Source organism: Cellulomonas gelida, assembly GCF_006538725.1.
Lineage (GTDB): Bacteria > Actinomycetota > Actinomycetes > Actinomycetales > Cellulomonadaceae > Cellulomonas > Cellulomonas gelida.
Genome location: NZ_BJLQ01000002.1, coordinates 1 through 115,343, shown reverse-complemented (window position 1 = coordinate 115,343; position 115,343 = coordinate 1). Strand labels below are relative to the sequence as shown.

106 protein-coding genes and 1 riboswitch (1 of these 107 running past the window's edge) are annotated in these 115,343 nt (G+C 73.0%); of the genes, 81 read left to right on the top strand and 25 right to left on the bottom strand.

Translation table 11 applies throughout. From position 1 onward, the window contains the following. The 12 genes from CGE01nite_RS00845 to pyk form a co-directional block, all read left to right on the top strand. Positions 1–673, top strand: partial view of a Trp biosynthesis-associated membrane protein gene (locus CGE01nite_RS00845; RefSeq protein WP_141368406.1) — the 3' portion only. 17 nt of this gene lie to the left of the window's left edge; only the last 673 of its 690 coding nucleotides appear in the window; its start codon lies beyond the left edge, outside the window; the stop codon is at positions 671–673. 111 nt (positions 674–784) lie between these two features. Next, entirely contained in the window at positions 785–1,090 is a 306-nt protein-coding gene (locus CGE01nite_RS00840) for an HGxxPAAW family protein (RefSeq protein WP_048341442.1), read from the top strand. An 88-nt stretch (positions 1,091–1,178) separates the two neighbouring features. After that, positions 1,179–2,177, top strand: coding sequence for a hypothetical protein (locus CGE01nite_RS17145; protein WP_141368404.1), 999 nt, complete (start codon positions 1,179–1,181; stop codon positions 2,175–2,177). Positions 2,178–2,210: 33 nt separating this feature from the next. Then, on the top strand, positions 2,211–2,630 hold the full coding sequence (locus CGE01nite_RS00830) for a DUF2752 domain-containing protein (protein WP_229747527.1): 420 nt from the start codon (positions 2,211–2,213) through the stop codon (positions 2,628–2,630). An 86-nt stretch (positions 2,631–2,716) separates the two neighbouring features. Next, on the top strand, positions 2,717–3,268 hold the full coding sequence (locus CGE01nite_RS00825) for a DUF4190 domain-containing protein (protein WP_141368402.1): 552 nt from the start codon (positions 2,717–2,719) through the stop codon (positions 3,266–3,268). 150 nt (positions 3,269–3,418) lie between these two features. Then, complete coding sequence (gene trpC / locus CGE01nite_RS00820) at positions 3,419–4,231, top strand: indole-3-glycerol phosphate synthase TrpC (RefSeq protein ID WP_048341440.1); 813 nt, start codon at positions 3,419–3,421, stop codon at positions 4,229–4,231. A gap of 26 nt (positions 4,232–4,257) precedes the next feature. Beyond that, positions 4,258–5,511, top strand: coding sequence for a tryptophan synthase subunit beta (gene trpB / locus CGE01nite_RS00815; protein ID WP_141368529.1), 1,254 nt, complete (start codon positions 4,258–4,260; stop codon positions 5,509–5,511). A 5-nt stretch (positions 5,512–5,516) separates the two neighbouring features. Then, complete coding sequence (gene trpA, locus CGE01nite_RS00810; protein ID WP_141368527.1) at positions 5,517–6,368, top strand: tryptophan synthase subunit alpha; 852 nt, start codon at positions 5,517–5,519, stop codon at positions 6,366–6,368. Then, complete coding sequence (gene lgt / locus CGE01nite_RS00805; RefSeq protein ID WP_048341438.1) at positions 6,365–7,330, top strand: prolipoprotein diacylglyceryl transferase; 966 nt, start codon at positions 6,365–6,367, stop codon at positions 7,328–7,330. Before trpA ends, lgt begins: the two co-directional genes overlap by 4 nt. A 181-nt stretch (positions 7,331–7,511) precedes the next feature. Continuing rightward, positions 7,512–12,071: a glutamate synthase large subunit gene (gene gltB / locus CGE01nite_RS00800; RefSeq protein WP_141368400.1), complete on the top strand. Its 4,560-nt coding sequence runs from the start codon at positions 7,512–7,514 to the stop codon at positions 12,069–12,071. After that, positions 12,064–13,533, top strand: a complete 1,470-nt coding sequence (locus CGE01nite_RS00795; RefSeq protein WP_048341436.1) for a glutamate synthase subunit beta — start codon at positions 12,064–12,066, stop codon at positions 13,531–13,533. Before gltB ends, CGE01nite_RS00795 begins: the two co-directional genes overlap by 8 nt. 81 nt (positions 13,534–13,614) lie before the next feature. Next, a complete protein-coding gene (pyk, locus tag CGE01nite_RS00790) occupies positions 13,615–15,042 on the top strand; it encodes a pyruvate kinase (protein WP_048341435.1) in 1,428 nt (475 codons plus the stop codon). A gap of 84 nt (positions 15,043–15,126) precedes the next feature. On the opposite strand, the gene CGE01nite_RS00785 is transcribed toward pyk, so the two are convergent. Continuing rightward, positions 15,127–16,014, bottom strand: coding sequence for an alpha/beta fold hydrolase (locus CGE01nite_RS00785; protein WP_141368399.1), 888 nt, complete (start codon positions 16,012–16,014; stop codon positions 15,127–15,129). 79 nt (positions 16,015–16,093) lie between these two features. Between CGE01nite_RS00785 and CGE01nite_RS00780 the strand changes: the two genes are divergently transcribed. The 9 genes from CGE01nite_RS00780 to CGE01nite_RS00740 all read left to right on the top strand — a co-directional run bounded on the left by CGE01nite_RS00780 (position 16,094) and on the right by CGE01nite_RS00740 (position 28,202). Continuing rightward, positions 16,094–17,767, top strand: a complete 1,674-nt coding sequence (locus CGE01nite_RS00780; protein ID WP_048341434.1) for a GspE/PulE family protein — start codon at positions 16,094–16,096, stop codon at positions 17,765–17,767. 139 nt (positions 17,768–17,906) lie between these two features. Next, on the top strand, positions 17,907–19,694 hold the full coding sequence (locus tag CGE01nite_RS00775) for a type IV pilus twitching motility protein PilT (RefSeq protein ID WP_141368397.1): 1,788 nt from the start codon (positions 17,907–17,909) through the stop codon (positions 19,692–19,694). Beyond that, complete coding sequence (locus CGE01nite_RS00770; RefSeq protein WP_141368395.1) at positions 19,694–20,917, top strand: type II secretion system F family protein; 1,224 nt, start codon at positions 19,694–19,696, stop codon at positions 20,915–20,917. The genes CGE01nite_RS00775 and CGE01nite_RS00770 overlap by 1 nt, the downstream gene beginning before the upstream one ends. A 261-nt stretch (positions 20,918–21,178) precedes the next feature. Then, positions 21,179–21,604 carry a type II secretion system protein gene (locus CGE01nite_RS00765; protein ID WP_141368393.1) on the top strand — a complete coding sequence of 142 codons (426 nt, stop codon included), beginning with the start codon at positions 21,179–21,181 and terminating at the stop codon, positions 21,602–21,604. 204 nt (positions 21,605–21,808) lie between these two features. Then, positions 21,809–22,873 carry a type IV pilus modification PilV family protein gene (locus CGE01nite_RS00760; protein WP_141368391.1) on the top strand — a complete coding sequence of 355 codons (1,065 nt, stop codon included), beginning with the start codon at positions 21,809–21,811 and terminating at the stop codon, positions 22,871–22,873. Further along, entirely contained in the window at positions 22,873–23,631 is a 759-nt protein-coding gene (locus CGE01nite_RS00755; RefSeq protein ID WP_048341430.1) for a PilW family protein, read from the top strand. The genes CGE01nite_RS00760 and CGE01nite_RS00755 overlap by 1 nt, the downstream gene beginning before the upstream one ends. Positions 23,632–23,651: 20 nt before the next feature. After that, the gene (locus CGE01nite_RS00750; RefSeq protein ID WP_229747526.1) at positions 23,652–25,580 is read left to right on the top strand and encodes a pilus assembly PilX family protein; all 1,929 of its coding nucleotides are present in this window, start codon (positions 23,652–23,654) and stop codon (positions 25,578–25,580) included. A 164-nt stretch (positions 25,581–25,744) separates the two neighbouring features. Further along, entirely contained in the window at positions 25,745–27,517 is a 1,773-nt protein-coding gene (locus CGE01nite_RS00745; RefSeq protein WP_048341428.1) for a prepilin-type N-terminal cleavage/methylation domain-containing protein, read from the top strand. Continuing rightward, the gene (locus tag CGE01nite_RS00740) at positions 27,510–28,202 is read left to right on the top strand and encodes a PilW family protein (protein ID WP_170210849.1); all 693 of its coding nucleotides are present in this window, start codon (positions 27,510–27,512) and stop codon (positions 28,200–28,202) included. The genes CGE01nite_RS00745 and CGE01nite_RS00740 overlap by 8 nt, the downstream gene beginning before the upstream one ends. 220 nt (positions 28,203–28,422) lie before the next feature. On the opposite strand, the gene CGE01nite_RS00735 is transcribed toward CGE01nite_RS00740, so the two are convergent. Next, complete coding sequence (locus CGE01nite_RS00735; RefSeq protein WP_141368389.1) at positions 28,423–28,737, bottom strand: hypothetical protein; 315 nt, start codon at positions 28,735–28,737, stop codon at positions 28,423–28,425. Between the two features lie 113 nt (positions 28,738–28,850). Here CGE01nite_RS00735 and CGE01nite_RS00730 point away from each other — a divergent pair, with 113 nt between their 5' ends. The 6 genes from CGE01nite_RS00730 (at position 28,851) to aroC (ending at position 34,608) form a co-directional block, all read left to right on the top strand. Beyond that, positions 28,851–29,792 (top strand): hypothetical protein, encoded by a 942-nt coding sequence (locus tag CGE01nite_RS00730; protein WP_141368387.1) that lies wholly within the window; start codon positions 28,851–28,853, stop codon positions 29,790–29,792. Between the two features lie 4 nt (positions 29,793–29,796). Beyond that, positions 29,797–30,582, top strand: a complete 786-nt coding sequence (locus CGE01nite_RS00725) for a prepilin peptidase (RefSeq protein ID WP_048341425.1) — start codon at positions 29,797–29,799, stop codon at positions 30,580–30,582. Between the two features lie 130 nt (positions 30,583–30,712). Continuing rightward, entirely contained in the window at positions 30,713–31,777 is a 1,065-nt protein-coding gene (gene pilM, locus CGE01nite_RS00720; protein WP_048341424.1) for a type IV pilus assembly protein PilM, read from the top strand. Continuing rightward, positions 31,774–32,529, top strand: coding sequence for a PilN domain-containing protein (locus CGE01nite_RS00715; RefSeq protein ID WP_048341423.1), 756 nt, complete (start codon positions 31,774–31,776; stop codon positions 32,527–32,529). The genes pilM and CGE01nite_RS00715 overlap by 4 nt, the downstream gene beginning before the upstream one ends. 1 nt (position 32,530) lies before the next feature. After that, complete coding sequence (locus CGE01nite_RS16810; protein WP_170210848.1) at positions 32,531–33,328, top strand: hypothetical protein; 798 nt, start codon at positions 32,531–32,533, stop codon at positions 33,326–33,328. A 92-nt stretch (positions 33,329–33,420) separates the two neighbouring features. Next, positions 33,421–34,608: a chorismate synthase gene (gene aroC / locus CGE01nite_RS00705; RefSeq protein WP_048341421.1), complete on the top strand. Its 1,188-nt coding sequence runs from the start codon at positions 33,421–33,423 to the stop codon at positions 34,606–34,608. Positions 34,609–34,723: 115 nt separating this feature from the next. Here the strand turns inward: aroC and CGE01nite_RS00700 are convergent, their stop codons facing one another. Continuing rightward, positions 34,724–38,623 (bottom strand): fibronectin type III domain-containing protein, encoded by a 3,900-nt coding sequence (locus CGE01nite_RS00700; RefSeq protein WP_141368385.1) that lies wholly within the window; start codon positions 38,621–38,623, stop codon positions 34,724–34,726. Positions 38,624–38,830: 207 nt separating this feature from the next. Here CGE01nite_RS00700 and CGE01nite_RS00695 point away from each other — a divergent pair, with 207 nt between their 5' ends. From CGE01nite_RS00695 to CGE01nite_RS00680, 4 genes are all read left to right on the top strand, one after another. Continuing rightward, complete coding sequence (locus CGE01nite_RS00695) at positions 38,831–39,436, top strand: shikimate kinase (protein WP_141368383.1); 606 nt, start codon at positions 38,831–38,833, stop codon at positions 39,434–39,436. Then, positions 39,433–40,554 carry a 3-dehydroquinate synthase gene (gene aroB, locus CGE01nite_RS00690; RefSeq protein WP_141368381.1) on the top strand — a complete coding sequence of 374 codons (1,122 nt, stop codon included), beginning with the start codon at positions 39,433–39,435 and terminating at the stop codon, positions 40,552–40,554. The genes CGE01nite_RS00695 and aroB overlap by 4 nt, the downstream gene beginning before the upstream one ends. A 91-nt stretch (positions 40,555–40,645) precedes the next feature. Further along, on the top strand, positions 40,646–41,077 hold the full coding sequence (locus CGE01nite_RS00685) for a type II 3-dehydroquinate dehydratase (RefSeq protein WP_141368379.1): 432 nt from the start codon (positions 40,646–40,648) through the stop codon (positions 41,075–41,077). 63 nt (positions 41,078–41,140) lie between these two features. Further along, positions 41,141–41,779, top strand: coding sequence for a hypothetical protein (locus tag CGE01nite_RS00680; RefSeq protein ID WP_141368377.1), 639 nt, complete (start codon positions 41,141–41,143; stop codon positions 41,777–41,779). A gap of 91 nt (positions 41,780–41,870) precedes the next feature. On the opposite strand, the gene CGE01nite_RS00675 is transcribed toward CGE01nite_RS00680, so the two are convergent. Continuing rightward, a complete protein-coding gene (locus tag CGE01nite_RS00675) occupies positions 41,871–42,332 on the bottom strand; it encodes a hypothetical protein (RefSeq protein WP_141368375.1) in 462 nt (153 codons plus the stop codon). 335 nt (positions 42,333–42,667) lie between these two features. On the opposite strand from CGE01nite_RS00675, the gene efp reads away from it, so the two are divergent. Together efp and nusB are read left to right on the top strand one after the other, a co-directional pair. Then, positions 42,668–43,231: an elongation factor P gene (gene efp / locus CGE01nite_RS00670; protein WP_048342183.1), complete on the top strand. Its 564-nt coding sequence runs from the start codon at positions 42,668–42,670 to the stop codon at positions 43,229–43,231. A gap of 1 nt (position 43,232) precedes the next feature. Next, a complete protein-coding gene (nusB, locus tag CGE01nite_RS00665; protein ID WP_048342184.1) occupies positions 43,233–43,649 on the top strand; it encodes a transcription antitermination factor NusB in 417 nt (138 codons plus the stop codon). A gap of 74 nt (positions 43,650–43,723) precedes the next feature. Here the strand turns inward: nusB and CGE01nite_RS00660 are convergent, their stop codons facing one another. Next, positions 43,724–45,955, bottom strand: coding sequence for a putative bifunctional diguanylate cyclase/phosphodiesterase (locus CGE01nite_RS00660; RefSeq protein ID WP_229747525.1), 2,232 nt, complete (start codon positions 45,953–45,955; stop codon positions 43,724–43,726). 222 nt (positions 45,956–46,177) lie between these two features. On the opposite strand from CGE01nite_RS00660, the gene CGE01nite_RS00655 reads away from it, so the two are divergent. The 28 genes from CGE01nite_RS00655 to CGE01nite_RS00525 all read left to right on the top strand — a co-directional run bounded on the left by CGE01nite_RS00655 (position 46,178) and on the right by CGE01nite_RS00525 (position 75,925). After that, positions 46,178–47,920 (top strand): S8 family serine peptidase, encoded by a 1,743-nt coding sequence (locus CGE01nite_RS00655; RefSeq protein WP_170210847.1) that lies wholly within the window; start codon positions 46,178–46,180, stop codon positions 47,918–47,920. Positions 47,921–48,051: 131 nt separating this feature from the next. Further along, on the top strand, positions 48,052–49,797 hold the full coding sequence (locus CGE01nite_RS00650; protein WP_053071561.1) for a S8 family serine peptidase: 1,746 nt from the start codon (positions 48,052–48,054) through the stop codon (positions 49,795–49,797). Continuing rightward, positions 49,794–50,591: a putative protein N(5)-glutamine methyltransferase gene (locus CGE01nite_RS00645; protein ID WP_141368371.1), complete on the top strand. Its 798-nt coding sequence runs from the start codon at positions 49,794–49,796 to the stop codon at positions 50,589–50,591. Before CGE01nite_RS00650 ends, CGE01nite_RS00645 begins: the two co-directional genes overlap by 4 nt. A gap of 130 nt (positions 50,592–50,721) precedes the next feature. Further along, entirely contained in the window at positions 50,722–51,324 is a 603-nt protein-coding gene (pyrR, locus tag CGE01nite_RS00640) for a bifunctional pyr operon transcriptional regulator/uracil phosphoribosyltransferase PyrR (protein ID WP_141368369.1), read from the top strand. Next, the gene (locus CGE01nite_RS00635; RefSeq protein WP_141368367.1) at positions 51,321–52,310 is read left to right on the top strand and encodes an aspartate carbamoyltransferase catalytic subunit; all 990 of its coding nucleotides are present in this window, start codon (positions 51,321–51,323) and stop codon (positions 52,308–52,310) included. Before pyrR ends, CGE01nite_RS00635 begins: the two co-directional genes overlap by 4 nt. Next, a complete protein-coding gene (locus tag CGE01nite_RS00630) occupies positions 52,307–53,620 on the top strand; it encodes a dihydroorotase (protein WP_048342189.1) in 1,314 nt (437 codons plus the stop codon). Before CGE01nite_RS00635 ends, CGE01nite_RS00630 begins: the two co-directional genes overlap by 4 nt. After that, complete coding sequence (locus tag CGE01nite_RS16805) at positions 53,617–54,165, top strand: PH-like domain-containing protein (protein WP_170210846.1); 549 nt, start codon at positions 53,617–53,619, stop codon at positions 54,163–54,165. The genes CGE01nite_RS00630 and CGE01nite_RS16805 overlap by 4 nt, the downstream gene beginning before the upstream one ends. Next, entirely contained in the window at positions 54,162–55,334 is a 1,173-nt protein-coding gene (gene carA, locus CGE01nite_RS00625; protein WP_048342190.1) for a glutamine-hydrolyzing carbamoyl-phosphate synthase small subunit, read from the top strand. Before CGE01nite_RS16805 ends, carA begins: the two co-directional genes overlap by 4 nt. Next, positions 55,334–58,663: a carbamoyl-phosphate synthase large subunit gene (carB, locus tag CGE01nite_RS00620; RefSeq protein WP_048342191.1), complete on the top strand. Its 3,330-nt coding sequence runs from the start codon at positions 55,334–55,336 to the stop codon at positions 58,661–58,663. The genes carA and carB overlap by 1 nt, the downstream gene beginning before the upstream one ends. 100 nt (positions 58,664–58,763) lie before the next feature. Further along, a complete protein-coding gene (gene pyrF / locus CGE01nite_RS00615; protein WP_048342192.1) occupies positions 58,764–59,627 on the top strand; it encodes an orotidine-5'-phosphate decarboxylase in 864 nt (287 codons plus the stop codon). A gap of 240 nt (positions 59,628–59,867) precedes the next feature. After that, positions 59,868–60,179: an integration host factor, actinobacterial type gene (gene mihF / locus CGE01nite_RS00610; RefSeq protein WP_141368365.1), complete on the top strand. Its 312-nt coding sequence runs from the start codon at positions 59,868–59,870 to the stop codon at positions 60,177–60,179. Between the two features lie 106 nt (positions 60,180–60,285). Beyond that, on the top strand, positions 60,286–60,855 hold the full coding sequence (gene gmk, locus CGE01nite_RS00605; RefSeq protein WP_048342193.1) for a guanylate kinase: 570 nt from the start codon (positions 60,286–60,288) through the stop codon (positions 60,853–60,855). A gap of 66 nt (positions 60,856–60,921) precedes the next feature. Next, the gene (rpoZ, locus tag CGE01nite_RS00600; protein WP_048342194.1) at positions 60,922–61,185 is read left to right on the top strand and encodes a DNA-directed RNA polymerase subunit omega; all 264 of its coding nucleotides are present in this window, start codon (positions 60,922–60,924) and stop codon (positions 61,183–61,185) included. 32 nt (positions 61,186–61,217) lie between these two features. Next, the gene (gene coaBC / locus CGE01nite_RS00595; protein WP_141368363.1) at positions 61,218–62,468 is read left to right on the top strand and encodes a bifunctional phosphopantothenoylcysteine decarboxylase/phosphopantothenate--cysteine ligase CoaBC; all 1,251 of its coding nucleotides are present in this window, start codon (positions 61,218–61,220) and stop codon (positions 62,466–62,468) included. A gap of 37 nt (positions 62,469–62,505) precedes the next feature. Then, positions 62,506–63,708 (top strand): methionine adenosyltransferase, encoded by a 1,203-nt coding sequence (metK, locus tag CGE01nite_RS00590; protein WP_048342196.1) that lies wholly within the window; start codon positions 62,506–62,508, stop codon positions 63,706–63,708. Between the two features lie 94 nt (positions 63,709–63,802). Beyond that, on the top strand, positions 63,803–65,878 hold the full coding sequence (locus CGE01nite_RS00585) for a primosomal protein N' (RefSeq protein WP_141368361.1): 2,076 nt from the start codon (positions 63,803–63,805) through the stop codon (positions 65,876–65,878). Between the two features lie 40 nt (positions 65,879–65,918). Beyond that, positions 65,919–66,593, top strand: coding sequence for an HAD-IA family hydrolase (locus CGE01nite_RS00580; RefSeq protein ID WP_141368359.1), 675 nt, complete (start codon positions 65,919–65,921; stop codon positions 66,591–66,593). Positions 66,594–66,644: 51 nt separating this feature from the next. After that, a complete protein-coding gene (gene fmt / locus CGE01nite_RS00575) occupies positions 66,645–67,583 on the top strand; it encodes a methionyl-tRNA formyltransferase (protein ID WP_141368357.1) in 939 nt (312 codons plus the stop codon). Next, positions 67,580–69,103, top strand: a complete 1,524-nt coding sequence (locus CGE01nite_RS00570; RefSeq protein WP_141368355.1) for an RsmB/NOP family class I SAM-dependent RNA methyltransferase — start codon at positions 67,580–67,582, stop codon at positions 69,101–69,103. The genes fmt and CGE01nite_RS00570 overlap by 4 nt, the downstream gene beginning before the upstream one ends. Positions 69,104–69,157: 54 nt before the next feature. Next, complete coding sequence (rpe, locus tag CGE01nite_RS00565; protein WP_082156096.1) at positions 69,158–69,820, top strand: ribulose-phosphate 3-epimerase; 663 nt, start codon at positions 69,158–69,160, stop codon at positions 69,818–69,820. A 76-nt stretch (positions 69,821–69,896) separates the two neighbouring features. Further along, positions 69,897–70,040: riboswitch (FMN riboswitch) on the top strand. A gap of 109 nt (positions 70,041–70,149) precedes the next feature. Beyond that, positions 70,150–71,175: a bifunctional diaminohydroxyphosphoribosylaminopyrimidine deaminase/5-amino-6-(5-phosphoribosylamino)uracil reductase RibD gene (gene ribD / locus CGE01nite_RS00560; protein ID WP_141368523.1), complete on the top strand. Its 1,026-nt coding sequence runs from the start codon at positions 70,150–70,152 to the stop codon at positions 71,173–71,175. Then, on the top strand, positions 71,176–71,775 hold the full coding sequence (locus CGE01nite_RS00555) for a riboflavin synthase (protein WP_141368353.1): 600 nt from the start codon (positions 71,176–71,178) through the stop codon (positions 71,773–71,775). It begins immediately after the preceding gene. Next, positions 71,772–73,148 carry a 3,4-dihydroxy-2-butanone-4-phosphate synthase gene (ribB, locus tag CGE01nite_RS00550; RefSeq protein ID WP_218022581.1) on the top strand — a complete coding sequence of 459 codons (1,377 nt, stop codon included), beginning with the start codon at positions 71,772–71,774 and terminating at the stop codon, positions 73,146–73,148. Before CGE01nite_RS00555 ends, ribB begins: the two co-directional genes overlap by 4 nt. Beyond that, entirely contained in the window at positions 73,145–73,618 is a 474-nt protein-coding gene (gene ribH, locus CGE01nite_RS00545) for a 6,7-dimethyl-8-ribityllumazine synthase (protein ID WP_141368351.1), read from the top strand. The genes ribB and ribH overlap by 4 nt, the downstream gene beginning before the upstream one ends. Continuing rightward, positions 73,615–74,370, top strand: a complete 756-nt coding sequence (pnuC, locus tag CGE01nite_RS00540) for a nicotinamide riboside transporter PnuC (RefSeq protein ID WP_048341201.1) — start codon at positions 73,615–73,617, stop codon at positions 74,368–74,370. The genes ribH and pnuC overlap by 4 nt, the downstream gene beginning before the upstream one ends. After that, the gene (locus CGE01nite_RS00535; RefSeq protein ID WP_048341200.1) at positions 74,357–74,620 is read left to right on the top strand and encodes a phosphoribosyl-ATP diphosphatase; all 264 of its coding nucleotides are present in this window, start codon (positions 74,357–74,359) and stop codon (positions 74,618–74,620) included. Before pnuC ends, CGE01nite_RS00535 begins: the two co-directional genes overlap by 14 nt. Positions 74,621–74,639: 19 nt before the next feature. Next, entirely contained in the window at positions 74,640–75,488 is an 849-nt protein-coding gene (gene hisG, locus CGE01nite_RS00530) for an ATP phosphoribosyltransferase (protein WP_048341199.1), read from the top strand. 2 nt (positions 75,489–75,490) lie between these two features. Next, positions 75,491–75,925, top strand: coding sequence for a PH domain-containing protein (locus tag CGE01nite_RS00525; RefSeq protein WP_229747524.1), 435 nt, complete (start codon positions 75,491–75,493; stop codon positions 75,923–75,925). Positions 75,926–75,953: 28 nt separating this feature from the next. Here the strand turns inward: CGE01nite_RS00525 and CGE01nite_RS00520 are convergent, their stop codons facing one another. Then, the gene (locus CGE01nite_RS00520; RefSeq protein ID WP_141368349.1) at positions 75,954–77,090 is read right to left on the bottom strand and encodes a DUF3866 family protein; all 1,137 of its coding nucleotides are present in this window, start codon (positions 77,088–77,090) and stop codon (positions 75,954–75,956) included. 33 nt (positions 77,091–77,123) lie between these two features. Here CGE01nite_RS00520 and CGE01nite_RS00515 point away from each other — a divergent pair, with 33 nt between their 5' ends. From CGE01nite_RS00515 to CGE01nite_RS00470, 10 genes are all read left to right on the top strand, one after another. After that, complete coding sequence (locus tag CGE01nite_RS00515; protein WP_048341206.1) at positions 77,124–78,179, top strand: helix-turn-helix transcriptional regulator; 1,056 nt, start codon at positions 77,124–77,126, stop codon at positions 78,177–78,179. Further along, positions 78,172–79,176: a helix-turn-helix transcriptional regulator gene (locus tag CGE01nite_RS00510; RefSeq protein ID WP_048341196.1), complete on the top strand. Its 1,005-nt coding sequence runs from the start codon at positions 78,172–78,174 to the stop codon at positions 79,174–79,176. Before CGE01nite_RS00515 ends, CGE01nite_RS00510 begins: the two co-directional genes overlap by 8 nt. Before the next feature lies 1 nt (position 79,177). Beyond that, entirely contained in the window at positions 79,178–79,504 is a 327-nt protein-coding gene (locus CGE01nite_RS00505; RefSeq protein ID WP_141368347.1) for a hypothetical protein, read from the top strand. A gap of 91 nt (positions 79,505–79,595) precedes the next feature. Beyond that, entirely contained in the window at positions 79,596–79,910 is a 315-nt protein-coding gene (gene tatA, locus CGE01nite_RS00500) for a Sec-independent protein translocase subunit TatA (RefSeq protein WP_141368345.1), read from the top strand. A gap of 46 nt (positions 79,911–79,956) precedes the next feature. Further along, positions 79,957–80,751, top strand: coding sequence for a twin-arginine translocase subunit TatC (tatC, locus tag CGE01nite_RS00495; RefSeq protein WP_048341879.1), 795 nt, complete (start codon positions 79,957–79,959; stop codon positions 80,749–80,751). After that, entirely contained in the window at positions 80,748–81,665 is a 918-nt protein-coding gene (locus CGE01nite_RS00490; protein ID WP_141368343.1) for a diacylglycerol/lipid kinase family protein, read from the top strand. Before tatC ends, CGE01nite_RS00490 begins: the two co-directional genes overlap by 4 nt. 22 nt (positions 81,666–81,687) lie before the next feature. Continuing rightward, positions 81,688–84,618, top strand: a complete 2,931-nt coding sequence (locus tag CGE01nite_RS00485; protein ID WP_141368341.1) for a DEAD/DEAH box helicase — start codon at positions 81,688–81,690, stop codon at positions 84,616–84,618. Between the two features lie 105 nt (positions 84,619–84,723). Continuing rightward, positions 84,724–86,337, top strand: coding sequence for an amidohydrolase (locus CGE01nite_RS00480; RefSeq protein ID WP_141368339.1), 1,614 nt, complete (start codon positions 84,724–84,726; stop codon positions 86,335–86,337). Between the two features lie 480 nt (positions 86,338–86,817). Further along, complete coding sequence (gene lnt, locus CGE01nite_RS00475) at positions 86,818–88,380, top strand: apolipoprotein N-acyltransferase (protein ID WP_141368337.1); 1,563 nt, start codon at positions 86,818–86,820, stop codon at positions 88,378–88,380. Next, positions 88,377–89,162: a polyprenol monophosphomannose synthase gene (locus CGE01nite_RS00470; protein ID WP_048341875.1), complete on the top strand. Its 786-nt coding sequence runs from the start codon at positions 88,377–88,379 to the stop codon at positions 89,160–89,162. Before lnt ends, CGE01nite_RS00470 begins: the two co-directional genes overlap by 4 nt. 5 nt (positions 89,163–89,167) lie before the next feature. On the opposite strand, the gene CGE01nite_RS00465 is transcribed toward CGE01nite_RS00470, so the two are convergent. Next, a complete protein-coding gene (locus CGE01nite_RS00465) occupies positions 89,168–89,512 on the bottom strand; it encodes an RNA polymerase-binding protein RbpA (RefSeq protein WP_048341874.1) in 345 nt (114 codons plus the stop codon). A gap of 145 nt (positions 89,513–89,657) precedes the next feature. Here CGE01nite_RS00465 and CGE01nite_RS00460 point away from each other — a divergent pair, with 145 nt between their 5' ends. Then, positions 89,658–90,632 carry an aldo/keto reductase gene (locus CGE01nite_RS00460; protein ID WP_141368335.1) on the top strand — a complete coding sequence of 325 codons (975 nt, stop codon included), beginning with the start codon at positions 89,658–89,660 and terminating at the stop codon, positions 90,630–90,632. Positions 90,633–90,705: 73 nt separating this feature from the next. Here the strand turns inward: CGE01nite_RS00460 and CGE01nite_RS00455 are convergent, their stop codons facing one another. Beyond that, on the bottom strand, positions 90,706–91,158 hold the full coding sequence (locus CGE01nite_RS00455) for a hypothetical protein (protein ID WP_141368333.1): 453 nt from the start codon (positions 91,156–91,158) through the stop codon (positions 90,706–90,708). A 190-nt stretch (positions 91,159–91,348) separates the two neighbouring features. On the opposite strand from CGE01nite_RS00455, the gene CGE01nite_RS00450 reads away from it, so the two are divergent. Next, the gene (locus CGE01nite_RS00450; RefSeq protein WP_141368331.1) at positions 91,349–93,637 is read left to right on the top strand and encodes a rhamnogalacturonan lyase family protein; all 2,289 of its coding nucleotides are present in this window, start codon (positions 91,349–91,351) and stop codon (positions 93,635–93,637) included. Positions 93,638–93,717: 80 nt separating this feature from the next. Here CGE01nite_RS00450 and CGE01nite_RS00445 read toward each other — a convergent pair whose 3' ends face one another. Then, positions 93,718–94,167 (bottom strand): hypothetical protein, encoded by a 450-nt coding sequence (locus CGE01nite_RS00445; RefSeq protein WP_048341870.1) that lies wholly within the window; start codon positions 94,165–94,167, stop codon positions 93,718–93,720. 81 nt (positions 94,168–94,248) lie between these two features. Here CGE01nite_RS00445 and CGE01nite_RS00440 point away from each other — a divergent pair, with 81 nt between their 5' ends. After that, positions 94,249–95,100: a phosphotransferase gene (locus CGE01nite_RS00440; protein WP_141368329.1), complete on the top strand. Its 852-nt coding sequence runs from the start codon at positions 94,249–94,251 to the stop codon at positions 95,098–95,100. 35 nt (positions 95,101–95,135) lie between these two features. On the opposite strand, the gene CGE01nite_RS00435 is transcribed toward CGE01nite_RS00440, so the two are convergent. The 3 genes from CGE01nite_RS00435 to CGE01nite_RS00425 all read right to left on the bottom strand — a co-directional run bounded on the left by CGE01nite_RS00435 (position 95,136) and on the right by CGE01nite_RS00425 (position 96,631). After that, positions 95,136–95,543 (bottom strand): VOC family protein, encoded by a 408-nt coding sequence (locus CGE01nite_RS00435; RefSeq protein WP_048341868.1) that lies wholly within the window; start codon positions 95,541–95,543, stop codon positions 95,136–95,138. 49 nt (positions 95,544–95,592) lie between these two features. Further along, entirely contained in the window at positions 95,593–96,027 is a 435-nt protein-coding gene (locus CGE01nite_RS00430) for a helix-turn-helix domain-containing protein (RefSeq protein ID WP_048341867.1), read from the bottom strand. A gap of 82 nt (positions 96,028–96,109) precedes the next feature. Continuing rightward, on the bottom strand, positions 96,110–96,631 hold the full coding sequence (locus tag CGE01nite_RS00425) for an ASCH domain-containing protein (protein WP_048341884.1): 522 nt from the start codon (positions 96,629–96,631) through the stop codon (positions 96,110–96,112). 214 nt (positions 96,632–96,845) lie between these two features. Here CGE01nite_RS00425 and CGE01nite_RS00420 point away from each other — a divergent pair, with 214 nt between their 5' ends. Together CGE01nite_RS00420 and CGE01nite_RS00415 are read left to right on the top strand one after the other, a co-directional pair. Further along, on the top strand, positions 96,846–97,571 hold the full coding sequence (locus CGE01nite_RS00420; protein ID WP_141368327.1) for a DUF2975 domain-containing protein: 726 nt from the start codon (positions 96,846–96,848) through the stop codon (positions 97,569–97,571). Next, positions 97,568–97,822, top strand: a complete 255-nt coding sequence (locus tag CGE01nite_RS00415; RefSeq protein WP_048341865.1) for a helix-turn-helix domain-containing protein — start codon at positions 97,568–97,570, stop codon at positions 97,820–97,822. Before CGE01nite_RS00420 ends, CGE01nite_RS00415 begins: the two co-directional genes overlap by 4 nt. Positions 97,823–97,931: 109 nt before the next feature. On the opposite strand, the gene CGE01nite_RS00410 is transcribed toward CGE01nite_RS00415, so the two are convergent. Genes CGE01nite_RS00410 through CGE01nite_RS00400 form a run of 4 tightly spaced genes read right to left on the bottom strand, consistent with a single transcriptional unit; the run spans position 97,932 to position 99,646 of the window. Beyond that, entirely contained in the window at positions 97,932–98,285 is a 354-nt protein-coding gene (locus CGE01nite_RS00410; RefSeq protein ID WP_141368325.1) for a VOC family protein, read from the bottom strand. Positions 98,286–98,311: 26 nt separating this feature from the next. Beyond that, positions 98,312–98,806 carry a GNAT family N-acetyltransferase gene (locus CGE01nite_RS00405; RefSeq protein WP_048341883.1) on the bottom strand — a complete coding sequence of 165 codons (495 nt, stop codon included), beginning with the start codon at positions 98,804–98,806 and terminating at the stop codon, positions 98,312–98,314. A 28-nt stretch (positions 98,807–98,834) separates the two neighbouring features. Next, positions 98,835–98,990, bottom strand: coding sequence for a hypothetical protein (locus tag CGE01nite_RS16800; protein WP_170210845.1), 156 nt, complete (start codon positions 98,988–98,990; stop codon positions 98,835–98,837). Next, positions 98,987–99,646: an MBL fold metallo-hydrolase gene (locus CGE01nite_RS00400; RefSeq protein WP_141368323.1), complete on the bottom strand. Its 660-nt coding sequence runs from the start codon at positions 99,644–99,646 to the stop codon at positions 98,987–98,989. Before CGE01nite_RS00400 ends, CGE01nite_RS16800 begins: the two co-directional genes overlap by 4 nt. A 125-nt stretch (positions 99,647–99,771) precedes the next feature. Here CGE01nite_RS00400 and CGE01nite_RS00395 point away from each other — a divergent pair, with 125 nt between their 5' ends. Next, positions 99,772–100,536: a ParA family protein gene (locus CGE01nite_RS00395; RefSeq protein ID WP_048341862.1), complete on the top strand. Its 765-nt coding sequence runs from the start codon at positions 99,772–99,774 to the stop codon at positions 100,534–100,536. Between the two features lie 76 nt (positions 100,537–100,612). Here the strand turns inward: CGE01nite_RS00395 and CGE01nite_RS00390 are convergent, their stop codons facing one another. From CGE01nite_RS00390 to clsA, 8 genes are all read right to left on the bottom strand, one after another. After that, on the bottom strand, positions 100,613–101,200 hold the full coding sequence (locus CGE01nite_RS00390) for a MerR family transcriptional regulator (protein WP_048341861.1): 588 nt from the start codon (positions 101,198–101,200) through the stop codon (positions 100,613–100,615). Positions 101,201–101,369: 169 nt separating this feature from the next. Continuing rightward, complete coding sequence (locus CGE01nite_RS00385; RefSeq protein WP_048341860.1) at positions 101,370–101,861, bottom strand: bifunctional nuclease family protein; 492 nt, start codon at positions 101,859–101,861, stop codon at positions 101,370–101,372. 93 nt (positions 101,862–101,954) lie between these two features. Continuing rightward, a complete protein-coding gene (gene ftsR / locus CGE01nite_RS00380; protein ID WP_141368321.1) occupies positions 101,955–102,731 on the bottom strand; it encodes a transcriptional regulator FtsR in 777 nt (258 codons plus the stop codon). A gap of 22 nt (positions 102,732–102,753) precedes the next feature. Beyond that, positions 102,754–103,206 (bottom strand): FHA domain-containing protein, encoded by a 453-nt coding sequence (locus tag CGE01nite_RS00375; protein WP_048341859.1) that lies wholly within the window; start codon positions 103,204–103,206, stop codon positions 102,754–102,756. 132 nt (positions 103,207–103,338) lie between these two features. Then, positions 103,339–104,706 carry a DUF881 domain-containing protein gene (locus tag CGE01nite_RS00370; protein ID WP_053071520.1) on the bottom strand — a complete coding sequence of 456 codons (1,368 nt, stop codon included), beginning with the start codon at positions 104,704–104,706 and terminating at the stop codon, positions 103,339–103,341. A 2-nt stretch (positions 104,707–104,708) separates the two neighbouring features. Beyond that, a complete protein-coding gene (locus CGE01nite_RS00365; protein WP_048341858.1) occupies positions 104,709–105,041 on the bottom strand; it encodes a small basic family protein in 333 nt (110 codons plus the stop codon). Then, positions 105,038–106,129 carry a DUF881 domain-containing protein gene (locus CGE01nite_RS00360; RefSeq protein WP_053071519.1) on the bottom strand — a complete coding sequence of 364 codons (1,092 nt, stop codon included), beginning with the start codon at positions 106,127–106,129 and terminating at the stop codon, positions 105,038–105,040. Before CGE01nite_RS00360 ends, CGE01nite_RS00365 begins: the two co-directional genes overlap by 4 nt. Then, positions 106,126–106,797, bottom strand: a complete 672-nt coding sequence (gene clsA, locus CGE01nite_RS00355; RefSeq protein ID WP_229747523.1) for a cardiolipin synthase ClsA — start codon at positions 106,795–106,797, stop codon at positions 106,126–106,128. The genes CGE01nite_RS00360 and clsA overlap by 4 nt, the downstream gene beginning before the upstream one ends. A gap of 111 nt (positions 106,798–106,908) precedes the next feature. Between clsA and CGE01nite_RS00350 the strand changes: the two genes are divergently transcribed. Together CGE01nite_RS00350 and CGE01nite_RS00345 are read left to right on the top strand one after the other, a co-directional pair. Next, complete coding sequence (locus tag CGE01nite_RS00350) at positions 106,909–107,319, top strand: CoA-binding protein (protein WP_082156183.1); 411 nt, start codon at positions 106,909–106,911, stop codon at positions 107,317–107,319. Positions 107,320–107,606: 287 nt separating this feature from the next. Then, a complete protein-coding gene (locus CGE01nite_RS00345; RefSeq protein ID WP_141368319.1) occupies positions 107,607–109,418 on the top strand; it encodes a DEAD/DEAH box helicase in 1,812 nt (603 codons plus the stop codon). A 26-nt stretch (positions 109,419–109,444) separates the two neighbouring features. Here the strand turns inward: CGE01nite_RS00345 and CGE01nite_RS00340 are convergent, their stop codons facing one another. Beyond that, positions 109,445–112,084, bottom strand: a complete 2,640-nt coding sequence (locus CGE01nite_RS00340; RefSeq protein WP_048341758.1) for a substrate-binding domain-containing protein — start codon at positions 112,082–112,084, stop codon at positions 109,445–109,447. 186 nt (positions 112,085–112,270) lie between these two features. On the opposite strand from CGE01nite_RS00340, the gene CGE01nite_RS00335 reads away from it, so the two are divergent. Further along, on the top strand, positions 112,271–113,260 hold the full coding sequence (locus CGE01nite_RS00335; RefSeq protein WP_229747522.1) for a LacI family DNA-binding transcriptional regulator: 990 nt from the start codon (positions 112,271–112,273) through the stop codon (positions 113,258–113,260). Between the two features lie 216 nt (positions 113,261–113,476). After that, the coding region (locus CGE01nite_RS00330) for a glycoside hydrolase family 6 protein (RefSeq protein WP_141368317.1) at positions 113,477–115,343 on the top strand (1,867 nt) is incomplete at its 3' end.

Here is a 115,343-nt window from a genome sequence, read left to right as displayed (position 1 = left end):
GGGCCCGGCCGGCGAGGCGCCCGCGACACCGCCGGCTGCCGGGGGCGCGCGCGCCGGGCGCGGCCGCGCGGCCGGAGTGCTCCTCCTGACGGCTGCGCTCACGGGTGTGTGCGCGGTGCCGACCTGGTTGAGCGTGCCCACCGACTCCGTGCTCGGGGTCACCGAGACGGTCCGCGTCTCCGGCGGCTCGGCAGCTCCCGCCCTCGTGGCCGCGGCGCTCGTGCTCCTCGCGGCGACCGGGGCGATCGCGCTCGTGGGCCGGATCGGGCGATGGCTGGTGGTCGCGACGGTGCTGCTGGCGGGACTGCTCGTCGTGGGCGGTGCCGTGAGCGTCCTGCGGGACCCGGCCGCGGCCGCCGCACCGACCGTCGCGGACCGCATCGGGATCGAGCGGGTCGTCGGCGAGGTCGCGGTGTCGCCCTGGCCGTGGGTCGCGCTCGGCGTCGGGCTCCTCGTCGTCGCGGTCGCGGTCTGGCTCGCGCGCGTGTCAGGCGGGTGGTCCGTCGCGGGACGGCACGACCGGACCGCTGGGGCAGCCGCCACGGGTGCTCGCGACGGCGCGGCGGCGGGGTCGACGGCGCGTGCCGCCAGGCCGGTCGACGAGCGGGACCAGTGGGACGCGCTGTCGCGCGGCGACGACCCGACCGAGCAGGCGGACGACGAGCCCCACTGACACCGCGTGACCCGGTACGCAGGCGTGTGTCCACCGTCGCAGCGGACGTGCCACGAAGCGCCCTGGCCTGCACGCTAGGGTGAGCGCAGAACCACTGGAGAAGGGTCGACCATGGCCGACAACACCCTCGCGCACCGCGCGCAGAACCCCACCGTCACCGAGGCGGTGCACCTGCCGCCGAGCGCTCCGCCGACGAACCACGGGCACACCGTGGCGGCGTGGACCACCACCTGGGTGGTCGTCGCGGGCGCCGTGATCGCCGCTCTGGCGATGGTCTTCGCCCAGGTCTGGCTCGTGTGGGCCGGGCTCGGGGTGTGCGTGCTCGGGATCGTGATCGGCAAGGTGCTGCAGGTCCTCGGCTACGGCCAGGGCGGCGCCGCGACCCTCGCCAAGCAGTCGGCCCGCGGTGGTCACTGAGCTCTGGGCGGACGGCCGGTAGGGCGCGGACGCGGTCCGGTCGCGCCCGGTCGGTCGGCGTGATCGTGTTCCCCGACGAAGAGGACAGATGAGCACTCCTGCGCAGCCGCCCAGCCCCGACGAGCCACAAGAGCCGTCCGCACCGCTGGACCCGTCCAGGCCTCTCGCCGACCCGTCGGAGCCCGAGCCGCCGTTGCTTGAGCCGTCGGAGCTCGAGCCGTCGGAGCCCGAGGTCGCGAAGGTCGAGCCAGCGAAGGTCGAGACAGCCAAGGCAGAGGCCGCGGGTGCCGAGGCGCCCGGCCCCGGTCCGGAGACCGGCTCGGCGGCCTACACCGCCCCGCCGGCGTACGAGCCGCCGCCGACGTACACCGCGCCCCCGGGCTACCAGGCGCCCGCGACGTTCGGGGCCGCCGTGGCCGGCCCGTCGTCGCCCGCGGGCCAGTCGCCTGCCGGCGAGGCGCCCGGTCACCACGTGCCCGGTGGGCACGTGTCCGGTGAGCAGGCGTCCGGTGAGCGGGTGTCCGAGGAACCGCCGACTGCCCTGCCCGGATCGAGCATCCCGGAGTACGGGACACCGCCGCCGAGCCCGGCGCACGACGCTCCCGCGTACGGCCCGCCCGCCGGCTACGGCACGTCGCCGACGTACGGGACGCCCCCGCCCTACGGGACGCCGCCCGCGTACGGCGCGGGCTCCGGCCAGCCCGGGCAGTCGCCCTACGGCCCACCACCTGCCTATGGCCCACCGCCTGCCTACGGGCCACCGCCCGCGTACGGCGCTCCGCCCGCGTACGGCGCTCCGCAGCATCCCGCCGGGCCGGGCAGCTCGAGCGGCTCGCTCTCGACCTGGGCGCTCGTGCTGGGCATCCTGAGTGTCGTGCTCGCCTGCGCGTGCACGTTCCCGGCGCTCGGTGCCGCGATCGGGGCGATCGTGGTGGGTGGCCGGGCGAAGGCGTCGGCCGCGCGCGGCCTGCCCGTCAACCTCGGCGCGGCGAAGGCGGGCGTCGTGCTGGGGTGGGTCGGCGTCGGACTGACCGTCCTGACGTTCGTCGCCCGCGGAGCCAACTCGCTGAGCTCGAGCGGGTTCTAGGTCGGTCTCCGGATGCATCGGGAGGGGGCGCACGTGAGCACGGTCGAGCACCGCGTCCGACGCGACGTGCGCGCGTGGCGCGGCCCTGCGCTGACGGCGGGCGTCGTCGGTGTCGCGACCCTCGTCCTGGCGGTCCGTGACCCGCACCAGTCGGGCAGCTACGGGTTCTGCCCGTTGGCCGCCGTGACGGGGTTGGCGTGCCCCGCCTGCGGCGGTCTGCGGGCGACGCACGACCTCGCGCACGGCGATCTCGCGGCCGCCTGGTCGATGAACCCGCTGTGGGTCTCGATGGTGCCGGTGCTGGTGGGTCTGTGGTTCTGGTGGGTCGTGCGGGTGAGCCGCGGGCGCGGCGCGCCCGTGCTGCCCTCGTGGTCGGCCTGGCTGCTGCTCGTGCTCCTCGTCGGGTTCGGCGTGCTGCGCAACCTGCCGGGCTTCGAGGTCCTCGCACCCTGATCGGCGCGCTCCCGCGTCGCAGGGGCCCGGCCTGGCAGAGTGTGACCTGAGAGAGCCGTCCTGAGATCCGAACGGGAGAACGCCTGATGAGCACGCCGGACCAGCCCACCGACCCGCAGCAGCCGAGCGAGCCGGGTGCCGGCTCGTCGCCGTACGCCCCGCCGCCCGAGGGCGCGTCGTCCCCCGCGGTGCCCGAGCCCGGTGCGGCCCCCTCCTACGGCCAGCCGCCCGCGTACGGGCAGCCTCCTGCGTACGGCCAGCCGCCCGCGTACGGTCAGGCACCCGCCTACGGCCAGCCGCCGGCGTACGGGCAGCCTCCGGCCTACGGCCAGGCGCCCGCGTACGGGCAGGCCCCGGGCTACGCGGGTGGCTACCCGGCCACGCTGCCGAAGAACAGCCTGGGTGTCTGGTCACTCGTGCTCGGCATCGCGAGCATCGTGCTGTGCGGGTTCTTCTCCGGCATCCCCGCGATCATCGTCGGGAACAACGCCAAGCGCGCGGTCGCCGCGGGTGAGGCGAACAACGAGAGCCTCGCCACCGGTGGCATCGTCACGGGCTGGATCGGCACGATCCTGTCCGGCGTCGGGGTGCTCATCGCGATCGTCGGCCTGCTGTCGGTCTGGCAGACGTCCCCCTGAGCCCGTCCGGGCGTTCCCGGGTCCCGGGGTCCACCAGGCGGGCCGTGTTCGGGGTCACTCTCGGGCCCCTCTACGATGACGGTGAGAGGACCCGCACGCGCCGCAGTGCCGTGGGGTTCCCCGGGGTCGTGAACGAGGGGTGAGGCTGCCATGAGCGTGCTCGACGAGATCGTCGCCGGTGTCCGGGAGGACCTGGCCGCACGAGAGGCTCTCACGCCGCTGGCGCAGGTCAAGGAGCTGGCGGCTCGCAGGCCGTCGGCGATCGACGCCGTCGCGCGGCTGCGGGTCGAGGACGCCGTCACGGTGATCGCCGAGGTGAAGCGCTCGAGCCCGTCGAAGGGCGAGCTCGCCGCGATCTCGGACCCGGCAGCCCTGGCCGCCGAGTACGAGACCGGCGGTGCCGCTGCGATCTCGGTCCTCACCGAGGAGCGGCGGTTCAACGGGTCGCTCGCCGACCTCGACGCCGTGCGGGCGCGGGTGGACATCCCGGTGCTGCGCAAGGACTTCGTCGTGACGCCGTACCAGGTGTGGGAGGCGCGGGCGCACGGTGCCGACCTGTGCCTGCTGATCGTCGCCGCGCTCGAGCAGACCGTGCTGGAGTCGCTCGTCGAGCGGGTGCACTCGCTCGGCATGACGGCGCTCGTGGAGGTGCACGACGAGGACGAGGTGGCGCGCGCGGTCGACGCGGGCGCCCGGGTCATCGGCGTGAACGCTCGCGACCTGCGCTCCCTGGAGGTCGACCGCGGCACGTTCGCGCGCGTCGCGCCGTCGATCCCGTCCTACATCGTCAAGATCGCGGAGTCCGGCGTGCGCGGCCCGCACGACGTCATGGACTACGCCCGTGCGGGCGCCGACGCGGTGCTCGTGGGGGAGGCGCTCGTCACGGACGACGCGCCCCGCCGCTCGGTCGCCGACCTCGTCGCCGCAGGTGCCCACCCGTCGCTGCGCGCGGTGCGCCAGTGACGGCGGACGTGGGCGGTCGCCCGCTCGTGCCCGGTCAGGAGGAGCGCGTCGGATCGCTCGCGACGCACGTCGGGCCGTACTGGGGTGAGTTCGGCGGCAGGTTCGTCCCGGAGGCGCTCATCGCCGCGCTGGACGAGCTCGACACGGCGTACCACAAGGCGTTGGCCGACCCGGCATTCGGCGCCGAGCTCGCACGCCTGCACCGCACGTACACGGGACGGCCGAGCCCGCTGACCGAGGTGCCGCGGTTCGCGGCGCACGTCGGCGGCGGCGCGCGGGTGTTCCTCAAGCGTGAGGACCTGAACCACACCGGCTCGCACAAGATCAACAACGTGCTCGGCCAGGCGCTGCTGGTCAAGCGCCTCGGCAAGACCCGCGTGATCGCCGAGACGGGAGCGGGGCAGCACGGCGTCGCGACCGCCACGGCGGCCGCGCTGCTGGGCCTCGAGTGCACGGTTTACATGGGCGAGGAGGACACGCAGCGCCAGGCGCTCAACGTGGCGCGCATGCGCCTGCTGGGCGCCGAGGTCGTGCCCGTGACGATCGGCACGCGGACCCTCAAGGACGCGATCAACGAGGCGCTGCGGGACTGGGTCGCGAACGTCGAGACCACGCACTACCTGCTCGGCACCGTGACGGGGCCACACCCCTTCCCCGAGATGGTGCGCGACTTCCACAAGGTGATCGGCGAGGAGGCCCGCGCGCAGCTGCTGGCCGAGATCGGGCGCCTGCCCGACGCGGTGGTGGCCTGCGTGGGCGGCGGGTCCAACGCGATGGGCATCTTCAACGCGTTCCTCGACGACGAGGGTGTCCGCCTGTTCGGCTTCGAGGCGGGTGGTCGTGGGCTCGGTCACGGCGACCACGCTGCGCGCTTCCAGGGCGGTGCGCCCGGCGTGCTGCACGGAGCCCGTTCCTACCTGCTGCAGGACGAGGACGGCCAGACGATCCCCAGCCACTCGGTCTCGGCGGGTCTCGACTACCCGAGCGTCGGTCCCGAGCACTCGTGGCTGCACGACATCGGCCGCGCGACCTACCTGCCCGTCTCGGACGACGAGGCGATGGAGGCCTTCCGGCTGCTGTGCCGCACCGAGGGCATCATCCCGGCGATCGAGTCGGCGCACGCCCTCGCGGGCGCGATCCAGCTGGGTCCGCAGGCGGCGCAGTGGTCCGACGAGCCCGTGATCCTGGTGAACCTGTCGGGTCGCGGCGACAAGGACGTGGCCACGGCCGCTGCGTGGTTCGGCCTGCTGGACGAGAACGACGGCGAGGGAGTCCGGTGAGCGCGGTGGAGGCGACGACGAGCGCGGCAGGTGCCACCTGCGGGCCCCTGCTCGACGGGCTCGCGGAGCAGGGCCGTGCCGCGCTGGTGGGCTACCTCCCGGTCGGTTACCCGTCCGTGCCGGGATCGGTCGATGCGGTCCGCACGCTGATCGACGCGGGCGCTGACGTCGTCGAGCTCGGCATGCCCTACACGGATCCGGTCATGGACGGTCCGATCATCCAGCGCGCGGTGGACCACGCGCTGCAGGGCGGCACGCGCGTGCGCGACACCCTGGCGGCGGTCGAGCAGACGGCCGGGCGCGGCGCGCCGATCCTCGTCATGACGTACTGGAACCTCGTCCTGCGCTACGGCGTCGAGGCGTACGCGCGCGATCTCGCCGCCGCAGGCGGCGCGGGGCTCATCACGCCGGATCTCATCCCCGACGAGGCGCAGGAGTGGATCGCCGCGTCCGACGCGCACGGGCTGGACCGCGTGTTCCTCGTGGCGCCGAGCTCGACGCCCGAGCGGCTCGCGAGCACCGCCGCGGCGTCCCGCGGCTTCGTCTACGCGGCCTCGACGATGGGCGTCACGGGGGAGCGGGCCACGGTCGGCGCGCGCGCGCAGCAGCTCGTGGCCGACACGCGTGCGGCCGGCGCCGCGCGGGTCTGCGTCGGTGTCGGCGTCTCGACGCCCGAGCAGGCGACGCAGGTCGCGACGTATGCCGACGGGGTGATCGTGGGCTCCGCCCTCGTGCGAGCGCTCGTGGACGCCCCCGACGAGAAGACGGGCCTGGACCGGCTCGCGACGCTGACGTCCGAGCTCGCCGCGGGCGTGCGTGCGGCGGACCGCACGACGTCTCGCGGAGCCGGCCGATGACCGCGTCCGCGCTCCTGGCGAGCGTGCCCGCGGCGATCCCCAGCCCGTCCCAGGGCGTGTGGCACCTGGGGCCGTTCCCGGTGCGGGCCTACGCGATCGCGATCCTCATCGGCATCGTCGCCGCCGTGCTCATCACGCAGCGGCGGTGGAAGGAGCGGGGCGGGGATCCCGACCAGGTGGTGGAGATCGCGTTCTGGGCGGTGCCGTTCGGCATCCTCGGCGGTCGCATCTACCACCTGATCACGTCGCCGGACGCGTACTTCGGCAAGGGCGGTGACCCCTGGAAGGCGTTCGCGATCTGGGAGGGCGGACTCGGCATCTGGGGCGCGGTGGCGCTCGGTGCGGTCGGTGCGTGGATCGGCTGCCGCCGCCTCGGCGTGCGGCTGACGGTGTTCGCCGACGCCCTGGCCCCCGGCTTGCTGGTCGCCCAGGCGGTCGGACGGCTCGGCAACTGGTTCAACCAGGAGCTCTTCGGCGGTCCGACGACGCTGCCGTGGGGCCTGCGCGTCGACGACGCGGTAGCGGTCGCGGCGGGGCACCCCGCCGGGACCCTGTTCCACCCGACGTTCCTGTACGAGATGGTGTGGAACCTGCTCGGTGCCGCGCTGCTGGTGTGGGCGGACCGCCGGTTCCGGCTGGGCCACGGCCGCGTGTTCTGGCTCTACGTCGTCGTCTACACCTCGGGACGGCTGTGGATCGAGGCGCTGCGGATCGACCCCGCGCACGGCTTCCTCGGGCTGCGCCTCAACGTCTGGACGTCGATCCTGGTGGGCCTCGGCGCGCTGGTAGCGTTCATCCTGGTCGGACGTCGCCATCCCGGACGTGAATCGACCGTGACGCTGGACGGCCTGGAGGTACCCCCCTCGCAGCAGGAGGACCAGCGCGAGGACGTCCCGCAGGGCGCGGAGGCCGACGAGGCCCCTGTCCCGGCGGACGACGAGGACGGTCGCCTGGCCACGTGACGGCAGGCGCGGACCGCCTGAGAACCGACCAGCTCCCTGTGAGCCAGGTCACACAGGGCGATGCGGCTCCCCGTTCCGACGGGTTGTATCGTCGCCCAGCACAAGGGCCGACGACGTCCCGATCCCCCCATGTTTTCGTGCGAGCCCCGGTCCGTTCCGGGGCACTGTGAGGACGGTAGAGATGACGTCGCCCAGCGGTCTGCCGAGCACGTCGCTCGACCCCGCGTCGTACCCCCTGTACGACGCGTCGGCCGAGCACGACGCCTGCGGCTTCGCGTTCGTCGCGACGCTGCGCGGGACGCCCGGACGCGACATCGTCGACGCCGGCCTGACCGCCCTGCTCAACCTCGACCACCGCGGTGCCGTCGGCGCCGAGGAGGACTCCGGTGACGGCGCGGGCATCCTCACCCAGATCCCCGACGCGTTCCTGCGCGACGTGGTCGACGCCGACCTGCCGCCGGTCGGCTACTACGCCATCGGCATGGCCTTCCTGCCGCAGGACGAGGCCGAGCGCGCCGCGGTCGTCGCCGCCGTCGAGGCGGTCGCGGCCGAGGAGAAGCTCGACGTCCTGGCCTGGCGCGACGTCGTCGTGACGGCCGACCTCGTGGGCCCGACCGCACGCGCGTCGATGCCCGTGTTCCGTCAGCTCGTCGTCGCGGACCCGTCGCGGGAGCTGTCGGGGATCGCGCTGGACCGGCGGGCCTACCGCCTGCGCAAGCGCGCGGAGCGCGAGCACGGCGTGTACTTCGCGTCGCTGTCTGCGCGCACCATCACCTACAAGGGCATGCTGACGACCGGCCAGCTCGAGCCGTTCTTCGCCGACCTGTCGGACCCGCGGTACGCCTCCGAGATCGCGCTCGTGCACTCGCGCTTCTCGACCAACACGTTCCCGTCCTGGCCGCTCGCGCAGCCGTTCCGGATGGTCGCGCACAACGGCGAGATCAACACGGTGCGCGGCAACCGCAACTGGATGGCGGCGCGCGAGGGCATGCTCGCGTCCGAGGAGCTGGGTGACCTGGCGCCGCTGCTGCCCGTCTGTACCCCGGGTGGGTCGGACTCGGGCAGCTTCGACGAGGTGCTCGAGCTGCTCCACCTCTCGGGCCGGTCCCTGCCGCACGCGGTCATGATGATGATCCCGGAGCCGTGGGAGAACCACGCGCAGATGGACCCGTCCACGCGCGCGTTCTTCGAGTACCACTCCACGCTCATGGAGCCGTGGGACGGGCCGGCCGCCATGACGTTCACCGACGGGACGCTCATCGGTGCCGTGCAGGACCGCAACGGGCTGCGCCCGGGTCGGTACTGGGTGACCGAGGACGGTCTCGTCGTCTGCGCGTCCGAGGCGGGCGTGCTCGACCTCGACCCCGCGTCGATCGTCGCGAAGGGCCGCCTCGAGCCGGGCCTGTTCTTCCTCGTCGACACCGGTCAGGGCCGGATCGTCGCGGACTCCGAGGTCATGGCGAGCCTCGCCGCGCAGCGGCCCTACGCGCAGTGGGTGCAGGAGAACTCGGTCTACCTCGAGCAGCTGCCCGAGCGTGACCACGTCGCCCACTCGGCGGCCTCGGTCCGCCGGCGGCAGCGTGCGTTCGGCTACACCGAGGAGGAGCTCAAGGTCCTCCTGACGCCGATGGCGGCGAACGGCGCCGAGCCGCTCGGCGCGATGGGCTCCGACACGCCGGTCGCGGTGCTCTCGCAGCGCCCGCGGCTCCTGTTCGACTACTTCACCCAGATGTTCGCGCAGGTCACGAACCCGCCGTTGGACGCGATCCGCGAGGAGCTCGTCACCGCGATCGGTGGTGCGATCGGTCCCGAGCCGAACCTGCTGGCCGACGGCCCGGAGCACGCGCGCAAGCTCGTCCTGCCGTTCCCGGTGCTCGACAACGACCAGCTCGCCAAGATCGTGCACGTCCACAAGGAGCCGAGGCACGGCTTCCGCGCGACGACGATCCGCGGCCTGTACAAGGCGTCCGGCGGGGGAGCAGCCCTCGAGGCGCGGCTCGAGGAGATCTTCGCCGAGGTCGACCGCGCGGTCGCCGACGGCGTCAGCTTCGTCGTGCTCTCCGACCGCAACTCGGACGCCGAGCTCGCGCCGATCCCGTCGCTGCTGCTCCTGAGCGCCGTGCACCACCACACGCTGCGCCGGCACACGCGGACCCAGATCTCGCTCGTCGTCGAGGCAGGCGACGTGCGCGAGGTGCACCACGTCGCGCTGCTCATCGGCTACGGCGCGGCCGCGGTGAACCCGTACCTCGCGATGGAGACGGTCGAGGAGCTCGCCCGCAACGGGTACCTCGGTGAGGTCGGCCCGGAGAAGGCGGTCAAGAACCTCATCAAGGCGCTCGGCAAGGGCGTCCTGAAGGTCATGTCCAAGATGGGCATCTCGACGATCGCGTCCTACCGCGGCGCGCAGGTGTTCGAGGCGATCGGGCTGTCGCAGCCGCTCGTCGACCGGTACTTCACCGGCACGACGAGCCGGCTCGGGGGCATCGGCCTCGACGTGATCGCGGCCGAGGTCGCGGCGCGGCACGCCGACGCGTACCCGGCGTCCGGGAACCGGCAGCCGCACCAGCGCCTCGCGGTCGGTGGCGAGTACCAGTGGCGCCGCGACGGTGAGGACCACCTGTTCGACCCTGAGACGGTCTTCCGCCTGCAGCACGCGACGCGCACGCGGCAGATGGACGTCTTCCGCCAGTACACGCAGCGCGTCGACGAGCAGAGCAAGCGCCTCATGACGCTGCGCGGGCTGCTGAGCTTCAAGGAGGGCGTGCGCGCGCCCGTCCCGCTCGACGAGGTCGAGCCGGTGAGCGAGATCCTCAAGCGGTTCAGCACGGGTGCGATGTCCTACGGCTCGATCTCGGCCGAGGCGCACGAGACGCTGGCCGTCGCGATGAACCGGATCGGCGGCAAGTCGAACACGGGCGAGGGCGGCGAGGACCCCGAGCGCCTGCACGACCCCGAGCGGCGCTCCGCGATCAAGCAGATCGCCTCCGGCCGGTTCGGCGTCACCTCGGAGTACCTGACGAACGCCGACGACATCCAGATCAAGCTCGCGCAGGGCGCCAAGCCAGGCGAGGGTGGTCAGCTGCCGGGCCACAAGGTGTACCCGTGGATCGCCAAGACCCGGCACTCGACGCCCGGCGTCGGCCTGATCTCGCCGCCGCCGCACCACGACATCTACTCGATCGAGGACCTCGCGCAGCTCATCCACGACGCGAAGAACGCGAACCCGCGGGCACGCATCCACACCAAGCTCGTCTCGGAGTTCGGCGTCGGCACGATCGCGGCCGGCGTGGCCAAGGCGCACTCGGACGTGGTGCTGATCTCGGGGCACGACGGCGGGACGGGCGCGAGCCCGCTCACGTCGCTCAAGCACGCGGGCACGCCGTGGGAGATCGGCCTCGCCGAGACGCAGCAGACGCTCGTCATGAACGACCTGCGCGACCGGGTCGTGGTGCAGGTCGACGGTCAGCTCAAGACCGGCCGTGACGTGGTGGTCGGTGCGCTGCTCGGCGCCGAGGAGTTCGGCTTCGCGACCGCGCCGCTGGTCGTCTCGGGCTGCATCATGATGCGCGTCTGCCACCTCGACACCTGCCCGGTCGGCGTCGCGACCCAGAATCCGGAGCTGCGTGCGCGGTTCTCGGGCAAGCCGCAGTTCGTCGAGGCGTTCTTCGAGTTCATCGCCACCGAGGTCCGCGAGCACCTCGCCGCGCTCGGCTTCCGCTCGATCGAGGAGGCTGTCGGCCACGTCGAGCTGCTCGAGACGCGTGCGGCGATCGACCACTGGAAGGCGGAGGGTCTCGACCTGTCGCCCGTCCTGGCCGTGCCGCAGCCCAAGCCCGGCTCGGCGCTGCACCACACCAAGAACCAGGACCACGGTCTCGACCGCGCGCTCGACAACCGCCTCATCGCGCTGTCGGCCGACGCGCTCGAGCGCGGTGAGCCGGTGCGCATCTCGCTGCCCGTGCGCAACGTCAACCGCACGGTCGGCACGATGCTCGGGCACGAGGTCACGCGTCGCTACGGCGGGCAGGGACTGCCCGACGACACCATCGACGTCACGCTCACGGGATCGGGCGGGCAGTCGTTCGGCGCCTTCCTGCCTCGTGGCGTCACGCTGCGCCTGTTCGGCGACGCGAACGACTACGTCGCCAAGGGCCTGTCCGGCGGTCGCGTGATCGTCCGGCCGGACCGCAGCTCGGTGCTCTCGTCGAGCCACAACGTCATCGCGGGCAACGTGATCGGCTACGGCGCGACGTCGGGCGAGGCGTTCCTGCGCGGCCTGACCGGTGAGCGGTTCGCGGTGCGCAACTCCGGCGCGACGCTCGTCGTCGAGGGCGTGGGCGACCACGCGTGCGAGTACATGACCGGCGGCACGGTCGTCGTCCTCGGCCGGACGGGCCGCAACTTCGGCGCCGGCATGTCGGGCGGGACGGCGTACGTCCTCGACCTCGAGCCCGAGCTCGTGAACGTCGACGCGCTGCGCTCGGGCGAGCTCTCGCTCACGCCGCTCGACGACGACGACGCGGCGCTCGTCGGCTCGCTCCTCGTGCGGTACGCACAGGACACGGGCTCGCCCGTCGCCGCCGAGCTGCTCGAGGGTGACTGGCGCTCGCGCTTCACCCGTCTCCTGCCCACCGAGTACGCACGCGTCCGACGCGCGCTCGCGCAGGCCGAGGCCGACGGCCTCGACCCCGCGGCGCCCGGCGTGTGGGACCAGATCCTGGAGGTGGCCCGTGGCTGACCACCGTGGCTTTCTGAAGGTGCGGGAGCGCGAGCTCCCGCCGAACCGCCCCGTCGAGGTGCGGCTGCGTGACTGGAAGGACGTGCACGCGCACCTCGAGGAGGGTCAGCCGTTCCTCAGGGAGCAGGCCGGCCGGTGCATGGACTGCGGCGTGCCGTTCTGCCACAACGGGTGCCCGCTCGGGAACCTCATCCCCGAGTGGAACGACCTCGTGTGGCGCGGCCAGTGGGGCGACGCGATCGAGCGCCTGCACGCGACCAACAACTTCCCCGAGTTCACCGGGCGCATCTGCCCGGCCCCGTGCGAGTCGTCGTGCGTGCTCGGGATCAACCAGCCGCCGGTGACGATCAAGAACGTCGAGGTCTCGATCATCGACGAGGCGTTCGACCGCGGCCTGGTCACGCCGCAGGTGCCGCAGCGCCTCACGGGGCACACGGTCGCCGTCGTCGGCTCAGGCCCGGCGGGCCTGGCGGCCGCGCAGCAGCTCACGCGCGCCGGCCACACCGTCGCGGTGTACGAGCGGGACGACGCGATCGGCGGGCTGCTGCGCTACGGCGTCCCGGACTTCAAGCTCGAGAAGATCCACATCGACCGTCGCCTGGCCCAGATGGAGGCCGAGGGCACGCGCTTCCGCCCGGGTGTCGAGATCGGTCGCGACCTCACCTGGGCGCAGCTGCAGGCGCGCTACGACGCGATCGTCATCGCGACCGGTGCCACGGTGCCGCGCGAGCTGAGCGTGCCGGGCAACGACCTCGAGGGCGTCATGTTCGCGATGGACTACCTGCACCCGGCGAACGCCGTGGCCGCGGGCAAGACGGTCGCGGACCAGGTCACTGCCGAGGGCAAGCACGTGGTCATCATCGGCGGCGGCGACACCGGCTCGGACTGCCTCGGCACCGCGCTGCGTCAGGGTGCGGCCTCCGTCACGACGCTCGCGATCGGCAAGCGCCCGCCCACGGACCGTCCGGCGAACCAGCCCTGGCCGACCGACCCGATCCTGTTCGAGGTCTCGTCCTCGCACGAGGAGGGCGGCGAGCGCGCGTACCTCGCGTCGACGGTGGCCTTCGAGCCCGACGAGACCGGCACGCGCGTCGCGTCGCTGCGCCTGGCGACCACGCAGTACCTGCCGGACGGACGTCGCGTCCCGACCGCGGGCACCGAGCGTGAGCTGCCCGTCGACCTGGTGCTCGTCGCCATGGGCTTCACGGGCCCGGAGACGCAGACCGCGGTCGCCCAGCTCGGTCTCGGCCTCACATCGCGCGGTGCGTTCGCCCGCTCCGACGACTTCGCCACGGCGGTGCCGGGCGTGTTCGTCGCGGGGGATGCCGGTCGCGGCCAGTCACTCGTCGTGTGGGCGATCGCGGAGGGCCGCGCCGCGGCCGCCGCCGTCGACACGTACCTGTCAGGTGCGACGGAGCTCCCCAGCCCCGTCGAAGCCAGCACTCTGGCTCTTCGCCCCTGACCCCCCTACCCGCGGGCCTCGGTGGTCCGACGGGACGTTCGGACCCAAGCACAAATCATCGAAAGGCATAGGCTCGCCTTCATGCGTAGAGCAAAGATCGTCTGCACCCTTGGCCCGGCGACGGAGTCGCTCGACATGATCCAGGCGCTGGTCGACGCCGGCATGGACGTCGCCCGGATCAACCGGAGCCACGGCGAGCCCGAGGAACACGCCAAGGTCATCAAGAACGTCCGTGCCGCCGCCCAGGCGTCCGGTCGCTCGGTCGCGGTCCTCGTGGACCTGCAGGGCCCCAAGATCCGCCTCGGCCGTTTCATCGAGGGCAAGCACGACGTCGCCGTGGGTGACACGTTCACCATCACGGTCGACGACGTCGAGGGCACCAAGGAGCGCGTCTCGACGACGTTCAAGGGCCTGATCGGCGACGTGAAGCCCGGCGACCCGATCCTGATCGACGACGGCAAGGTGCTCGTCCGCGTCATCGAGGTCGTCGGCAACGACGTCGTCACGCGCGTCGAGGTGCCCGGCACCGTCTCCAACAACAAGGGCCTCAACCTGCCCGGCGTGGCCGTGTCCGTCCCCGCCATGAGCGACAAGGACGAGGCCGACCTGCGCTGGGGCCTGGCGCAGGGCGCCGACTTCATCGCGCTCTCGTTCGTCCGGGCCGCCTCGGACTACGACCGCGTCCGCCAGATCATGGAGGAGGAGGGCCGGGTCGTCCCGGTCGTCGCCAAGATCGAGAAGCCGCAGGCCGTCGAGAACCTCGCCGAGATCGTCCAGGCGTTCGACGGCATCATGGTCGCCCGCGGCGACCTGGGTGTGGAGCTGCCGCTCGAGCAGGTCCCGCTCGTGCAGAAGCGCGCCGTCGAGCTCGCTCGTCGTAACGCCAAGCCGGTCATCGTCGCCACCCAGGTGCTCGAGTCGATGACGACGAACCCCCGCCCGACGCGTGCCGAGGCCTCGGACTGCGCCAACGCCGTGCTCGACGGCGCCGACGCGGTCATGCTCTCGGGCGAGACCAGCGTGGGCGACTACCCGATCGAGACCGTCCGCACGATGGCTCGGATCATCGAGGCCACCGAGCAGCTCGGTCGCGAGCGCATCGCGCCGCTCGGCTCGACGCCCCACACGCGTGGTGGAGCGATCACCCGTGCCGCCGCCGAGATCGGCGAGCGGATCGGCGTGAAGTACCTCGTCACGTTCACGCAGTCCGGCGACTCGGCGCGGCGCATGTCGCGCCTGCGTTCGCCGATCCCGCTGCTCGCGTTCACGCCGGTCGAGTCGGTGCGCAACGTGCTCTCGCTGAGCTGGGGCGTGCAGACCTACCAGGTCCCGACCGTCTCGAGCACCGACGAGATGGTCGACCAGGTCGACAAGACGCTGCAGGCCAACGGTCTCGCCGAGACCGGCGACTACGTGGTGGTCGTGTCCGGCGCGCCCGTGGGCGTCGTGGGCTCGACGAACTCGATCGTCGTGCACAAGATCGGCGACGAGTCCGAGCGCATCGCCTGACGTCCTGACCTCGACGGGCCCGTCGCCCGGTCCACGTGACCGGCGCGGCGGGCCCGTCGTCGTACGCGCAGGACGGCCCGAGCGTCAGGGGGTGTGCTGCGGCGCGAGCTCGCGCAGCGCGTCCACCAGGACGCGGTTGAACGCGTCGGGAGCGTGCGTGTTGACGTCGTGTCCCGCGCGGGGGACGACCGTGAGGCGGGCGCCGGCGTGCGCGCGCAGGTACCGACGCTCCTCGAGGCGCAGCGGGTCGCGGCGACCGTTCACGAGCCAGACGGGCAGCGTCAGGCGGCGCAGGTCGGACAGCGGCGAGTAGGCGGCCAGGGCGTGCAGCATGTCGGTGACGACGTGCCACGAGCCGCCGCCGAGCCGCAGCGCGCGGGTGACACCGGTCGAGACCCGGCTGTAGCCGCGCAGCAGCGGCCCGCGGGTCTGCGTCGAGCACCCCGCTGCGACGACGCCGGCGATGCGGTCCTCGTGGCGACCGGCGTAGGCGAGGGTCACGTACCCGCCGAGCGAGAGCCCGACCAGCAGCGGGGGAGCCGAGCAGCCCGCGACCGCCGCGTCGACGGCCTCGAGCGCGCCCTCGAGCGTGAACCGCTCGTGGGACCGCGCGCCGTGCCCGGGAAGGTCGATCGCGACGGCGACGTGCCCGAGTCGCTCGAGCTCGGCGACCTGGGGCGCCCAGATGGCCGACGACGTGCGCGTGCCGTGCACGAGGACGATCGGGCGCGCCTCGGCGCCGATCTGCCGTGCGGCGTGGGCGACTGCGGCGGCGTCTGGGGCCGGGTCGACGACGAGCGTGGGGCGGGTCGCGCGGGGGGACGCGGCGGTGCGGGGGAGTGCAGGGGTGCTGATGACGAGCTCCTGGCGTGGGGACTGGCGCGAGCATACGCGCGCCGTCTGGGAGCGCCCTGATGGACGGCCGGCGTGCACGAGGTCTCCCCACGGCGGACGCACGACCCGCCCCGCCATCGATCGTCCCGTTCTGCTCAGGCGCGGTCGGTCGGGTGCCGATAGGTCGATGACGGCCGTCGTGTCACTGGGAGGTGCTGTGAAGCAGCTGGGCGAGATTCTGCTCGAAGAGGGTCTGGTCACCGAGGCGCAGCTGCTGTCTGCGCTCGACGAGCAGCTCGTGTCGGGCACGTCCCTGGGGCGCACGCTGGTCGAGCTCGGGATGCTGACGGAGAACCAGCTCGTCCAGGCGCTCGCCGCGCAGGTCGGGATGCAGTTCATCGACCTCGACGAGCACCCCGTGGACCGCGCCGCGGTCGCGATGGTCCCCGGCGCGCTGTGCCGTCGGTACAGCGTGCTGCCCATCGCCATCCAGAACGGCGTGCTGATCCTGGCGACGGCGGACCCGGGCAACGTCATGGCGGTCGACGACGTGCGCACGATGTCGGGGATGCAGGTCACCCCGGTGATCGCGACCTACGACAACGTCGTGCGCGCGATCGACCGGTTCGTGCGTGCCGACGGCGAGATGGAGAACCTCTCGTCGGCGTTCGAGGACGCGCAGGTCGAGCCCGAGGCGGACCTGTCGAAGATGGGCGACTTCGTCGACGACGACGCGCCGATCGTGCGGTACGTGAACCTGCTCGTGACGCAGGCGATCACCGACCGCGCCTCGGACATCCACATCGAGCCGTCCGAGCACGACCTGCGGGTGCGCTACCGCATCGACGGCGTGCTGCACGAGACGCAGCGCTCGCCCAAGAACATCACCGGCGGCGTCATCTCCCGCGTGAAGATCATGAGCGACATCGACATCGCCGAGAAGCGCAAGCCGCAGGACGGCCGCATGTCGGTGGTGCACAACGGTCGCAAGATCGACCTGCGCGTGGCGACGCTGCCGACGGTGTGGGGCGAGAAGATCGTCATGCGCATCCTCGACAACTCCACCGCGAGCCTGGACCTGCGCGACCTGTCCTTCCTCGACCACAACTACGAGACGTACAAGGAGTCGTACACCAAGCCGTACGGCATGATCCTGGTCACCGGTCCCACCGGCTCGGGGAAGTCGACGACGCTCTACGCCACGCTGAACGCCGTCTCCAAGCCCGACATCAACGTGATCACCGTCGAGGACCCGGTCGAGTACCGCCTCGCGGGCATCAACCAGGTGCAGGTCAACCCGAAGGCCGGGCTCACGTTCGCGGCCGCGCTGCGGTCGATCCTGCGCTCGGACCCGGACGTGGTGCTGCTCGGTGAGATCCGTGACCACGAGACCGCGCAGATCGCCATCGAGGCAGCCCTCACGGGACACCTCGTGCTGTCCACCCTGCACACCAACGACGCCCCGTCTGCCGTGACGCGTCTGACGGAGATGGGCATCGAGCCGTTCCTCGTCGGGTCCGCGCTCGACTGCGTCGTCGCCCAGCGCCTCGCGCGGCGCCTGTGCTCGAAGTGCAAGGTGCCGTACCAGCCGTCCGTCGAGGAGATGGAGGCCGCACGGTTCCCGTGGGTCCCGGGGGAGCCCGTGCCCGAGCTGTTCCGGCCGGGCGGGTGCACGGCATGCTCCAAGACCGGTTACAAGGGACGGCTCGCGCTGCACGAGGTCATGCGGGTCACCGAGGAGATCGAGCGGCACGCCGTCGCGCACTCGTCGGCCGCCGACATCGCGAACACCGCCATGCAGCAGGGCATGACCTCGCTCCGCAACGACGGCTGGTACAAGGTCGTCATGGGTCAGACCTCGATCGAGGAGATCCTGCGCGTCGTCGCCTGACCTGGTCTCCGGCGTGGGTCCGGGGTCGAAGTACCTGGGGCGATCTGCTCAAGTCGGGTGCGGCGACCGCCGATGAAGCGACCGGGGCCAGGAGGCCGACCTGACGTCGCGGGCTGCGCGACACCCGGGAGGAAATGACGTGAGCGAGTACTACCAGCCGCAGGGCGAGCCGACGCGCCCCCTGCCGCCGTACCGCCCGGCAGGGCCGCAGGCCGGAGCCCCCGCGGCGGGCGGTCAGCCGACGTTCTCACCGATCCCCTCCCAGTCCGTCGGTGCGCCGTTGCCGCCGACTGCCCAGCAGCCCGTCGCTCAGCCGCAGCCCGCCGCGGCGGGAGCGACGCTGTCGGTCGCGGCGGCGCGCGAGCAGTTCCGCACCCCGGCGTCGCCGGCGACGGGGAGCGTCGCGCACCCGACCTTCACGCCGGCCGGCGCCGCGTACGCGCCCGGGGGCGGCACGCCCGGCCCCGCGGCCGCCTTCACGCCCGGTGGAACGACGCCCGCACCGGCCGCGACGTTCCACCCGAACGGTCCGGCGGCGCCCGCCACCTTCACCCCCGGCGGTGCCACGTTCAGCCCGGTGCCGTCCCAGTCGCAGCCACCGGCACCCGCGGCCGCCGCACCGGTCGGCACCTTCACGCCCGCACCGGCGCAGCAGGCACCGGCCGCACCGCAGGGGCCGCGCCCGGGGCAGGCGCCCGCAGGCGGCCAGCCGACCGCTCAGCGTCGTGACCGTGCCGCAGCGCGGGTCGGCATGGCGCAGGAGGCGCAGGAGGGGGACATCTCGATCGACAACGTGCTGACCCAGATGGTCGAGCTCAACGCGTCGGACGTCCACTTCACCACCGGCGCCCCGCCGATGGTCCGCATCTCGGGGGCGCTCAAGCCGCTCGAGGGCTTCCCGGCGATGATGCCGGAGCCGCTGCGGCGCACGCTGTACTCGATCCTCACGCAGAAGCAGCGCGAGACGTTCGAGACGAACCTCGAGCTGGACTTCTCGCACGCGGTGCGCGGGCTCGCGCGCTTCCGAGTGAACCTCTACCAGCAGCGTGAGTCGATCGGTGCCGCGTTCCGCGTGATCCCGTACGAGATCAAGCCGCTCGAGGAGCTCGGCGTCCCCGCGGTCGTCGCGAACTTCGCGGGCCTGCCGCGTGGCCTCGTCCTGGTCACAGGCCCCACGGGCTCGGGCAAGTCGACGACGCTCGCCTCGATCGTCGACCTCGCGAACCGCACGCGCGAGGACCACATCATGACGGTCGAGGACCCGATCGAGTTCCTGCACCGGCACAAGAAGTCGCTGGTCAACCAGCGCGAGGTCGGCGCGGACACACTGTCGTTCGCCAACGCGCTCAAGCACGTGCTCCGGCAGGACCCGGACATCATCCTCGTCGGCGAGATGCGCGACCTCGAGACGATCTCGGTAGCGCTCACCGCAGCCGAGACGGGCCACCTGGTCTTCGCGACGCTGCACACGCAGGACGCCGCGCAGACCATCGACCGTGTCATCGACGTGTTCCCCGCGCACCAGCAGGACCAGGTCCGCACGCAGCTCGCGGGCGCGCTGCAGGGCGTCGTCTGTCAGACGCTCTGCAAGCGGGCGGACTCGCCCGGCCGCGCGGTCGCGACCGAGGTGCTCGTGGCCACGCCCGCGATCCGCAACCTCATCCGTGAGGGCAAGACGCACCAGATCTACTCGTCCATGCAGGCCGGCGCGAAGCAGGGCATGCACACGATGGACCAGCACCTGGCCGAGCTCGTGAAGCAGGGGAAGATCACCTACGAGGTCGGCCTCGAGAAGTGCCACCACGCCGAGGACTTCAACCGGCTGACCGGCCGGTTCTCCGGTGCCACGCAGGGCAGCGCCAACCTGGCCGACCCTGTGATGACCGGCGAGCCGATGCTCGGCGCCACGCACGGACAGGTGATGTGATGTCGAACGAGGCGAAGACGTTCGAGTACGCGGTCCGCGACAAGAGCGGCAAGCTCGTCAAGGGCCGCGTCGAGGCGCCCACCCAGGCGGCGGTCGCGAACCGTCTGCGGGACATGGGCCTGGCCGCGGTCTCGATCTCCGAGGTCAGCTCCGGCGGCCTCAACCGCGAGATCAACATCGGTGGGGAACGCGTCGGGCTCAAGGACCTCGCGGTCATGTCGCGCCAGATGGCGACGATGATCGACTCGGGCCTGTCACTGCTGCGCGCGCTGTCGATCCTGGCCGAGCAGACCGAGAGCAAGCCGCTCGCGCGGATCATCGGCCAGGTCCGCAACGACGTCGAGGTCGGCACCGCGCTGTCGATCGCGTTCGCGAAGCACGACCACATCTTCCCGCCGCTCATGATCAACATGGTCAAGGCGGGGGAGGTCGGCGGCTTCCTCGACAAGGCGATGGTCTCGATCGCGGACAACTTCGAGGCCGAGGTCAAGCTCAAGAACAAGATCAAGTCGGCGATGACCTACCCGGTCGTGGTGTTCGTGGTCGCGATCCTCGCGACGATCGGCATGCTGCTGTTCATCGTCCCGGTCTTCGCGGGGATGTTCACGACGCTCGGCGGCGACCTGCCGCTGCCGACCAAGATCCTGGTCCAGCTCTCGGAGTTCATGAAGATCACCATCATCCCGCTCGTGATCGCCCTCGCGGTCTTCAGCGGCTGGTGGGGCAAGCACAAGAACGACCGCGCGGTGCGCGAGAAGATCGACCCGCTCAAGCTGCGCCTGCCGGTGTTCGGCAACCTGTTCCGCAAGATCGCGGTCGCGCGGTTCACCCGCAACTTCGGCACCATGATCAGCTCGGGCGTCCCGCTGCTGCAGGCGCTCGAGGTGGTCGGCGAGACGAGCGGCAACATGGTCGTCGAGCACGCCGCCAAGGACGTGCAGGAGTCCGTGCGCCGTGGTGAGTCGCTCGCCGGCCCGCTCGCGCACCACGCCGTCTTCCCGCCCATGGTCGTGCAGATGATGGCGGTCGGCGAGGACACGGGCGCGCTCGACACGATGCTCGGCAAGGTCGCCGACTTCTACGACGACGAGGTCGAGGCGACCACCGACCAGCTCACGAGCCTCATCGAGCCGATCATGATCGTCGTCATCGGCGCGATCATCGGCAGCATGGTCATCGCGATGTACATGCCGATCTTCGGGATCTTCAACCTCATCGAGTAGGTCGCAGGCACGGGTCCGGGTACCGGGCCTCCACGACGCCCCACGCAACGCCGCCGGTCCTCACGGCGGCGTTGCGTTTTGTCCGTCGATGCCCGGCAAAGGATCACCGTGCGCCGTTCGGGTGAATCTGCGTCGAACTGGAACTCACGCTTAAGTCCGGGGCACCAGCGGACGATCTTGCGGGAGTAGTTCTGAACCGGCCCTGCGGCCGGACTGAGTTGGACATCCACAGCATTCGCACTCGACTTCAGGAGCTCAGCAATGATCGCTCGCATCCGCAAGTCCATGCAGGAGAAGGACCAGGGCTTCACCCTGATCGAGCTCCTCGTCGTCATGATCATCATCGGCATCCTCGCGGCCATCGCGATCCCGGTGTTCCTCAACCAGCGCAAGAAGGCCGAGGACTCGGCGGCCAAGGCGGACGTCTCCACGCTCGGCAAGGAGATCGCCACGTACTTCGTGGACTGGGACGGCACCACTGCCGTCACGGCCGACATCACGGGCGGCAAGCTCACGGTGAACGGCGAGGCGGTCGGCAACGCGTCGAAGAACGTCGACTTCGGCAACCTGACCGGCGCGTCGGACGACCAGGACTGGTGCGTCTACGTCACCAACGACAAGGGTGACAAGGCCGCGACCGGCTACAAGTACTCCGCCGCGGGCGGCCTCGAAGAGGGCACCTGCTGATCTGACGCTTTGACGAGAAAGGGCGGGAGTTTCGACTCCCGCCCTTTCTCGGAGGCTCGATGCCCGATTTATGTCCGGTTATCGGATTCGTACTCTAGACCCCGTGATCTCACCCTTCCGGCCGATTCCCATGCGATTCCCACCGCAGTTGGATGGGGGAAGGCCGCGAGTGCGGCCGCTTCAAGGAAAGGCGTTGGAAGTCAGATGCCTGAACGTGCGACGAAGCGCGACGAGCGCGGGGACGACGGCTTCTCGATGGTCGAGCTGACCGTCGCGATGCTCGTCCTGGGCATCCTGTCGATGGTCGTGGTCGGGATCGTGCTGCAGACCCAGGCGATGAGCGTCTCGAACCGCAGCAGGGTCGCTGCGGCCAACCTCGCGGCGCGCGAGCTCGACATCGTGCGCGAGGAGTTCAGCCGGGACGCCGACGCGCCGGCCGAGGTCGCGGACGAGGGCACGGTCGACAACCCGCACCCGCTCACCGGTCAGGTCGCGGGTCAGGCGCTCGTGGTCGACGGGACGTCGTACACCGTGCGCCGCACGAGTGCCTGGAACCTCACCGGGCACGGGGTCTCCGCGTGCGACGGCGGCTCGGTCGTCAACTACCCGACGCTGCGGGTGGCCGTCGAGGTCACCTGGGACGGCATGGGTCAGGTGGCGCCGGTGACGTCGGTCGCGGCGCTCGCGCCGCGCAAGGACGACAAGGTCGTCGGCACGCACGGTTACGTGGCCGTCAAGGTCTCGACCGCCAAGGGGGCACCCAGCTCGGGCCGGTCGGTGATCGTGTACTCGGCCACGGAGACGCGCTCGGGCGTCACCGACGCGTCCGGCTGCGCGGTGGTGCAGGTGAACCCTGCGAGCTCGGGCACCCTGTACTCCGCCAGGCTGTCGGACTCCGGCTACGTCGACGTCTCCGGCACGGCCGAGCCGGTGAAGTCCGTAGGCCTGGTGGAACGCGGCAAGCTCAACAACAACACGACCTTCGCGTACGACAAGGCCATGGCCCTGCGGATCCGGTTCGTCGACGCGGCCGGCGACCTCGTGGCCGACTCGGATGTCGCGGGCCAGCCGTACACGCTCGTCGCGGCGGAGTACGCAGGAGCCTCGGGCGCCCGGCTCCTCGTCGCCGACGCCGCGGTCGTCGACCTCACGGGGCTGTGGCCGACGCAGTACGGCGCCTACCTGGGCACCCTGCCTCCCGCAGGCGGCTACGCCACGGTCGCCCCGGGCGGACCCGGCATCCCGACCATCGACGTGGTGGTGCCGTGATGAGACCACGTCTGGACCGCCTGCGCCGCGACGAGCGCGGCACGAGCCTGGCCGAGCTGCTGATCGGCATGACCATCTTCTCGATCCTCATGGCCGCCCTCACGACGCTCGCGATCGGGTACCACCGCGTCAACGCGCAGAGCATCGCCCGCCAGGACCAGGTCGACGCGGCGCGCACGGCCGCTGAACGGCTCACGAAGGTGGTGCGCACGGCAGTCAAGCCGAGCCAGCTCATCAACTGCGTGACGTCGACGTGCTCCGAGCTCGATGCCTTCGTGAGCGCGTCGTCGACGTCCATGAAGTTCTACGCGAACCTCGACAACGCGGGGAACGCCGTGGGGCCGCGTCAGGTGACCTACACGCTCGAGCCGACGGGCGCGGGCGAGGCGCGGCTCGTCGAGCGCGTGCAGCGCCCGGACTCGTCGACCCCCGGGAGCAACGGCTACAGCTACTGCGACGCCCTCGCAGCGGGCGCCTCCGGGACGTGCAAGGCGCGCATGACGACGAAGGTCCTGGCCGAGGGCGTGCAGACGGACGGGCCGGTCGCTCCGCTCGTCTACTTCAACAACGACGGCGACGCCATGACCCCCGGGTCGGGCGGTGCCTTGACGGCCCTGCAGATCGACCAGGTCCTGTCGATCGAGTTCACCCTGCGGGTCCGGTCCGACGACCGGAACTCCACGGGACCCACGACCTACATCCAGCGCGTCCTGCTCCCGAACTCGCAGGCCGTGCTGCGTCCAGGGGAGGACGAATGAGCCCGGCCCGAGCAGTCCGCGTGCGGCAGCGTGTGCGGACGCGGGTGCTCGCACCCCGCACGGCACCCGACGGGGAGCGCGGGTCGATCCTCGTGGTCGTCGTCGGGACGATGCTCATCCTCGGCATGCTCGCGATGACCGGGCTGACGTACACGATGAGCAGCCAGAAGTTCGCGCGGTACGACCAGGACTACTCCTCCGCGATGGCGGCGGCGCAGTCGGGTGTGGACGACTTCATCAGCCGGATCAACCGGATGGACGCGTACGGCTACACCCCGGACTGCACGAACGCGGCGTGGCGCGGCCCGATGCCGGCGAGCAGCAACGCGTGCGGCTGGGGCCCGTCGACGGCGGTGGGCTGGTTGCCGGTCGAGCCCGGGCAGACGAACCCGCGCGCGCCGCACTTCCACTACACGGTCGACTCCTCGCAGCGGGCGCAGGGCACCTACCGGCTCGTCGTCACGGGCCGGGTCCGCGACACGTACCGCACGATCGACACGACCGTCGGCAAGGGTGGCTCGACCGACTACGTCTACTACACGGACTTCGAGTCGGCCGACCCCGCGAACGTCCAGGCGTACGGCGCGGGCGGCACCTCGGTCGTCGCGTGCGGCAAGGACGGCTCGTCGAGCGCGTCGTACTGGCACTCGGTCCCGAGCCGTTCGGGCAAGGGCTGCACCGAGATCACGTTCATCGGCGGTGACTCGCTGGACGGCGAGGTGTTCACCAACGACACGATCCTCGGCACCGCCTACTCCGGTCTGAAGCCGCGCTTCGTCAAGCAGGTCTGGACCGCCGACCCCAAGTGCGCGACGGCCACGGCGTCGTCGTCCACGTGGGAGTCCAAGTGCCTGCGCTCGGGGAGCGTCGCCGACTTCAACGGGGTCAGGCCGAAGTACCACGACCCGCTGTACCTCCCGGACAACTCCGCGGCCTTCGCGTCCACGCCCGGCTGCCACTACTACGGCTCGACGCGCGTCGTGTTCGCCGCCAACGGCACCATGCGGGTCTGGAACAAGACGGCGGTGAACGGCGGCAAGGCGCCGACGCCGACTGCCGCCCCCGGCGGCACCGCACCGACCTGCGGGACGCTCGCGCAGCTCAACAGCGCGTCCGGCGCGACGGTGCCCGTGCCGACCGACATGGTCATCTACGCGGACCACTCCGGCGCTGCGAACCGGCAGTGCTTCGCCGGCGAGCTCGGCGGACCGACGGGATCCACCCTCCCGGTCGGCTCGTTCACGGGCGCCAACCCGACGTCGGCGAGCTCGACGTACACGGCCGACGAGAACATGCTCGAGCTGACGAAGCAGTGCGGCCGGGGCAACCTCTACGCGGAGGGCGTGCTGAACGGCCGCGTGACGCTCGCCTCGGCCCAGTCGATCATCGCGACCGGTGACCTGGTGCTCAACGGCGGGACGGTGACCGGCACGGACCTGCTCGGCCTGGTCGCCACCGACTCCGTCGAGGTCTTCCACCCGCGGCTCGGCACCATGAAGGCCCAGGCGAAGTGCGCGGTCTTCTACTCCAACGGCACGTGCAAGACGTACAGCTCGACGCAGTTCGAGTGGAAGAGCGCGCTCGAGAGCGTCGGTGAGGTCTCGGGCTGGCCCCAGCGCTACAAGGAGCCGGGCGCACCCGCGTACGTCCCGACGAAGGGCATCCAGATCGCCGGGTCGATCCAGACCCTGCTGCACTCGTTCTACGTGCAGAAGTACAACGTCGGCGGGGACAAGGGCACGCTGTTCGTCAAGGGCTCGATCGCGCAGCGTTGGCGCGGCGTCGTCGGCCAGACGGTGAGCGGGACCCAGAACGGCTACACGAAGCTCTACCAGTACGACACGCGCCTGCAGTTCACGACGCCGCCCTACTTCCCGAAGTGGGCCAACGCGAAGTACACGCTGCGTTACTCCGGAGAGGTGAACACGCCCGCCGCGACCCGGACCTGATGCCGCGTTCCTCCTGCCGCGTCGCTTTCGCCCGTCTCGTCAGCCAAGACGTGCGTGTGCACGCGGCCGGCGGGGCTCATGGTGGCGCCGAGTTGCGCCGATACGTCGGTCAGGACTCCTGGACGACTGTCCGTGGGAGCGGTGTCATGAGTGGGAGGTCGTCCGTGGCCGAGGTTCGACCGCCGACGAGCGAGGACGACTCCGGGTTCACGCTCATGGAGCTCCTCGTCGCGATGATCATCATCGGCGGGGTGCTGCTCGGCCTGGCCGCGGTGCAGACCTCCGCACTGGTGACGACCGCGCAGACGCGGCAGCGCACCCTCGGGACCGCGGTGACCAACCAGGTCATGGAGCAGCTGCGCGCACTGCCGTGGAACACGCTCAACAAGGGCCTGCACGCGGGCTTCGCGAGCGCCGACGGCGTCGACCCGAACGTGTCCGGCACGCACCTGCGCCCGCCGATGGAGCCCAGCATCGACGAGGTGCTCATCACGAGCACCGCTCAGGCCACCAACCGCGCACCGTTGTCCGGCGCCAGCGGCTCGAACGTCACGCGCACGAGCAACCCGGAGGCACCGGGGATCCGCTTCACGTCGCGCTCCTACGTCACCCGGGCCGCAGCGGATCCCGACGTGCTCACGCTGACCGTCATCACGACCTGGAAGGCGAACCAGCAGGCCAAGCAGCGCCACGTGGTCATGCGCTCGAGCGCCTACGCGCCGCAGGGCGGCTGCGGTGACGCCAACAACCAGCCGTACCTCGGCGCGTGCCAGGCGCTGTTCTCGTCCAGCGCGGGTGGCACCGGACCGCAGACGACCATCACGGCCGCGTTCGGCGGAGTCGTCGGCGACCCCGCGGTCGACTCGACCACGCCGATCCTGCCGGGCACCGACACGACCGTCGCCTCGTTGCGCGTCGGTCAGGCCGGCGTCGGCGTCACGGCGCAGCAGTCGACGAACGCGGAGTCCAGCGCGCTGCACGCGAGCGGCGCGCTGACCGCCGCCGGCGCGACCGACCCGAGCGCGACGACGGGCGGTGACAAGGCCGCGATCCAGGCCTCCAACGACGTCGGGTCGGCTGGCGCCGCTCCGCTCGACCCCGCGCCGGTGACGTCCGTGGGTGTCGCGGGCACGCTCGCGGTCGACACCGGCCCGCTGCGGCTCGCCCTCACGCCCGGCTCCGGGGACCAGGGGAAGGTCAGCTCCTCGACGGTGACGTCGTGCGCGACCGGGATCCCCGCGGCGGCGCCCTGTGCCGCCTCGGTCCTGACGTCGTCCTCGCCGTCCGTCACGGCGCTGACGATCACCGGGACCACGTTCGAGCTCAGCCGGATCGGCAGCTCGAGCATGACCACGTTCGGGGCGCGCCTGAGCACGGCCGTGGGCGCCTCCGCCATCGGCTGCACCACGTTGTCGGGCCCCGGCTGCACGGCGGCCGGTGCATCGCGCAGCCTGGGCACCGTCACCTCCGGCTCCGGGCCGTGGTCCGGGGGCAAGGCGAGCAGCGGTCTGCTGCAGGTCACGTCCTACACGGACGCGACGCGGGTGGACCGCGGCCTCGCGCAGCGGACCTCGGCCGCCGTCACGACGCGCTCGGGATCGGTGCGGTACTGGAACGGCTCGGCGTACACGACCGTGACGCTCTCGGGGGCGACGAACATCACCGCGAACACGGGCGCGGTCACCTGGGCCAGCGGCGCCTACACCGTGACCGCGAGCGGTCAGGTCTCCGTCACCCCGGTCTCGTCGCTCGCGTCCGCGGCGGATCCCGCGGGCTGCACGGGCGAGGGATGCTCGATCTCGTCGGAGACCGGCGCGATCACCCTCGCCGTGCACTACCGCGTCACGGGCCCGTCCGGCACCTTCGCGTTCGTCGTCACGACGAGCCTCGGCGGTGCCCGCGCGGCGGCCGGCTTCAAGGCGGCTCCCGGTGCGTGAGTCGATCGCGCGCGTGCGCGCGCTGCAGCGGCGTGACGAGTCGGGCTACACGCTCGTCGAGCTCCTCGTGGTCATGGGGATCTTCATGGGTCTCATGACGATCGTGTTCGGGATCATGCTCACGATGGCGCGCCAGACGAAGGACAACCTGGCCCGCACCGAGGCGACCGAGCAGGTCCGGATCGGGCTCATGCAGATCGACCGGCAGGTGCGCTCGGGGAACGTGATCTCCGACCCGGCCGCCGAGACGTTCGCGATGTCGGGCGCCGACACCCACTACTCGCTGCGCGTGTACACCCAGACCGACGGCGTCTACCAGTGCGTGCAGTGGCGCGTCGTGTTCGGCGCGACCTCGGAGTTCGGGCGCCTGGAGTACCGGTCGTGGAAGCCGTCGTGGCAGTCCACCGGTGGCGTCGAGTCGTGGCGCACGGTCGCTCGCGACGTCGTGCGGCCGACGTCGGCGACGGTCGTCGAGACCGACCCGAGCACCTGGCCGCCGTTCTTCGTCGAGCAGACCAACGCCGAGTCGTCGTCCAACGCGCAGACCATCCGCGTGACGCTGCGCGTCAAGGACCCCGACCAGCGCGAGGACTCGAAGGCCGCGACTGTCACGTCGACGCTCACGGGGCGCAACACGATCTTCGGCTACCCGGCCGACACCTGCTCGCCGGTCCCGCCGGCGTGAGGACGAGGAGGAGCAGCATGCGTGCAGTCATCCGCCGCCGGCTCGCGGGCGTCCGCGACGACCGGGGCAGTGTGCTCGTCGCCGCCGTCGCGGTCGCGATCGTCGGCGTGATGCTCGCGCTCACGGTGGTCGGCTCGGTCATCGTCGCGACGCGCAGCTCGGGCAAGGACCGCGCGCGCAGCACCGAGGTGCACGCGGCCGAGGGCATCGTCGACCACGTCTACGCCGACCTCGAGACCGCGACGCCGTGCCGCTGGCCGGCCACGGGGAGCGCCAGCGCGGGCACCACTCCGTCGCGCGTCACGGGCAACGCGACGATCGCGTACTTCGACAAGGACGGCAAGGCGCTCACCTGCGCGTCCGGCGCGGTCACCGGCGGGACGGCCGCCACGGCCGTCGTGACGGCGACGGCGAAGGAGGGCGACGGCTCGACGCGCACCATGCAGTCGAAGGTCGCGCTGACGCCCTCGGTGATCACGGGGCGCGGAGCGGCGATCTTCGCGGCGAACAGCATCATGACGACCAACTCGTTCACCGTGACGACCGCGCTGCCCGACACCGCCGTCGACGTGTGGGTCGACTCGGGGGACGTCGACTGCAACTCGGGCGTCACCGTCAACGGCAACCTGATCGTCGTCAGCGGGGGGGGTGCGCATCTCGGGGGCCTGCCGGGTCACGGGCAACCTGTGGAGCAAGAAGGACGTCGAGATCTCCCAGGCCCACACGGGTGGCCTGCAGAGCGTCGGCCAGTCGCTGTTCGCGACCGCCAACGCGCGCATGAACTCGGGCGTGAAGATCGGGCAGGACGTCGTGCTGACCGGTGCGCTCACGCAGTGGGGCCCGATCCAGGTCGGCGGCGCGATCCGCACCGGTGTCGGCGCCGCGCAGATCCCGCAGTACATCAAGAAGGGCCTCCCCGAGGTCACCTACCGCCCGTCGGACTGGGTCGGCTTCGCGAACACGGGGGACCGGCAGGCGGCCTACCGCACGTGGGTCCGGGCGAACGCGGCCGCGAACGGCGCGCCGAGCTGGGCGAGCTCCATGAACGCGAGCGGCACGCAGTGCACGGTCGCCGGCGCGAGCTACGACCTCAACGGCCCGCTCGTCGGCCCGACCGTGCCCACGGTGTTCGACACGCGCAACTGCGCGACGACGCAGTTCGAGAACGGTCTGAACATCAAGCTCCGGTCCGACATGGTGATCTTCGCGAACAGCTTCTACTCGACCGGCAACTTCCGCGTGACCTCGGCCGACGGCGCCCAGCACAAGTTCTGGATCATCGTGCCCGACAAGAACCCGAACGGCGTCGCGGAGTGCGCGGGCGGGATCGGCAACATCAAGGGCGACTCGGGCAGCCTCGCGGTCGCCCCGATCACGGTCTTCATGTACACGCCGTGCACGATCGACACGAACAACGACACGCAGATCCACGGACAGCTCTACGGTGGCACCGTCAACCTTCGCAACCCCGTGACGATCAACTACGTCCCGATCGGCATCCCGGGCGTCGACCTGCCCTCGACGGACCCGGTCGGCAACGCGGGCTATCGCGTGGACGTCGTCTACAAGCGCGAGATCGGAACTCCCTGAGCGCATGAGCGCAGCACTCGTCCTCCTGTCGGGTCTCGTCGGCCTGGCGATCGGCTCGTTCCTCAACGTCGTCGTCTGGCGTGTCCCGCGGGGTGAGTCCGTGGTGCACCCGCCGTCGGCGTGCCCGAGGTGCGGGCACGCGATCCGCGGGCGGGACAACGTCCCGGTGCTCTCGTGGCTCGTGCTGCGTGGTCGCTGCCGCGACTGCGGGGAGCCGATCTCGCCGCGCTACCCGCTCGTCGAGCTCGGGACCGGCGTGCTGTTCGCGCTGACGGCCTGGTGGACGGGCCCCGAGTGGGTGCTGCCGGCGCTGCTGTACCTCGTGGCGATCAGCGTCGCGCTCGCGCTCATCGACATCGACACGCACCGCCTGCCCAACGCGATCGTGCTGCCGTCGTACCCGGTCGCTGTGGTGCTGCTCGCCCTCGCGAGCTGGAACCCCACCGGGGACGCGGACTGGCAGGCGCTCGTGCGCGCGCTCATCGGCGGCGCGGTGCTGTACGCGGTCTACTTCGTGACGGTGCTCGTCTACCCCGCGGGCATGGGCTTCGGCGACGTCAAGCTCGCCGGGGTGCTCGGTCTCTATCTCGGGTGGTTCGGCTGGGGCGCGCTCGCGCTCGGCTGGTTCGCGGCCTTCGTGCTGGGCGGCGTCTACGCGGTCGCACTGCTCGCGCGTGGGCGGGCCGGGCGCAAGTCGGCGATCCCGTTCGGGCCCTGGATGCTGCTCGGCGCGGCCTTCGGGATCGTCGCGGGGGAGCCCCTGTGGACCTGGTACCTGGGCAGCATCTGACCTGCGTCTGAGGCGCGACCGGAGCAGCGCGGACGAGCCGCAAGCGATCACCGATTCCGCTCAAGTCGGGAGTGATCGCTCCCGATAGGTCAGAGGAATCCGCTCGCCGTCTGCGCATGAAGGGACACCCGTGGCCAACACACGTGTCATCGGCCTCGACATCGGCACGTCCGCGGTTCGCGCGGCCGAGCTCGAGTTCGGCGCCGGTGGACCGAAGGGGAAGACGCCGCCGACTCTGGTGCGCTACGGAGAGGTGCCGGTGCCGCTCGGCGCCGTCCGCGACGGCGAGGTCATCCAGCCTGAGAGCGTGGCCACCGCGCTGCGCCAGCTCTGGTCGCAGGCCAAGTTCGAGTCGAAGGAAGTCATCCTCGGCGTCGGCAACCAGCGTGTCCTCGTGCGCGAGCTCGAGGTGCCGTGGATGCCCGTCGCGCAGATCAAGGAGTCGCTGCCGTACCAGGTGGGCGAGATGCTCCCGATGGCGGTCGACGACGCGCTCCTCGACTTCTACCCGACGGGCGAGACGGACTCGCCGCAGGGCCGGCAGGCACGCGGCATGCTCGTCGCCGCCCAGCGCGACACCGTGACGGCGAACGTGCTCGCCGCGGAGGCGGCCGGTCTGCAGCCGCAGATGGTCGACCTGAACGCGTTCGCGCTGCTGCGCGCGCTGGCCCGCGGAGACCTCGCCAACGCGACCGCGGCCTTCGTCGACATCGGTGCGACCATCACGACGGTCGTCGTGGCCGCACGCGGGGTCCCGCGCCTGGTGCGCTCGCTGCCCTCCGGTGGTCAGCACGTGACGAACGCGCTCGCGACCGCGCGGAGCATCTCCGCGCCGGAGGCCGAGGCGCTCAAGCGCGAGATCGGCATCGGCTACGCGGTGTCCCCGGACCGGCAGGACGCCGCCGAGGCGGTCACGCACGTGGTGCGCGGGCTCGTCGAGTCCGTCCGCAACACGTTCGTCTACTACGCGGGGAACAACCCCGGCGGCGCCATCGACGTCGTCGTGCTGTCGGGCGGCGGTTCGCACCTGCCCGGCCTCGGCCAGTACCTGTCGAGCGCGAGCCGGCTCCCGGTGACGCTCGCCGACCCGCTCGCCGGTCTGCGCATGGCGAAGACCGCGCGCCGCGACCAGATCACCGGACGTGAGTCGTGCGTGGCTCTCCCGGTCGGACTCGCCTACGGAGTTGCCGCATGAGCGCGCTGCTGGAGCGTCCCCGCCTCAAGACCAAGGGTGGGGCGCAGACGATCGTCGGAACCACCCTCCCGCAGGTCAACCTGCTCCCGCCCGAGGTGCGTGCGGCCCGCGGGCTGCGCAGGACCAAGCGGATGCTGGTGTTCGTCCTGCTCGGCACGCTCGCGTTCTGCGCGCTCGCCTGGGTGTTCTCGCTGTTCGAGGCCTCGACCGCGCAGTCGGACCTGGATGCCGCCGACGAGGACACGCTGCGGATCCAGGGGCAGCTGGCCGACCCGAAGTACGCCGAGGTGCCCAAGGTCCTCGGCGCGCTCGACGCGAGCAAGCTGGCGCTGCCGCTCGCGATGTCGACCGACGTCAACTGGTCGGGCTACGTCGGGGCGATCGCCGCCGTGCTCCCGGAGGGTGCGAGCATCGACTCGTTCACCGTGACGTACGCGACGCCCATGGAGGGCGCCCCGGAGCCGACCTCCCCGCTGCAGGCACCGAGCCTCGGCCAGATCGCCTTCTCGGGTCGCTCGGTGGCGGTTCCCGACACGGCCGCATGGCTCAAGGCGCTCAACTCCGTCCCGGGCTTCCAGGACGCGTGGCTGGACTCGACGGCGGTGACCGGCGACGAGGAGAGCGGCGACTACTACGCGTTCTCGTCCACGGTGCAGGTCTCCGACCTCGCGCTGACGCACCGCTTCGGCCCAGTCCCCACGGGCGACGCGGCCACGGACAAGGCGGCCGACGACACGAAGACGGAGAACTGACATGGCTTCCAACGCGAAGCGCGCCTGGATCGGCGGCACCGCGTTCGCCGCCGCCGTGCTGGCCGCCGGCTCGTGGTTCTTCGCCGTCTCGCCGAACCTGACGGCGGCCTCGGAGCGCCGGGCGGAGGCCGAGGACACGCGCGCGTTCAACGACGTCCTCAACCTCAAGCTCGCCAAGCTCAAGTCCGACTTCGGCAAGCTCGACACCTACAAGGCGGACCTGGCCGCGGCCGAGACGCAGATCCCGCCGCAGGCGCAGCTGGAGACGTACCTGGACGGCCTCGACGCGATCGCGGTCGCCCGCGGGGTGACGATCACGGCCGCGACCGCCGGGACGCCGGAGGAGTTCGTCCTCGCGGAGGTCGAGGAGCCCACGCCGACCCCCTCGGAGTCCGCGGACTCCGAGGACGCCGCGACGGACGAGGAGACCTCTGACTCGAACGCTGCGGACAAGGAAGAGAAGAAGGGCCCGAAGATCCCCGAGGGGCTCACGGCGATCCCGGTCTCCGTGACGGTCCTGGGCACGTACGACAGCACCATGGCCTTCCTCGACGACGTGTACCGCACGACGCCCCGGGTCTTCCTGGTCTCGGCGCTCACGGGCACCTCGCAGAAGGAGTCCGAGGGCACCGCAGGGAAGCCGGCGACGGCGAGCGGCGACCAGGAGCTCGTCATCACGGGGTACATCTACGTGCTGCCGAACAAGCTGACCCCGGAGACGAGCGAGCCCCCGGCCGGCCCGATCGAGCTCCCGTCCAAGCCCGGCAAGAACCCGCTGCTCCCCGTCCAGGGCGACTGACCGGGTCACAGCACTTCTCGCACGACGACAGCGGGCGCCCGCGGTGTGGACCGACACCGTGGGCGCCCGTTGCCGCATGAAAGGATCACGGCATGCTGCGGTGGTTGACGGCTGGTGAGTCGCACGGTCAGGCGCTGGTCGGGGTCCTCGAGGGGCTTCCGGCCGGCGTCGAGGTCGTGACGGCGGACATCCAGGAAGCGCTCGCGCGGCGCCGGCTCGGGTACGGGCGCGGCGCACGCATGAAGTTCGAGCAGGACGAGGTGCGGATCCTGGGCGGGCTGCGCCACGGCGTCAGCCAGGGCGGACCGCTCGCGATCGAGATCGGCAACACCGAGTGGCCCAAGTGGGTCGAGGTCATGTCCGCCGACCCGGTCGAGGACCCGAGCGTGCTCGAGCGCGCGCGCAACGCGCCGCTCACGCGCCCGCGACCGGGCCACGCCGACCTCGTCGGCATGCGCAAGTACGCGTTCGACGACGCGCGGCCCGTGCTCGAGCGCGCCTCGGCGCGTGAGACGGCCACCCGCGTCGCACTCGGCACCGTGGCGGCGAAGCTGCTCGAGCAGGCCGCGGGCATCCGGCTCGTCTCGCACGTCGTCGGCATCGGTCCGGTCGCCGTGCCGGACGACGCCGACCTGCCGACCCCGGACGACGTGGCGGCACTCGACGCGGACCCGGTGCGCTGCCTGCACGCCGCGACGTCGGCCGCGATGGTCGCCGAGATCGACGAGTGCCACAAGGACGGCGACACGCTCGGGGGAGTGGTCGAGGTGCTGGCCTACGGCGTGCCCTCCGGGCTCGGTTCGTACGTCCACGCCGACCGGCGCCTCGACGCTCGCCTCGCGAGCGCGCTCATGGGCATCCAGGCGATCAAGGGCGTCGAGGTCGGCGACGGCTTCCGCACGGCCACGCGTCGGGGCTCGGCCGCGCACGACGAGATCGACCGCGTCGACGGGCGCGTCCAGCGGCGCTCCAACCGCGCCGGCGGGCTCGAGGGTGGCATGACCAACGGCGAGATCGTCCGCGTGCGCGCCGCCATGAAGCCGATCTCGACGGTGCCCCGTGCGCTCGCGACGATCGACACGAGCACGGGTGAGCCGGCCAAGGCCCAGCACCAGCGCTCCGACGTGTGCGCCGTGCCGCCCGCCGCGGTGGTCGCCGAGGCGATGGTCGCCCTCGTGCTCGCGGACGCACTGCTCGAGAAGACCGGGGGCGACTCCGTCGCGGAGGTGCGCCGCAACCTCACCGCGTACGTCGCAGCGATCCCCGAGCTGCTCCGCTGATCCGCGGCTCGCTCGCGCCGCGGCAGTGCACGCGGTCCCAGGGCCGCTGAGCACCCCTCGACGACGAAGGTCCGGTCACCCCGCTCGGGGTGCCGGACCTTCGTCGTCGGTGCGATCAGCGGGCGACGACCGAGACCGCCGAGCTCGCCGCGCTGCTGCCGATGTTGCTGCGCGCCACGACGCGGAACCAGTAGCGCTTGCCCTTCGTCGCCGACGTCCAGCTGTAGCTCGTCGCGCTCGCCGTCGTCGTCTTGAGCGTCTTCCACGTCGAGCCGTTGGTCGAGTACTGGACGGCGTACCCGGAGATCGTCGAGCCGTTGGTGAGCGACTTGGTCCACGTGACCTTGATCGTCCTGGAGGCCGTCGCGGCCGCCTTGACGCCTGTCGGCGCGTACGGCTTGCCGGCAGGCTTGACGGACACCCCGCTCGAGTACGTGCCCGTGCCGAGCTGCGACCGCGCGGCGACCCGCACCTGGTACGTCGTGCCGTTGGTCAAGCTGGACAGGCTCGTGGTGAGGGTCGTGGCGCTGGTCGTGCGCACCGAGGTCCACGCGCTCCACTTGAGCGTCTTCGGGTCCTGGGCGCGTCGCTCGACGACGTACCCGGTGACGGCCGAGCCCCCGTTGGACGAGGGTGCGGTCCAGGAGATCGCCGCGGACCGGTCGCCGCGGACCGCCTTGACGTAGCGGGGTGCGGTGGGCAGCCCGAGCGTCGCGGCGCTGAGCGTCGCGGCGGGGCCGGCACCGATCACGTTGAGCGGCGCGACGCTGATCGTGTAGCTCGCCTTGGCCGACAGGCCGGTCAGCGTGACCGACGCGGAGGTCGACGTCCGGGCGGCCGTGACGGTGACCCAGCTGCCGGTGCCCTTGCGGTACTGCACCGCGTAGCCCGTGATCGGCGAGCCGCCGTTGTTGGTCGAGCTCGGTGCCGTCCACGAGACCTTGAGCGTGCTCGTGGTCGCCGTCGCGGCGAGGTTGGTGACGCCCGCCTTCGGCGCACCGGGGGTGGCCGCCGACTTGATGCCCGACCACGCGCTCGCGCCCTGGGCGTTGTACGCCTGGAGCTGGAACTCGTACGTCGTGGCGACCGCGAGCCCGGTCAGGGTGCGCGACTCGACGCCGGGGTCGATCTCGAGCACCTCCCACTCGGTCGTGGCGCCGGTGCCGTTCGAGGCGCGGTACGCGAGGCGGTAGGCGGGTGCCTCGGACGAGCCGCGGTTGGCGCCCGCGGGCGTGACCCACTGCACCGTCGCCGACGTGCCGGTGATCGTGAGCTTCGAGATCGCGACGCCCGCCGGCGGGTTGACGACGCTGAAGGTCCCGACGCTCGACCGGCCGAGCTTGACTCGGGTCGTCGACGTGCTGACCTTCTCCGGCACGGCGGTGACCTGCCAGTAGTAGGTCGTGCCGTACGCGAGCGTCGTCGGGATGGTGTACGAGGTGGCCAGGGTCTCCGCGGCCGTCGCGCTGTCGAGCGAGCCGGCGGCGTTCGCGTACTGCACCAGGTAGCGCGAGGCACCCGCGACCGGTTCCCAGTCGAGCACGCGGTTCCCCGTCGTGAGCACGGCGCCGTCGACCGTGACGCGCGCCGGGACGGGCGCTGCGATCGTGAAGGTGCCCGACGTGGCCTCGAGCGACTGGTAGCCGCTGTGGTCGTACGAGAAGACCAGCCACTCGTACGTGCCGTCGTCGAGGTCGCGCACGGTGGTCGCGGTCTGCGTGACCTGCGTGATCGCGCTCGGCCAGGACGAGCCGACCGCGCGGACCTTGACGCCGTACTTGGCGGCCGCGGTGGTGCCCGTCCAGGCCAGGGTGGCGGACGTCCCGTCGACGGTCGTGGTGAGCGCCGCGGGAGCAGGCCCGGCCACGGTGAACGGCACGCTCGACGTGAAGTTGCCGGGGTTGCCGAGCGCGTCGAGCGCCGCGACCTTGAACGAGTAGCTCCCGGGCGCGAGCGGCTTCTGCGCGGCGTCGAGCGTCTTGGCGACGTACCACGGGTACTCGACCTTGAGCATGCCCAGCGACGTGTTCGACGAGTTGAGGATCGTCACCGCGTATCCGCGGCTGCCGCCGTCGTTCGGTGCGGACAGCGACTGCGGGCGCCAGGAGAAGACGACGGAGCCGTCGGCGGCGGTCGTCACCGGGGTGACGCCCGCGAAGTCGATCGGCGTGCTGCTCTTCTGCCAGAAGCTCCCCGTGGTGAACGTCGAGCCGACCGGGATCGTGAACTCCGTGAAGGCGTCGTTCATCACGATGCCGCGGACCTGCCAGCAGTACTCGCCCGACGTCTCGTCGTCGAACACGCCGTTGATCTGCAGGTGCGTCTGCATCGTGTACTGGGTCGTCACGTGGACGCTGCAGTCGTAGTCGTGGAAGACCTTGACCTCGTACGCGTTCGCCCCGGTGACGGGGGACCACCGCATGAGCGGCGCGGGCTTGCCGATCGACGTCGTCGACTGGGTGGCCCACGACGCCTCGTCGACCACGGTCGTGGGGCCCGTGCCCTCGCGCGCCGCGGAGACCGTGAAGTACCGCTTGCGGCTCGTGTCGCCGTTGTCGACGTCCGACCACAGGGACTCCTGCGAGCCGGCGGGGGTCGTCGCCTGGAGGGTCGTCGATGCGTTCCCCGAGTAGTCGATCGCGCGCACGCGCCACTCGTAGAGGCCCCCGGCGTCCATGCGCTGCGACTTCGCCGAGTTCCACAGGCACTCGCGGTCGCCGTCGAGCGCCTGGCCGTCGTTGGTCCCCTCGACGATCTTCCCGACGATCGAGACGGAGGTCGACGCGGTGCGGCAGGTCAGGGCCTTGCGGTTGTCCTCGGGGCTGCTCAGGATCGGGAGGGCCTCGACCTCGTACAGCGTCGCGCGGGGGACGGGGTTCCACGTGAGGTGGACCTGGTCGAGCGCGACGGGCGTCGGGTTCGCGACGTCGGTCGAGCCGAACGTCGGGACGGGGTACGTCTTGGTGAAGCCCGCCGCGCTCGTCGTCGCGGCGTCCTGGCCGCCCCACGCCTTGCGGAACTCGACCGCGGTCGAGGGCTGGCCGGGCGCGCCGGCCGGGTCGTACGCCGTGACCTGCCAGAAGTAGTTGCCGTCGACGAGCTGCGTGAGCGGGACGTACGTCGTGCTCGTGGAGTCGCCGGTGATCTTCACGGTCGTGACCACCCCGGTCGCGCCGTCGACCGACTGGCCGATGGCGATCGAGTACCGCGCGGCGCCGGGCACGGGCGTCCAGCGGAAGGTGAGGTCGCTCTGGATCGTCGACGTGCCGATCGGGGACAGGAGCGTCGGAGCCGAGCTCGCCGCGGTCCAGCGGACGGTGAACCGGCCCGCCTCGGTCTGCGCGGGACCGGTCACGGGGTTGGTCGTCGCCGTCGCCGAGAGCGGGTTGGCGAAGACCGCCTGCACCTTCCAGTACAGCTGCACGGGGGCGCCGCTGGAGGTGCGCTCGAGCGGAGCGGTCGGCGTGTGGTGCGTGCCGGTGAGGTTGGGGACGACGGTCGTGACGCCCGAGGCCCACTCGGGGCTCGAGGAGTACGTCAGCGTGTACGAGACCGCTCCCTCGACCGGGCTCCAGCGGAACGACACGGGGTCCGGGTAGTCGAACACCGCGTCCTGCGCGGGCGCGACGAGGGTCGGCGTGCGGGCGGCGTCGACGTCCACGAACGCGGGCGCGGAGAAGTCGCCGCGCGTGGAGACGCTCGTGGTGGCCTGTGCGGCCACGCGCCAGTAGAGGCCGCGCGCCTCGGTCGAGCCGAGCGTGCGCTCCGGGATCCAGCTCAGCGCGGTCGTCGTGCGCGTGGCGATGACGTTCGACGTCGCGAACTGGTCGTCCGTGGCGACCTCGATCACGTACGTCGTCGCGCCGTCGACACCGTCCCACGTGAACTGCGTGTCGCCGTTGACGACGCGGGTGCCGAGGTTCTGCGGCGCCGGCAGCAGGACGGAGATGGTGGCCGCGGTGGCGGGCGCGACGAACGTCGCTGCGCCTCCGACCGCGACGAGTGCGGCTGCCACCAGGGCAGCGGCCGTTCTGCGCAGGATCACAATGCCTCCAGGCACGCTTGTCACACGGATCGTCGGCTCATCGGCACGTCACGAGCCCCAGGTGAGCGCGAGTGCGCAGAAGCCGGACGATTCACTCGTCTGGCACAGCGTCGGGTGGTGGATCAGCAGCCGGGACGCGCACCGAGGTGCGCGGCGGGCTGGGCTAACCTCGCGGACGTGCCGAACACCGAGGGTCCCGGACCCCGCATCGTCCTCGTCGGGCCACCCGGATCGGGCAAGTCGACGGTCGGTGCGGCGCTCGCCGAGCGGTGGCACCTGGCCCTGCGGGACACGGACAGCGACGTCGAGACGACCGTCGGCAAGACGATCCCCGAGATCTTCTTCGACGACGGCGAGCCGGCGTTCCGCGAGCTCGAGCGCGCGGCCGTCGCCGCGGCGGTCGCCGAGCACGACGGCGTGCTCGCGCTCGGCGGCGGCGCCGTGCTGGACGAGCGCACGCAGCGGGTCCTGGCCGACTACGAGCACGGGGGCGGCGTCGTCGTCTTCCTGGACGTGACGCTCACGCACGCCGCTCCGCGCGTGGGGTTCAACCAGTCGCGGCCGCTGCTGCTGGGCAACCCGCGCGCGCAGTGGCAGGCGCTCATGGAGGCCCGCCGGCCCGTGTACGAACGGGTCGCGACGATGCGGGTGCTGACGGACGGTCTGCGGCCGGCTGACGTGGCCGAGGCCATCGAGGGGGAGCTGGCCGCGCTGCGGGTCGCGCGTGCCACGAACGACCCGGCGGCAGCGCCGGTGCCGACGACGAACGAGGGGGACGAGTGAGCGACGTGCGACGTGTCACGGTGACGGGCGAGCGCCCGTACGACGTGGTGATCGGCCGGAACCTGCTGGCCGAGCTCCCGGCGACGCTCGGGAAGTCCGTGCGTCGCGTGCTCGTCGTGCACCCGGCGGCGCTGGCGACCACCGCGGACGCGGTGATCGAGGACCTGCGCGCGCACGGGTACGAGACGTTCGGCGCGGAGGTGCCCGACGCCGAGGAGGCGAAGACCGCGCAGGTCGCCGCGTTCCTGTGGGGCGTGCTCGGCCAGGCGGACTTCACGCGGTCCGACGCGATCGTCGCGGTCGGTGGCGGTGCCACGACCGACCTGGGCGGGTTCGTGGCCGCGACGTGGTTGCGCGGCATCCAGGTGGTGCAGGTCCCGACGACGGTGCTCGCGATGGTGGATGCGGCCGTCGGAGGCAAGACGGGCATCAACACGGCCGAGGGCAAGAACCTCGTCGGCGCGTTCCACCCGCCCGCCGCCGTGCTGTGCGACCTCGCGGCGCTCGAGTCGATGCAGCCGTTCGACTTCGTGGCAGGGCTCGCTGAGATCGTCAAGGCGGGCTTCATCGCCGACCCGCGGATCCTCGAGCTCGTGGAGGGTCACGTGGACCTCCTGAAGGACCCGGTGGCCGCTGCGCGATCGGAGGTGCTGCTCGAGCTCGTCGAGCGGGCGGTCGTGGTCAAGGCCGAGGTTGTCGGCGAGGACCTCAAGGAGGCCGGCCTGCGCGAGATCCTCAACTACGGCCATACGTTCGGCCACGCCATCGAGCACGTCGAGCGGTACCAGTGGCGGCACGGCGCGGCCGTGTCCGTGGGGATGGTCTACGTGGCCGAGCTCGCGCGGCTCGCCGGCCGGTTGCCCGACGACGTGGTCGCGCGGCACCGCGCGGTGCTCACCTCGCTCGGCCTGCCGACGACCTACCGCGGCGACCGCTGGGAGCGCCTGCTGGCTGCGATGCGCCGGGACAAGAAGACGCGCGGGGACCTGCTGCGGTTCGTGGTGCTCGAGGGCATCGGCAAGCCTGTGCGGCTCGAGGGCCCGGACCCGACCCTGCTGGCCGCGGCGTACGCGGAGATCGCCGAGGGTGCGACGTCGTCGACCGCGATCTCGTTGTGACCACGTGCGCGTGCGCCGGGTCTCGGGGCCGCAGCGCGTGTCGGTGGAAGCGTGACGGTGACGTGCGGCGGGCCTGACTACGCTGACGCCCATGACACGAGTGCTGGTGCTCAACGGCCCGAACCTGTCCCGGTTGGGCACCCGCGAACCCGAGGTCTACGGCTCCGCGACGCTGGCCGACCTGACATCGGCCGTGCAGGCGTGGGCGGCTGAGCGAGGGCTCGAGGCGGACGTCCGGCAGACCGACGACGAGGCCGTGCTCATCGGCTGGCTGCACGAGGCGGTCGAGTCGCGCTGCGACGTGGTGCTCAACCCCGCGGCGTTCACGCACTACTCCTACGCGCTGCGTGACGCGGCGGCCCAGGTCACCGGCGCGCACCTGCGGCTGATCGAGGTGCACCTGACCAACCCGTACGCGCGAGAGACGTTCCGGCACCACTCGGTGATCGGACCGGTTGCGACGGGCACGATCGCCGGGTTCGCGCTCGACTCCTACCGTCTGGCGCTGGCCGCGCTCACCTGAGTCGCCGGGGCCGCACAAGTCATTGCGCTTGTTGTGGGTCTGACAAGGTTCTATCCTGGTGCCATGTTCGCCGTGACGATCGACCAGCGGGGGAGCCGCCGCGACGGCGACCGTGTGCCCGACCTCCTGCGCGCCCTCGAGGAGCGCTGGCCGGGGATCGTCGCCGACTCGACCGTCGCGCGGCCGTCCGGCTGCGTGCGGGGCTTCGAGCGCACCGTGGGGGACGAGGTGCAGGCGGTGCTCGAGGACGCCGGGCTGGTCGTCGAGATCGTGTCGTGGGTGCTGCGGCACGGGGGGTGGAGCGTCGGGATCGGCGCCGGGCGGGTCGACGAGCCGCTGCCCCCGAACGCGCGTGCGGCGTCCGGGCCGGCGTTCGTCCTCGCGCGCGAGGCGGTCGAGGCGGCCAAGAGCCGGCAGCGCGTCGTGCCGCTCGCGGTGCGCGGTGCGCACCACCAGGCGGGCCTGGACGCCGAGTCGGTGCTCACGCTGGTCGCCGCGACGGCTGCCCGTCGGTCCGCCGCGGGGTGGGAGGCGATCGACGCGCTCGAGGCGGCCGGGCCGGACGTCCGGCAGGAGGACGTCGCCGCGGCCATGGGTGTCTCGCAGCAGGCCGTCAGCCAGCGGCTGCGCACCGCGCTGTACGACGAGTCGCGGACCGCGGCACGTGCGGCCGCGCACCTGCTCGTGAGCGCCCAGGGCTGAGGGCCGGCGCCGGCCCGGGCTCGTCAGAACGCCGGGCTCGTCAGAACGCCGGGCTCGTCAGAACGCCGGGCTCGTCAGAACGCCGGGCTTGTCAGAACGCCAGGCTCGCCGCGAGGCCGCACGCGGCGGCCCAGATGAGTGAGGCGAGCGTGCCGATCACGAACCGCTCGGACGCCGCTGGGTTGTCCTTCAGCTCGGGGTAGCGGCCGAGGCCCTTGACCGCGACGACGATCGCGACGCCCGCGGGCTGGCCGGTGAGCACGCACGCCGTGACGGCGAGTCGCTCGAGGAACCCGATCCACGACCCGCCGCGCAGTGCGGCCCGCGCGGCGGGACCGTCGGGCCCGGCCGGGTCTGCCGCGCCGGGGTGGGTCGGCGTCGTCGCCGACGCCACGGTCGTCGGGTCCGGCGAGGGGCCGGTGGCCGGCCCGGCCGACGAGGCGCCGCGGGATGTGGGCGTGCGCGAGGCGAGCCGCAGGACGGCGGACACGAACCACCAGCCGCCGCCGACGGACACGACGAGCGCGGCGACGGCCGCGAGCACCTTCAGCATGCGCCTACCGAACCACAGTGAGCCCGTGCCGGTGCGCGGTTCGGGCAGGGCGGGCATCCAGTGGACCCGCCGGGCGCGCGCGAGGTCGCCGCGACGCGCGCGGACTGTGGCCGCGACGGGAGCCGCGACCAACAGTCCGCGGCAGAGGCAACGACGGCCACCGCGACGGTGCGCAGCGTCGGGGGCGGTACGATGGTCGGCGGCCCGCGGCCGGACGCGATCTTCGACGGGTCACCCCGCTGACCGCTGGACGAGCGTCTCGACACGAGAGGCTCGCCGATTCCGCGTGAGGCGTCCCGGCCGCCTCGATCCACCTCGACAGGAAGCGACGAATCGTGGCGACCACCAACGACCTGAAGAACGGCACCGTGCTGCGCATCGACGGCCAGCTCTGGACCGTCGTCGAGTTCCAGCACGTCAAGCCGGGCAAGGGTGGCGCGTTCGTGCGCACCAAGCTGAAGAACGTGCTGAGCGGCAAGGTCGTCGACAAGACGTTCAACGCCGGCATCAAGGTCGAGACGGCCAACGTCGACAAGCGCGAGATGCAGTACCTCTACAAGGACGGCGACGACTTCGTGTTCATGGACACGGACACGTACGACCAGCTGCACGTCCCGGCGGCGACCGTCGGCGACGCCGCGAACTTCCTGCTGGAGAACCAGAGCGCGCTCGTCGCGACCAACGAGGGCGCGCCGCTGTACGTCGAGCTCCCGCCGTCGGTGACGCTGCTCGTGACGTACACCGAGCCGGGCCTCCAGGGCGACCGCTCGAGCGCGGGCACCAAGCCGGCGACGCTCGAGACCGGCTACGAGATCCAGGTCCCGCTGTTCCTCGAGGCGAACACCAAGGTGAAGGTCGACACGCGCGACGGCTCCTACCTGGGCCGCGTGAACGACTGACGTGGGAGCCAGGTCCAAGGCCCGCAAGCGGGCAGTCGACGTCCTCTTCGAGGCCGACCAGCGCGGCCTCGCGCCGGTGACCCTGCTCGCGCAGCGGATCGCGGAGCCGGGGACGGAGGCGGCCCTGCCGCAGTACGCGGTCGAGATCGTCGAGGGCGTCGTGTCCCGGCTCGTGCGCATCGACGAGGTGCTCGCGTCCCACTCGCACGGCTGGACGATCGACCGCATGCCCGCGGTCGACCGCGCCGTGCTGCGGGTCGGCACGTGGGAGATCCTGTTCAACGACGACGTGCCCGACGCGGTGGCCGTCGACGAGGCCGTGGACCTGGTCAAGGCGCTGTCGACCGACGAGTCGCCCGCGTTCGTCAACGGACTGCTGGGCCGGGTCGTCGAGCTGAAGCCGATGCTCCTCGCCTGAGCCCGTCCGCCCGTCCGTCAGGCCCGTGCCGATCCTCGGCCGGGCCTGCGGCGTCTCAGGCCTCCTGCGACGTCTCAGGCGTGCAGGTGCAGCCGCTCGGGGCGCTCGTCGGAGCGGGGAGACGGCACGATCCGCAGCGGACGCGTGTCCTCCCAGTCGGAACCCGGACGCGGCCCGCGCACGGGCACCGTCGGTACGGCCCGACCGAGGAAGTTGCCCTGGACGCGCCGCACCCCGAGCTCGACCAGCGCGTCGAGGTCGGAGGCGCGCTCGACGCCCTCGGCGACGACGTCCAGCCCGTGCGCGAACGCGAGCTCGACGATCGCCCGTACCACCGAGGCGCCGCGGTCGGTGTCGACCTCGCGCACGAACGAGCGGTCGATCTTGAGCACGTCGACCGGCAGGCGGGCGAGCCGTGCGAGCGAGGAGTAGCCGGTGCCGAAGTCGTCGACGGCGATCCGCGCCCCGCGCGCCCGCAGCTCGGAGAGCACCGGGATGGCTGCGGTCGTCTGGACGAGCGCGCTCTCGGTGATCTCGAGGGTCAGGTGCTCCCAGTAGGTGGTGCCCCACGCGGTCTCGATCTGCTCGAGCGCGTCGGGCTCGGACAGGTGCCGGGCCGCGAGGTTGACCGACACGGGCATCTGGAACCGGTCGAGGGCGCGGCGCGCCTGGCCGAGCATGGACAGGCCGATCGGGACGATGAGCCCGGTCTCCTCGGCCAGGTCGATCCAGTCGGCGGGCAGCAGCAGACGGCCGTGGTGGTCCCAGCGGGCGAGCGCCTCGACCTGCAGGACCTCGAGCGTGCGCGCGTCGACGATCGGCTGGTAGTGCGCCGTGAACAGCCCGTCCGCGACCGCAGCCTCGAGCGCGGACCGCTGCAGGCGCTCGGCCTCGACGGCCCGGCGCAGCGCGCGGTCGAAGACCCGGAAGCCCGACCGCGAGCGCTTGGCCTCGAGCATCGCGGTGTCGGCGTGCCGCACGAGGGCTTCGACGTCCACGACGTCCCCGGGCTGCCAGGTCGCGATCCCCACGGACAGGCGCGAGGGTCGGCTGCCCGACGACCGGTCGACGAACCCCTCGCGCAGGCTGCGGGCGATCGCGACGAGCTCGGGGTCGAGCGGTGCGCGGGCGATGACGACGACGAACTCGTCGCCGCCCAGCCGCCCGACGAGCGTCTCGTCGCCGGGCACCGCACCGCGCAGGTACTGCGCCACGCGGCACAGCATGTCGTCGCCGCCGGCATGGCCGTGCACGTCGTTGAAACGCTTGAAGCCGTCGAGGTCGCAGTACACGAGCGAGACTCGGGTGCGCTCGACGTTGGCCCGCTCGAGCACCTCGTGCAGGTGCTGCTGCACCGCGCGCCGGTTGGGCAGGCCCGTGAGGGCGTCGGCGTAGGCCGTGCGGTTGAGCTGGCGCGTCAGGGTGTAGCGCTCGGCCGCGGCGGAGACGATCTGCGCCAGGTCCACCAGGAAGGTGCGTTCGTGCGCGTCGTGCGGGGAGGTCCCGAAGAGCTCGCAGACGTAACGCCCGTGCGCGATGGGGCGCAGCGTGCCCTCGACGCTCGGGTCGCCGAGCACGGTGCGCGCCTCGTCACGGGCCTGGTGCAGGAGCGCGTCGGCGTCGTGCGCGAACCACGCGGAGTTCGAGACCCGGGCGATCGCGTCGCGCATCCGGTGCTGGCGGTTGGCCGCGTTCTGCGCCTGCCGGACGCGCACCAGCGCGAGCGCAGCGAGACCGAACGCGATCGGGACCGACCACAGGGCCGCGAGCAGCGCGCCGATGTCGTGGTCCGGCATGAACCCGCTCGCGACGAGCATGCAGACGGACTCGAAGCCGGCCGCGACGAGCAGCAGACCCCACGCCGTGACCGAGTGCCGACCGAGGGTCACGATGACATAGGCGATCACGATGACCGTCGCGGCCAGGAGCGTGCCGCCGACCACGTCGGTGGCGACCTCGTCCCCGCCCAGGACGGGGGAGAGGGAGGCGAGCGCGTACGCGGCCAGCGGGACGGAGCCCGCCGCCACCCACCAGCGCACGCGGGGGCCGTGGGCGAACGACCGCGTCGTGGGCAGCGCCAGGAGCAGGAACCCTCCGACGAACAGGGCGTGCACGAAGCCGAGCGTGGCGGGCGCGGCCCCCGGCGCCAGGACGCCCGCGATGCCCCCGACGAGAAGCATGATCCCGATGTCCGCCGACCAGGCCAGGGCCCAGACGGCGCCGACGGGTCGTCGGTCGGTGCGCCACCACAGCCACTGCAGCACGCAGAGGCCTGCGACGAGGCCAGCCGCGACGAGCTGGATCACGCAGACCCACAGGGGAACCGAGCCGAGCACCCTTGAGGGTTCGGCTCGCGCGGGACGCGACCTGAACGGGCATTCGGGTGATCCGCACCCGCGCGGGCGAAAAACGCATCTCACCCGGTGGTTCCGGATGTCCGATCTGCGCAGCTGGCACTAACCTGCCCTGGGCGCCCGGTGCCTCGGGCGACCGACGACGACGTGGGAGAACAGATGCCGAGCTGGACGATGACACGGCGCGCAGTCGCCGCAGTGGCGTGCACGGGGCTGGTCGCGACGATCACCGTCGCCGCCGTGACGCCGGCGAGCGCCGCTGACAACGGCCTGGGCGAGCCGCGTGGCTCCGCGGTGAGCACGAAGCCGACCCAGCGCACGGCGCCGGCCGCGAAGCCGGACTCCCTGGTCGCGGGTGTCGTGTACCGGGTCTCAGGCCTCGCCTCGATCTCGAGCGGCACGGCCGCGAGCGCAGCTGCGGGCTCCGTGCGCGCGGCGCTCGCCGCCTCCGGCGCGAAGCTCGCCGAGGGCGCGCACGCGGTCGACGGCGGCGCGAGCTGGTCCGTCGACTTCGCGTCCCCGCTCACGGCCAAGGCCGCAGCCGCCAAGATCGCCGCGGTCGACGCGCTCCCGGGCGTCACCGATGTCGAGCCGAACTACATCTCGACCGCCGACGCGAACGCCCCGGTCAACCCGAGCGACCCGTACCTGCGCGACTACCAGTGGAACATCTGGGACTACCGCGAGGGCGTGGCCGACTCCATCACCTTCCCCAAGGGTGGCTACTCGAGCCACGCGCTCGCGCTCTGGCCCGCGACCAAGGGCAGGTCGTCGGTGGTCGTGGCGGTGCTCGACACCGGCCAGACGACGCACGCGCAGCTCACCAAGGCGACGGTCCCGGGCTACGACTTCATCTCGAGCAAGGCGTCCGCGCGGGACGGCAACGGCCGTGACTCCAACCCCAAGGACCAGGGCGACTGGACCTCGTCGGACGACAGCTCCTGGCACGGCACGCACGTCGCGGGCATCATCGCGGCCGCGCACGACGGCAAGCAGGGCATCGGCAACGCGCCCGGCCTGAAGGTCCAGCACGTGCGCGTGCTCGGCCGCGACGGCGGGACGTCGGCGGACATCGCTGCAGCCATCACGTGGGCGTCGGGCGGTTCGGTGAGCGGCACGTCGAAGAACAAGACGCCCGCCAAGGTCATCAACCTGTCGCTGGGCGGCCGTCACTCGTGCGAGTCGTTCATGCAGAAGGCGATCGACGGCGCGCGCAAGCGCGGGGCCGTGGTCGTCGTCTCGGCTGGCAACTCGAACGAGAGCGCGCTGAAGTTCTCGCCCGCGAGCTGCAAGAACGTGATCACCGTCGCGGCCACCGACGAGTTCGGTGAGCGCGCGTCGTACTCCAACTACGGTTCGGCCGTCGAGCTCGCGGCGCCCGGCGGCGACTCGGGCCGTCTCGTCGCCTCGACGTGGAACTCCGGCACCACGACGCCCGGGTCGGCGACCTGGGGTGCCATGGCGGGCACGAGCCAGGCGGCGCCCGCGGTGTCGGCCGCGGCCGGGATGCTGGCCTCGCTCGGCCTGAGCCGCAGCCAGATCGAGGTCGGGATCGTCAAGGCCGTCTCGACGTTCCCGAAGTACCCGTCGACGCCGTCGTGGACCTGCCGCGGCAAGTGCGGCACCGGTTACCTCGACCTGCAGAAGGTCCTCGCGCCGAAGAGCCGTGTCACGATCAGCGGCACGGTCAAGGTCGGTCGCACGCTGACTGCGTCCTCGTCGTTCACGGGCAGGATCTCGGGCCGTAGCTACACCTGGTACCGCAGCGGTGCGGTCATCAGCGGAGCGAAGAGCTCGACGTACAAGCTGACGTCCGCGGACAAGGGCAAGACCATCAAGGTCAAGGTCACGCCCAAGGGCTCGGGCTCGTACCTCGGCATCACCACCACGTCGCTGTCCACGAGCAAGGTGGGCTGACGGTCCTGAGAGACTGACGCACGGGCACGGTCGTCCTCACCGACGACCGTGCCCGTGCGTCGTTCGGCTCAGGTGAGCGGACACGCGCGTCCGCTCACGCACAGCACGACAGACTCGACGGGACGTCACGCATGACCACGATCGCCGACGCACGACCGGTGCGGACACTCTCGGTGAGCGGACGACGCGCGAGGCGTGCCGCGGTCGCGCTCCTCGCGGGCGTGCTCGTCGGCGGGCCCGTGATCGCGACGCCCGCAGCGGCCGGCGACCTCGGCGTGTACGAGCCACCGGCGACGCAAGAGCAGGAGCCGCTCGCGGCCGGGGTCGTCTACCGGCTCCGGGACGGCGCGACGATCGCGCCGAGCACCGCCGCTGCGATCACCGGCGCGAGCGCGGGGGCCCCGATCGGCACGGTCGCCGCCCCCGCGGGTGACGGCACGGTCGCCGTCGACTTCGCCACGCCCGTGCCCGCCTCCACCGCTCTGCGTGCCGCGCGGGCGTTGGCGGGCGACCCCGCGGTCGAGTGGGCGGAGCCGAACTACCTGGCGTCGAGCGCAGCGGCGCCCCCCGTGACGCCGCGCGACGCGTACTTCCGCGAGTACCAGTGGCACCTGTGGGACTACCGGACCGGCTCGGTGAGCGGCGTGCGGCTCCCGGCGGGCGGGTACTCGACGAGGGCGTTGTCGCTGTGGCCGCGCACGCGCGGGAACGGCACCGTCGTGGCGGTCCTCGACACGGGGATCACGCCGCACCCGGACCTCGACGGCCGCCTCGTCGCGGGTTACGACATGATCTCGAGCCGGTCCGCGGCGCGTGACGGGAACGGTCGGGACGCCGACCCGACCGACGAAGGGGACCTGAGCCAGGGCACGGCGAGCTCGTGGCACGGGACGCACGTCGCGGGCATCGTCGGCGCGACGACGGACCGGACCGGCATGGCGGGCGTCGCGCCGAACGTGCGGATCCAGCCGGTGCGCGTCCTCGGCGCGGGCGGCGGCACGTTCGCGGACATCGCGGCGGGCGTCACCTGGGCCTCGGGCGGCACGGTCTCCGGCACGCGGAAGAACGCGACGCCGGCTCGCGTGCTCAACCTGTCGATCCAGACCGAGGTCGACCTGGCGTGCCCCGCGGTGCTGCAGCAGGCGATCGACGGCGCGCGGGCGCGGGGGGCGGTGGTCGTCGTGGCCGCGGGGAACGCGGCCAAGAGCGCCCTGAAGTCCGTGCCCGCCAACTGCGCGGGGGTGATCACGGTCGCGGCCCTCGACCGGGACGGCCGGCGCACGCCGTACACGAACACGGGCCGTGCCGTCGACCTCGCCGCCCCCGGGGGATCCGGCGCCGACGGCTCCGTGTCGAGCTACGTGTGGTCGACCTGGAACAGCGGCCTGGACTCGCCGGGCGAGCCGACCTGGGTCGGCATGTACGGCACGAGCCAGGCGGCGCCGGCGGTCGCCGGGGGCGCCGCGCTGCTCGCGGGCATGGGGCTCAAGGGCGCGGCGCTCGAACGCGCGCTGCTCTCGGCCGTCTCGCAGTTCCCGGCGTACGCGTCCGGGGCGTGCGTGCGGAGCCAGTGCGGTGCCGGGTGGCTCGACCTGTCGAAGGTCCTCGCCCCGCTCGGACCGGCCACGATCAGCGGGACCGGCGCGGTCGGGCAGCGAGTGACCGCGGCCGTGCCGGCGGGCTTCACGGGCAAGGTGACGGAGCTCCGCTACCGCTGGTACCGCAACGGAGCGGCCGTGGCGGGCGCGACCGGACGGACGTACCGCGTCGGCACGCAGGACCGCGGCGCGCGGCTCACGGTCACGGTCACGCCCCGCAGCACCGGGTCGTTCTACGCGCGCTCCACCTCGTCCGGCGGACTGCTGGTCGGCCGGTGAGCGACGCGCGGGACCCGGTGGCACTCGCCGCGCGGCTGCGGGCGGCGGGCTGCGTCTTCGCGGAGGACGAGGCGGCGCTCCTGCTCGCCGAGGACGGCGACGACGCCGCGCTCGACGCGATGGTCGCACGCCGCTGTGCGGGCGAACCGCTCGAGACCGTGCTCGGCTGGGCGCGCTTCGCCGGCCTGCGCGTGCACGTCGAGCCCGGGGTGTTCGTGCCGCGCACGCGCACCGAGCTGCTCGTCGACCTGGTCGACGAGCTCCTGGCCGACGGGCCGGACGACGCGCTCGTCGTCGACCTGTGCTGCGGGACCGGCGCGGTAGGCGCCGCCGTGGCCGCACGTCACCCCGCGGCGCAGGTGCATGCCGCGGACGTCGACCCCGCGGCGGTCGCGTGCGCACGGCACAACCTGCCGCCGGACCGGGTCCACGCGGGCGACCTGCTCAGCGCGTTGCCGGCGAGCCTGCGGGGACGCGTCGACGTGGTGGTCGCCAACGCGCCCTACGTGCCGACGGCCGCGATCGCGACGATGCCGCCCGAGGCGCGCGACCACGAGGCGCGGGTCGCGCTGGACGGCGGTGAGGACGGGCTCGCGGTGCACCGCCGGATCGCGGAGCAGGTGCGGCCGTGGCTGAAGGTCGGGGGCGCGGTGCTCGTCGAGACGAGCGAACGGCAGGCGCCGACGACGGCCACGCTGCTCGCGGCGCAGGGCCTCGCGGTCCGGGTGCACCGCGACGACGAGCGCGACGGCACCGCGGTGGTCGGTCGGCTCGCGGAGGACGGGCTGAGCTGACCGCGAGCGACGTGGCGTGAGCCACGTCGCACCGTGACGCGACGGCTCCCGTGACCGCCGCGGGGTAGGGTGAGCGGGACCGCTGACCTTCCTTTAACTTCCGTCCCGTGAGGCGGAGAAGGAGTCGCACATGAGTACTGCGCTGCCCTCTGACGATGCCTCCGGGAAGCCGGCACCTGACGCCGCCCCTGAGCCCACCGTCGTCCTCGGTGAGGCGGAGATCGCCCGGGCGCTGACCCGCATCGCGCACGAGGTCCTCGAACGCAACAAGGGCGGGCAGGACCTGGTCCTGCTGGGCATCCCGACCAGGGGAGTGCCCCTGGCCGCGCGCCTCGCCGCGCGCATCGCGGAGGTCGAGCCAGGCGTCGACGCCGCGCGCCTCGTCGGGAGCCTGGACGTCACGATGTACCGCGACGACCTGCGCCAGCACCCCACCCGGTCGATCGGCACGACGCAGCTCCCGGCGGACGTGGACGGCAAGGTCGTCGTCCTCGTGGACGACGTGCTGTTCTCGGGCCGCACGATCCGGGCGGCGCTCGACGCCATCTCGGACCTCGGCCGCCCGCGCGCGGTGCAGCTCGCCGCGCTCGTCGACCGGGGGCACCGCGAGCTGCCGATCCGGGCGGACTTCGTGGGCAAGAACCTGCCGACCTCGCAGACCGAGCGCGTGCGCGTGCTCGTGAGCGAGCTGGACGGCCGCGACGCGGTCCTGATCGAAGGGGCACGCGCGTGAAGCACCTGCTCTCGGCCGCGGACCTCACGCACGAGGACGCGCTGCGCATCCTCGACACGGCGGGCCAGATGGCCGCGACCCAGGCGCGCGAGATCAAGAAGCTCCCGACGCTGCGCGGGCGCACGGTCGTCAACCTGTTCTTCGAGGACTCGACCCGCACGCGCATCAGCTTCGAGACCGCGGCGAAGCGGCTCTCGGCGGACGTCATCAACTTCTCGGCCAAGGGCTCGAGCGTGTCCAAGGGAGAGTCGCTCAAGGACACGGCTCTCACGCTGCAGGCGATGGGCGCGGACGCGGTCGTGATCCGGCACCAGGCCAGCGGCGCGCCGCACACGCTCGCAGCGTCGGGCTGGACGCACGGCGCGGTCGTCAACGCGGGTGACGGGACCCACCAGCACCCGACGCAGGCCCTGCTCGACGCGTACACGCTGCGTCGCCACCTCGTCGGCGAGCGGGGGAGCGTCGACGCGAGCGGGCGCGACCTGCACGGGCTGCACGTCGCGGTCGTCGGCGACGTGCTGCACAGCCGCGTCGCGCGGTCGAACGTCCAGCTGCTGCACACGCTCGGTGCGCGCGTGACGCTCGTCGCGCCGCCCACGCTCGTGCCGGTCGGCGTCGAGGCGTGGCCGTGCGACGTGAGCTACCGCCTCGACGACGTCATCGTGGACGGCAAGCCCGACGCGATCATGATGCTGCGCGTGCAGCGGGAGCGGATGTCGAGCACCGGTGGCGGTTTCTTCCCGAGCCCGCTGGAGTACTCGCGGGGCTACGGGCTCGACGCGCGACGCATGGCGTCGCTGCCCGAGCACGCGATCGTCCTGCACCCGGGACCGATGAACCGCGGGCTGGAGATCTCGGCCGACGCCGCCGACAGCGACCGGGCCGTCATCGTCGAGCAGGTCGCCAACGGCGTCGCCGTGCGCATGGCGGTGCTGTACCTGCTGCTCGCCGGCGAGCAGCCGACCACGAACAGGAGTGCCGAGTGACCACGTACCTGCTGCGCGACGTCTCCCCGCTGGGGGAGGCGCGCACGGACATCCTGCTCGCCGACGGGGTGGTCGCCGCGATCGGCTCGGCCCTCGAGGCCCCGCAGGACGCCGTCGAGATCGACGGGCGCGGGCTCGTCGCGCTGCCCGGTCTGGTCGACTTGCACACGCACCTGCGGGAGCCGGGTCGCGAGGACGCCGAGACGATCGCGAGCGGGACGCGCGCTGCGGCCCTGGGCGGTTTCACCGCGGTGCACGCGATGGCGAACACGACCCCGACCCAGGACACCGCGGGAGTGGTCGAGCAGGTCTGGCACCTGGGCCGCCGTGCCGGGTGGGTCGACGTGTTCCCGGTGGGCGCGGTGACGGTCGGGCTGGGCGGAGAGCGGCTCGCCGAGCTGGGCGCCATGGCCGAGTCCGAGGCGCGCGTGCGGGTGTTCTCCGACGACGGCAAGTGCGTGCACGACCCGGTCGTCATGCGGCGTGCGCTGGAGTACGTCAAGGCGTTCGACGGCGTGATCGCGCAGCACGCGCAGGAGCCGCGGCTCACCGAGGGCTCGCAGATGCACGAGGGCGTCGTCTCCGCCGAGCTGGGGCTCGCGGGGTGGCCCGCGGTGGCCGAGGAGGCGATCGTCGCGCGCGACGTCCTGCTCGCGGAGCACGTGGGCTCGCGCCTGCACGTGTGTCACCTGTCGACCGCGGGTTCGGTGGAGATCGTGCGCTGGGCCAAGTCGCGCGGCATCGACGTGACGGCCGAGGTCACGCCTCACCACCTGATCCTCACCGACGAGCTCGCGCGAGGGTACGACCCGCTGTTCAAGGTGAACCCGCCGCTGCGGACCCAACGCGACGTGGAGGCCGTGCGCGAGGGACTCGCGGACGGGACGATCGACATCGTGGCCACCGACCACGCGCCCCACCCTCGCGAGGACAAGGACTGCGAGTGGGCCGCCGCGGCGTTCGGCATGACCGGGCTCGAGACGGCGCTCTCGGTCGTGCAGGAGACCATGGTCGACACCGGTCGCATGACCTGGGCGGACGTCGCTCGCGTGCTGTCGAGCGCACCGGCCCGGATCGGACGCGTCGACGGGCACGGGCGGCCGCTGGCCGTGGGCGAGCCCGCCAACCTCACGCTCGTCGACCCGGCTGCGCGTCGCGTCGTGCGCCCCGAGGCGCAGGCGAGCAAGTCGGTGAACTCGCCGTTCGGCGGGCGCGAGCTGCCGGGCCGCGTCGTCGCGACCTTCCTGCGCGGTCGCGCGACCGTGCTGGACGGTGCGCCGTGCGACGGTGGATCGGCGGACGCGCGATGACGCTGCGCCAGGGCGTGACGACCGCCGCGATGCTCGCGATCCTGCTGCTCGCATGGTGGGGGATGCGGGCCGGCTGGGAGCACCGACGACGACGGACCGAGGCCGCGGCGCCGGTCCTGCCCCAGGTGCCCGACGACCCGGGACCGGCGACGTTCGGCCCGCTCGAGTCCGTGTACGTCTCGTCCACCCGCGCGGGTGACTGGCTCGACCGGGTCGTCGCGCACGACCTGGGCGTGCGCAGCCGGGCCGAGGTCAGCGTGCACGCCACCGGCGTGCTGGTCCGACGTGCCGGCGCACGTGACCTGTTCCTGCCGGCACAGACCCTCCGCGGTGCAGGTACCGCGCGCGGGATCGCCGGCAAGGTCGTCTCGCGCGACGGGCTCGTCGTCCTGACGTGGCTGCCGACCGGCGCGGACGACGAGCGCGGCCTGGACACCGGCCTGCTGCCCCGCCACGCGGCCGACCGCGACGCGCTCGTCGACGCGGTCGCCGCCCTGATCCCTGACACCCCCGCCGCGTCGCTCGGCACACAGGAGAAGCCATGAACCACACCGCCCCCGCGCGGCTCGTCCTCGAGGACGGCCGCAGCTTCGCCGGGCTCGCGTACGGCGCCACCGGCACCACGCTGGGCGAGATCGTCTTCAACACCGGGATGACCGGGTACCAGGAGACGCTCACGGACCCGAGCTACCACCGCCAGATCGTCGTGATGACGGCGCCGCACATCGGCAACACGGGCGTCAACGACGAGGACCAGGAGTCCGGGCAGATCTGGGTCGCCGGGTACGTGGTGCGCGACCCCGCGCGTGTCCCGTCGAACTGGCGCTCGCGCCGGACGCTCGACGACGACCTCGTCGCGCAGGGCATCGTCGGCATCTCCGGGATCGACACGCGTGCCCTGACGCGGCACCTGCGCGAGCGCGGCGTCATGCGCGCCGGCATCTTCTCGGGCGACGCGCTGGGGGACCGGACGGACTCCGAGCTGCTCGAGGACGTGCTGGCCGCGCCACTGATGGCCGGTGCGGACCTCGCGGGCGAGGTCACGACGGGCGAGGCGTACGTCGTCGAGGCCCTCGACGAGGACGGCGGCGTGCTGGCCGAGCCCCGCGCTGTCGTCGCCGCGGTGGACCTCGGCATCAAGGCCATGACGCCGCAGCGGATGGCTGAGCGCGGCATCCGCGTGCACGTGCTGCCCTCGACCGCGACGATCGACGACGTCCTGGCCACCGCGCCCGACGGCGTCTTCTTCTCGAACGGGCCGGGTGACCCGAGCGCCGCCACGCACGAGATCGACCTGCTGCGCGACGTGCTCGACCGCAAGATCCCGTTCTTCGGCATCTGCTACGGCAACCAGCTGCTGGGCCGCGCGCTCGGCTACGGCACGTACAAGCTCGGCTACGGCCACCGCGGCGTGAACCAGCCGGTGATCGACCGTCGCACGGGCAAGGTCGAGATCACGGCGCACAACCACGGGTTCGCCGTGGACGCGCCGCTCGAGGGCGAGTCGGTCGCGCCGTACGAGGACGGCCGCTACGGGCGCGTCGTCGTGTCGCACGTCGACCTCAACGACGACGTGGTCGAGGGCCTGGAGGCGCTCGACCTGCCCGCGTTCAGCGTGCAGTACCACCCCGAGGCGGCGGCCGGCCCGCACGACGCGGCCTACCTCTTCGACCGCTTCCTCGATCTCATGAACGACACGAAGGGCGCCCACTGATGCCTCGCCGCTCCGACATCTCCAGCGTCCTGGTCATCGGGTCCGGCCCGATCGTGATCGGTCAGGCGTGCGAGTTCGACTACTCGGGGACGCAGGCGTGCCGTGTCCTCAAGGAGGAGGGCCTGCGGGTCGTCCTCGTGAACTCCAACCCCGCGACGATCATGACCGACCCGGAGTTCGCCGACGCGACGTACGTCGAGCCGATCACGACCGACGTGCTGACCTCGATCATCGCGAAGGAGCGCCCCGACGCCCTGCTGCCGACGCTGGGTGGCCAGACCGCGCTCAACGCGGCGATCGCGCTGCACGAGGCCGGCGTGCTCGAGCAGTACGGCGTCGAGCTCATCGGCGCGAACATCGCCGCGATCCAGAAGGGCGAGGACCGCGAGCAGTTCAAGCAGGTCGTCGAGGTCTGCGGCGGCGAGTCCGCGCGCTCGGCGATCGTCCACTCGATCGACGACGCCCTCGCCGCGGTCGAGGACCTCGGCTACCCGGTCGTCGTGCGCCCGTCGTTCACGATGGGCGGGCTCGGCTCGGGCATCGCGTACGACGAGTCGGACCTGCGCCAGATCGCCGGCCAGGGCCTGCACTACTCGCCGACGACCGAGGTGCTCCTCGAGGAGTCGATCCTCGGCTGGAAGGAGTACGAGCTCGAGCTCATGCGCGACAAGCACGACAACGTCGTGGTCGTGTGCTCGATCGAGAACGTCGACGCGGTCGGCGTGCACACGGGCGACTCGGTGACGGTCGCGCCCGCGCTCACGCTCACGGACCGGGAGTACCAGCGGCTGCGCGACATCGGTATCGCGGTGATCCGCGAGGTCGGCGTCGACACCGGTGGCTGCAACATCCAGTTCGCGGTCGAGCCGAGCACGGGCCGGGTCGTCGTGATCGAGATGAACCCGCGCGTGTCGCGCTCGTCGGCGCTCGCGTCGAAGGCGACGGGCTTCCCGATCGCGAAGATCGCCGCCAAGCTCGCGGTGGGCTACACGCTCGACGAGATCCCCAACGACATCACGGGCTCGACGCCCGCGAGCTTCGAGCCGACGCTCGACTACGTCGTCGTCAAGGTGCCGCGGTTCGCGTTCGAGAAGTTCCCGGCCGCCGACCCGACGCTGACGACGACCATGAAGTCGGTCGGCGAGGCCATGGCGCTGGGCCGCAACTTCACCGAGGCGCTCGGCAAGGCCATGCGCTCGATCGACAAGAAGGGCTCGGTGTTCCACTGGGCCGGCGAGCCCGCGACGGGCGACGCGCTGGACGCGCTCGTCACCTCGATCGCGCGACCCACCGAGGGCCGGCTCATCGACGTGCAGCAGGTGCTGCGCGCGGGCGTGAGCGTCGAGACGGTCTACGAGCGCACGGGCATCGACCCGTGGTTCCTCGACCAGATCGTGCTGATCAACGAGGTCGCCGAGGCCACGCGCACCGCGTCCGCGCTCACGCGCGACGTGCTCGTGCACGCCAAGCGGCACGGCCTGTCCGACGCCCAGGTCGCGCAGCTGCGCGGGACGACCGAGGACGCGGTGCGCGGTGCGCGCCACGCCGTCGGCCTGCGCCCGGTCTTCAAGACCGTCGACACGTGCGCGGCCGAGTTCGCAGCCCTGACGCCGTACCACTACTCGTCGTACGACGAGGAGACCGAGGTCGCCCCGCGCGAGCGACCGGCCATCATCATCCTGGGCTCGGGCCCGAACCGCATCGGTCAGGGCATCGAGTTCGACTACTCGTGCGTGCACGCCGCGCTGACCCTCAAGGGCGAGTACGAGACCGTGATGGTCAACTGCAACCCGGAGACGGTCTCGACCGACTACGACACCTCGGACCGCCTGTACTTCGAGCCGCTGACGTTCGAGGACGTGCTCGAGGTCTACGCGGCGGAGCTCGCCGCGGGTCCGGTGGCGGGCCTGATCGTGACGCTCGGCGGCCAGACGCCGCTGTCGCTCGCGCAGCGCCTGCAGGACGCGGGCCTGCCGATCCTCGGCACCCCGCCCGAGGCGATCGACGCTGCGGAGGACCGCGGCGAGTTCGGCAAGGTGCTCGAGGCGGCCGGTCTGCCCGCACCGGCGTTCGGCACCGCGACCACGCTCGCGGGCGCGAAGGACACGGCGCGTCGGATCGGCTTCCCGGTGCTGGTGCGCCCGTCCTACGTCCTGGGCGGCCGCGGCATGGAGATCGTCTACGACGAGCACCAGCTCACCGAGTACGTCGACCGCGCGCTGGAGAACGCCGCGGACGGCGGCCGGGCCGGCACGCTGTCGCCGCTGCTCATCGACCGGTTCCTCGACGACGCGATCGAGATCGACGTCGACGCGCTGTTCGACGGCGAGGAGCTGTTCCTCGGGGGCGTCATGGAGCACATCGAAGAGGCCGGTATCCACTCCGGCGACTCGGCGTGCGTCCTGCCGCCGGTCACGCTGTCGCTCGCCGAGCTCGAGCGGATCCGCCTGTCGACCGAGGCGATCGCCCGTGGGGTCGGCGTGCGCGGGCTGCTCAACATCCAGTTCGCGCTGGTCAGCGACGTGCTGTACGTGCTCGAGGCGAACCCGCGTGCGTCGCGCACCGTGCCGTTCGTCTCGAAGGCCACGGGCGTCTCGCTCGCGAAGGCCGCGGCGCACGTGATGACCGGCAAGACGATCGCGCAGCTCAAGGCCGAGGGGCTGCTGCCCGCGGCCGACGCCTCGGTGCTGGATCTCGAGGCGCCGATCGCGGTCAAGGAGGCCGTGCTGCCGTTCAAGCGGTTCCGCACGGGCGACGGCCACGTGGTCGACACGGTCCTGGGCCCGGAGATGCGCTCGACGGGCGAGGTCATGGGGTTCGACACCGACTTCCCGACGGCATTCGCCAAGTCGCAGGACGCGGCGTTCGGCGGGCTGCCCTCGGGCGGCAAGGTCTTCATCTCGGTGGCCGACCGCGACAAGCGGTCCATCGTCTTCCCGGTCAAGCGCCTGACCGAGCTGGGATTCGAGGTCCTCGCGACCGAGGGCACCGCGACCGTCCTGCGCCGCAACGGCATCCGCTCGACCGTGGTGCGCAAGCACTCGGCGGGCCGGGGCCCGGCGGGGGAGCCGACGATCGTGGACCTGATCGTCGCGGGCGAGGTGGACATGGTCGTCAACACGCCGTCCGGCCAGGGCGCCCGTGCCGACGGCTACGAGATCCGCGCGGCGACCGTCGCGGCGGACAAGGCGATCGCCACGACCGTCCAGCAGCTCGGGGCGGCCGTGCAGGCCATCGAGGCCGCCCGGTCCGGCCCGTACGCGGTCACGAGCCTGCAGGAGCACGCCGCGCAGACCGTCGCGCGGCGCGAGGCGACGGCGAGCGTCTGACGAGCCGCGGGGAGGAGGCCTTCGCCGGCCTCCTCCCCGGCGCGCCGTCAGGCGCAGGACCGCGCACCGAGGCACGACGAGCACGAGAAGAGGGCACCGCATGGCCGTCACACCGTTCGGCACGAGGCTCGCGACGGCGATGGCCGCGCACGGACCGCTCTGCGTCGGGATCGACCCGCACGCGAGCCTGCTCGACGCGTGGGGCTTGAGCGACGACGCCGAGGGCCTGCGCCGGTTCTCGCTCACGGTCATGGAGGCCGTCGCGGGGCGTGTCGCCGCGGTCAAGCCGCAGGCGGCCTTCTTCGAGCGCCACGGCTCGCGAGGCGTCGCGGTGCTCGAGGAGATCGTCGCCGCGGGACGCGAGACGGGCACGCTCGTCATCGTGGACGCCAAGCGCGGGGACATCGGCTCGACGATGGGCGCCTACGCCGAGGCGTTCCTGCGCGACGGCTCCTCGCTCGCGGGGGACGCGCTGACGGTCTCGCCGTACCTCGGCTTCGGGTCGCTGACCCCCGCGGTCGACCTCGCGCTCTCGTCGGGCCGCGGGCTGTTCGTGCTCTGCCTGACGTCCAACACGGAGGGCCACGAGGTCCAGCACGCGCGCACGACCCGAGGCGACGGGGGCACGGGCGCCTCCGTCGCGGCCGTGATGGCCGCGCACGCCGCGGCGCTCAACGCCGACGCGACGCCCATGGGCTCGATCGGGCTCGTCGTGGGCGCGACGGTGGGCGACGCGGCCGGCCGGACCGGGACCGACCTCACGGCCGTCAACGGACCCCTGCTCGCGCCGGGCGTGGGCGCCCAGGGGGCGGGCGCCGACGAGCTGCGCGAGGTGTTCGGCGCGGCCCGGGGACAGGTGCTCGCCTCCTCGTCGCGAGGCGTGCTGCGCGCCGGGCCGGACGTCGCCGCGCTGCGCGCCGCGGCCGGTGCGGCGGCGCACGAGGCGGCGGCCGCACTGAGCTGAACCGGCCGCGGCCGGCACCCCCGCGAACTGGACAGCGGTCCGGCTCGTACCGGGGTCGCTGCGGCGCGCCCGCAGGGTCCGCGCTGTGGGCGTCTCGCGTCGTCTGCGCAGGTCGCAGGTCCGCGGCACGGGCGTGTTCGCATTGCCGGACCTCGGGGGGGTCGCTAGGTTCACAGATGCGGCCCGCAAGTTCGCGGGGTGACGGTCAGGTCCAGCTCTTGTGACGAGAAGGTGACGCGCGTGGCACTCCCTCCGCTGACTCCCGAACAGCGCGCTGCAGCGCTGCAGAAGGCCGCCGCTGCCCGGCAGGCCCGTGCCGAGGTCAAGAACCGCCTCAAGTACTCGCAGGGAAGCCTCTCGGAGGTCATCAAGCAGGGGCAGCAGGACGAGACCATCGGCAAGCTCAAGGTGGTCTCGCTGCTCGAGTCGCTCCCCGGGGTCGGCAAGGTCAAGGCTCGCGCGATCATGTCGGACATCGGGATCTCCGAGACACGGCGGGTTCGCGGGCTCGGTCCGCACCAGGTCGAGGAGCTCATCAAGCGCTTCGGCTGAGGCGCTCGCCCTGAGGTAGGGTCACGCTGCGCCGCCGCCGGTGACCGGGCACCCGCCGGTGTCGGCAGGCGCAGCGCCACCCGACCACCAAGGAGCTCTCGCCGCCATGACGACGACGCCTGCGCGGCTCACCGTGCTCGCCGGACCGACAGCGGTGGGCAAGGGAACGGTCTCGGCCGACGTCCGGGCGCGCTACCCCGAGGTGTGGCTCTCGGTGTCCGCGACGACGCGTGCGCCGCGGCCGGGCGAGATCGACGGCGTGCACTACCACTTCGTGTCGGCCGAGGAGTTCGACCGCATGGCGCAGTCCGGCGAGCTGCTCGAGTGGGCCGTGGTGCACGGCCGCAACCGCTACGGGACGCCCCGCGGGCCCGTGGAGGAGCGCCTCGCCGCGGGTGTGCCGACGCTCCTCGAGATCGACCTCCAGGGCGCGCGCCAGGTCCGCGAGTCGATGCCCGACGCCCGGTTCGTCTTCCTCGCGCCGCCGTCGTTCGACGAGCTGGTGCGCCGGCTCGTCGGGCGGGGGACCGAGGGTGCGGAGGAGCGCGAGCGACGTCTGCAGACCGCGCGGGTCGAGCTCGCGGCGGCCTCCGAGTTCGACCACGTCATCGTCAACGACGAGGTGACGCGCGCCACGGACGAGCTCGTGCACGTCATGGGAGTCGTCCGCGCCTGACGCCCGGGTAGACTGTCGGGCAGATCGTCGATCAGCCACACCCCACCCAAGCCTCGGGAGTCCTCCGTGTCCGGAACCGTCGCCGCCCCCACGGGCATCACCGACCCGCCGATCGACCAGCTCCTCGAGCGCGCCGACTCGAAGTACGCCCTCGTGCTGTACTCGGCCAAGCGTGCGCGTCAGATCAACGCCTACTACTCGCAGCTCAACGAGGGCCTGCTCGAGTACGTCGGCCCGCTGGTCGAGACGCGTCCGCAGGAGAAGCCGCTCTCGATCGCGATGCGTGAGATCGACCGTGGCCTGCTGACCGTCGAGGCCACCGAGGCCTGAGTCCCGCGACCGCCCGCGAGAGGAGCACGCGCGTGCGCATCGTGCTGGGTGTCGCGGGCGGTATCGCCGCCTACAAGGCGGTCCTTCTGCTGCGCCAGCTGCGCGAGGCCGGCCACGAGGTCCGCGTCGTGCCGACGCGGGCCGCGCTCGAGTTCGTCGGCCGTCCCACGTGGGAGGCCCTCTCGGGCCAGCGCGTCACGACCGACGTCTTCGAGGACGTCGACGAGGTCGCGCACGTCGCGATCGGGCAGCACGCCGATCTGGTCGTCGTGGCCCCGGCGACCGCCGACCTGCTCGCACGCGCCGCGACCGGTCAGGCGGACGACCTGCTGACCGCGACTCTCCTGGTCACGCGCGCGCCGGTGCTGCTCGCGCCCGCGATGCACACCGAGATGTGGGAGCACCCCGCGACCGTCGCGAACGTCGCGCTGCTGCGCGCGCGCGGCGTGCACGTGCTCGACCCGGCCTCCGGGCGGCTCACGGGCACCGACACCGGCCCGGGACGGCTGCCCGAGCCGGACGTCATCGCCGCCGCCGCGCTGCGGCTCGTCGAGCCGGCTCAAGCCGAGACCGCACCAGGTGGCCACGCGGCTGAGACCGCGGATGCCCACAGCACGCACGACCTCGCCGGTTGGCGAGTCGTGGTGTCGGCCGGCGGGACCCGGGAGCCGATCGACCCCGTGCGCTTCCTGGGCAACCGGTCCTCCGGGCGTCAGGGCGTCGCGCTGGCCTCCGCCGCGGCGCAGCGTGGAGCGCAGGTGACGCTCGTCGCCGCGAACCTGGCCGTCCCCGCGCCTGACGGCGTCGTCGTCGTGCCGGTCGGCACGGCCGCACAGCTCCGCGAGGCCGTGCGCTCGGCGGCCAAGGACGCCGAGGCGGTCGTGATGGCCGCCGCGGTCGCGGACTTCCGGCCGGTGAGCCCCGCCGAGACCAAGATCAAGAAGCGCGCCGGTGCCCAGGCGCCGACGATCGAGCTCGTCGAGAACGTCGACGTGCTGGCCGAGCTCGCCCGTGACCGGCTGCGTCCGGGGCAGGTCGTCGTCGGCTTCGCGGCCGAGACGGGTGACGACCAGGGGTCGGTGCTGGAGCACGGCCGGTCCAAGGCGCTGCGCAAGGGTGCGGACCTGCTCGTCGTGAACGCCGTGGGCGACGGGCTCGGCTTCGGGACGGCGGAGAACGACGTGACGATCCTCGACGCGCGCGGTGAGCCGGTGGCGACCGCCAGCGGGAGCAAGGACGCGGTCGCCCACGCGGTGTGGGACGCCGTCCGCGCACTGGGCTGAGCACGGGTCCGGGCCTGCACGCGATTACGCTGAGCCCATGACTGATCCTGCGATGCGCCTGTTCACGTCGGAGTCGGTGACGGAGGGCCATCCGGACAAGATCTGCGACCAGATCTCGGACTCGATCCTCGACGCGATCCTCGACCAGGACCCCGACGCTCGCGTCGCCGTCGAGACCATGGTGACCACGGGCCTCGTGCACGTCGCCGGCGAGGTCTCGACCGAGGCGTACGTCGAGATCCCGCAGATCATCCGCCAGGTCGTGCGGGAGATCGGCTACACGTCGTCGCACATCGGTTTCGACGGCGAGTCGTGCGGCGTGTCCGTCTCGATCGGTCAGCAGTCGCCGGACATCGCGATGGGTGTGGCCAAGTCGCTCGAGCTTCGTGAGGACGCCGAGGACCACGACGAGCTCGACACCCAGGGCGCGGGCGACCAGGGCCTCATGTTCGGCTACGCGTCGGACGAGACGGCCTCGCTCATGCCCCTGCCGATCTGGCTGGCCCACCGCCTCGCGGAGCGCCTCGCGCTCGTCCGCAAGGAGGGGATCGTCGCGGGCCTGCGCCCCGACGGCAAGACGCAGGTGACGATCGGGTACGACGGCGACCGCCCCGTGCGCCTCGACGCGCTCGTGCTGTCGACCCAGCACGAGCCGGACGTGCACCTGGAGACGCAGCTGCGGCCCGCGATCATCGAGCACGTCATCGAGCCGGTGCTCGCGCAGGTCGACCTCGACACGTCGTCGTACGACCTGTTCGTGAACCCGACGGGCCAGTTCGTCGTCGGCGGCCCGCAGGGCGACGCCGGCCTCACGGGGCGCAAGATCATCGTCGACACGTACGGCGGGTTCGCGCGGCACGGCGGCGGAGCGTTCTCGGGCAAGGACCCGTCAAAGGTCGACCGCTCGGCCGCGTACGCGATGCGCTGGGTTGCCAAGAACGTCGTCGCTGCGGGGCTCGCGCGCCGCTGCGAGGTGCAGGTCGCGTACGCGATCGGCAAGGCGCACCCCGTCGGGCTGTACGTCGAGACGTTCGGCACGGGCCTGGTCGACGACGCGCGTCTGACCGCGGCGATCCGGCAGGTGTTCGACCTGCGTCCGGCGGCGATCATCCGCACGCTCGACCTGCAGCGGCCGATCTACCGCCGGACCGCGGCCTACGGTCACTTCGGCCGTGAGCTTCCCGAGTTCACGTGGGAGCGCACCGACCGCGTCGACGAGCTGCGCGCGGCTGTCGGCTGACCGATCGACGTGCCCGCCGAACCGTCGGCGCGACCGCAGGACGCAGCGCCCCCGGGATGCCACCGACGTGGGCGGACGATGGTGAGATGAGCCCGTGGAGACGACGCCCGAGCAGCTGACGCTCGACGGCGTGCCCGCACCGCGCGCACGCCGTCGTCCCCGCGCGGCGGGTGACCTCGCGACCGAGCTCCCCGTCGCGCGCGTGTGCATCGACCTGCCGCCTGCGCACCTCGACCGCCCGTTCGAGTACGCGGTCCCGGCCGCGCTGTCCGACGACGCGCAGGCTGGGACGCGCGTCAAGGTGCGGTTCGGCGGCCAGGACGTCGACGGGTACGTGCTGGAGCGGGCCGACGAGGCCGAGCACGACGGTGCGCTGGTGCCGCTGCGCCGGGTGGTGTCCGCCGAGGTGGTGCTGCACCCCGCCACGGCGCGCCTCGCGCGCGCGGTCGCGGACCGCTGGGCCGGGACGCTCGCCGACGTGCTGCGGCTCGCGATCCCGCCGCGCCACGCGCGCGTCGAGGCCGAGTCCTCACCGGACGAGCCGACGGACGTTCCGCCGCCGTCGCCCTCGGCGACCGCGTGGACGGACTACCGCGGCGGCTCCGCGTTCGTGCAGCACGTCACCGGCGGGGGAGCGCCGCGTGCGGTGTGGACCGCGCTCCCCGGCGGTCCCGGCGCGCGGTGGCCCGACGCGATCGCGCAGGCGGTCGCGGCCGCGGTGCTCGGGGGCCGGGGGGCGCTCGTCGTCGTCCCGGACGCGCGTGACGTGGACCGGGTCTTGGCCGCGCTCGAGGACGCCGGGGTGCCGCGCTGGGCACCGGGTCTGCGTGGCGGCGCCGTGCGGCTCACGGCCGACGACGGTCCGAGCCCGCGCTACCGCGCGTTCCTCGCGGCCTCGCGCGGGCAGGCCGATGTCGTGGTCGGGACGCGCGCCGCTGCCTTCGCGCCCGTGCACGACCTGGGGCTCGTGGTCTGCTGGGACGACGGCGACTCGCTGCACGCCGAACCACGGGCGCCGTACCCGCACGTGCGGGAGGTGCTGGCCCTGCGCTCGGAGATCGAGCACGCGGCCCTCCTGGTCGGCGCGCACGGGCGCACGGTCGAGGCGCAGGCGCTCGTGGCCGCAGGCTGGGCGCACGACGTCAGCGCCGACCGGGCACGCGTCCGGGCGCGCACGCCGCGCGTGCGAGCGCTCACGTCGACCGAGCTCGCGCGGGAAGGGGCGGCCGCCGCGGCGCGCCTGCCCACGCCGGCCTGGCGGGCGATCCGCGACCGTCTCGCCGACGGTCCCGTGCTCGTGCAGGTGCCGCGTGCCGGGTACCTGCCCGCGGTCGCGTGCGGGCGGTGCCGCTCGGCGGCGCGGTGCTCGGCGTGCCACGGGCCGCTGGCGCTGCACGCGTCGGACGGCGTGCCGACGTGCAGCTGGTGCGGGCGCATGGCGACCGACTGGCGCTGCGACGAGTGCGGCGCTGCGGCGCTCCGCTCGGTGCGCGTGGGCTCGGAGCGCACCGCTGAGGAGCTCGGGCGGGCGTTCCCGGGCGTGCCGGTCGTGGTCTCGGGGGCGCGCGCGGCGACCGGCGTGGTCGCGAGCGTCAAGGACCGGCCCGCGCTCGTCGTCGCGACGCCCGGCGCGGAGCCGGTGGCTCCCGCGGGGTATGCCGCGGCCGTGCTGCTCGACGCCGCGGTGGCGACCGCGGGTTCGGCACTGGGCGTGCTGACCGACGCGGTGCGGCGCTGGCTGGCTGCGGCGGCGCTCGTGCGGGCTGCCGACGACGGAGGCGTGGTGCTGCTCGTCGGGGACGCCGAGCAGCGCGCGTCGCAGGCCATCGTGCGGTGGGACCCGGTGGGGCTCGCTGTGCGCGAGCTCGACGAGCGCGCCGCGTTGGGGCTGCCGCCCGCCTACCGGATGGCGTCGGTCACCGGGACGCGCGACGCGGTCGCCGCGGTGCTGCGGCGTGTGGCCCTGCCCGGGCTCGACGTGCTCGGCCCGGTCCCGGTGCCGGGCTCGGAACGCGGCGCGTTCGAGCCGGACGTGCGTGCCCTGCTGCGCGTGCCGCGCTCGAGCGGCGGGGCCCTGGCGTCCGCGGTCGCGGCGTCGGTGGCCGTGCGCTCGGCGAAGCGCGAGGGTGGCACCGCGCGCGTCCAGCTCGACCCGGGCGAGCTGCTGTGAGCAGTGGCGCCCACGTGCGCGCCCGCGCGAGGCTGGGGGCATGGTGGAACGCGAGCCAGGCGGTGCGGGCGCGGTGACGAGCGGAGCGGGGGCCGCGGTGCGAGGGATCGAGGCGGTGCTGCTCGACCTCGGGAACGTGCTCGTCGGCTGGGACCCGTACCGTGCGTTCGCCGGGCGCATGCCGCTCGACGCGGTCGAGGCGTTCTTCGCCGAGGTCGACTTCGCACACCTCAACAGCAGGCAGGACGCGGGCCGGCCGTGGGCGCACGCGCGTGCCGAGCTCGAGCAGTCCACGCCGCAGCACGTCCCGGCCCTGGACCTGTACGTCGCCCACTTCGACGACGCGTTGACGGGACCGGTGCCGGGCACCGCGGCGATCGTCGAGGACCTCATCGCCGGGGGAGTGCGCGTCCTGGGCCTGACGAACTGGTCGGCGCAGCTCTACCACCACGCCGTGCCCGCCGCGGCCGCGATCGGGCTCCTGGAGGACGTGCTGGTCTCGGGCGACGTCGGCCTCGTCAAGCCCGACCCCGCGATCTTCCGGCTCGCGGCGCGGCGCTTCGGCCTCGATCCGGCGCGCACGCTGTTCGTCGACGACTCCGCGGCGAACGTCGCGGCGGCCGCGGACGAGGGCTTCGACGCGGTGCTGTTCACGGACGCCGACGCGCTGCGCACGGAGCTCGTGGCGCGGGGCCTGGTGCCGTCGGCCGGCTGAGGCCGCACCCGCGTGCGGGGGATGCCGTGCCGCGCTCTTAGGATCGATGCCATGCGTCTGCTGTTCGCCGGTACCCCCACGCCCGCACTGGCGAGCCTCGAGGCGCTCCTCGCGTCCCGGCACGAGGTCGTCGCCGTGCTCACGCGTCCCGACGCGCGCTCCGGCCGCGGCCGCACGCTGACCCCGAGCCCGGTGAAGGCGCGCGCGCTCGAGGCGGGCATCCCGGTCCTCACGCCGAGGACGCTGCGGGACGACGAGGTCGTCGCGCAGATCCGCGCGCTCGAGGTCGACGCCGCCCCCGTGGTCGCCTACGGCAACCTCGTGCCTCCCACGCTGCTGGCGGTGCCGACCCACGGCTGGGTCAACCTGCACTTCTCGGTGCTGCCCGCCTGGCGCGGCGCGGCCCCCGTGCAGCATGCGATCATGGCCGGCGACGAGGTCACGGGGGCGACGACCTTCCTGCTCGAGCAGGGGCTCGACACCGGGCCCGTGCTCGGCACGCTCACCGAGACGATCCGTCCGCGCGACACGTCGGGCGACCTGCTGGAGCGCCTCGCGGTCGCGGGTGCGACGCTGCTGGTCCGCACGCTCGACGCGCTCGAGGACGGTCAGCTCCAGCCCGTCGCGCAACCCGCGGACGGCGTCAGCCACGCACCCAAGGTCGAGGTCGAGGACGCGCGCGTCCGCTGGCACATGCCCGCACACGTCGTGGACCGGCGGATCCGTGGCTGCACGCCCGCACCCGGCGCGTGGACGACGCTGCCCGACGGCTCGCGGCTCGGCCTCGGGCCCGTCACCCCGGCCGCCGACGTGGTCGACCTCGCGCCCGGGCAGGTGCGCGCCGACAAGCGCGAGGTGCTCGTCGGGACGGCCGGTCACGCGGTGCGGCTCGGCGACGTGATGCCACCGGGCAAGCGCGCGATGCCCGCACCCGACTGGGCGCGCGGCGCGCGCCTGGCCGACGACCTGGTGCTGGGGGCGGACGCGTGAGCGACGACAGGCGTGACACGGGCCGGCGCGACGAGCGCGGTCGTCAGCGCGGTGCGGCGCGAGCCGAGGGCCGGACGCAACGGTCCGCGCAGGCGCCGTCGCAGCGCACCCGGCACGCGGACGTCGCGCGGGCCACGGCCTACGACGTGCTGCGTGCCGTGGACGAGAGCGACTCCTACGCCAACCTGGTGCTCCCGCCGCTGCTGCGGGAACGCGGCGTCGATGGCCGCGACGCGGCGTTCGCGACGGAGCTCGCCTACGGCACGCTGCGCCTGCGCGGCCGGTACGACGCGGTCATCGAGCAGGCCGCGGGCCGCGACGTGGCGCGCATCGACCCGCCGGTCCTCGACCTGCTGCGCCTGGGCACGCACCAGCTGCTCGGCATGCGCGTGCCCGCGCACGCCGCGGTGTCCCAGACGGTCGGTCTCGCGCGGTCGCGCGTCGGGACGGGCGCGTCCCAGTTCGTCAACGCGGTGCTGCGCGCGGTCTCGCGCGAGGAGCCCGCGCGCTGGCTCGAGCTCATCGGCGACGCGGCCGACCCTGACGGTCAGGACCCGGTCGCGCGGCTCGCGGTGACCGAGAGCCATCCCGCGTGGATCGTGCGCGCGCTGCGCGAGGCGCTGGTGGGTGACGGCCGGTCGGCCGACGACGTCACGGCGCTCCTGGCGGCGGACAACACGGCGCCGCGGGTCGCCCTCGTCGCGCGGCCCGGGCTCGTGGACCCCGCGCAGCTCGTCGAGCAGATCGGCGAGGGCGCGAGGCCGGGCGCGGTCTCGCCGTACGCGGTCGTGCCCGGGAGCGGTGACCCGGCAGCCGTCGAGGCCGTGCGCACGGGCCGAGCGGGCGTGCAGGACGAGGGCAGCCAGCTCGTCGCGCTCGCCCTCGCGGCGGCCCCGCTCGACGGCCCCGACGAGCGTTGGCTCGACCTGTGCGCCGGCCCCGGGGGCAAGGCGTCGCTGCTGGCGGCGCTGGCGGCGGGCCGCGGTGCACGCCTCGTGGCCAACGAGGTGGCACCGCACCGGGCGCGCCTCGTCGAGCAGGCGCTGCGCGCCGTGGCCGGCAGCGCGGTGGAGTCCGTGCGCACCGGGGACGGCCGCGAGTTCGGCGCGGCCGAGCCCGACGCGTACGACCGGGTCATGGTGGACGCTCCGTGCACGGGCCTGGGCGCGCTGCGCCGCCGGCCCGAGTCGCGCTGGCGTCGCACGCCCGCCGACCTGACGGGGCTGGCCGCGCTGCAGCGCGAGCTCCTGGGCTCGGCGCTGCGGACGGTGCGCCCGGGCGGGGTGGTCGCGTACGTGACGTGCTCGCCGCACCTGGTCGAGACGCGGCTCGTCGTGACGGACGCGGTGCGCGCGGCCGCCAAGGACGGTCTTGAGGTCGAGCTGCTCGATGCGCGTGCGGTCGCGCGCGAGGTCGCGGCGGGCCCGCTCGACCTCGTCGGCGACCGTCGCGACCTGCAGCTCTGGCCGCACGTGCACGGCACTGACGCGATGCACCTGACGCTGCTGCGACGCCTGTGACGCCACCGGCGGTGCGCCGAGCGGCCGTGCGGGGCGCCTCGATAGGCTGACGACGTGCCCGTCAAGATCGCGCCCAGCATCCTGTCCGCCGACTTCATGAACCTCGAGCGCGAGCTCGCGCGCATCGCGACCGCGGACCTGGTGCACGTGGACGTCATGGACAACCACTTCGTGCCGAACCTCACGCTCGGGCTCCCGGTCGTCAGGCGGATCGTCGAGGTGTCGCCGGTCCCGGTGGACGTGCACCTCATGATCGAGGACGCCGACCGGTGGGCGCCCGAGTTCGCCCGCGCGGGGGTCGCCTCGGTGACGTTCCACGCCGAGGCGACGCAGGCCCCCGTCCGTCTCGCGCGCGAGCTGCGCAGCCTCGGCGCGCGCGCCGGCGTGGCGCTGCGACCGGCCTCACCGGTCGAGCCGTTCTTCGACCTCCTGCCCGAGCTCGACATGGTGCTCGTGATGACGGTCGAGCCCGGGTTCGGCGGTCAGTCGTTCATCGAGGGCACGCTGCCGAAGGTCCGCCGGACGCGCGATGCGATCACCGCGGCCGGCACGGACACGTGGTTGCAGGTCGACGGCGGAGTGTCGCGCGAGACGATCGCGCGCATCGCGCAGGCGGGCGCTGACGTGTTCGTCGCGGGTTCCGCGGTCTACGGCGCCGACGACGTCGCCGCCGAGATCGCCGAGCTGCGCAGCCGGGCGTCCACGATCTGGGCGTGAGGCCCGACCTCCGGACGGGCGTCCAGCCGGATGTGGCATCATCCGAGCAGGACGCGACGCATGTCGTGTCCGCAGTACACGTGCTCCGGGGTCGGTGAAAGTCCGAGCCGGCGGTGACAGTCCGCGACCCGCGCGGGAGACGAGCGATCGTCGACCGAGCGGTTGACCTGGTGGAACTCCAGGACCGACGGTGAAAGTCCGGATGGGAGGAAGTACGTGGCGGCGCGCATGGTGCGTGTCGTTGTCGCGTGGTGCCTCCCACGCGTCCCCCGGAGCCCGTCGTGGCCCGGGAGGTGGACGTGACCAGCACAGCCGACGAGCGTGCGGCGATGGTGCGTGCGTTCGACCTGGCCCGGCGTGGGCCGGAGCACGACCCGAACCCGCGCGTCGGGTGCGTGCTCCTGCGCCCGTCGGAGGGCACAGGTCGGTCGACGACGATCGGCGAGGGCTGGCACCGGGGCGCCGGGACGCCGCACGCCGAGGTCGCGGCCCTCGCGGACGCCGCCGACCGCGGCGAGGACCCCCGCGGCGCGACCGCGGTGGTGACCCTCGAGCCCTGCTCGCACACCGGACGCACCGGCCCGTGCACGCAGGCGCTGCTCGAGGCGGGGATCGCGCGCGTCGTCGTCGCCGTCCAGGACCCCAACCCCGTGGCGGCGGGCGGTGCCGAGGTGCTGCGCGCGGCCGGTGTGTCGGTCACCACCGACGTGCTGGCCGAGCAGGGCCGCGAGCTGCTCGGGTCCTGGCTGCCGCGCGTGGGGCGCGACCGCCCGTTCGTGACGCTCAAGACCGCCGCGACGCTCGACGGCCGCGTCGCGGCGTCCGACGGGTCCAGCCGGTGGATCACGTCGCCCGTCGCGCGCCGGCACGCGCACGAGCTGCGCGCCCAGGTCGATGCGATCGTCGTCGGCACGGGTACCGCGCTGCGCGACGACCCGTCGCTGACGGCCCGTACCGCGGACGGGACTCTCGCCGGCACGCAGCCGCGACGCGTCGTCGTCGGCTACCGCGAGCTCGCGTCCGGCGCGCGCCTGCGTGGCCCCGGCGGCGAGCTCGTCCAGGTGCGGACGCACGACCCCGCCGAGGTCCTGCGCGTGCTGGCCTCGCTCGACGGTGCGCCCGTGCACCGTGTGCTCGTCGAGGGCGGCCCGACGCTCGCCGCGGCGTTCCTGCGCGCGGGTCTCGTCGACGAGGTGCACGCCTACGTCGCGCCCGTCCTGCTCGGTGCCGGTCCCGCGGCGATCGCCGACCTCGGCATCACGTCCATCTCCGCAGCCGTGCGGCTCGAGCCGGTCAGCGTGCTGCCGCTCGGGCCGGACGTGCTCGTCGTCGCCACACCCGTCCGGGAGGTCTGAATGTTCACCGGGATCGTCGAGGAGCTCGGCACCGTCGTCGCGATCGAGGACCGAGGGTCCGACGCGCGGCTGCGCGTGCACGGTGCGCTCGTCACGTCCGACGCGCACCTGGGCGACTCGATCGCCGTCGACGGCGTGTGCCTGACGGTGAGCGAGCTGCCCGGCGACGGGACGTTCGCCGCCGACGTCATGCCCGAGTCGCTGCGTCGCACCGCGCTGGGCGGGCTCGTCCCGGGCGCCCGGGTCAACCTCGAGCGCGCGCTGGCCGTGGGGGGCCGGTACGGCGGGCACGTCGTGCAGGGGCACGTGGACGGCGTCGGCACGATCCTGCGCCGCGACCCGGGGGAGCGGTGGGACGAGGTCGAGATCGCCGTGCCGCCTCCGCTCGCGCGGTACGTCGCGGAGAAGGGCTCGATCGCGGTCTCCGGTGTCTCGCTGACCGTGACGCACGTGGGTGACGAGTCGTTCGGCGTCTCGTTGATCCCGACGACGCTCGAGCACACCACGCTCGGCGGTCTCGTCGTCGGCTCGCCCGTGAACCTGGAGGTGGACGTGCTAGCGAAGTACGCGGAGCGGCTCCTGACGGCGGTGGCCCGGTGACGGCCACCGAGGAGGTCGTGACGGGGACGGTCGAGCAGGCGCTCCAGGCCCTGCGCGACGGCCGTCCGGTGCTCGTCGCGGACTCGCCCGACCGCGAGAACGAGGCGGACGTGATCCTCGCGGCGCAGTCGGCGACGCCCGAATGGGTCGCCTGGACCATCCGGCACTCGTCGGGCTACCTGTGCGCGCCCATGCCTGCCGCGCGAGCCGACGCGCTCGACCTGCCGCTCATGGTCCCGCACAGCCAGGACCCGCGCCGCACCGCGTACACGGTCACGGTGGACGCCGCGACGGGCGTGACCACCGGGATCTCGGCGGCCGACCGCGCGCGGACGCTGCGCGTGCTCGCGGACCCGGCGAGCGGCCCGGTCGACCTCATCCGGCCCGGCCACGTGCTGCCGCTGCGCGCGGTGCCGGGCGGCGTCCTGCACCGCGCGGGCCACACGGAGGCCGCCGTGGACCTGTGCCGGCTGGCCGGGCTGGCCCCGGTCGGCGCGATCGCCGAGCTCGTGAACGACGACGGCACGATGGTCCGGCTGCCGGAGGCCTCACGACTCGCGCAGGACGAGGGCCTGGTCCTCCTGACGATCGCCGACCTGGTCGCGTGGCGTCGCCGGCACGACGACGCGGTCGAGGCACCCGCACCCGGTGATGGCCGCCCGCGCGTGCACGCCACGCACACCGCCTACCTGCCCACGCGGCACGGGGACTTCCGCATCCACGGCTTCCGCGACCTGCGCACGGGCGACGAGCAAGTGGCGCTCGTCCCGACGAGGGGCCTGGCCGCGACGCCCGTGGTCCGGGTGCACAGCGAGTGCCTGACGGGCGACGCGTTCGGCTCGGCGCGCTGCGACTGCGGGCCCCAGCTCGACGCCGCGCTCGAGCTCGCCGCCGAGCAGGGCGGCGCGGTCGTGTACCTGCGGGGTCACGAGGGCCGGGGGATCGGGCTGCTCGCCAAGGTCGCGGCGTACGCGCTGCAGGACGAGGGGCGCGACACGGTCGAGGCGAACCTGGATCTCGGCTGGCCTGCCGACCGCCGCGAGTACGGCAGCGCGGCCGCGATCCTGCACGCGCTCGGCGTCGAACGCGTCCAGCTCCTGACCAACAACCCGGCCAAGGTGGCCGGGCTGCGCGCGCACGGCATCGAGGTCGTCGAGGTGCGCGGGCTCGAGGTGGGCCGCACGCCGCAGAACGAGGCGTACCTGCGCACCAAGGCGACGTCGATGGGGCACGTGCTCCACTTCGACGGCGCCGCCGGCGAGCGGGCCGCGGTCCGCGAGCCGATCCCTGTCTCCCCGGTCCACGCCGCACCCGCCACGCCGGGTGCCGACCGCACGGACCACACCTACGCACCCTTGGAGGACCTCGCATGAGCGGCGCCGGAGCACCCACCCTGACCGTCGACGGCACCGGCCTGCGTGTCGTCGTCGTCGCCGCCTCGTGGCACACCGTCGTCATGGACGGATTGCTGGACGGAGCGCGCCGCGCCCTGGCCGAGGCGCACGTCGAGGACGTGACGGTGGTCCGCGTGCCCGGCACGTTCGAGCTCCCGGTCGCCGCGGGCGTCGCGGCGCGTGGCGGTGCGGACGCCGTGGTCGCGCTCGGGGTCGTGATCCGCGGCGGCACGCCGCACTTCGAGTACGTGTGCGCGGGCGCGACGAACGGCCTGACGGACGTCGCCGTGAGCACGGGCGTGCCGGTCGGGTTCGGCGTGCTCACGTGCGACGACGAGCAGCAGGCGCTCGACCGCGCCGGCCTGCCCGGATCGGTCGAGGACAAGGGGTACGAGGCCGCGCAGGCGGCGGTCGCGACGGTCGGTGCGCTGCGTGGCCTGACCCGGTGAACGGACCGCTCGGGTGGCTGTTCGACGCCACCGTCACCATCGCGCACCACGACATCCTGTGGCGCGAGATCGTCGGCAACCTGTTCGGGCTCGCGTCGGCCGTGGGCGGGCTGCGGCGCAGGGTGTGGGCGTGGCCCGTAGGCATCGTCGGCAACGTGCTGCTGTTCACGGTGTTCCTCGGCGCGGTCTTCGACACGCCGCAGCACCGTGACCTGTACGGGCAGGCGGGCCGCCAGGTGTTCTTCGTCGTCGTGTCGGTGTACGGCTGGGTGCGGTGGCGGCAGACCCGCCGCGACGCGCAGGCCGCAGGGGTGCCGGACGCTCCCGCGGTCGAGCCGCGCTGGGCCGGTCGAGCCGGCTGGGCGCTGCTGGCGCCCGCGGCCGTGCTGGGGACCGTCGCCTTCGCGTGGGTCTTCCGTGAGCTCGGTTCGTGGGGGCCGTGGGCCGACGCGTGGATCTTCACGGGCTCGCTGCTCGCGACCTACGGCATGGCACGCGGGTGGATCGAGTTCTGGCTCATCTGGATCGCCGTGGACCTCGTGGGCGTGCCCCTGCTGCTCTCGGCGGGCTACTACCCGTCGGCCGCGCTGTACCTCGTGTACGGCGGCGTCGTCGTCTACGGGTTCGTCGTCTGGTGGCGTGCGCAACGCCTCTCCTCGGCCGAGCCGGTGCAAGCTCGCGTCCCAGTCGCCGAGCCCGCGACGAGCGCAGTGCGCGCAACGTCTACCCTTGGCCGACGTGAAGACGTTTGAGGCGCTGTTCGCGGAGCTGTCCGAGAAGGCGGTGACCAGGCCCGAGGGCTCGGGCACCGTCGCCGAGCTGGACGCCGGCGTTCATGCGATCGGCAAGAAGATCGTCGAGGAGGCCGCCGAGGTCTGGATGGCCGCCGAGCACGAGGGCCACGAGCGGACGGCCGAGGAGATCTCGCAGCTGCTCTACCACCTGCAGGTGCTCATGCTGGCGCGCGGGCTCACGCTCGACGACGTCTACGCCCACCTCTGAGTCGTCCGAAGGAACTCCTGTGCTGCGCATCGCCGTCCCCAACAAGGGCTCGCTGTCCGAGCCCGCCGTCGAGATGCTCCGTGAGGCCGGCTACCGCCAGCGGCGCGACTCGCGCGAGCTCGTGCTGCCCGACCCGGACAACGACGTCGAGTTCTTCTTCCTGCGGCCCCGCGACATCGCGGTGTACGTCGGGGCGGGCACGGTCGACGTCGGCATCACCGGGCGGGACCTGCTGCTCGACTCGGAGTCGCCCGCGGTCGAGCACCTGCCGCTCGGCTTCGCGCGGTCGACGTTCCGGTTCGCCACCACGGCGGGCACGCTGAGCGACATCTCGCAGATCGCCGGCCTGCGGGTCGCGACCTCGTACCCGGTCCTGGTGCGCGCGACGCTCGCCGAACGGGGCATCGAGCCGAGCGCGGTCGTGCGCCTCGACGGCGCGGTCGAGAGCGCGATCCGGCTCGGCGTCGCCGACGTGGTCGCCGACGTCGTCGAGACCGGCTCGACGCTGCGTGCCGCCGGTCTGGACGTGTTCGGCGAGGCGCTGCTGCGCTCCGAGGCGGTGCTCGCGCGTCGCTCGGACGTCGAGGCCCCCGCGGGCCTGGACGTCCTGACCCGGCGCCTGCAGGGCGTGCTCACCGCGCGGCAGTTCGTGCTCATGGACTACGACTGCCCGCTGGACCTCGTCGACCAGGCCGTCGCGATCACGCCCGGGCTCGAGTCGCCGACCGTCTCGCCGCTGCACAACCGCGAGTGGGCCGCGGTCCGCGCGATGGTCCGCCGCGACCAGACCAACCGGGTGATGGACCAGCTCTACGACCTGGGTGCCCGCGCGATCCTCGTGACGTCGATCCACGCGTGCCGGCTGTAGCCGTGTCCGCGACGGCCGACCTGGCCCCGTTCCGGCCCCGGCTGGCGCGGATCGCCTCGCTGACGCTCGCGGGCGTCGTCGTGCTCGCGACCGTGCTCCTGGTCGTCCTGATGCCGTTGTCCTCCCTGGACGTCGCGGGGTTCGCGCTGCTCGCGCTCGGCATCGTCTGGTTCTGCTGGCGTCAGGCCTCGGTGGCCGCGGTCCCGGACGACGAGGGCCTCACCGTCCGCAACCTCATGGTCACGACGCGCCTGACGTGGGCGCAGGTCGTCACCGTGCGGTTCGGCGACCGTCCGTGGGTCCAGCTCGACCTCGCGGACGGCGACACGCTCGCGGTCATGGGGATCCAGCGCGCCGACGGCGAGCACGCGCTCGCCGAGGCTCGCCGGCTCTCGACGTTGGTCGCGGCGCGGAGCCGCACGACGCGCGACGACTGACGGCGCCCACCCGCGCGGGCCAGCCCGGTCAGAGCAACGACGCCGCGTGCACGCCCGCCACGGCGGCGGCGAGGAAGGCCGACGGGTCCTGGTCGAGCCCTCGTCCCATCGTCGAGAGCCGAACGGGCGACGTCGTGAGCGCCCGCCGCACGTCGGAGCCCGCCGCGACCTCGACGAGCCGGTGGCGTCCGGTCGGCTCGACGAGCGCTGCGGCCTGCTCCTTCACGCGGGCGCCGAGCGGTCCCAGGATCGGGTCGGCGGGGTCGAACACGGGGACGACGACGTCGGCCGGGGCGAGTGCGACCTTGCCGTAGGCCGTCGTCGAGTGGTGCGAGATCCCGACGTGCCGCTCCCGCGGGTCGGCACCCGAGACGCGCAGCGAGGCGATCGGCCGCCCGCGCAGGATCGAGGTGGCGTTGATCGCCTCGCCCGCGGCCACGCCCGAGAAGCCCCACCGCGTGCCCGTGCCGAGGTTGCCCGGCCCCTGGACGACGACCGCCAGGTCTGCGTGCGCGACGTGCCGCGCCGCGAGGAGCGCGGTGTGGACGGAGACCGCCTCGAGGTCGCCGCCGAAGGCCTGACCTGCGGTGATGCACGTGGAGATCCAGCCCGCGTCGCGCAGCCCTGCCACTGCCCGCGAGAACCACGCGGGCAGGGCGCCGCCGTCGGTCATGACGTACGCGACGTCGGGCGCCGGGCGTCCCGCCCGCTCGGCCTCGAGCCGGGCGCCTGCGACGATCGCGGGGAGCGCGGAGTGCAGGTCGGCGACGACGACCGGGAGCCCCTCGAGGTCGTCGGCGTCGCGCATCGTGTCGTGGTGCTCCGACTCCTGGTCGTCGACGCCCAGCACCATCGCCTGCAGCGGCGTGTAGCGCGCCTTGACGAGGTGCCCGGGCGACGGCGGCGGGTCCACGGGCTGACCGTCCGCGGGTGCGATGACCAGCGCGTACCCGCCCGTGCCGAGCCCGCGAGCCAGCGCCGAGACGTTGATCCAGACCCGACGACCGCGATCGAGGTGCCCGACCAGCGCCGGGTACGCGAGCGCCTTGACCTTCGCCGGGAGGGTCGGGTCCGCCCACGGCTGGTCGAGAGCGACGGTCAGCTCCACGGCCCCCCGCCACGACGTCCCGACCTGTTCGACGACACCTGCACGCCACGTGATCACGTCTCCACGCTACCGGCCACTACGGTGGACCCGATGGCCACCTCGATCGACCCCGCCGAGCGCCTGCTCAACCTCCTCATCGCCCTCGTGAACACCCACGGGCGGATGACGAAGGAGCAGGTGCGCGCGTCCGTAGCCGGATACGCCGACGCCCCGAGCGACGAGGCGTTCGAGAGGATGTTCGAGCGCGACAAGGACACCTTGCGCGACCTGGGCATCCCGCTCGTGACGGTCACGGACGCGGGGCACGGCGACGACATCGGCTACCGCATCGACCTCGACGCGTACGCGTTGCCCGCGATCGACCTCACCGCGGCCGAGCTGGGCGTGCTGACGCTCGCCGCCCAGACGTGGCAGGACCGCACGATGCGGGGCGACACGGCGCGCGCGCTGACCAAGCTGCGTGCGGTGGGTCAGGGACCGGGCGCGACCGACCTGGTGGCTGGCCTCGCGCCGCGGGTGCGGTCGGGCGGTGCGGTGTTCGCTCCGCTGCTCGACGCCGCGCAGGCGCGTCAGGTCGTGCGCCTGACGTACCGCGCGGCCAGCACGGGCGAGGTGCGTGAGCGTCGCGTCGAGCCGTGGCAGCTGATCGCTCGACGTGGTGGCTGGGTCCTGCTCGGCTGGGACCGGGACCGCGGCGCGACCCGGTCGTTCCGGCTGAGCCGCATCGAGGGCTCCATCCGGGCCGTGGGGGAGCCGGGCGCGTTCGACGCGCCCTCACCCGAGCAGGTCGAGCAGGCCATGGCGGCGTGGCGCGAGGGCCCGGCGCGCGTCGCGACTCTCGCGGTCCTGCCGGAGCGTGCCGAGGCGACCCGGGTCCGCGCGATCGAGACGCCGCCCGACGCGCCCGACTGGTCGCAGGACCCGGTCGTGGGCCCGTTGGTCGTGGGGCGAGACGTCGTGCACGTCGCCTTCCGCAACGCGTGGGAGCTCGCGGAGGAGCTGGTCGGCTACGGCGACGCGGTACTGGTCCTGGACCCGCCCGACGTGCGCGAGCACGCGCTGCAGCTGCTCGAGCGCGCGGCCGCGCTCGCGCCGGCGCCTCGGGTGGACGACGACGTCGCGGTGCTGGAGGTGGAGCGTGGCTGAGCGCGCGAGTGACCGTGTGGTGCGCCTGCTCGGACTGGTCGCGTTCCTCGACCGGCACGAGGGCGCTTCGGTCGAGGAGCTCGCCCGCCAGTTCGGCGTGACCAGCGAGCAGGTGATGGCCGACATCGACACGCTGTGGGTCAGCGGGACGCCCGGCTACCTGCCGTACGACTTGATCGACTTCGACTTCTCGTCGTACGAGCGCGGGGTCGTGCGGCTCACCGAGTCGCGCAACATGACCCGGCCGCTACGGCTCAGCGCACGCGAGGGCGTCGCACTCGTCGCGTCGTTGCGCGCGCTCGACGCGGGCCTGAGCGGTGCGCTGGACGACGAGCGCGCGCAGGTGGTCCGCTCCGCGCTCGCCAAGCTGACCGCCGCCGTGGGGGACGCCGCCGGCACCGTGGACGTGTCGCTCACACTGGCGGCCGCACCCGAGGTGGCCGCAGCGCTCGCGACCTCGCTGCGCGAGGGCCGCAGGCTGCACCTGCGCTACGTCAACGCGGCCGACGTGTCCTCGGAGCGTGACGTCGACCCGATCCGCCTCGTGACGGACACCGACCGCTCCTACCTGCTGGGCTGGTGCCACGCCGTCGAGGGCGAGCGACTGTTCCGCGTGGACCGCATCCTCGCCGCGCACGTGCTCGACGAGCCGGCCGAGCACCACCCGCTGGCGCCCGGTGGCGGGGAGTTCGAGCCGGGCGACGACGGTGCGCTCGTCACGGTCCACCTGGCCAGCCAGGGCCGGTGGATCGCCGAGTCGACCCCGGTCCAGGAGGTCCGCAACCTCGACGACGGCTCGTTCGAGGTCGACCTGCGCGTGGTGAGCCCGGCGTGGCTGCGCCACCTCGTCCTGCAGGCGGCCAACGAGATCCTGGACGTGCGCCCGGCGTCGGTCGCGGCCGAGGTCGCGAGCACGGCGCGTGCCGCGCTGGCGGCGTACGGCCCGCTGGCGGACCCGGCGCGCGTCCGTCCGTACGACGAGCACGCGGGGGCCTGACGTGTGGTTCGCGGTGTGGTCGCTGCTCGTCGTCGGCACGCTGGTCGGGGCGTTCTTCCTCGGTCGACGCCTGTGGCGCTCGGTCGTCGAGCTCGGACGTGAGCTCGCGCGCGCGGGCGAGGCGGCGGGCGCGCTCGCCGCGCGCGCGGAGGAGCTCGCCGAGATCGCCGCACGGGAGCGCTCGGACACCTCCGCGACGCTGCTCGCGGACCGTGACGAGCTGCGCGAGGTGGTGCTCCGCCTGCGTGCGGCTCGGCGTGCTCGTCGCGACCTGCGCGCCGAGCGCCACGCCGACGTCGCTCGCGGCTGGCGGGCGTACTGGACCTGAGCAGCGCGCGCGTCGCGGTCGGCGGCGTGCACGAGGCACGCCCCTGGGCGGTTAGGATCGGGCGACTTGCGAACCGTCTAGAGGGGCTCACATGGGTAGGAACCTGCAGGGTTGGCACATCGTCGTCCTGGTCGTGGTGATCCTCCTGTTGTTCGGTGCCAAGCGACTGCCCGACCTGGCCAAGAGCGTGGGTCAGTCGATGCGCATCTTCAAGCGGGAGGTCAAGGACCTCACGTCCGACGACGCGCCGCCCACGGCGCCGCCCGCCGCCACGCCCGCCGCCCCCGTTCCGCCCGCCTCGCCGTCGACCGCTCCCGCCGCGCCCCCCGCCTCGCCGCAGCCCGAGCCTCCGGCGACGCCGCCGGTGGACCGGTCGAGCGAGAGCGACCAGAGCGCCACCTCCTGAGGCACCCGTGGCCACCGATCGCCGGGGGTCCGCCCCTGGCGGACGGATGCCCCTGCGGGCGCACCTGCTCGAGCTGCGCCGCCGCCTCTTCTTCGCAGCGTTGGGGCTCGTGGTCGGCGCCGTCGCAGGCTGGTTCCTCTACGTCCCCGTGTTCGACCTGCTCCAGCAGCCCCTCAGGGACGTCGCCGAGGACCGCGACACGATCGTCGCCCTGAACTTCGCGGGTGTCGCGACGTCGTTCGACATGAAGATCAAGGTCTCGCTCTTCCTGGGCGTCTTCGTCTCGAGCCCGTGGTGGATCTACCAGCTCTGGGCGTTCGTGACGCCGGGCCTGACGAAGAAGGAACGGCACTACGCGGTCGGGTTCCTGGCCGCCGCCGTGCCGCTGTTCCTCGCCGGCGCGGCACTGGCGTTCTGGGCCCTGCCCAACGCGGTCCGGCTGCTCACCGAGTTCACGCCCGAGGACGCGACCAACCTCATCGACGCGCAGACGTACCTCAGCTTCGTCATGCGGCTGCTGCTCGCGTTCGGCCTGGCGTTCCTGCTCCCCGTCCTCATGGTCGCGCTGAACTTCGCGGGGATCGGCCGGGCCGAGACGTGGCGACGTGCCTGGCGCTGGGCCGTGCTGGTCGCTTTCACCTTCTCGGCGATCATGACGCCGACACCCGATGCGTTGACGATGATCGCGGTCGCGCTGCCGATCTGCGGCCTGTACTTCGTCGCGCTCGGCGTGTGCGCGCTGCACGACCGGCGCGTCGACAGGCGCCGTCGCGCCGAGGGTCTGCCAGGGCTGGACGGGACCATGCCGCCCCCGCCGCCCGAGCAGGAGCAGCCCGCATGACGGCGCGCGTCGGGCTCGTCGTGAACCCGACCGCGGGCAAGGGGCGCGGCTCGGCCGCGGGGCGGGAGGCGCACGCCCGCCTGAGCGCGCTGGGACTGGCCGTCGAGGACCTCTCCGGGCCCTCGCTCGTGCAGGCCACGGACCGCGCTCGCGCCGGGGCGCTGCGCGGGCTCGACGCGCTCGTCGTGGTCGGCGGGGACGGCATGGTGCACCTCGGCGCCAACGTCGTCGCCGGGACCGACGTGCCGCTCGGCATCGTCGCGGCCGGCACGGGCAACGACATCGCCCGGACGCTCGAGCTGCCGCGCGGCGACGTCGGCGCGTCGGTGCGGGCCATCCAGCACGGGCTCGCCGCGGGAGCGCGCCGCGTCGACGCGGTCCGGGTCGGTCCGCCCGGCACCCGTCAGCAGGAGTGGTTCGTCGGGGTGCTCTCGTGCGGCATCGACGCCGCCGTGAACGCACGCGCCAACGGCTACAGGTGGCCCAAGGGCTCGGCACGGTACGTCCGCGCCCTCGCGGGTGAGCTGGGGCGCTTCCGGCCCTTCGGCTACCGCGTGACCTACGACGGTCAGGTCTGGGAGTCCGCCGGCACGGTCGTGGCGGTCGCGAACACGCGCTGGTTCGGCGGCGGCGTGAAGATCGCGCCCGACGCCGCGATCGACGACGGGCTCCTGGACGTCGTCGTCGCCGGGCCGTTCACCAAGCCCGGCGTGGTGACGATCTTCCCGGGGCTCTACCAGGGCAAGCACGTGCACGACCCGCGGGTGCAGGTGCTGCGCGCGCGCCAGGTCCTCGTGGAGGCCGTGCCCGCACTCGGCGCGGTGCCGCCGCCCGCGTTCGCCGACGGTGAGCGGATCGGGCCGCTCCCGCTGCAGCTCGCGGTCGTGCCCGGCGCGCTGTCCGTCCTGACCTGACGGGCGTGCCTAGGGTGGGCAGGTGCCGTCACGCTCCCGTCACCGCCGCAAGCCGTCCGAGCGTCCGACGCCGGACGCCGGGTCGCGCGACGCTTCCGCACCTGACCGTTCCGCGCGCCGTGCGTCCGACGACGTCGAGCTCTCGCCCGCCGAGCGGTACGCCGCCGCACGACGGCGCGCGCAGGACGAGCGCGGGGAGCTCGCGCAGTTCCGCGAGCTGATCGGCTTCCAGCTCGACGACTTCCAGCTCGAGGCGTGCCGGGCGCTCGAGCGTGGCAGCGGCGTCCTCGTCGCCGCGCCGACCGGTGCGGGCAAGACCGTCGTCGGCGAGTTCGCCGTGCACCTCGCGCTGGCCGCCGGCCGCAAGGCGTTCTACACGACGCCCATCAAGGCGTTGTCCAACCAGAAGTACGCCGACCTCGTGCGGCGCTACGGTCCCGATCAGGTCGGGCTGCTGACGGGTGACACGACGGTCAACTCCGAGGCGCCCGTCGTCGTCATGACGACCGAGGTCTTGCGGAACATGCTCTACGCGGGCTCGGGCACGCTCGCGGGGCTCGGCTACGTCGTCATGGACGAGGTGCACTACCTCGCGGACCGGTTCCGCGGGCCGGTGTGGGAAGAGGTGATCATCCACCTGCCCGACGACGTGCAGCTCGTCTCGCTGTCCGCGACGGTCTCGAACGCAGAGGAGTTCGGGGACTGGCTCGCGACCGTGCGGGGCGACACGACGGTCGTGGTGAGCGAGCATCGGCCCGTGCCGCTCGGCCAGCACGTCCTGGTACGAGACGAGCTGCTCGAGCTGTACGCCGGCCACGTCGACCCCACGGACCCCGGTGTCGACCCGCCGATCAACCCCGACCTGCGCCGTCTGCTCGCCTCGCGCACCGCCGAGGAACGTCGCGGGCCCGGCGACCGCGGCTACCGCGGCCGGGGCGGGAACCGGCCCGGCGGTGGGCGCGCGGGCGGGGGAGGAGCAGGCGGCGCGCGGGGTGGCGGCATCCGGCCGTCGCCGCGCTTCGCGGTGGTCGACCTCCTCGACCGCGAGGGCCTTCTCCCGGCGATCGTCTTCATCTTCTCGCGCGCCGGGTGCGAGGCCGCCGTGGAGCAGTGCCTCGCCGCCGGGGTGCGCCTGACGACGCCCGCCGAGCAGGCGGAGATCCGGCAGCTCGTCGAGGAGCGGTGTGCCGCCGTGCCGCCTGAGGACCTCGACGTGCTCGGCTACTGGCAGCTCGCGGACGCGCTCACGCGGGGGGTCGCCGCGCACCACGCCGGCATGCTGCCGCTGTTCAAGGAGACGGTCGAGGACCTGTTCTCGCGCGGACTGGTCAAGGTCGTGTTCGCGACCGAGACGCTCGCGCTCGGCATCAACATGCCCGCCCGCTCGGTCGTGCTCGAGAAGCTCGTGAAGTGGGACGGGTCGCGCCACGTCGACGTCACGCCGGGGGAGTACACCCAGCTCACGGGCCGGGCAGGCCGTCGAGGGATCGACGTCGAGGGCCACGCGGTCGTCGTGGCTCACCAGGGCCTCGACCCCGTGCAGCTGGCGGGCCTGGCATCCAAGCGCCTGTACCCGCTGCGGTCGAGCTTCCGTCCGACGTACAACATGGCCGTCAACCTCGTCGCCCAGGTGGGCCGCGAGCGGGCGCGCGAGGTGCTCGAGACGTCCTTCGCGCAGTTCCAGGCGGACCGCGGCGTCGTCGGGCTCGCACGCCAGGCGCAGGCCCACACCGAGGCTCTCGAGGGGTACGCGCAGGCCATGCAGTGCCACCTGGGCGACTTCGAGGAGTACGCCGAGCTGCGCCGGCAGATCTCCCGGGCCGAGAAGGACGCCACGCGGCAGGAGGCCGGCGCGCGCCGGGCCCTGGCCGTCGCGTCGCTCGAGGGTCTGCGTGCGGGCGACGTGCTCGAGGTGCCGACCGGGCGACGCAGCGGGTTCGTCGTCGTGGTCGACCCGGGCCTCAAGGGCGGGTTCGACGGCCCGCGTCCCACGGTCCTGACGACGGACCGTCAGGTGCTGCGGCTCACCGCCGCCGACGTCGGACGAGGAGCGCGCACGGTCGGTCACGTGCGGGTCCCGCGCGACCTCAGCGTGCGCGTCCCGGCCGCCAGGCGGGACCTGGCCGCACGACTGCGGGCGGCGGTCGCGGACCTCGCCCCGGCGCCGCACGAGCGCCCTCGCCGCCCCGCCCGGGCCGACGAGGACGCGCACGTCGCGCAGCTGCGGCGACGCCTGCGCGCTCATCCCTGCCACGCGTGCCCCGACCGTGAGGAGCATGCGCGCTGGGCCGAGCGCTGGTCACGGCTCAAGGCCGAGCACGACGCGCTCGTCGGCCGGATCGCGGGCCGTACGGGCTCGATCTCGGCGGTGTTCGACCGGACCTGTGACGTGCTCGTCACCCTCGGCTACCTCGAGGCCGCTGAGGGCGCGCGCGGGCTTCGGGTCACCGCCGACGGCCGCTGGTTGCGGCGCATCTACGCCGAGAACGACCTGCTCCTCGCGGAGTGCCTGCGCCGCGGCGTGTGGGACGAGCTGGACGCGCCCGGGCTCGCCGCTGCCGTGTCGACCGTCGTGTACCGGTCGCGCCGCGACGAGGACGCCGAGCCGCACGTCCCGGGAGGTCCACGCTCGCGCCTCGGGATCGCTCTCGAGGGCACCGTGCGGGCCTGGTCCGAGCTCGAGGACCTCGAGTCCGCGCACACGCTCGAGACGATCCAGCCGCTCGACCTCGGGCTGGTGGAGGCCGTGCACAAGTGGGCAGCCGGCCGCAGCCTCGACGCGGTGCTGCGCGGCGCCGACCTCACGGCCGGCGACTTCGTCCGGTGGTGCAAGCAGGTGATCGACGTGCTGGACCAGCTCGGGCAGGCGGGTCCGCACGAGCGCATCCGGACGACGGCGACGGCCGCGGTGGCGGCGTTGCGCCGCGGGGTCGTGGCGTACTCGTCGGTGTGACGCCGCTCGCACCGGGTGCCCGACGACCGTGACCTGCGACGGCGCGGTGGCATCGGCGTCACGCGCGGTCGCGCCGGTGCGCCACCCGTGCCCTATCGTGCGCGTGTGAGCTCCACCCTGTACCGCGGCGGCGTCGTGCACTCTCCGGCCGACCCGTTCGCTGAGGCCCTGCTCGTCGAGGACGGCACCGTCGCCTGGCTCGGCGCCGACGACACCGCCGACGGCTTCGCGTCGCGGGCCGACGAGGTCGTCGACCTGGACGGCGCCATCGTGACGCCCGGCTTCGTCGACGCGCACGTCCACGTGCTCGAGACCGGTCTGGCGCTCGGCTCGGTCGACCTGAGCGCCGCGCGCTCGCTCGACCAGGCGCTCGGCGCGGTGCGCCGCGCGGCGGACGCGCGCACGGGCCAGGACGTGCTCCTCGGCTTCGGCTGGGACGAGACGCACTGGCCCGAGGGCCGCGGTCCGACCCGCACCGAGCTCGACGCAGCGGCGGGCGGGGCTCCGGTCTACCTCGCGCGCGCCGACATCCACTCGGCTGCGGTGTCGAGCGCCCTCGCCGACGGGCTCGGGCTGGCGCACGTCCCCGGCTGGGACCCGGACGGTCGGGTCGACGGCGAGGCGCACCACGCGGCACGTGAGGCGGCGCGCACCATGGACGCGGCACGGCGCACGCGGCTCTACCGCCTCGCGCTCGAGCACGCGGCGTCCCGCGGGATCGTCTCGGTGCACGAGCACTCGGCACCGTTCATCGACACGCGTGAGGGTCTGGTCGAGCTCCTCGAGCTCACCCGGGACGCTGCGGGAGGTCTGCCGCACCTGGTCGCGTACCGGGGCGAGGCGTGCGAGACCGTCGACGACGCACGCGAGGTGCTCGCCGCCGTGCCTGGGCTGACCGGGCTGGGCGGGGACCTGAACGTCGACGGGTCGATCGGCTCGCGGACCGCCGCGCTGCGGGCGCCGTACGTCGACGGCGCGGGCGACGGCGTGCTGCACCTGACCGCCGAGCGCATCGCGAACCACATCGCCGCGGCGTCCCGCGCCGGTGTGCAGGCGGGTTTCCACGTCATCGGCGACCGCGCGATGGATGAGCTCCTGATCGGGCTGCGCGCGGCTGTGGACGTCGAGGGACCGGCGGCCGTGGCACGCACGGGCGTGCGTCTCGAGCACGCCGAGATGGTCGATGCCCCGACGCTGGCGGCCCTCGTGCTGCTCGGGGTCCGGCTCAGCGTCCAGCCGGCGTTCGACGCCGCCTGGGGCGGCCCGCAGGGGATGTACGCGACGCGGCTGGGCGCGGCTCGGGCGGCCGCGCTCAACCCGCTGGCCGACCTCGCGGGGGCCGGCGTGCCGCTCGCCTTCGGGTCGGACTCTCCGGTGACGCCGATCGACCCGTGGGCGGGCGTGCGGGCCGCCGTCGAGCACCACGCGAGCGAGCAGCGACTCTCGGCGCGCGCCGCGTTCCGCGCTGCGACGCGTGGCGGGTGGCGCCTCGCGGGACTCGACCACGTGGGCGAGCTGCGCGTGGGCGCCCCCGCGCACCTGGCCGTGTGGCGGGCTGCACGCCTCGCGGTGCAGGCACCCGACGGCCGGCTCTCGGCCTGGAGCCCGGACGCGCGGGCAGGGATCCCTCTGCTGCCGTTCCTGGGCGCCGACGAGGAGCCTCCGCGCTGCCTGCGGACCGTACGCGACGGCGTGGTGCTCTTCGACGCGATGCCCTGACGTCCGCCGGCCGGGTGAACTTCTGAGCGGGGCGCGCGTCGTGGACGCCGCGACGCGCGGTCACCTGGACGACGTGCGCCGGACACGCCGGGGCAAGCGGGGCGACACGCGGGCGACACGCCGCACGAGGACAACCGACCCGTCCGGGTGGTCGCGCGCTGACCTGCGGCGAGTCCTCTGGCCTGCGGCGACGCGGGCTTGACAGCGATTCTGAGAGCGGTAGTTTTCCCGTTGACCCGCTGCCCAGGGGGTGCAGTGACGACGAGGTCACCCGCCGGTCGAGCACACACAGCTCGGGAGCGAGGCACGTCCGGCGGCGGTCACCAGGCTCCGGCCGGGCCCGCGTGTTCAGTAGACAACGGTCGTCGCGCTGCGGCGTGCGACCGGTACGAAGGACACGCGGGCCGGTCGGTCGGTCTGGGCTCGGGCCGGGTCCTTCGGCCGTCCTGGACGCACGGCTTTCTCGCCTAGGCTGGCGCGGTGCCCGCCGCCCGACCGTCCCGCTGGTGGACGCTGCTGCTCGCGGTAGCCGGTGGCCTCGTCACCCGTGTCGCGTTCCCCGGGCCGGGCCTGTGGCCCGCAGCGTTCCTCGGCATCGCGCTGCTGTACCTCGCCCTGCGGCGCGACAGCGCGCGGTGGAACGCGCTCGTCGGGCTCGTGTGGGGCCTCGCCTTCTTCCCGGCGCTGATCACGTGGGCCGACGAAGCCGTCGGCCCGGTTCCGTGGCTCATGCTCTCGCTCGCGTGCGCGGCGTACGTCGCGCTCTTCGGCGCCGCGTGGAGCTGGGCCCGCCGGGGCGAGGCGGTCTGGCGCAGCCCGTGGTGGCAGCTGCCCGTGTTCGTGGTCATCTGGGTCGCGCTCGAGGAGGCCCTGGCGTTCTGGCCGTTCGGCGGGTTCCCGTGGGGCCGGCTCGCGTTCTCGCAGGCCGACTCGCCGCTCGCGAGCTTCGCCGCGCTCGGGGGCGTGCCGCTGCTGAGCGCGGCCGTCTGCACCGTCGGCGTCCTGCTGGGGCATGCGCTCATCGCGTTGCGCCACGCGCAGCTGCTGACCGCGTCGAGCACCGCCCTTGCGGCCGTCCTCGTGGTGCTCGCCGGGTTCGCCGTGCCGCTGCCGACGGGCGCGCAGGACGGCACGCTGCTCGTCGGCGCCGTGCAGGGGAACGTCCCGGGGCAGGGCCTGGACGCGTTCGGACGCCGCGCGGTGGTGCTCGACAACCACGTGCAGGGGACCTACGCGTTGCTCGACGACGTCGAACCCGGCGAGCTGGACCTGGTGCTCTGGCCCGAGAACGGCACGGACATCGATCCGCAGGTCGACAAGCAGGCGGCCGCGGCGATCGACGGCGCCGCGCAGGCACTCAGGGCTCCGATGCTCGTCGGGACCGTCGAGTACCCGGAGACCGGCGGGCGATACAACACCTCAGTCTTGTGGGAGCCCGGACAAGGCGTGGTCGCGACCTACTCCAAGCGCCACCCCGCACCCTTCGCGGAGTACATCCCGCTGCGGCCCGTCGCCCGCCTCTTCTCCTCCGCGGTGGACCGCGTCACGCGGGACATGCTGCCCGGTCACGGCGACGGCGCGATCCCGCTCGAGTCCGAGCGGCTGGGGAGGACCGTCGTCCTCGGCGACGTGATCTGCTTCGAGGTCGCCTACGACTCCTTGGTGCGGTCCGCCGTCCGGGCCGGGGGAGAGATCCTCGTCGTCCAGACCAACAACGCGACGTTCGGCTGGTCCGACGAGTCCACGCAACAGCTGGCGATGTCGCGGATCCGCGCCATCGAGCACGGCCGGGCCACCGTGCAGATCTCCACGGTCGGCGTCAGCGGCGTGATCCAGCCCAACGGGGCCCTGACCGAGAGCACCGAGCTGTTCACGGCGGACCAGATGATCGCTAGCCTTCCGCTGCGCACGTCGCAGACGTGGGCAACGCGCCTCGGAGCGTGGCCGGCATGGGGCATCGACGCCCTGGCGCTGTGCGCCGTCGTCTCCGGCGCCGTAGGAGCCGCGCGGCTGCGCGGCACGAACCGGGGGGAGCCCGCGTGAGTGCACGAGTCCTCGTCGTCGTCCCGACGTACAACGAGAAGGAGTCCATCCCGGGCGCGCTGTCGCGGCTGCTCGAGCACGTCCCCGAGGCCGACGTCCTCGTGGTCGACGACGGGTCGCCCGACGGCACGGGCCAGCTCGTCGAGCAGATCGCGTCCGACGAGCGCGACGCCGACGTCGCCCGGGCCGTCTCGGTGCTGCACCGCACGAGCAAGCAGGGTCTGGGTGCCGCGTACGTCGCGGGGTTCGGCTGGGCGCTCGAGCGCGGCTACGACGTGATCGTCGAGATGGACGCCGACGGCTCGCACCGTGCGCAGGACCTGCCGGCGCTGCTGGCCGCCCTGCCCGAGGCCGATCTGGTCCTCGGGTCGCGCTGGGTCCCCGGCGGCAGCGTCGTCAACTGGCCGAAGAACCGCGAGGTCCTCTCGCGGGGTGCGAACACCTACACCCGGCTGCTGCTCGGCATCCCGGTGCACGACGCGACGGGCGGGTTTCGCGCCTACCGCGCCGACCTGCTGCGTGACCTCGCGCTCGCCGACGTCGCCTCGCGCGGCTACTGCTTCCAGATCGACATGACGCTGCGCTCGCTCGCTGCGGGGGCGCGGGTGGTGGAGGTGCCGATCACCTTCGTCGAGCGCGAGCTCGGCGCGTCGAAGATGAGCCGCGACATCGTCGTCGAGGCGCTCGTCAACGTCACCCGGTGGGGGATAGCAGAACGCTCCCGCCGTGTGGCGGGAGCGTTCAAGCGGGGGGTGCGCAGCGACCGCGTCGCGCGGCGCTGACGAGATCAGGCGCTGCGGCGCAGCTTTCCGGCCCGCAGCAGGTCGAGGCGCTCGTCGAGCAGCTCTTCGAGCTCACCGATCGTGCGGCGCTCGAGGAGCATGTCCCAGTGCGTGCGCGGAGGCTTGGTGGCCTTGGCCTCGGGCTTGGACGCGTCACGCAGGAGCGCCTCGGCGCCGCAGCGGCACTCCCAGACGACGGGCACGTCGGCCTCGACCGAGAAGGGGAGGATGATCGTGTGCCCGTTGGGACAGTCGTAGTGCGCCTGGAGACGAGGGGCGAAGTCGACGCCCTCCTCGGTCTCCATGCTCTGCGACCCGATGCGCATTCCGCGCAGGGACCTGTTCGCCATGAGAGTGACCTCCGTGCCGGATCGCGGCCGTCGAGTATGAGTTCCACCGGGCTCAACGGCGGAGAGCTCTTCAGTGTTCCAGCGTGACGTGAAGGGATCGTGAACGCACGCGGAGCGGCCCGGAGAGGCTTACTGTGCGGGAGTGATGTCCACCACCTCGACGCCCGCCGAGATGACCTTCCGCCGTCTGGGCGACTCGGGACTGGTGGTCTCGACCGCTGGGCTCGGGTGCAACACGTTCGGCGCGACGCTTCCTGACGAGGGTGTCACACCTCTGGTCGACGCGGCACTGTCTGCGGGTGTGACGTTGTTCGACACCGCCGACGTGTACGGCGGCCGTCCGGGAGGGAGCGAGGAGCTGCTCGGCGCCGCGCTGCGGGGTCGCCGGGACGACGTGATCGTCGCCACGAAGTTCGGTATGGACATGCACGGCACCAACGGGCCCGACTGGGACGCGCGCGGCTCGCGTCGCTACGTGCGGCGCGCGGTCGAGGCTTCGCTGCGGCGTCTGGGCACCGACTGGATCGACCTGTACCAGATGCACTGCCCGGACGAGTCGACCCCGATCGAGGAGACGCTGGCCGCGCTGCACGAGCTCGTCGTCGAGGGCAAGGTGCGGTACGTCGGCTCGTCGAACTTCGCCGCGTGGCAGGTCGTCCAGGCGGACTGGACCGCGCGCACGGGCGGCCTCACCCCGTTCGTCTCTGCTCAGAACCGGTACCACCTGCTCGACCGCAGCGTGGAGGACGAGCTCGTGCCCGCTGCCGAGGCGTCCGGAGTCGGGTTGATCCCGTACACGCCGCTCGCGTCCGGCCTGCTCACCGGCAAGTACCAGCGCGGGCAGGGCGCACCCGACGGCACGCGACTGGCCCGCCTCCCCGAGCGGCTTGCGCGCGCGGACTTCGACCGGATCGACGCCCTCGTCGCGCTCGCGCACGAGTGGGGAGTCGACCTGCCGACGGTGGCGCTCGGCGGGCTCGCCGCCCAGCCGGGCGTGGCCTCGGTCATCGCCGGCGCGCGCACGCCTGCACAGCTGCGGGCGAACGTCGCCTCGATCCTGTGGGAGCCTGACCTCGCGCAGCTCGCCGCGATCGACGAGGTCGCGCCCGGCGCGCAGTAGCCCCTAGGAGGACGGCTCCGGCAGGCGCGACACCAGGAGCGCTGCCGTGCCGGGCATCACGTCGGGGCGGCCCTCACTGAGGTGCGAGGACGGACGGGCCGTGCGGTCCGATCGCGACGATCGCGCTCAACGGCACACCCGCTCCGTGCGTGGCACGCTCGAGCTCGACGACCCAGGTCAGCTGGTCGCACACGTCCTCCTCGACGTCGCCGACGAGCGCTGCCACGACCGAGCCGCCCACGGCGTGCTCCTCGAGGACCGTCGCCAGGTCGTCCGCGAGGAACCGCGCGAAGCCGTCGGTGACCGTCACCGGGCGGTCGCTGATCGCGAGGACGAGGGGGAGCAGCCGGTCGTCGGCGTCGAGCAGGACGCACCACAGCGCGGGCGGCCCCGCTGCCTCGGGCCCGACGAGCGTCTGCAGTACACGCGCCGCCTGGTCCGGCGTCCGGACGGGTGTCCCGACGAGGGAGGCGACGTCGGCGAGGTCGTCGTCGGGTCCGTGAGCGTCCCAGCTGCGTGAAGTCATGGGCGGCACGTTGCCAGGGCGCGTCGGTGCGAGCGCACGCAGCGCGGCCGCTCGGTGGACGTCCGGTCGGCAGTCGGGGCTGGGGTCGGCTCGCTGCCCCGCGGGCCGCCTGGGCCGAATCGATTTGCCGGGGCACACGTCGGCGGTCGGGTCTGCCGCCGTGTGCCGGACGGCTCCTAGGTTGGCGGACATGCGACGGACGAAGGCGTACCGGGCACACGTCGGCACACGCGTGGCAGCCGCGAGCGCCGTCGGCGCCCTGGCGCTGACGGGTGTGGCGCTCGCACCGTCCGCGAGCGCGGCGGCGGGCTGCACCGCCACCTACGCCGTCACCAGCCAATGGGGCGGGGGGTTCGGCGCCGACGTCGTCGTGACGAACCTCGGCGACGCGGTGAGCGGCTGGACCGTCAGGTGGACGTTCGCGCACGGCCAGACCGTGAGCCAGGCCTGGAACGCCGCGGTGACCCAGTCCGGCCCGACGGTGACGGCGACCAACCTGGGGTGGAACGCCACGCTACCGACGAACGGCGCCGCGTCGTTCGGCTTCATCGGTTCCTCTCCTCAGTCCACGAACGCGGTACCGACGAGCCTGACGCTCAACGGCACGGCGTGCACCGGAGCGGTCGCGCCCACGTCGAACCCGACGACGACCAGCCCGACGACAGCAGCGCCGACCACACCGGCCCCGACCGGCGCGCCGACGCCCAGTCCCACCGCGACACCCACATCCATCCCGACGACGACGCCGCCGGGCTCCTGGCAGGCCGAACGTCTCGACCGCGGCATCATCAGCGTCCGCTCGGGCGGCGCGAACCTCGTGCAGTGGCGCCTGCTCGGGACGGACGCCCGCGACGTCGGCTTCCACCTCTACCGGGACGGCGCTCGCCTCACGTCCACACCGCTCACGGGCGCGACGAGCTACCTCGACCAGGGGGCTGCGGCCTCGGCCCGCTACACGGTCCGCGCGGTCGTCGGCGGCTCGGAGCAGGCGCCGTCGGCCGCCAGCCTGACGTTCGCGAACGGCTACCTCGACGTCCCGATCTCGAGGCCCGGCTCCGACTACACCGCGAACGACGCGAGCGTCGGCGACCTCGACGGCGACGGCGACCTCGACATCGTGCTGAAGTGGGACCCGACGAACGCCAAGGACAACTCCCAGTCCGGCGTCACGGGCAACGTGTACCTCGACGGGTACCGCCTGGACGGCACGCGGCTGTGGCGGATCGACCTGGGTCGCAACATCCGGGCCGGCGCGCACTACACCCAGTTCCAGGTCTACGACTACGACGGCGACGGCGCGGCCGAGGTCGCCGTGAAGACCGCCGACGGCACGCGGTCGGGGACCGGCCAGGTGATCGGCAACGCGAGCGCGGACTACCGCAACTCCGCCGGCTACGTGCTCTCCGGCCCGGAGTACCTCACCGTCTTCGAGGGCGGTGACGGCCGTATCGGCGCGACCGCGGACTACGTGCCCGCGCGCGGTACGGTCTCGAGCTGGGGCGACTCCTACGGCAACCGGGTCGACCGGTTCCTCGCGGGCACGGCGTACCTCGACGGTGTGCGGCCGTCGATCGTCATGGCACGCGGTTACTACACGCGTGCGGTCGTCGTCGCGTGGGACTACCGCAGCGGCACGCTGACGCGGCGCTGGACGTTCGACTCGAACAGCTCGTCGCAGGGCAACGCCGCGGTGGCGGGGCAGGGGAACCACGCGCTGGCGATCGCGGACGTCGACGCCGACGGACGGCAGGAGATCGTCTACGGTGCCGCGGCGATCGACGACGACGGTCGCGTGCTGTGGAACACCGGAACCGGCCACGGTGACGCGGCGCACCTGGGCGACCTGATCCCCTCCCGGCCCGGGCTGGAGTACTACAAGGTCACCGAGTCGACGTCACAGCCCGACTCGTGGATGGCGGACGCCCGCACGGGGCAGATCCTGTGGCGCACGAACGCGACCACGGACAACGGCCGCGGTGTGTCCGACGACGTCTGGGCCGGTTCGCCTGGCGCCGAGTCCTGGTCCGCGGCCGACGGCCAGATCCGCAACGCCTCCGGTCAGGAGATCGGGCGCAAGCCTTCCTCGACGAACTTCCTGGCCTGGTGGGACGGCGACCCGGTCCGCGAGCTCGTCGACGCCACGCGGGTCGACAAGTACGGCACGGGCGGCGACACGCGCCTGCTCACGGCGTCGGGCGTGCACGCGAACAACGGCACCAAGGCGACGCCGTCGCTGTCCGGTGACCTCCTGGGGGACTGGCGCGAGGAGATCGTCTGGCCGACGAGCGACGACTCCGCCCTGCGGATCCACGCGACGCCGATCACGACGAGCGTGCGCCTGCCCACGCTGCTGCACGACCAGACGTACCGCGTGGCGGTCGCCTGGCAGAACACGGCGTACAACCAGCCGCCGCACACCGGCTTCTTCCTCGGCGACGGCTTCAGTGCACCCGCGTGGCCGTCGGTCTACACGCCCTGACCGGCTGCCTGGACACAGGGGGTGAGAGCTTCCGGGAGCGCCGTGCGCCGACTGCGGCGCTTCCGGTGGAGTGTCGCGGCTCAGCGCGAGGCGTGCGCGGCACGGAAGGCGTCGATCGCCGGGTCGCGCACGAGCTCGGCCTCGTCGCCCAGGAACACCGCGACGAGCGTGGCCGCTGGGTCGGTGTCCAGGTACGGCAGGTAGGTGTCCCGCCACGTCCACAGGTTCGGGTGCTGGTAGACGTCGCACGCCTCGGCAGGCGTCAGCATGGCCACGGCGCGCTCGAGCTGGATCCGGCTGAGGCGGTACGCGGCCGTCCCGGACGTGTGCCCGACGACGTGGGCGACCACGACCCCGGGCAGCCGGTGGTCCGTGCTGTTGACCAGCGGGAAGTGCTCGGGTCGCGGCGCCGCGTCGTCGGACGGCACGAGCCCGACACCGTGCGCGACGGGACGCACCCAGCCGTCGATCGCGAGCTCGAACGCGTCGCGTGCTGCCGAGATCTCGTCCGCCGTCACCCAGGTCGCCATGCCGAGACCCTGGCAGAACCGAGGTCAGCGGTCACCCCTAATTGCCGGCTTGTCGTGCCCGCGCGCCCCTACGATCGGTCGATGCCGTCGTCCGAGGAGCGCCTGGACACCCGCCAGCGCGAGCTGCTCGCGCAGTGGCTTCCCGGTCTCCGGGTGCTGCACGACCACAGCTGGGGCCTGGTGGGCACGACGGTGCTCGAGGTCGAGCACGGCGACGAGCACCTGGCGGTCAAGGCGGGCGACGCCGCCGACCACCACCTCGCGCGGGAGATCACCGCGCACGAGCGCTGGCTCGGCCCCTGGACGACGACGGGGCGGGCGCCCGCCCTCGTGCACGCAGACCGTGACGTGAAGCTCCTCGTCACGCGGTGGCTCCCGGGCACACTGGTCCTCGGCTCGGACGCGGCAGGTGACCCCGCGACCTACCGCCAGGCCGGCACGCTGCTCGCGGCGCTCCACGCGCAGCACGCGGTGCTCGACGACGAGTACGAGCGGCGCGCGAACCTCCGCCTCACGCGTTGGCTCGACTCGCCGCACCGGATCGACGAGACACGCGTGCGACGGATCCGCGAGCTCGCGAGCACCTGGCCGACGCCGCCCGCCCGCCTCGTCCCCACGCACGGCGACTGGCAGCCCCGCAACTGGCTCGTCGACGGGGCAGTGGTGCGCGCGATCGACTTCGGCCGCGCCGACCTGCGCCCGGCGGTCGTGGACCTCGTGCGCCTGGCCGCGCAGGAGTTCCGGCACGACCCGGCGTTGGAGCCCGCCTTCTTCGAGGGCTACGGGGACGACCCGCGCGAGCCGACGGCGTGGGCGCGCGTGAGGTTGCGCGAGGCCGTCGGCACGGCGGCGTGGGCGTTCCAGGTCGGCGACGAAGCGTTCGAGGCGCAAGGTCACCGCATGATCGCCGACGCGCTCACGGCGTTCGGCTGACCGGTGCGGGCCGCGGCCGCCCCGCACGCCCGTCGTCAGGACCGGACGTTCCCGATGCGCAGGTGGTTGCCGAAGGGGTCCCGGATGCCGAAGTCTCGGCCGTAGGGCTGGTCCATCGGCTCCTGGGTGACGTCCACCCCGGCCGCGACGAGTCGGTCGAACGTGCCGTCCACGTCGTCGGTGGCGAACGCCAGCCAGCCGCCGCCGGCGCCCTTGGTCACGAGGTCGCGCACCCGCTCCGCGGTCGCCTCGTCGTGCGCCGGGGGACCGGGACGCTCGAGCAAGATCTCCTTGCGGTCTCCCGGCACACGGACGGTGAGCCAGCGCATCGGACCGAAGTCCACGTCGGCGCTCACCTCAAGACCGAGCAGGTCGACGTAGAACGTCAGGGCCTCGTCCTGGTCGAGGACGAAGATCGATGAGAGGTTGTTGCGGACGAGCATCTCGAGCCTCCTGGCCGTCGTGCGGGTCCGGCCCGGTGGCCGGTACTCGTCACGCTAAGGGCGGGGGAGGCAGGTGCGCTTCTCCGAAACTGCTCGGCCGGCCCCAGGCCATCGTGAACGTCCCCGACGACGGCTGCGGCAGCCCCGCGACCTGCTGGCGGTAGGCCGTGGGGGAGCAGCCGACGATCTCCGTGAACGTCCTGCTGAACGTGCCGAGGCTCGTGAAGCCGACCTCGAGGCAGAGGTCGGTCACGCTCGTGCTCGTCGTGCGCAGCCGGAACATCGCGCGCTCGACACGGCGTCGCTGCAGGTACCGGTAGGGGGTCTCGCCGAACACGCGACGGAACTCGCGCGAGAAGTGCGACGGCGACATGAACGCGACCCGAGCGAGCGCGGCGACGTCGAGCGGTTCCGCGTACCGCCGGTCCATCGCGTCGCGGGCGCGCAGCAACCGACGGTTCACGTCCTCGCTCTGGCGGCTCACGCGCCCATCCTCGACGCGCACGGCGCGTCGACGAGCCGTGCGCGTGGGAGCCGTGCGCGCGCGTCCTGCTCGGCGACGTCGCCTAAGGCCGGTCGGCCAGCTCGGGTGGCCATACGACGGTGAACCGCTCGCAGACGATCTCGTCCTGCTCTGACCACGTCGCCCCGCGCGCGGCGCAGGTCCGGGTCCAGTACTTCCGGTGCTCGCGCCGCCAGCTCTCGAGCGTGCGGTCGTCCTCGCCCTCGGCGTGGGCGAACTCCGCGTCCACCTGGTCGAACGTGGCGATCCGCAGGTCGGTGCTCCGCAGGATCACCGACGGCCTGCCGGCCCCGTCGCACGCGACCCAGTGCCCGCCGATCCGTGGCAACGGCTCGCCGCGCGCCGCGAACTCCTGCACGAGCTCGGCCGTGGCGCGCTTGGGTCCGTGCGTCACGGCACGCAGCAGCTCGTCGGCCAGCCGGGGGGAGTCGCCGAAGTACTCGACCGTGTACTCGCCGCCCGTGGCGGCCGCGTGCGGGAAGACGGCCGCGTACCCGGCCCAGAACGCGTCGGCCGCCTCGCGGTCGACGATCGGGAGAGTCGCGGAGGCCGTCTCGTCAGTCACGGGCACAGCCTGCCCTCGAGTGCACCGGCTGACCAAATGTCGAGAAGCCGGGGAGTCGACGCGCTCAGCCGACGCATCGAACGGATGTTCGATGCGTCGGCTGAGGTTGGAACGATCCGGCCACTCGGCGCTGCGGGCCACTGGGGCTTGACATCGCGAGGGCCTGCCTTATCGTTTGTCGATACATCGAAGAACGATAACTCGAAGGCGGGGGATGAGCGTGCTCAGCAGTGGAGCGACGGACGCGCGGGAGCGGCAGGCGCTGGCGGCCCGGGTCTCGGTCGTCGTGCTCGAGGGCCTGCTGTGGGCGCTCCTGACGGTCGTGCTGGTCACCAACGTGGCACGTCCGCTCGCGGGAGACGCGATGCTCGGCATCGGCGAGGGTCCGTACTGGGGCACGACGCCGTCGGTGACGGCGGACGTGTCGGACGCGGTGTGGGAGCGCGCCTTCGAGACCCTGGGCGACGACCTCCCTGCCTTCGGGCCGGGGATGATGGTCGGCGGCCCGTTCGAGCGCGGCGAGTACGTCGAGGCGACGCTCCCGAACCGGACGGACATCTCCGTCTGGAGCCCGATGACCTTCCGACAGATGGTCGCAGTGGCCGGCGCTCCGCTGCTGTCCGGAGTGGTGGTCGCCGCTGCGCTGGCCCTGGCGATCCGGATCGTCCGCGACCTCCGCCGTGGAAGGCTGTTCGACGCCGCTAACCTCACGCGCACTTACCAGATCGCCGCGGTGCTGGGCGTCGGCGGGATGATCGCCGAGGTCGCCACGGCATGGGGCCGCATCGGCGTGCTGACGAGCCCGCGGCTCGCCGGCTACGTCGACGTGGACTGGACGGTGTCGTTCACTCCGTTGGTGCTCGGGCTGACGATCGCTGCGGGCGCCGAGATGCTGCGGCTGGGGATCCGCATGCAGCGCGATGTCGAGGGCCTGGTATGAAGCGCCACGAGGAGCGTGCCGCCGAGGACGAGCCCAGTCTCATCGAGGTCCGTCTCGACGAGCTCCTCGAGGCGCGCGGCCTGACGCTGACCGAGCTCGCCAAGCGCGTCGACATCACGCTCGCGAACCTCTCGGTGCTGAAGAACGGCCGAGCGCGCGCGGTGCGCTTCTCGACGCTCGCGGCGATCTGCCGCGAACTCGACTGCCAACCCGGTGACCTGCTCGTCTACACGGGTCCAGGCCCGCACTGAGCTAACGCCGATAATGTACATTATGTCAGAACGTGTGGGAGGCCTACGGTCGATCGGGAGTCGCCCTACCTCGGAACCAGCGTGCGCGAGGGCTGTGCGCGCTCGTCGGTCAGGCGGGCTGCCACAGCTCGATGCGGTTGCCCTCCGGGTCGGTGACCCAGCCGAACCGCCCGACACCGGGCATGGCCTGGATCTGCGCCGAGACGTCCGCACCCTTGTCCCGCAGCTGGTCGAGCATGGCGTCGAGGTCGCGGACACGGAAGTTCAGCATGGTGCGCTGGTCACGTGAGCCGAAGTACTCCGTCTCGGGGTCGAACGCCGCGAAGACCGTCGGCCCCGCATCGGGGAGCCACAGCCCGTTCTCGTCGACGTCCAGCCCGAGGCACTCGCGATACCACGCGGTCAGGCCGACAGGGTCGGTGGCCCGGATGAAGTACCCGCCGATCCCCTGCACGCGTTCCATGGCGGCAGTCTGCCAGGGTGAGGCGCTCAGCGGTGGCGCGGCAGCTTGAGGACGTAGCGCTCCTCGGTGATGTCGGGGTCACGCGGCAGCTTCATGCGCTCGCCGGTGCGGGTGAAGCCCGCGCGGACGTACAGGTCCCCCGCCGCGTTGTTGCCGTCGACGAGCCACAGCGACACGGTGCGTGCACCGTCCGCGATCGCCGCCTGACGGATCGCGTCGAGCAGCGCCCAGCCGACTCCGCGTCGCCGCGCCTCGGGGGCGACCCACAGGCTGATGACGTGCCGGTCGTCCGTGGGCGAGCCGGGCTCCTGGAGCATCGAGACGAGGCCGAGCACCTCGCCGTCGTCCGCGGCCGCGAGCCAGGTCGGCACGGTGCGCACGCGCATGCGCCAGTGCTTCTCCTTGAAGCGCTCCTCGCGCTCGAGTGACGACCCGAAGGCGAAGGCATCCTCGCGGAGTGCGCGCAGACGGATGTCGCGCACGCGTGCCCAGTCGTCTTCAGTTGCCAGGGAGATCTGCACGTTCACAGGATGCCGTACAGCAGGGGTCTCACCTGGCACCGCCATGCCCCAGCGGGTCAGGTTGCGAGCGCGCGACGTCGGCGATCTCCTCCTCCGGCCGGGGCGGGATCGTCTCGTCGACCTCCAGCAGGGGCACCTCGTCGGTGCGACCCACGTCGGGCTCGGATCCGTGCGCCTCGCTCATGAAGCCTCCTCGTAGGTCAGGTCGATCGACTCCCCCGGCGCCAGCACGACGAGCTCGGAGCCGCGGACGAGGCGCCCGACGAGCCCGTGGACGAGCGCCAGGCCGTTCTCGTTCAGCATGCCGTCGTGGAACGGGACGATGCGCCGCGCCCCGACGTCACGCGCGCGGTCGATCGCCTCCGAGAGCAGCAGCCACGGCCCCGAGACCGGGAGCAGCAGCACGTCGGGCTCGTCGGAGGTCTGCACGTGGGCGTCGCCCGGGTGCAGCACGCCGGCCACGAGGTACGCGACGTTCGCGATGCGCGGGATGTCGGGGTGGACGATCGCGTGCCACTCCCCCAGCGCGCGCACCTCGAACCCCGCGGCGTGGAAATGGTCACCCGCAGCAACAGCATGCAGCGAAGACTCGGGGGCACCCGCGGCCCGCACCAGTGCGAGCGCCGCCGGCGGTCCCCACAGCGGGACGCCACCGGCGACGACCTGCGCGACGCGTTCGACCGCGAGGTGGTCGGCGTGCTCGTGCGTGACAAGGATGGCGCCCGCTCCGTCGAGCGCCGACTCGACGTCGGACAGGGTGCCGGGGTCGATCACCAGGTGGCGGTCTCCCTCGTCGATCCGGACGCAGGAGTGGCCCCATCGGGTCAGGCGCGCAGTCATGCGGTCAGTCTCCGCTCTCACCAGGGTCGACGCACGTCGCCACGCCCCGCTTCGTCATGGTCTGTCCCGCGCTCCCCGGCCGGGTGCTGGCGCGCGCGGCGCATCGCACCAGATACGGTTGCCCGGTGCTCGTGCTCGGTGTGTGCAGCCTCAAAGGTGGCGTCGGCAAGACGTCCGTGACCCTCGGCCTGGCCTCCGCGGCCCTCGAACGTGGCCTGCGGACCCTCGTCGTCGACATGGACCCCCAGGGCGACGTCACCATGTCGCTCGGCGCGCGCCCGGACGAGGGCGACATCTCCGACGTGCTCGACGCGCCGAGCGCCGAGAGCGTGGCCTCGGCCACGGTCGCGAGCACCTGGGCGGAGAGCGGCCTCGACGTCCTCGTGGGCTCGGAGCGCAACGCGCGGCACGACCGGCTCGGCGACGACGACCTCGATCGGCTGCGGTTCGCGCTGTCCTGGGTGCACGACTACGACCTCGTGCTCGTCGACTGCCCGCCGTCGCTCGGGTCGCTCACGCGCACGGGGCTGACCGCGTGCGATCGCGCGATGGTCGTGACCGAGCCCGGCCTGTTCGCCGTCATGGCCGTCGGCCGTGCGATGCGCACGATCGACGAGCTGCGGCGCGGCCCCGCGCCGTCGCTCCAGCCGCTCGGGATCACGGTCAACCGCGTGCGGGCGCGCTCGCTCGAGCAGGCCTACCGTCTCGAGGAGCTCGGCAACCTGTACGGCCCGCTCCTGCTCACACCCTCGGTGCCGGAGAGGGCCGCGCTGCAGCAGGCCCAGGGCGCGGCCCAGCCCGTGCACGCGTGGCCCGGGGCGGCCGCGGCCGAGCTCTCGGGCATCTTCGAGGCATTGCTCGAGCGCGCGCTGCGCGCACCCCGCCGCTGAGAGAACCTCCGCAGACGACGAGACCGTCCGGTGCGACATGCGCTCCGGACGGTCTCGGACGACGTGAGCCGGTCAGTCAGCCGGCGGTGCGTGCGCGGCGACGCAGCGCGAGCTCGTCGTGCGGGTTCTCCCCCGCGGGTGCCTCGACCTCGTCCTCGGCGCGCTCGGTCGGCAGCTCGGCGAGGCTGCCCTCGACCTCGCGCCACACGCGACCGACGGCGATGCCGAACACGCCCTGGCCACCCTGCACCAGGTCGATGACCTCGTCGGCCGACGTGCACTCGTAGACCGAGGCGCCGTCCGACATCAGCGTGATCTGCGCGAGGTCGTCGACGCCGCGCTCGCGCAGGTGGCTGACCGCGGTCCGGATCTGCTGCAGCGAGACTCCCGTGTCGAGCAGCCGCTTGACGACCTTGAGCACGAGGATGTCGCGGAAGGCGTACAGGCGCTGCGTGCCCGAGCCGGTGGCGGGCCGGATCGACGGCTCGACGAGCCCTGTCCGTGCCCAGTAGTCGAGCTGGCGGTAGGTGATGCCCGCGGCGCGGCACGCGGTGGGGCCGCGATAGCCCGTCGCAGTGTCCAGGTCGGGCAAGTCGTCGTCGAACAGGAGGCCCTGCGCGCGCTGCGGGACGCCTGGGACGTTCTCCGCGTTCTCGTTGGCCACGCTTTCCTCCACTCGTTGCGCATGAGCCGTGCACTCGCCCGACCGCGCCTGAGGTAACGCTAGGCACGTGGGTGCCCCGACGCAACGACGCGCGGGGCGTGTCGCGGTCGGCGTGTCTGAACTTCAACCTGAGAGTGAAGGTTAGTGCGCGCGCCGCGTGACCAAGCCGCTACGGACCGTCACCCTGCTCGAAGTCCTCGGGGGTCACCCGGTCGAGGAACTCGCGGAACTTCTCCACCGCGTCGTCGGGATCGCCGTGCTGCACCTCGACGCCGGCGACCGCGACCACCTCCGCGGAGCACAGCACCGGGATACCGAACCGTAGCGCGACCGCGATCGCGTCGGAGGCACGTGAGTCGACCCGCGCGCCGTTCCCGAGCTGCAGCTCGGCGTAGAACACGCCGTCCTCGAGCCGCGTGATCGCCGCGCGCCGGACCTCGTCGCCCTCGGCGAGGACGAGGTCACGCAGCAGGTCGTGCGTCATCGGACGGGGCGGGACCACGCCGGCCTGCGCCGCCGCGATCGCCCCGGCCTCGTGCGGACCCACGAGGATCGGCACGACGAGCTCGGAGTCGGGGTCCAGCAGGAGCACGACGTTCTCGTCCACGGTCGGGTGCCGACGCACTCCGACCACCTCGACGACGACGAGCTCAGGGTCCACGAGTCCACGCTACGTCCACCGCCCCCGATCTGCGCCCGACGCGACGTGAGCCCCGCCGACCGGACCGGACGGCGACCCCCGGGGACAGGTCGCTCAGGGCAGGAGGTCGGCGACCGACGAGCGCACCAGCGCGGTGTGCATGCGCGCGCAGAGCTCACCGAGCTCGGCCGCCATCGTGGCCGCACGGGCCCGCGATGAGGCGTTGCGCTGCCCACGCCACGGGGCGACCGCCTGCTCGACCAGGTCCGCCTGGCGCTCGGCCGCGGTGCGGAACTGACGCAGGTGGCGGACGTCGATGCCGTGCTCGGACAGCGCCGCCGCCGTCACGACGATCTCGCGCGCCCAAGGCTCGAACCCGCCGCCAGGGCTGGGCGTCAGGACACCGGCCTCGACCAGCTCGGTGACGAGGGCGGGCTCGACGCCCGCGTCGGACGCGAGCGCGTCGGCCGAGACCCGGGTGTCCGGGCGCTGCAGCACACCGTCGGCGGTGGCGAGGCGCGCCCGGGGAGTGGGCTCGTCCTCGTCGCCCGCGTCCAGCGCGGCGAGGCGCTCACCGATCACCTTCAGGGGCATGTAGCGGTCACGCTGCTGCCGGAGCACGAACCGCAGCCGCTCCACGTCGGCCGGCGAGTACTGGCGGTACCCGGACGGCGTGCGGACGGGCTCCACGAGCCCCTGCTCCTCGAGGAAGCGCAGCTTGGACGGCGTGACCGCAGGGAACTCGAGCTGCAAGGCGGCGAGCACGTCGGAGATGCGCATGCTCGCGCGGCGCGAGATGCCCCGAGGCCAGGGCTCGTGCTCGGCGTCGTCCTGCGTGACGGGCACGTCCTGCGGTAGTCGCCGGGCGCGCGAGTGCGGCGCCGCGCTCATGCTCGGCCGCCGATCGACCGCGTCATGCGTCCTCGCGGTGCGGGCTCGGGTGGAACGTCATCCGGTACTTGCCGATCTGCACCTCGTCGCCCGCACGCAGCGTCGCGTCGTCGATCCGCTGCCGGTTCACGTAGGTCCCGTTCAGGGAGCCGATGTCCCGCACGACGAACTGCGTCCCCTCGCGGACGAACTCCGCGTGCTTGCGCGAGACCGTGACGTCGTCGAGGAAGATGTCCGCCTGCGTCGACCGCCCGGCGACCGTGCGGTCCGCGTCGAGCAGGAACCGGGCACCGGCGCTCGGCCCACGCTGCATGACGAGAAGTGCCGACGTGGCAGGCAGGGCATGCACCGCAGCCGACTCGTCAGACGTCAGCCCGACCGGCGCGCCCTGCTCGATCTCGACGGGTCCGACGTGACCGAAGTTGACCGTGGTCTCGGGGCCGGCGGCGCGAGAGGTCCGCTCGTCGTCGGGCATGTGGCCTCCTGTGTCCGTCATCGGATCGTCCGTCGACCCTTCGTCAGGGCGTGCGCCGATCGCACCACCCTATGCAACGCCTGGCGTCCGCGCAGCCCTCTGTCCGGGTCACCGCACGCCGCGTGTCGCGCCTCAGCTGCCATCGGGTGGCGCGGGGGTCGCGTAGCTCGGGTCGGGCAGCCGGCGCAGCGCGGTGATCGAGACCTCGTCCCGCTCGTCGACCGTGCCGGTGGCGCCCGTACCGCGTACGGTCGCCATCGCGCCGCCCGGGATCTGCAGGGCGATCGAGAGCGTCGACGGGTCACCGATCGCGAGCCACACGTACGGCGCGCGCAGCTCGACCCCGTCCAGCAGCACGCGGCCGCGCGCACCGGTGAACGACGAGCTGGCCGTCACCCGCTGGTCGTTGAGCTGGATCGCCTCCGCACCGGCGTTGCGCAGCTCTTCGAGCATGTTGAGCATCGTCACGGGCTGCAGGCCGTCGTCGGGGTCGAGCAGGGTCACCTGGACACCCGGGCCCTGGGCAGGCAGACGACCCGACAGGATGCCCTGCGTGATCGCGCTGCGGCGCAGCGAGTCGATCGCGGCCGCGTGCCGGTCGGAGCCCGACTCGAGGTCGTCCCGCTCGCCGCGCAGCTCGGCGACCTCGCGCCGCAGCTGGTCACCACGCTCGGTCGTCTCGTCGAGGATGCGCACGAGCTCGGACTGGCGCAGGCCGGAGAGTGCGCTCTCGTCGTTCTGCCGCACCTGCACGACGAGCGCGAACCCCAGCAGCGCGCACAGCACGCCGGCGATCAGCTGGGAGCGGTTCGCCCGGGGCGCCATGGCACGAGCGAGCAGCGCCCAGCCGCTCTGCTCACCGCTCGTGGCGGGGGCGTCGCCCTCCCCCGTCGCGTCGTCGCCCTCGGTGGGCTCGTCGGCCGAACCGGGGTCGTCGTCGACCGCGCGCGCACCGGGCTCCGCTTCCGACGCGGTCTCCGGGCGGGGCTCGCCGAGGGCGACCAGCGCGATCGCGCGCGTCTCGACGTCCAGCTCGTGCGCGACCGGGTCGACCGAGCGGCTCATCGCGTCGTTCCAGGCGTCGTCGTCCATCCGGACGTCGTCGGCGTCCCGCTCATCGTCTCGACGCGTGCCGTCCGCGCCAGCTCCTTCGTCGTCGACGGGCACGAAGATCTGGGGCACGAGCGGTCCCGCGTCCGCGAGGGCAGCCTCACCGGGCCCCTCCGCATCGCTGTCCGGGGGGATCTCCTCGTCGGACGTCGCGTCGTCGTCGGGCGTCACGTCGACGTCGACGGAGCCCGCCTCACCGTCGTCCTCGTCCTGCGCGGCGTCGTCCCGGACCGTGTCGTCTCGAGCGCCGTCCGGCCCAGCGGTGTCATCCCGAGCGGCGCCTTCCCGAGCGGCGTCGTCGTCGTGGACGCCGTCGGACGCGTCGTCGAGGTCCCCGACAGGCAGACCGGTGCCGTGCTCGTCGGGGGTCGAGTCGCGGTCGTCGGTCATCGTCAGGCCTTGAACAGGTGCCGTCGGATCGACGCGGCGTTCGAGAAGATGCGGATCCCGAGGACCACGACGACGGCGGTCGACAGCTGGCTGCCGACCCCGAGCTGGTCGCCGAGGAAGACGATGAGCGCCGCGACGATCACGTTCGACAGGAACGAGATGAGGAAGACACGGTCGTCGAAGATGCCGTCGAGCATCGCGCGCACGCCGCCGAAGATCGCGTCCAGCGCCGCGACGACCGCGATCGGCAGGTACGGCTGCAGCTCGGCGGGCACGGTCGGCTGCAGGACCAGACCGGCGACCACGCCGACGACGAGCCCGATGACGGCGATCACTGGCGGTCCTCCCCTGACTTCGCCGCGGTCCCGGGCGAGCGGGCCGTGGACGCGTGCTGCGCCGACACTGCCACACGTGCGGCAGCCGACGAAACCGCCGATCCGGTGGCGGCGATCGGGACGGCCGCGTTCGACGGTGCCGCGCCGACCTGGCTGAACGGCGAGCGGTTCTGCGTGGACGTGGTGGTCGGATCGGTGGGGGGCGCCTCGGGCGTGGGCTGCAGCGCATCGGGCAGCTGGGCGTCCGGGACGCTCGCGTGCCGGAGCGTCACCTGCCCGACGCCGGGCAGCGCGAGCGCGTCCTGCCGTGAGATGTCGACGCCGATACCGTAGTTGGAGCTCAGCGCCGCCAAGAGCTGCCCGGCCGTGCCCTGCGCGAGCCCGGTCTGCAGCGTGACGGGGTTCCCGAGCGCCTCCACCCGGTAGGGCCCGGACAGCGGCACGAGGTCCACGAGCACGGCACTTCCCGCGCTGCGGATCGCCGTGGTCGCCGTGATCCGCTGGTCGTTGATCGCGACGGCCTCCGCACCCGCCGCCCACAGCCCGTTCACGACGATCTGCAGGTCGACGTCCTGGACACGTGAGTCGTCGTCGGACGCGTCGGTCTCCGCGGTCGGCGCGTCGGACAGCTCGACCCGCAGACCGGGCCCGCTCACGGCCGTCTGACCGGCCTCCACCGCGCCCGCCGCGGCCAGCTGCTGCAGCTGTGTGCTGCCGGAGCCGACGAGCGCGGACTGGAGCGCGGCGATGTGCGCGCTGAGCTCAGCGGCCTCGTCCTGCAGGGCGACGGCCTCGTCGTTGCGCTCGCCGATGCTCGACTCGAGCAGCTCGCGCGCCTGCTGCGCGGCCGCGGTGGGCTGGTGCAGCGCGATCGCCGCCGCCGAGCAGGCCAGACCCACCGCGACGGCGACGAGCAGGGTCAGCCCTCGACGCCGCGCACCGGGGGGCACCGCCTGCCCCGAGGCCCGGCGCTGGGCGACGAGCGTGTATCCCTCGTCGAGAGACGTGCTGTAGACCTCGTTGAGGAGCGTCATCGAGGCGTCGGGCCGACGCGGCTCGGTGTCCGGCGTCGAGTGCCGCGTCGTCATGCGGGGGCTCCGCCCGGCTCGTCGCCCGCGTCGGGCTCTCGGGACCCGGGTGCGGGACTCGTGGTGTCGCGGCCGCGCAGGAGGCGCCGTGCCTGCAGGAGGTACAGCGCACCGGCGAACCAGTAGAGGCCCACACCCCACAACGCGAACGCCCAGCCGGCGACCTCCGCGACCGTGCCGACCCACGACTCCCACGCGGCGATCAGCAGCAGCGGGAACGCGTAGAGCAGCGCGAACGTGCCGGCCTTGCCGGCCAGGTGGACCTGCGGCGGGGGGAACCCGGCGCGGCCGAGGACGATGAGCATCACGCCCAGCACGACCTCACGCGCGAGGATCACGACGAGCAACCACAGCGGGACGACACCCCGCCACACGAGGCCGACGAGCGTGACGGCGATGAACAGCCGGTCCGCCGCCGGGTCGAGCAGCTGTCCCAGACGCGTGACCTGGCCGAGCCGCCGGGCGAGCACGCCGTCGAGCCAGTCGCTCGCGCCGGAGACGCCGAGCACGAGCACCGCCCACCCGTCCTGACCGGTCGCGATGAGCACCGCGAAGACCGGGACCAGCAGGAGCCGGACGAAGCTGATCGCGTTCGGCACCGTCAGGATGCGCGTGCTGACCGGCGGCTGGTGGTCGCCACGGACTGGCTGCTGCGCCTGCTCGGTCACTCCCGCGCACTCTCCCGTCGACTCGTCGTGCTGCGCGCCGATCCTATGCGGCCCGTGTGACGTGCACGGACGTACCGCGCGGACGTGAGGCGACCGTGCGAGGCTGACGACGTGCACACCAACGATCCCGCGGTCGTCGACCGGCTCCTGCGCACTCCCGGGCGATGGGCGGTCGTCGGGCTGTCGAACAACACCTCGCGTGCCGCGCACGGAGTGGCGGCGTACCTGCAGCGGATCGGCCAGACGATCGTGCCCGTGCACCCCGATGCCGAGGCCGTGCACGGCGCGCAGGGGTACGCGACCCTCGCCGACGTGCCTGGCGAGGTCGACGTCGTCGACGTCTTCGTGAACTCCCGCCTGGCTGGCGCGGTCGTCGACGAGGCGGTCGCGCGCGGCGCGCGCGCCGTCTGGCTGCAGCTCGACGTGATCGACGAGGACGCCGCGGCACGTGCCGCGGCGGCGGGGCTCGACGTCGTCATGAACGCGTGCCCCGCGATCGAGGGGCCCGCGCGCGGGCTGTGACCGCCCGCTGCGACCGGGCGGCGAGCGGACGCTGTGCCCGAACTCACGCGGGGCGGTCCCGCCGCTTCTGTGCCAGACGCGGCCCTGGCCGGTAGGATCGGTTCGATCGCGGAGTTCGTCGCGTCCCCCAGATGTGAGCAAGGTGATGACGCCCGCCGCCGGTGAACCGGTGGAGCGGGCGTCTCGTGTGCGAGTGGCACCGGTTCTCGGTGCCCTGTGTCGGGGCTGCGACAGCCGTGCGCCACCCGGGCGCCGGTTCAGTCCTCCCTCGACCGGAACGGCCCCACATGTCGCTGCCCACGGGCACCACTGCGCCCTCGCACGCCCCCACGACCTCCGAGACGCCCGCCGAGGCGCCCGCCCTGACCTTCGACCACCTCGGTCTGCCCGACGCGCTGCGGCGCGCGGTGGCCGACCTCGGCTTCACCACGCCCTCGGCGATCCAGGAGCGCGCGGTGCCGGCGCTGCTGGACGGCCGCGACCTGCTGGGCGTCGCCCAGACGGGCACCGGCAAGACCGCGGCGTTCGGCCTCCCCCTGCTCGCCGCGGTCGACCCCGAGCTCCGTGCGGTCCAGGCCATCGTCCTGGCCCCGACGCGCGAGCTCGCGATGCAGGTCTCCGACGCGATCGCGTCCTTCGCCCGGCACCTGCCCGGCATCACCGTCGTCCCCGTGTACGGCGGCTCGCCGTTCCTGCCGCAGCAGCGCACGCTGCAGCGGGGCGCGCAGGTCGTCGTCGGGACCCCCGGCCGCGTGATCGACCACCTCGAGCGGGGCTCCCTCAAGCTCGACCAGGTGCGCTTCATGGTGCTCGACGAGGCCGACGAGATGCTCCGCATGGGCTTCGCCGAGGACGTCGACAAGATCCTCGAGCGTGCGCCCCGCAAGCGTCAGGTCGCGCTCTTCTCCGCCACGATGCCCGCACCCATCCGCCGCGTCGCCGACGAGCACATGGTCAACCCGGTCGAGGTCACGGTCGCGCGTCAGTCCTCGACCGTCACGACGGTCCAGCAGACGTACGCCGTGGTCCCCCATCGCCACAAGGCCGGCGCGCTGGCGCGGGTCCTCGCGGTCAGCCCGGCCGACGCGGCGATCGTGTTCGTCCGCACGCGCGGCGCCGCCGAGGAGCTCGGCAGCGCGCTCGTCGAGCGCGGCATCTCGGCCGCGTTCATCTCCGGCGACGTCGCCCAGGGCGACCGCGAGAAGATCGTGGAGCGCCTGCGCGGGGGTGCGCTCGACGTGCTCGTCGCCACCGACGTCGCGGCGCGTGGCCTGGACGTCGAGCGGATCGGGCTCGTCGTGAACTTCGACGTCCCGCGCGAGCCCGAGACCTACGTGCACCGCATCGGCCGCACGGGCCGCGCCGGTCGCGACGGCGTGGCGCTGACGTTCGTCACGCCGTCGGAGCAGTCGCGGCTGCGCGTCATCGAGCGCACGACGCGCACCAGCCTCGAGCAGGTGACGATCCCGTCGCCCGCCGAGGTGAGCGCCCACAAGGTCCGGTCGCTGCTCGAGCGCGTGCCGCAGCGCATCGAGGCCGGGCGGCTCTCGGTGTACCGCGACGCCGTGAACGCGCACCTGGCCGCCGACGACTCCGTCGACGTCCGTGAGCTCCTGGCCACCGTGCTGGCGCTGGCCGTCGGCGACGAGGGACCGGGTTCGACCGACGACCTGGACGACGCGCTCTCCCGGGCGGCGCTGACGCCCGAGCGGCCCGCGCGGACCGGTGCCCACCTGCGCGACGGCCAGGGCGGCCACGAGCGCCGGCGCACCAACACCCACATCGCCGGCGGCCCGCCGCGCTGGCGCGTCGCGGTCGGTCACCGTGACGGCCTGCAGCCGGGCGCGCTCGTCGGTGCGCTGACGGGTGAGGGCGGTCTGACGGGCGCCGACGTCGGCAAGATCGACATCTTCGCGAGCTTCTCGCTCGTCGACATCCCCGGGGGCCTGTCCCCCGAGGTCGTCGACCGGCTCTCGCGTGCGCGCGTCGCCGGGCGTCCGCTGCGGATCCGCCTCGACTCGGGCCCGCGCCCGGGCCACGGCGCGAGCCGACCCGCGGGCCACGCCGCCGCGCACGGCCCCGCCCGGGGCCGCGCCTGATCCTCACCTGACGTGCGGACGCCGCCTCAGCGCGGCGTCCGCACCGTCGGTGGTGAGGCAGCCGAGCGGGCGAGCGCGATGTCCGCGTCGCGCAGCACCGCCGCGGCGTCGGCGCACCCGCGCACGCTGGCGACCATCCCGACCCGGATGCGCTCGCCGAGCTCGGCCTCCAGGGAGTCGACCACGCGTCGCACCCGCATCGGGACGGCGCCTGCGGTGTCCTCGAGCAGCAGGGCGATCTGGTCCTCCGCGATCCGCGCCGCGGTGTCCCCGGCGCGCACGGCCGCCTGCAGCCGCTCGGCCAGCTGACGGACCGTCGGCCCGTCGGTCCGGCCGGGCCCGTCGGCGCCCGGGAGCCGGACGACGACGAGCGCGCAGTCGAACTCGTGCACGCGGTGCGCCCGCACGACCGCCGCGCCGAGGCGGTCGACGAACAGCAGCCGCGTGGCCAGGCCGGTCTCGGACTCGCGGAGCGCGTCGCGCTGCTGGGAGAGCTCGGCCTGCTTGCGCTCGGTGACGTCCACGATCGTCCCGACGACGCGCGCCGGGCAGCCCGCCTCGTCGAGGACCGTCATGGCGCGGCACATCAGCCAGCGGTACTGCCCCGACGCCGCGCGCACGCGGTGCTCGAGCTCGAGCGTGGTGTCCACACCCGCCAGCGCCGCCGCGATCGCGGTCGAGACCTCGTCCCGGTCCGCGGGGTGCACACGCTCGAGCCACTCGGTGGGCGACGAGCCGACGGCCTCGTCGTCGTAGCCGAGGGTGCGCTTCCAGCGGGGCGAGTAGTAGACCGTCCCCGCCGAGACGTCCCAGTCCCACGTGCCGTCGTCGGCTGCCATCGACGCGAGCGCGTAGTGCTCCTCGCTCGCGCGCACCGCGTCGGCCAGCGCGCGCTCGCGCGCGGCCGCCTGCTCGAGCTGCACGCGCTGCTCGTGCAGGGAGGCGAGCATGCTCTGCTGGTCGAGCGCGACGGCGAGCAGAGCCGCCCAGTGGTTCGCGCGGTCGCGGGCGGTCGTCGAGCGCGTGTCGACCGCGCCCTCCAGGGCGAGCAGGCCCCAGTCGCTGCTGCCGCAGGTCACGGGGACGACGAACGTCGCCTCGGCGGTCATGCCGCCGCGCAGCATCGCCGCGGGCGGGAACTCGGCGGGCACGGTCCGTGTGCCGACGAGCCGCGCCAGGCCCCCCGAGCCGTCCCGCACGCCCACGATCTCGAGCGGGCGGTCGCGTCCGGGCGCCGTGCCCTCGGCCCACAGCGCCAGGCACGCACGGCCGCGCAGGGAGCGCGGGAGCCAGTCGAGCGTGCGTGGGTCGGCGCCGTCGCTGCGGAGCAGGTCGGTCGCGACCTCGTACTGGTGCACGAGCGTCGACTCCAGCCGGCCCGAGCGCTGCAGGAGCGCCGTCGTGCAGCCGCGCGTGAGCGCCAGGATGACCTCGGTCGTCGCCCGCTCGACCGCGGTGCGACCGGCCGCGTCGATGTCCTCGCCTCCCACGAGTGCGTCGTGCGCGCGGCGTACGACCGCGACCAGGAGCTCGAGCGCGTCCGGGTAGGGCTGAAGGCCGGTCGTGAGCTCCGTCAGCCGCGACATCGCCAGGTCGTCGGGCAGCACACCGCCGCGGGCCGCCACGAGCGGCTCGACGACGGCGCGCCACCACGCCTCCTGCGGCGTCCGTCTCTCGTGCCGCTCCCCGCCGCGCACGCCCCGCGCCTCGAGGTGCCCCTCACGGTGAGCGGTGCGTGGTCCGTGCGGTGCGGGCACCGCCACGCGACCGCCGGCGAACGCCGTGCGCACGAGGTCCAGCAGCTCGTCGCGCCAGTCGCCGCCCGAGTCCTCGATCCGGCGCAGGGGCGTGCAGCCGCACGACTCGCGGACGACCAGTGACGTCGGGGTGCGGTGCTCCCCCACCGGCACGGCCTCGCCGCGCAGCCGCGCGAGGAGCAGACGCACCGCGGCCTCGCCGACGCGGTCGAAGTGGGCGTCGACGGTGGTCAGCCGCGGCGTGAGCCGCGCACCGAAGTCGGCGTGGTCGAAGGCGACCACGGCCTGGTCCCGCGGGACCGACAGCCCCGCCTGGCGCAGCCCGGCGACGAAGCCTGAGGCGTTGCGGTCGGTCGCGACGACGACCGCGGTCGTCCGCATGCCGTCGGCGAGCATCAGCCGCGCCGCGGTCTGCCCACCGAGCTCGTTGTTGTCGCTCGCGGCGTACACCCAGCCCTCGTCGGGCGTGATGTCGTTCGCCTGCAACGTCTCGCGATAGGCGTCGAAACGTTCGCGCATGTCTCGCTGGGTGAGACAGCCGATGAACCCGATCGCACGATGTCCGTGCGCGATGAGGTGCTCGACGGAAGCCCGCACGCCGTGCGCGTTGTCGGGCAGGACCACCGGCGCGGTGCCCGTCGCGACCTCCTCGCTGACCAGCACGACGGGGATGCCCGAGCGCTCGATCGCGGCGAGTCTCTCGTGCGGCAGCGCACCCGACAGGACGATCAGTCCATCGACCGCGTCGACCGCCACAGGCACGTCGTCAGGCGTGACGACGGGCTCCCGCTCCAGGCCGGCGCGGTACGTCTGCACGGCGATGACCCGGTGGCCGCCCGCACGGCACGCCCGAGCGACACCTGCGATCACGGCGCCGAAATAGAAGCCGCCGACCACGGGTGCGAGCACGCCGACAGTGCGTCGGGCGGGTCCGGGAAGTGGGCCCCGTCGCCCTGGTGTCGCTGCCGTCACTGGTCACCTCGTCCACGTCGTCGGAGCCGAGATGATGCGATTCGTCCGCATCGGGCGACAGACTAGGTGATCGTGGCATCTCAGGCAGCCCCCAGAGCGGGACGACGACCGACAATCTCCGACGTGGCACGTGCGGCGGGCGTCTCCACCGCCGTCGTGTCCTACGCACTGAACGACCGACGCGGCGTGTCCGTGGCGACCCGAGAACGGGTGCTGCGGGTCGCCGACGAGCTGGGGTGGCGACCCAATCCCGCCGCGCGCTCGATGCGGGCGGGGGCCCAGGCCGTCGGGCTGGCGGTGGTGGCCGGCGAGACCCTGCACGGCGCACCCGTGCTCGACGTCGTCGCTGCGTTCCAGCGTGAGCTGGTCCCGCGTGGCCTCGGCGTGGACCTGCGCGTCGTGGCGGACGTGGCCGCGGCCGCGGAGCTCTACCGGCGGTGGGGCGCGGAACGACGGTGCGAGGTCGTGGTCGTCCCCGAGGTGCGCGAGGACGACGTGCGCCTGCGCATCGCGGTCGACGCCGGGCTGCGACCCGTCGCGGTCGGCCCGACGGGCGTCGCGCCCGGCCTGGCGGCGGTCGAGGTCGACGACGAGGACGCGTACGCGCGCGTCGCCCGCTACCTCGTGAGCCTGGGGCACGAGCGGATCGCCGCGGTGGCCGACCCGCTCGACCGGATGCGGACCGCGGCGTGCGAGCGCGGTCTGCGCGCGGCACTCTCGGACGGCACCGTGACGCTCGAGATCGTGCCCACCGACGGCAGCGTCGAGGGTGCGGCCGCGGCGACCCGGCGCCTGCTGACCCAGGGGCTGCGGCCGACCGCGATCGTGCTGGCCACGGACGTCATGGCCCTGGCGGCGCTCGACGTCGCGCGCCGCACGGGCCTCGTCGTGCCCTGGGACGTCTCGGTCGTCGCGGGCGCCGACAGCGTGCTGTGCCGCCTCGCGACGCCCGCGCTCACGAGCCTGCCGTCCCTCGCAGGCGACCTCGGCGAGGCGCTCGCGCGCGCGGTCACGGGGACGCTCGACGCCGCCGACGACACGCCTCCCGTGCGGGTACCGCTGACCATCGGGGCACTCGCCGTGCGAGGGAGCACGGCGCCGCAGGCGCACTGACGGCCAGCTCACCGCCCCCTCCGTCGAGGGCGTGAGATCGCTCGTCGCGCGCGCCGACGGAACCGCTCCCGGATCCGGGCTGAGCGAGCGAATCGATTAGGGCGCTCCTCTTGGGAGCGCTTGCATGGTCCGCTGGACCCGGTCGCCGACGACTTCCCGGCGGCCCCGTCCGCACACTGTCGCGCGGGCGTGCCGTTCGATCCCTCGGAGGACCACGTGTCCCGACACGGACCCCGCGCAACAGCCCGCAGGCGTCGTGCCGCAGGCGTCGCCACCACGGTGGCACTCGCTGCGCTCCCCCTGTCCATGGCGTTCCTGGCCCCGGCCACCGCCGCCGAAGCACGCGTCGACAACCCGTACGCGGGTGCCGTCCAGTACGTGAACCCGACCTGGTCCGCTGCCGTCCTCGCCTCGGCGGCGTCGCAGTCCGACTCGACGCTCGCCGCGAAGATGCGGACCGTCGCCAAGCAGCCGACGGCCGTCTGGATGGACCGGATCAGCGCCATCACCGGCAACGCCGACGGCAACGGCCTGAAGTTCCACCTCGACAACGCGGTGCAGCAGCAGGAGGCCGCGGGCAAGCCGCTGGTCTTCAACCTGGTCATCTACGACCTGCCCGGGCGCGACTGCTACGCGCTCGCCTCGAACGGTGAGCTCCCTGCGACCGACGCCGGCCTCGCGCGCTACCAGTCCGAGTACATCGACCCGATCACCGCCCTGCTGGGCGACTCGAAGTACCAGAACCTGCGCATCGCGGCGACGATCGAGCCCGACTCGCTGCCCAACCTGGTGACCAACATCAGCCAGCCCGAGTGCTCGCAGGCGGCGCCGTACTACCGCGCGGGCGTCAAGTACGCGCTCGACAAGCTCCACGCGCTCGGCAACGTCTACAACTACATCGACATCGGCCACTCCGGCTGGCTCGGCTGGGACTCGAACGCCGGTCCGTCGGCCAAGATCTTCGCGGAGGTCGCCAAGACCACCAAGGCCGGCTTCGCGTCGATCGACGGCTTCGTCTCCGACGTCGCCAACACGACGCCCCTCGAGGAGCCGTTCCTCACGGACCCGACGAAGACGCTGGGCGGTGGCAACCCGATCCGGTCGAGCTCGTTCTACGAGTGGAACAACGACTTCGACGAGGTCGACTTCACGGCACACATGCACCGCCTGCTCGTCGCCGAGGGCTTCCCGACGACGCTCGGCATGCTCATCGACACGTCGCGCAACGGCTGGGGCGGCCCGAACCGTCCGACGGCGGTCTCGACGAGCACCGACCTCAACACGTACGTGAACCAGTCGCGCGTCGACCGTCGCGTGCACCGTGGCGCCTGGTGCAACCCGCTCGGTGCCGGCATCGGCGAGCTGCCGCAGCCGACCCCCTCGGGCTACGCCGACTCGCACCTCGACGCGTTCGTCTGGATCAAGCCCCCGGGCGAGTCGGACGGTGCCTCGACGGACATCCCGAACGACCAGGGCAAGCGGTTCGACCGTATGTGCGACCCGACGTACGTCTCGTCGAAGCTGTCGAACCAGCTCACGGGCGCCACGCCGAACGCGCCGCTCGCCGGCCAGTGGTTCGAGGACCAGTTCGTCACCCTGGTGAAGAACGCCCACCCGGCGATCGGCGGGGGCACCACCCCGACTGACACCACCGCCCCGTCGGTGCCCTCGGGCCTGACGGTCGGCTCCGTGACCAGCACGAGCGTCGCGCTGTCGTGGAGCGCGTCGACCGACAACACCGGTGGTTCGGGTGTGGCCGGCTACGACGTGTACCGCGGCACGACCCTCATCGGGTCGCCGACGTCGACGAGCTTCACCGCGACCGGGCTCAGCCCGTCCACGGCGTACTCGTTCACCGTCCGCGCCAAGGACGTCGCCGGCAACGTCTCGTCCGCGTCCACGGCCGTCACGGCCACGACGCAGTCGGGCACCGTCACCGACACGACCGCCCCGTCGGTCCCGACCGGCCTCACGGTCGGCACGGTGACCAGCACGAGCGTCGCGCTGTCGTGGAGCGCGTCGACCGACAACACCGGTGGTTCGGGTGTGGCCGGCTACGACGTGTACCGCGGCACGACCCTCA

Excerpts from the sequence above, each read along its gene's own strand:
- CGE01nite_RS00840 (WP_048341442.1), top strand. The coding sequence starts at position 785 with ATGGCCGACAACACCCTCGCGCACCGCGCGCAGAACCCCACCGTCACC.
- CGE01nite_RS17145 (WP_141368404.1), top strand. The coding sequence starts at position 1,179 with ATGAGCACTCCTGCGCAGCCGCCCAGCCCCGACGAGCCACAAGAGCCG.
- CGE01nite_RS00825 (WP_141368402.1), top strand. The coding sequence starts at position 2,717 with ATGAGCACGCCGGACCAGCCCACCGACCCGCAGCAGCCGAGCGAGCCG.
- trpC (WP_048341440.1), top strand. The coding sequence starts at position 3,419 with ATGAGCGTGCTCGACGAGATCGTCGCCGGTGTCCGGGAGGACCTGGCC.
- lgt (WP_048341438.1), top strand. The coding sequence starts at position 6,365 with ATGACCGCGTCCGCGCTCCTGGCGAGCGTGCCCGCGGCGATCCCCAGC.
- gltB (WP_141368400.1), top strand. The coding sequence starts at position 7,512 with ATGACGTCGCCCAGCGGTCTGCCGAGCACGTCGCTCGACCCCGCGTCG.
- pyk (WP_048341435.1), top strand. The coding sequence starts at position 13,615 with ATGCGTAGAGCAAAGATCGTCTGCACCCTTGGCCCGGCGACGGAGTCG.
- CGE01nite_RS00785 (WP_141368399.1), bottom strand. The coding sequence starts at position 16,014 with ATGGCGGGGCGGGTCGTGCGTCCGCCGTGGGGAGACCTCGTGCACGCC.
- CGE01nite_RS00770 (WP_141368395.1), top strand. The coding sequence starts at position 19,694 with ATGTCGAACGAGGCGAAGACGTTCGAGTACGCGGTCCGCGACAAGAGC.
- CGE01nite_RS00765 (WP_141368393.1), top strand. The coding sequence starts at position 21,179 with ATGATCGCTCGCATCCGCAAGTCCATGCAGGAGAAGGACCAGGGCTTC.
- CGE01nite_RS00760 (WP_141368391.1), top strand. The coding sequence starts at position 21,809 with ATGCCTGAACGTGCGACGAAGCGCGACGAGCGCGGGGACGACGGCTTC.
- CGE01nite_RS00755 (WP_048341430.1), top strand. The coding sequence starts at position 22,873 with ATGAGACCACGTCTGGACCGCCTGCGCCGCGACGAGCGCGGCACGAGC.
- CGE01nite_RS00725 (WP_048341425.1), top strand. The coding sequence starts at position 29,797 with ATGAGCGCAGCACTCGTCCTCCTGTCGGGTCTCGTCGGCCTGGCGATC.
- CGE01nite_RS00715 (WP_048341423.1), top strand. The coding sequence starts at position 31,774 with ATGAGCGCGCTGCTGGAGCGTCCCCGCCTCAAGACCAAGGGTGGGGCG.
- CGE01nite_RS16810 (WP_170210848.1), top strand. The coding sequence starts at position 32,531 with ATGGCTTCCAACGCGAAGCGCGCCTGGATCGGCGGCACCGCGTTCGCC.
- aroC (WP_048341421.1), top strand. The coding sequence starts at position 33,421 with ATGCTGCGGTGGTTGACGGCTGGTGAGTCGCACGGTCAGGCGCTGGTC.
- CGE01nite_RS00685 (WP_141368379.1), top strand. The coding sequence starts at position 40,646 with ATGACACGAGTGCTGGTGCTCAACGGCCCGAACCTGTCCCGGTTGGGC.
- CGE01nite_RS00680 (WP_141368377.1), top strand. The coding sequence starts at position 41,141 with ATGTTCGCCGTGACGATCGACCAGCGGGGGAGCCGCCGCGACGGCGAC.
- CGE01nite_RS00675 (WP_141368375.1), bottom strand. The coding sequence starts at position 42,332 with ATGCTGAAGGTGCTCGCGGCCGTCGCCGCGCTCGTCGTGTCCGTCGGC.
- CGE01nite_RS00655 (WP_170210847.1), top strand. The coding sequence starts at position 46,178 with ATGACACGGCGCGCAGTCGCCGCAGTGGCGTGCACGGGGCTGGTCGCG.
- CGE01nite_RS00650 (WP_053071561.1), top strand. The coding sequence starts at position 48,052 with ATGACCACGATCGCCGACGCACGACCGGTGCGGACACTCTCGGTGAGC.
- pyrR (WP_141368369.1), top strand. The coding sequence starts at position 50,722 with ATGAGTACTGCGCTGCCCTCTGACGATGCCTCCGGGAAGCCGGCACCT.
- CGE01nite_RS16805 (WP_170210846.1), top strand. The coding sequence starts at position 53,617 with ATGACGCTGCGCCAGGGCGTGACGACCGCCGCGATGCTCGCGATCCTG.
- carA (WP_048342190.1), top strand. The coding sequence starts at position 54,162 with ATGAACCACACCGCCCCCGCGCGGCTCGTCCTCGAGGACGGCCGCAGC.
- carB (WP_048342191.1), top strand. The coding sequence starts at position 55,334 with ATGCCTCGCCGCTCCGACATCTCCAGCGTCCTGGTCATCGGGTCCGGC.
- pyrF (WP_048342192.1), top strand. The coding sequence starts at position 58,764 with ATGGCCGTCACACCGTTCGGCACGAGGCTCGCGACGGCGATGGCCGCG.
- gmk (WP_048342193.1), top strand. The coding sequence starts at position 60,286 with ATGACGACGACGCCTGCGCGGCTCACCGTGCTCGCCGGACCGACAGCG.
- metK (WP_048342196.1), top strand. The coding sequence starts at position 62,506 with ATGACTGATCCTGCGATGCGCCTGTTCACGTCGGAGTCGGTGACGGAG.
- CGE01nite_RS00580 (WP_141368359.1), top strand. The coding sequence starts at position 65,919 with ATGGTGGAACGCGAGCCAGGCGGTGCGGGCGCGGTGACGAGCGGAGCG.
- fmt (WP_141368357.1), top strand. The coding sequence starts at position 66,645 with ATGCGTCTGCTGTTCGCCGGTACCCCCACGCCCGCACTGGCGAGCCTC.
- ribD (WP_141368523.1), top strand. The coding sequence starts at position 70,150 with ATGGTGCGTGCGTTCGACCTGGCCCGGCGTGGGCCGGAGCACGACCCG.
- CGE01nite_RS00555 (WP_141368353.1), top strand. The coding sequence starts at position 71,176 with ATGTTCACCGGGATCGTCGAGGAGCTCGGCACCGTCGTCGCGATCGAG.
- ribH (WP_141368351.1), top strand. The coding sequence starts at position 73,145 with ATGAGCGGCGCCGGAGCACCCACCCTGACCGTCGACGGCACCGGCCTG.
- CGE01nite_RS00515 (WP_048341206.1), top strand. The coding sequence starts at position 77,124 with ATGGCCACCTCGATCGACCCCGCCGAGCGCCTGCTCAACCTCCTCATC.
- tatA (WP_141368345.1), top strand. The coding sequence starts at position 79,596 with ATGGGTAGGAACCTGCAGGGTTGGCACATCGTCGTCCTGGTCGTGGTG.
- tatC (WP_048341879.1), top strand. The coding sequence starts at position 79,957 with ATGCCCCTGCGGGCGCACCTGCTCGAGCTGCGCCGCCGCCTCTTCTTC.
- CGE01nite_RS00490 (WP_141368343.1), top strand. The coding sequence starts at position 80,748 with ATGACGGCGCGCGTCGGGCTCGTCGTGAACCCGACCGCGGGCAAGGGG.
- CGE01nite_RS00465 (WP_048341874.1), bottom strand. The coding sequence starts at position 89,512 with ATGGCGAACAGGTCCCTGCGCGGAATGCGCATCGGGTCGCAGAGCATG.
- CGE01nite_RS00460 (WP_141368335.1), top strand. The coding sequence starts at position 89,658 with ATGTCCACCACCTCGACGCCCGCCGAGATGACCTTCCGCCGTCTGGGC.
- CGE01nite_RS00455 (WP_141368333.1), bottom strand. The coding sequence starts at position 91,158 with ATGACTTCACGCAGCTGGGACGCTCACGGACCCGACGACGACCTCGCC.
- CGE01nite_RS00450 (WP_141368331.1), top strand. The coding sequence starts at position 91,349 with ATGCGACGGACGAAGGCGTACCGGGCACACGTCGGCACACGCGTGGCA.
- CGE01nite_RS00445 (WP_048341870.1), bottom strand. The coding sequence starts at position 94,167 with ATGGCGACCTGGGTGACGGCGGACGAGATCTCGGCAGCACGCGACGCG.
- CGE01nite_RS00440 (WP_141368329.1), top strand. The coding sequence starts at position 94,249 with ATGCCGTCGTCCGAGGAGCGCCTGGACACCCGCCAGCGCGAGCTGCTC.
- CGE01nite_RS00435 (WP_048341868.1), bottom strand. The coding sequence starts at position 95,543 with ATGCTCGTCCGCAACAACCTCTCATCGATCTTCGTCCTCGACCAGGAC.
- CGE01nite_RS00420 (WP_141368327.1), top strand. The coding sequence starts at position 96,846 with ATGAGCGTGCTCAGCAGTGGAGCGACGGACGCGCGGGAGCGGCAGGCG.
- CGE01nite_RS00415 (WP_048341865.1), top strand. The coding sequence starts at position 97,568 with ATGAAGCGCCACGAGGAGCGTGCCGCCGAGGACGAGCCCAGTCTCATC.
- CGE01nite_RS00410 (WP_141368325.1), bottom strand. The coding sequence starts at position 98,285 with ATGGAACGCGTGCAGGGGATCGGCGGGTACTTCATCCGGGCCACCGAC.
- CGE01nite_RS16800 (WP_170210845.1), bottom strand. The coding sequence starts at position 98,990 with ATGAGCGAGGCGCACGGATCCGAGCCCGACGTGGGTCGCACCGACGAG.
- CGE01nite_RS00400 (WP_141368323.1), bottom strand. The coding sequence starts at position 99,646 with ATGACTGCGCGCCTGACCCGATGGGGCCACTCCTGCGTCCGGATCGAC.
- ftsR (WP_141368321.1), bottom strand. The coding sequence starts at position 102,731 with ATGAGCGCGGCGCCGCACTCGCGCGCCCGGCGACTACCGCAGGACGTG.
- CGE01nite_RS00375 (WP_048341859.1), bottom strand. The coding sequence starts at position 103,206 with ATGCCCGACGACGAGCGGACCTCTCGCGCCGCCGGCCCCGAGACCACG.
- CGE01nite_RS00370 (WP_053071520.1), bottom strand. The coding sequence starts at position 104,706 with ATGACCGACGACCGCGACTCGACCCCCGACGAGCACGGCACCGGTCTG.
- CGE01nite_RS00360 (WP_053071519.1), bottom strand. The coding sequence starts at position 106,129 with ATGACGACGCGGCACTCGACGCCGGACACCGAGCCGCGTCGGCCCGAC.
- CGE01nite_RS00345 (WP_141368319.1), top strand. The coding sequence starts at position 107,607 with ATGTCGCTGCCCACGGGCACCACTGCGCCCTCGCACGCCCCCACGACC.